The 115,343-nt window shown below is 67.1% G+C and carries 101 protein-coding genes (2 of these 101 cut by a window edge); 64 read left to right on the forward strand and 37 right to left on the reverse strand.

What is annotated here, in order from left to right; all coding sequences use genetic code 11:
* Both M3195_RS03490 and cycA read right to left on the reverse strand, forming a co-directional pair.
* Nucleotides 1–105, reverse strand: partial view of a J domain-containing protein gene (locus M3195_RS03490; protein WP_251585160.1) — the start only. It extends 825 nt beyond the left edge of the window; the window shows 105 of its 930 coding nt (coding positions 1–105); its start codon is at nt 103–105; its stop codon lies off the left edge, out of view.
* Nucleotides 106–199: 94 nt separating this feature from the next.
* A complete protein-coding gene (gene cycA / locus M3195_RS03495) occupies nt 200–1,663 on the reverse strand; it encodes a D-serine/D-alanine/glycine transporter (RefSeq protein ID WP_251585161.1) in 1,464 nt (487 codons plus the stop codon).
* A 104-nt stretch (nt 1,664–1,767) separates the two neighbouring features.
* Between cycA and M3195_RS03500 the strand changes: the two genes are divergently transcribed.
* Nucleotides 1,768–3,246, forward strand: coding sequence for an MATE family efflux transporter (locus tag M3195_RS03500; RefSeq protein ID WP_251585162.1), 1,479 nt, complete (start codon nt 1,768–1,770; stop codon nt 3,244–3,246).
* Between the two features lie 103 nt (nt 3,247–3,349).
* Nucleotides 3,350–3,757 (forward strand): hypothetical protein, encoded by a 408-nt coding sequence (locus tag M3195_RS03505; RefSeq protein WP_251585163.1) that lies wholly within the window; start codon nt 3,350–3,352, stop codon nt 3,755–3,757.
* A gap of 79 nt (nt 3,758–3,836) precedes the next feature.
* Here M3195_RS03505 and M3195_RS03510 read toward each other — a convergent pair whose 3' ends face one another.
* Nucleotides 3,837–4,313 (reverse strand): acyl-CoA thioesterase, encoded by a 477-nt coding sequence (locus tag M3195_RS03510; RefSeq protein ID WP_251585164.1) that lies wholly within the window; start codon nt 4,311–4,313, stop codon nt 3,837–3,839.
* A gap of 157 nt (nt 4,314–4,470) precedes the next feature.
* Between M3195_RS03510 and M3195_RS03515 the strand changes: the two genes are divergently transcribed.
* Both M3195_RS03515 and M3195_RS03520 read left to right on the forward strand, forming a co-directional pair.
* Entirely contained in the window at nt 4,471–5,085 is a 615-nt protein-coding gene (locus M3195_RS03515) for a ClpP family protease (RefSeq protein WP_251585165.1), read from the forward strand.
* Nucleotides 5,082–5,675, forward strand: coding sequence for a ClpP family protease (locus M3195_RS03520; protein ID WP_251585166.1), 594 nt, complete (start codon nt 5,082–5,084; stop codon nt 5,673–5,675). Before M3195_RS03515 ends, M3195_RS03520 begins: the two co-directional genes overlap by 4 nt.
* Before the next feature lie 6 nt (nt 5,676–5,681).
* Here M3195_RS03520 and M3195_RS03525 read toward each other — a convergent pair whose 3' ends face one another.
* Nucleotides 5,682–6,020, reverse strand: a complete 339-nt coding sequence (locus M3195_RS03525) for a helix-turn-helix domain-containing protein (protein ID WP_251585167.1) — start codon at nt 6,018–6,020, stop codon at nt 5,682–5,684.
* A gap of 535 nt (nt 6,021–6,555) precedes the next feature.
* Nucleotides 6,556–7,887 (reverse strand): right-handed parallel beta-helix repeat-containing protein, encoded by a 1,332-nt coding sequence (locus M3195_RS03530; protein WP_251585168.1) that lies wholly within the window; start codon nt 7,885–7,887, stop codon nt 6,556–6,558.
* A 36-nt stretch (nt 7,888–7,923) separates the two neighbouring features.
* Here M3195_RS03530 and M3195_RS03535 point away from each other — a divergent pair, with 36 nt between their 5' ends.
* From M3195_RS03535 to M3195_RS03545, 3 genes are all read left to right on the forward strand, one after another.
* Nucleotides 7,924–9,075 (forward strand): Dyp-type peroxidase, encoded by a 1,152-nt coding sequence (locus M3195_RS03535; RefSeq protein ID WP_251585169.1) that lies wholly within the window; start codon nt 7,924–7,926, stop codon nt 9,073–9,075.
* Nucleotides 9,072–9,812: a hypothetical protein gene (locus M3195_RS03540; protein WP_251585170.1), complete on the forward strand. Its 741-nt coding sequence runs from the start codon at nt 9,072–9,074 to the stop codon at nt 9,810–9,812. Before M3195_RS03535 ends, M3195_RS03540 begins: the two co-directional genes overlap by 4 nt.
* A gap of 100 nt (nt 9,813–9,912) precedes the next feature.
* On the forward strand, nt 9,913–15,519 hold the full coding sequence (locus tag M3195_RS03545; RefSeq protein ID WP_251585171.1) for a DUF11 domain-containing protein: 5,607 nt from the start codon (nt 9,913–9,915) through the stop codon (nt 15,517–15,519).
* Here the strand turns inward: M3195_RS03545 and M3195_RS03550 are convergent.
* From M3195_RS03550 to M3195_RS03560, 3 genes are read right to left on the reverse strand one after another with little or no spacing between them, the layout of a single operon-like run.
* Nucleotides 15,497–15,979 carry a MarR family winged helix-turn-helix transcriptional regulator gene (locus M3195_RS03550; RefSeq protein ID WP_251585172.1) on the reverse strand — a complete coding sequence of 161 codons (483 nt, stop codon included), beginning with the start codon at nt 15,977–15,979 and terminating at the stop codon, nt 15,497–15,499. The genes M3195_RS03545 and M3195_RS03550 overlap by 23 nt on opposite strands.
* Nucleotides 15,979–16,638, reverse strand: coding sequence for a GTP cyclohydrolase II (locus M3195_RS03555; protein ID WP_251585173.1), 660 nt, complete (start codon nt 16,636–16,638; stop codon nt 15,979–15,981). Before M3195_RS03555 ends, M3195_RS03550 begins: the two co-directional genes overlap by 1 nt.
* 27 nt (nt 16,639–16,665) lie before the next feature.
* Nucleotides 16,666–17,586: a DMT family transporter gene (locus M3195_RS03560; RefSeq protein WP_251585174.1), complete on the reverse strand. Its 921-nt coding sequence runs from the start codon at nt 17,584–17,586 to the stop codon at nt 16,666–16,668.
* Between the two features lie 114 nt (nt 17,587–17,700).
* Between M3195_RS03560 and M3195_RS03565 the strand changes: the two genes are divergently transcribed.
* Nucleotides 17,701–18,537, forward strand: coding sequence for a sulfurtransferase (locus M3195_RS03565; RefSeq protein WP_251585175.1), 837 nt, complete (start codon nt 17,701–17,703; stop codon nt 18,535–18,537).
* A gap of 18 nt (nt 18,538–18,555) precedes the next feature.
* Here M3195_RS03565 and M3195_RS03570 read toward each other — a convergent pair whose 3' ends face one another.
* Nucleotides 18,556–19,464 carry a helix-turn-helix domain-containing protein gene (locus tag M3195_RS03570; RefSeq protein ID WP_251585176.1) on the reverse strand — a complete coding sequence of 303 codons (909 nt, stop codon included), beginning with the start codon at nt 19,462–19,464 and terminating at the stop codon, nt 18,556–18,558.
* A gap of 303 nt (nt 19,465–19,767) precedes the next feature.
* Here M3195_RS03570 and M3195_RS03575 point away from each other — a divergent pair, with 303 nt between their 5' ends.
* The 3 genes from M3195_RS03575 to M3195_RS03585 all read left to right on the forward strand — a co-directional run bounded on the left by M3195_RS03575 (nt 19,768) and on the right by M3195_RS03585 (nt 22,242).
* Nucleotides 19,768–20,406, forward strand: a complete 639-nt coding sequence (locus M3195_RS03575) for an acyl-CoA synthetase (RefSeq protein ID WP_251585177.1) — start codon at nt 19,768–19,770, stop codon at nt 20,404–20,406.
* Nucleotides 20,403–20,756, forward strand: a complete 354-nt coding sequence (locus M3195_RS03580) for a hypothetical protein (protein ID WP_251585178.1) — start codon at nt 20,403–20,405, stop codon at nt 20,754–20,756. The genes M3195_RS03575 and M3195_RS03580 overlap by 4 nt, the downstream gene beginning before the upstream one ends.
* Nucleotides 20,757–20,820: 64 nt before the next feature.
* Nucleotides 20,821–22,242, forward strand: coding sequence for an MFS transporter (locus M3195_RS03585; RefSeq protein ID WP_251585179.1), 1,422 nt, complete (start codon nt 20,821–20,823; stop codon nt 22,240–22,242).
* Nucleotides 22,243–22,281: 39 nt separating this feature from the next.
* Here the strand turns inward: M3195_RS03585 and M3195_RS03590 are convergent, their stop codons facing one another.
* From M3195_RS03590 to M3195_RS03600, 3 genes are read right to left on the reverse strand one after another with little or no spacing between them, the layout of a single operon-like run.
* On the reverse strand, nt 22,282–22,572 hold the full coding sequence (locus M3195_RS03590) for a DivIVA domain-containing protein (protein WP_251585180.1): 291 nt from the start codon (nt 22,570–22,572) through the stop codon (nt 22,282–22,284).
* A complete protein-coding gene (purB, locus tag M3195_RS03595; protein WP_251585329.1) occupies nt 22,569–23,951 on the reverse strand; it encodes an adenylosuccinate lyase in 1,383 nt (460 codons plus the stop codon). The genes M3195_RS03590 and purB overlap by 4 nt, the downstream gene beginning before the upstream one ends.
* Complete coding sequence (locus M3195_RS03600) at nt 23,948–24,487, reverse strand: low molecular weight protein-tyrosine-phosphatase (protein ID WP_251585181.1); 540 nt, start codon at nt 24,485–24,487, stop codon at nt 23,948–23,950. Before M3195_RS03600 ends, purB begins: the two co-directional genes overlap by 4 nt.
* Before the next feature lie 155 nt (nt 24,488–24,642).
* On the opposite strand from M3195_RS03600, the gene M3195_RS03605 reads away from it, so the two are divergent.
* Both M3195_RS03605 and M3195_RS03610 read left to right on the forward strand, forming a co-directional pair.
* Entirely contained in the window at nt 24,643–24,903 is a 261-nt protein-coding gene (locus tag M3195_RS03605) for a hypothetical protein (protein ID WP_251585182.1), read from the forward strand.
* Nucleotides 24,900–26,180 (forward strand): hypothetical protein, encoded by a 1,281-nt coding sequence (locus M3195_RS03610; protein WP_251585183.1) that lies wholly within the window; start codon nt 24,900–24,902, stop codon nt 26,178–26,180. The genes M3195_RS03605 and M3195_RS03610 overlap by 4 nt, the downstream gene beginning before the upstream one ends.
* 35 nt (nt 26,181–26,215) lie before the next feature.
* Here M3195_RS03610 and M3195_RS03615 read toward each other — a convergent pair whose 3' ends face one another.
* Genes M3195_RS03615 through M3195_RS03625 form a run of 3 tightly spaced genes read right to left on the reverse strand, consistent with a single transcriptional unit; the run spans nt 26,216 to nt 27,270 of the window.
* The gene (locus M3195_RS03615) at nt 26,216–26,620 is read right to left on the reverse strand and encodes a phage holin family protein (RefSeq protein ID WP_251585184.1); all 405 of its coding nucleotides are present in this window, start codon (nt 26,618–26,620) and stop codon (nt 26,216–26,218) included.
* 60 nt (nt 26,621–26,680) lie between these two features.
* Nucleotides 26,681–27,049: a type II toxin-antitoxin system death-on-curing family toxin gene (locus tag M3195_RS03620; protein ID WP_251585185.1), complete on the reverse strand. Its 369-nt coding sequence runs from the start codon at nt 27,047–27,049 to the stop codon at nt 26,681–26,683.
* A 14-nt stretch (nt 27,050–27,063) separates the two neighbouring features.
* Nucleotides 27,064–27,270 carry a ribbon-helix-helix protein, CopG family gene (locus tag M3195_RS03625; protein ID WP_251585186.1) on the reverse strand — a complete coding sequence of 69 codons (207 nt, stop codon included), beginning with the start codon at nt 27,268–27,270 and terminating at the stop codon, nt 27,064–27,066.
* Between the two features lie 62 nt (nt 27,271–27,332).
* Here M3195_RS03625 and M3195_RS03630 point away from each other — a divergent pair, with 62 nt between their 5' ends.
* The 4 genes from M3195_RS03630 (at nt 27,333) to M3195_RS03645 (ending at nt 32,088) form a co-directional block, all read left to right on the forward strand.
* The gene (locus M3195_RS03630; RefSeq protein ID WP_251585187.1) at nt 27,333–28,400 is read left to right on the forward strand and encodes a histidinol-phosphate transaminase; all 1,068 of its coding nucleotides are present in this window, start codon (nt 27,333–27,335) and stop codon (nt 28,398–28,400) included.
* Between the two features lie 86 nt (nt 28,401–28,486).
* On the forward strand, nt 28,487–29,614 hold the full coding sequence (locus tag M3195_RS03635; RefSeq protein ID WP_251585188.1) for a thiamine pyrophosphate-dependent dehydrogenase E1 component subunit alpha: 1,128 nt from the start codon (nt 28,487–28,489) through the stop codon (nt 29,612–29,614).
* A gap of 115 nt (nt 29,615–29,729) precedes the next feature.
* The gene (locus M3195_RS03640; RefSeq protein ID WP_251585330.1) at nt 29,730–30,710 is read left to right on the forward strand and encodes an alpha-ketoacid dehydrogenase subunit beta; all 981 of its coding nucleotides are present in this window, start codon (nt 29,730–29,732) and stop codon (nt 30,708–30,710) included.
* A 22-nt stretch (nt 30,711–30,732) separates the two neighbouring features.
* Entirely contained in the window at nt 30,733–32,088 is a 1,356-nt protein-coding gene (locus tag M3195_RS03645) for a dihydrolipoamide acetyltransferase family protein (RefSeq protein WP_251585189.1), read from the forward strand.
* Between the two features lie 627 nt (nt 32,089–32,715).
* Here the strand turns inward: M3195_RS03645 and M3195_RS03650 are convergent.
* The 6 genes from M3195_RS03650 to M3195_RS03675 form a co-directional block, all read right to left on the reverse strand.
* Nucleotides 32,716–33,948 (reverse strand): NAD(P)/FAD-dependent oxidoreductase, encoded by a 1,233-nt coding sequence (locus tag M3195_RS03650; RefSeq protein ID WP_251585190.1) that lies wholly within the window; start codon nt 33,946–33,948, stop codon nt 32,716–32,718.
* Nucleotides 33,945–34,346 (reverse strand): VOC family protein, encoded by a 402-nt coding sequence (locus M3195_RS03655; RefSeq protein WP_251585191.1) that lies wholly within the window; start codon nt 34,344–34,346, stop codon nt 33,945–33,947. The genes M3195_RS03650 and M3195_RS03655 overlap by 4 nt, the downstream gene beginning before the upstream one ends.
* Before the next feature lie 66 nt (nt 34,347–34,412).
* Nucleotides 34,413–35,960, reverse strand: a complete 1,548-nt coding sequence (locus M3195_RS03660) for a S1C family serine protease (RefSeq protein WP_251585192.1) — start codon at nt 35,958–35,960, stop codon at nt 34,413–34,415.
* 106 nt (nt 35,961–36,066) lie between these two features.
* Nucleotides 36,067–37,155 (reverse strand): carbohydrate kinase family protein, encoded by a 1,089-nt coding sequence (locus M3195_RS03665; RefSeq protein ID WP_251585193.1) that lies wholly within the window; start codon nt 37,153–37,155, stop codon nt 36,067–36,069.
* Nucleotides 37,059–38,450, reverse strand: a complete 1,392-nt coding sequence (locus M3195_RS03670) for an FAD-binding oxidoreductase (RefSeq protein ID WP_251585194.1) — start codon at nt 38,448–38,450, stop codon at nt 37,059–37,061. Before M3195_RS03670 ends, M3195_RS03665 begins: the two co-directional genes overlap by 97 nt.
* Before the next feature lie 90 nt (nt 38,451–38,540).
* Entirely contained in the window at nt 38,541–38,984 is a 444-nt protein-coding gene (locus M3195_RS03675) for a hypothetical protein (protein WP_251585195.1), read from the reverse strand.
* Between the two features lie 249 nt (nt 38,985–39,233).
* Between M3195_RS03675 and M3195_RS03680 the strand changes: the two genes are divergently transcribed.
* Entirely contained in the window at nt 39,234–40,433 is a 1,200-nt protein-coding gene (locus M3195_RS03680) for an FAD-dependent monooxygenase (protein WP_251585196.1), read from the forward strand.
* Between the two features lie 5 nt (nt 40,434–40,438).
* Complete coding sequence (locus M3195_RS03685; protein WP_251585197.1) at nt 40,439–43,756, forward strand: ATP-binding protein; 3,318 nt, start codon at nt 40,439–40,441, stop codon at nt 43,754–43,756.
* A gap of 119 nt (nt 43,757–43,875) precedes the next feature.
* On the opposite strand, the gene M3195_RS03690 is transcribed toward M3195_RS03685, so the two are convergent.
* Complete coding sequence (locus M3195_RS03690; RefSeq protein ID WP_251585331.1) at nt 43,876–49,416, reverse strand: Calx-beta domain-containing protein; 5,541 nt, start codon at nt 49,414–49,416, stop codon at nt 43,876–43,878.
* On the opposite strand from M3195_RS03690, the gene M3195_RS03695 reads away from it, so the two are divergent.
* A complete protein-coding gene (locus M3195_RS03695; RefSeq protein ID WP_251585334.1) occupies nt 49,405–50,016 on the forward strand; it encodes a hypothetical protein in 612 nt (203 codons plus the stop codon). The two genes, M3195_RS03690 and M3195_RS03695, sit on opposite strands and share 12 nt — an antisense overlap.
* A 1,182-nt stretch (nt 50,017–51,198) precedes the next feature.
* On the opposite strand, the gene M3195_RS03700 is transcribed toward M3195_RS03695, so the two are convergent.
* The 3 genes from M3195_RS03700 to M3195_RS03710 form a co-directional block, all read right to left on the reverse strand.
* Nucleotides 51,199–51,807: a hypothetical protein gene (locus tag M3195_RS03700; protein ID WP_251585198.1), complete on the reverse strand. Its 609-nt coding sequence runs from the start codon at nt 51,805–51,807 to the stop codon at nt 51,199–51,201.
* Between the two features lie 146 nt (nt 51,808–51,953).
* Nucleotides 51,954–52,892 (reverse strand): NAD-dependent epimerase/dehydratase family protein, encoded by a 939-nt coding sequence (locus tag M3195_RS03705; RefSeq protein WP_251585199.1) that lies wholly within the window; start codon nt 52,890–52,892, stop codon nt 51,954–51,956.
* Nucleotides 52,893–53,075: 183 nt separating this feature from the next.
* Complete coding sequence (locus M3195_RS03710) at nt 53,076–53,669, reverse strand: GNAT family N-acetyltransferase (RefSeq protein WP_251585200.1); 594 nt, start codon at nt 53,667–53,669, stop codon at nt 53,076–53,078.
* Nucleotides 53,670–53,934: 265 nt separating this feature from the next.
* On the opposite strand from M3195_RS03710, the gene M3195_RS03715 reads away from it, so the two are divergent.
* The 8 genes from M3195_RS03715 to M3195_RS03750 all read left to right on the forward strand — a co-directional run bounded on the left by M3195_RS03715 (nt 53,935) and on the right by M3195_RS03750 (nt 64,582).
* A complete protein-coding gene (locus M3195_RS03715; protein ID WP_251585201.1) occupies nt 53,935–54,948 on the forward strand; it encodes a DUF4236 domain-containing protein in 1,014 nt (337 codons plus the stop codon).
* Nucleotides 54,945–56,327: a GmrSD restriction endonuclease domain-containing protein gene (locus M3195_RS03720; protein WP_251585202.1), complete on the forward strand. Its 1,383-nt coding sequence runs from the start codon at nt 54,945–54,947 to the stop codon at nt 56,325–56,327. The genes M3195_RS03715 and M3195_RS03720 overlap by 4 nt, the downstream gene beginning before the upstream one ends.
* A 1,039-nt stretch (nt 56,328–57,366) precedes the next feature.
* On the forward strand, nt 57,367–60,048 hold the full coding sequence (locus M3195_RS03725; protein ID WP_251585203.1) for a helix-turn-helix transcriptional regulator: 2,682 nt from the start codon (nt 57,367–57,369) through the stop codon (nt 60,046–60,048).
* A gap of 162 nt (nt 60,049–60,210) precedes the next feature.
* Nucleotides 60,211–60,801, forward strand: a complete 591-nt coding sequence (locus M3195_RS03730; RefSeq protein ID WP_251585204.1) for a hypothetical protein — start codon at nt 60,211–60,213, stop codon at nt 60,799–60,801.
* A gap of 31 nt (nt 60,802–60,832) precedes the next feature.
* The gene (locus M3195_RS03735; RefSeq protein WP_251585205.1) at nt 60,833–62,050 is read left to right on the forward strand and encodes an alpha/beta hydrolase family protein; all 1,218 of its coding nucleotides are present in this window, start codon (nt 60,833–60,835) and stop codon (nt 62,048–62,050) included.
* Nucleotides 62,051–62,077: 27 nt separating this feature from the next.
* Nucleotides 62,078–62,938 carry a hypothetical protein gene (locus M3195_RS03740; RefSeq protein WP_251585206.1) on the forward strand — a complete coding sequence of 287 codons (861 nt, stop codon included), beginning with the start codon at nt 62,078–62,080 and terminating at the stop codon, nt 62,936–62,938.
* Nucleotides 62,939–63,126: 188 nt separating this feature from the next.
* Complete coding sequence (locus tag M3195_RS03745) at nt 63,127–64,125, forward strand: ImmA/IrrE family metallo-endopeptidase (RefSeq protein WP_251585207.1); 999 nt, start codon at nt 63,127–63,129, stop codon at nt 64,123–64,125.
* Between the two features lie 46 nt (nt 64,126–64,171).
* Nucleotides 64,172–64,582, forward strand: a complete 411-nt coding sequence (locus tag M3195_RS03750) for a hypothetical protein (RefSeq protein ID WP_251585208.1) — start codon at nt 64,172–64,174, stop codon at nt 64,580–64,582.
* A gap of 8 nt (nt 64,583–64,590) precedes the next feature.
* Here M3195_RS03750 and M3195_RS03755 read toward each other — a convergent pair whose 3' ends face one another.
* A complete protein-coding gene (locus M3195_RS03755; protein ID WP_251585209.1) occupies nt 64,591–64,761 on the reverse strand; it encodes a hypothetical protein in 171 nt (56 codons plus the stop codon).
* 156 nt (nt 64,762–64,917) lie between these two features.
* On the opposite strand from M3195_RS03755, the gene M3195_RS03760 reads away from it, so the two are divergent.
* On the forward strand, nt 64,918–65,241 hold the full coding sequence (locus M3195_RS03760; RefSeq protein ID WP_251585210.1) for a hypothetical protein: 324 nt from the start codon (nt 64,918–64,920) through the stop codon (nt 65,239–65,241).
* 240 nt (nt 65,242–65,481) lie between these two features.
* On the opposite strand, the gene M3195_RS03765 is transcribed toward M3195_RS03760, so the two are convergent.
* Both M3195_RS03765 and M3195_RS03770 read right to left on the reverse strand, forming a co-directional pair.
* The gene (locus M3195_RS03765) at nt 65,482–66,495 is read right to left on the reverse strand and encodes an antitoxin VbhA family protein (protein WP_251585211.1); all 1,014 of its coding nucleotides are present in this window, start codon (nt 66,493–66,495) and stop codon (nt 65,482–65,484) included.
* Nucleotides 66,496–66,770: 275 nt separating this feature from the next.
* Nucleotides 66,771–67,127, reverse strand: a complete 357-nt coding sequence (locus M3195_RS03770; protein ID WP_251585212.1) for a hypothetical protein — start codon at nt 67,125–67,127, stop codon at nt 66,771–66,773.
* A 150-nt stretch (nt 67,128–67,277) separates the two neighbouring features.
* Here M3195_RS03770 and M3195_RS03775 point away from each other — a divergent pair, with 150 nt between their 5' ends.
* The 12 genes from M3195_RS03775 to M3195_RS03830 all read left to right on the forward strand — a co-directional run bounded on the left by M3195_RS03775 (nt 67,278) and on the right by M3195_RS03830 (nt 85,568).
* Nucleotides 67,278–68,015 (forward strand): TnsA-like heteromeric transposase endonuclease subunit, encoded by a 738-nt coding sequence (locus tag M3195_RS03775; RefSeq protein ID WP_251585213.1) that lies wholly within the window; start codon nt 67,278–67,280, stop codon nt 68,013–68,015.
* A 28-nt stretch (nt 68,016–68,043) separates the two neighbouring features.
* Entirely contained in the window at nt 68,044–70,023 is a 1,980-nt protein-coding gene (locus tag M3195_RS03780; protein WP_251585214.1) for a Mu transposase C-terminal domain-containing protein, read from the forward strand.
* 27 nt (nt 70,024–70,050) lie between these two features.
* Nucleotides 70,051–71,142 carry a TniB family NTP-binding protein gene (locus tag M3195_RS03785; RefSeq protein ID WP_251585215.1) on the forward strand — a complete coding sequence of 364 codons (1,092 nt, stop codon included), beginning with the start codon at nt 70,051–70,053 and terminating at the stop codon, nt 71,140–71,142.
* A 394-nt stretch (nt 71,143–71,536) separates the two neighbouring features.
* Complete coding sequence (locus M3195_RS03790; protein ID WP_251585216.1) at nt 71,537–73,471, forward strand: zinc-ribbon domain-containing protein; 1,935 nt, start codon at nt 71,537–71,539, stop codon at nt 73,469–73,471.
* Nucleotides 73,472–73,539: 68 nt separating this feature from the next.
* The gene (locus tag M3195_RS17060; RefSeq protein WP_251585217.1) at nt 73,540–74,685 is read left to right on the forward strand and encodes a DNA N-6-adenine-methyltransferase; all 1,146 of its coding nucleotides are present in this window, start codon (nt 73,540–73,542) and stop codon (nt 74,683–74,685) included.
* Nucleotides 74,686–74,787: 102 nt separating this feature from the next.
* The gene (locus M3195_RS03800; protein WP_251585218.1) at nt 74,788–76,740 is read left to right on the forward strand and encodes a type I restriction-modification system subunit M; all 1,953 of its coding nucleotides are present in this window, start codon (nt 74,788–74,790) and stop codon (nt 76,738–76,740) included.
* A gap of 182 nt (nt 76,741–76,922) precedes the next feature.
* Complete coding sequence (locus tag M3195_RS03805) at nt 76,923–77,993, forward strand: restriction endonuclease subunit S (RefSeq protein ID WP_251585219.1); 1,071 nt, start codon at nt 76,923–76,925, stop codon at nt 77,991–77,993.
* Between the two features lie 56 nt (nt 77,994–78,049).
* The gene (locus M3195_RS03810) at nt 78,050–81,136 is read left to right on the forward strand and encodes a type I restriction endonuclease subunit R (protein ID WP_251585220.1); all 3,087 of its coding nucleotides are present in this window, start codon (nt 78,050–78,052) and stop codon (nt 81,134–81,136) included.
* A 310-nt stretch (nt 81,137–81,446) separates the two neighbouring features.
* A complete protein-coding gene (locus tag M3195_RS03815; RefSeq protein WP_251585221.1) occupies nt 81,447–82,103 on the forward strand; it encodes a hypothetical protein in 657 nt (218 codons plus the stop codon).
* A gap of 24 nt (nt 82,104–82,127) precedes the next feature.
* A complete protein-coding gene (locus M3195_RS03820) occupies nt 82,128–82,553 on the forward strand; it encodes a Panacea domain-containing protein (RefSeq protein WP_251585222.1) in 426 nt (141 codons plus the stop codon).
* Between the two features lie 181 nt (nt 82,554–82,734).
* Complete coding sequence (locus tag M3195_RS03825; RefSeq protein WP_251585223.1) at nt 82,735–84,144, forward strand: Shedu anti-phage system protein SduA domain-containing protein; 1,410 nt, start codon at nt 82,735–82,737, stop codon at nt 84,142–84,144.
* Between the two features lie 101 nt (nt 84,145–84,245).
* Nucleotides 84,246–85,568 carry a hypothetical protein gene (locus M3195_RS03830; RefSeq protein ID WP_251585224.1) on the forward strand — a complete coding sequence of 441 codons (1,323 nt, stop codon included), beginning with the start codon at nt 84,246–84,248 and terminating at the stop codon, nt 85,566–85,568.
* A gap of 318 nt (nt 85,569–85,886) precedes the next feature.
* On the opposite strand, the gene M3195_RS03835 is transcribed toward M3195_RS03830, so the two are convergent.
* The gene (locus M3195_RS03835; RefSeq protein ID WP_251585225.1) at nt 85,887–86,156 is read right to left on the reverse strand and encodes a hypothetical protein; all 270 of its coding nucleotides are present in this window, start codon (nt 86,154–86,156) and stop codon (nt 85,887–85,889) included.
* Between the two features lie 302 nt (nt 86,157–86,458).
* On the opposite strand from M3195_RS03835, the gene M3195_RS03840 reads away from it, so the two are divergent.
* The gene (locus tag M3195_RS03840; RefSeq protein ID WP_251585226.1) at nt 86,459–86,710 is read left to right on the forward strand and encodes a hypothetical protein; all 252 of its coding nucleotides are present in this window, start codon (nt 86,459–86,461) and stop codon (nt 86,708–86,710) included.
* A gap of 75 nt (nt 86,711–86,785) precedes the next feature.
* Here the strand turns inward: M3195_RS03840 and M3195_RS03845 are convergent, their stop codons facing one another.
* Nucleotides 86,786–87,331, reverse strand: coding sequence for a 2'-5' RNA ligase family protein (locus M3195_RS03845; protein WP_251585227.1), 546 nt, complete (start codon nt 87,329–87,331; stop codon nt 86,786–86,788).
* A gap of 39 nt (nt 87,332–87,370) precedes the next feature.
* Between M3195_RS03845 and M3195_RS03850 the strand changes: the two genes are divergently transcribed.
* Nucleotides 87,371–88,423: a dipeptidase gene (locus M3195_RS03850; protein WP_251585228.1), complete on the forward strand. Its 1,053-nt coding sequence runs from the start codon at nt 87,371–87,373 to the stop codon at nt 88,421–88,423.
* Nucleotides 88,424–88,554: 131 nt separating this feature from the next.
* Here the strand turns inward: M3195_RS03850 and M3195_RS03855 are convergent, their stop codons facing one another.
* On the reverse strand, nt 88,555–89,775 hold the full coding sequence (locus tag M3195_RS03855) for an ROK family protein (protein WP_251585229.1): 1,221 nt from the start codon (nt 89,773–89,775) through the stop codon (nt 88,555–88,557).
* Between the two features lie 130 nt (nt 89,776–89,905).
* Between M3195_RS03855 and M3195_RS03860 the strand changes: the two genes are divergently transcribed.
* From M3195_RS03860 to rpsN, 15 genes are all read left to right on the forward strand, one after another.
* Nucleotides 89,906–91,219 carry an ABC transporter substrate-binding protein gene (locus M3195_RS03860; protein WP_251585230.1) on the forward strand — a complete coding sequence of 438 codons (1,314 nt, stop codon included), beginning with the start codon at nt 89,906–89,908 and terminating at the stop codon, nt 91,217–91,219.
* Entirely contained in the window at nt 91,216–92,151 is a 936-nt protein-coding gene (locus M3195_RS03865) for a carbohydrate ABC transporter permease (protein WP_251585231.1), read from the forward strand. The genes M3195_RS03860 and M3195_RS03865 overlap by 4 nt, the downstream gene beginning before the upstream one ends.
* Complete coding sequence (locus tag M3195_RS03870; RefSeq protein ID WP_251585232.1) at nt 92,151–93,029, forward strand: carbohydrate ABC transporter permease; 879 nt, start codon at nt 92,151–92,153, stop codon at nt 93,027–93,029. The genes M3195_RS03865 and M3195_RS03870 overlap by 1 nt, the downstream gene beginning before the upstream one ends.
* Nucleotides 93,030–93,074: 45 nt before the next feature.
* Nucleotides 93,075–94,766 (forward strand): glycoside hydrolase family 13 protein, encoded by a 1,692-nt coding sequence (locus M3195_RS03875; RefSeq protein ID WP_251585233.1) that lies wholly within the window; start codon nt 93,075–93,077, stop codon nt 94,764–94,766.
* A 187-nt stretch (nt 94,767–94,953) separates the two neighbouring features.
* Entirely contained in the window at nt 94,954–95,967 is a 1,014-nt protein-coding gene (locus M3195_RS03880) for a metal ABC transporter solute-binding protein, Zn/Mn family (RefSeq protein ID WP_251585234.1), read from the forward strand.
* Nucleotides 95,964–96,806: a metal ABC transporter ATP-binding protein gene (locus tag M3195_RS03885; protein ID WP_251585235.1), complete on the forward strand. Its 843-nt coding sequence runs from the start codon at nt 95,964–95,966 to the stop codon at nt 96,804–96,806. Before M3195_RS03880 ends, M3195_RS03885 begins: the two co-directional genes overlap by 4 nt.
* On the forward strand, nt 96,803–97,678 hold the full coding sequence (locus tag M3195_RS03890; protein WP_251585236.1) for a metal ABC transporter permease: 876 nt from the start codon (nt 96,803–96,805) through the stop codon (nt 97,676–97,678). Before M3195_RS03885 ends, M3195_RS03890 begins: the two co-directional genes overlap by 4 nt.
* Nucleotides 97,679–97,798: 120 nt before the next feature.
* Entirely contained in the window at nt 97,799–98,215 is a 417-nt protein-coding gene (locus M3195_RS03895; protein ID WP_096713480.1) for a Fur family transcriptional regulator, read from the forward strand.
* Nucleotides 98,212–99,246, forward strand: a complete 1,035-nt coding sequence (locus M3195_RS03900; RefSeq protein WP_374209300.1) for a permease — start codon at nt 98,212–98,214, stop codon at nt 99,244–99,246. The genes M3195_RS03895 and M3195_RS03900 overlap by 4 nt, the downstream gene beginning before the upstream one ends.
* Entirely contained in the window at nt 99,239–100,027 is a 789-nt protein-coding gene (locus M3195_RS03905) for a TIGR03943 family putative permease subunit (protein WP_251585237.1), read from the forward strand. Before M3195_RS03900 ends, M3195_RS03905 begins: the two co-directional genes overlap by 8 nt.
* Complete coding sequence (locus M3195_RS03910; RefSeq protein WP_251585238.1) at nt 100,017–101,744, forward strand: Ig-like domain-containing protein; 1,728 nt, start codon at nt 100,017–100,019, stop codon at nt 101,742–101,744. Before M3195_RS03905 ends, M3195_RS03910 begins: the two co-directional genes overlap by 11 nt.
* Nucleotides 101,720–102,439: a DNA-3-methyladenine glycosylase gene (locus M3195_RS03915; protein WP_374209301.1), complete on the forward strand. Its 720-nt coding sequence runs from the start codon at nt 101,720–101,722 to the stop codon at nt 102,437–102,439. Before M3195_RS03910 ends, M3195_RS03915 begins: the two co-directional genes overlap by 25 nt.
* Nucleotides 102,440–102,594: 155 nt before the next feature.
* Complete coding sequence (rpmB, locus tag M3195_RS03920) at nt 102,595–102,831, forward strand: 50S ribosomal protein L28 (protein WP_025102729.1); 237 nt, start codon at nt 102,595–102,597, stop codon at nt 102,829–102,831.
* Nucleotides 102,831–103,001: a 50S ribosomal protein L33 gene (rpmG, locus tag M3195_RS03925; RefSeq protein WP_017203558.1), complete on the forward strand. Its 171-nt coding sequence runs from the start codon at nt 102,831–102,833 to the stop codon at nt 102,999–103,001. The genes rpmB and rpmG overlap by 1 nt, the downstream gene beginning before the upstream one ends.
* A 3-nt stretch (nt 103,002–103,004) precedes the next feature.
* Nucleotides 103,005–103,310 (forward strand): 30S ribosomal protein S14, encoded by a 306-nt coding sequence (gene rpsN, locus M3195_RS03930; protein WP_067195802.1) that lies wholly within the window; start codon nt 103,005–103,007, stop codon nt 103,308–103,310.
* A gap of 201 nt (nt 103,311–103,511) precedes the next feature.
* Here rpsN and M3195_RS03935 read toward each other — a convergent pair whose 3' ends face one another.
* Nucleotides 103,512–104,330 (reverse strand): alpha/beta hydrolase, encoded by an 819-nt coding sequence (locus tag M3195_RS03935; protein WP_251585239.1) that lies wholly within the window; start codon nt 104,328–104,330, stop codon nt 103,512–103,514.
* Nucleotides 104,331–104,485: 155 nt separating this feature from the next.
* On the opposite strand from M3195_RS03935, the gene M3195_RS03940 reads away from it, so the two are divergent.
* The 3 genes from M3195_RS03940 to M3195_RS03950 all read left to right on the forward strand — a co-directional run bounded on the left by M3195_RS03940 (nt 104,486) and on the right by M3195_RS03950 (nt 107,652).
* On the forward strand, nt 104,486–105,070 hold the full coding sequence (locus M3195_RS03940; protein WP_251585240.1) for a TetR/AcrR family transcriptional regulator: 585 nt from the start codon (nt 104,486–104,488) through the stop codon (nt 105,068–105,070).
* Between the two features lie 199 nt (nt 105,071–105,269).
* Nucleotides 105,270–105,557, forward strand: coding sequence for an HU family DNA-binding protein (locus M3195_RS03945; RefSeq protein ID WP_050724056.1), 288 nt, complete (start codon nt 105,270–105,272; stop codon nt 105,555–105,557).
* An 85-nt stretch (nt 105,558–105,642) separates the two neighbouring features.
* Nucleotides 105,643–107,652: a cytochrome c oxidase assembly protein gene (locus M3195_RS03950; RefSeq protein WP_251585241.1), complete on the forward strand. Its 2,010-nt coding sequence runs from the start codon at nt 105,643–105,645 to the stop codon at nt 107,650–107,652.
* Between the two features lie 11 nt (nt 107,653–107,663).
* On the opposite strand, the gene M3195_RS03955 is transcribed toward M3195_RS03950, so the two are convergent.
* Complete coding sequence (locus M3195_RS03955; protein WP_251585242.1) at nt 107,664–108,728, reverse strand: hypothetical protein; 1,065 nt, start codon at nt 108,726–108,728, stop codon at nt 107,664–107,666.
* Between the two features lie 105 nt (nt 108,729–108,833).
* On the opposite strand from M3195_RS03955, the gene M3195_RS03960 reads away from it, so the two are divergent.
* Nucleotides 108,834–110,231, forward strand: a complete 1,398-nt coding sequence (locus tag M3195_RS03960; RefSeq protein ID WP_251585243.1) for an ATP-dependent DNA helicase — start codon at nt 108,834–108,836, stop codon at nt 110,229–110,231.
* Nucleotides 110,232–110,291: 60 nt separating this feature from the next.
* On the opposite strand, the gene M3195_RS03965 is transcribed toward M3195_RS03960, so the two are convergent.
* Nucleotides 110,292–110,939: a biliverdin-producing heme oxygenase gene (locus M3195_RS03965; RefSeq protein WP_251585244.1), complete on the reverse strand. Its 648-nt coding sequence runs from the start codon at nt 110,937–110,939 to the stop codon at nt 110,292–110,294.
* Nucleotides 110,940–111,128: 189 nt separating this feature from the next.
* Nucleotides 111,129–111,443, reverse strand: coding sequence for a DUF2470 domain-containing protein (locus M3195_RS03970; protein ID WP_251585245.1), 315 nt, complete (start codon nt 111,441–111,443; stop codon nt 111,129–111,131).
* Between the two features lie 86 nt (nt 111,444–111,529).
* Between M3195_RS03970 and M3195_RS03975 the strand changes: the two genes are divergently transcribed.
* A complete protein-coding gene (locus M3195_RS03975; protein WP_251585246.1) occupies nt 111,530–112,813 on the forward strand; it encodes a serine hydrolase domain-containing protein in 1,284 nt (427 codons plus the stop codon).
* A 34-nt stretch (nt 112,814–112,847) separates the two neighbouring features.
* A complete protein-coding gene (gene corA / locus M3195_RS03980; RefSeq protein ID WP_251585247.1) occupies nt 112,848–113,864 on the forward strand; it encodes a magnesium/cobalt transporter CorA in 1,017 nt (338 codons plus the stop codon).
* Here the strand turns inward: corA and M3195_RS03985 are convergent.
* Together M3195_RS03985 and M3195_RS03990 are read right to left on the reverse strand one after the other, a co-directional pair.
* Nucleotides 113,861–114,106 carry a multidrug transporter gene (locus M3195_RS03985; protein ID WP_251585248.1) on the reverse strand — a complete coding sequence of 82 codons (246 nt, stop codon included), beginning with the start codon at nt 114,104–114,106 and terminating at the stop codon, nt 113,861–113,863. The genes corA and M3195_RS03985 overlap by 4 nt on opposite strands.
* Nucleotides 114,093–115,343, reverse strand: the 3' portion of a protein-coding gene (locus M3195_RS03990) for an APC family permease (RefSeq protein ID WP_251585249.1). The gene runs 153 nt beyond the window's last position; the window shows 1,251 of its 1,404 coding nt (coding positions 154–1,404); its start codon lies beyond the right edge, outside the window; it ends in the stop codon at nt 114,093–114,095. Before M3195_RS03990 ends, M3195_RS03985 begins: the two co-directional genes overlap by 14 nt.

Here is a 115,343-nt window from a genome sequence, read left to right on the forward strand (position 1 = left end):
CTGCCGCAGTCGCAGGCGGTATGCGCGCCGGAGCTCCTCGTGCGCCACGTCCGGGTCCACGCCGAGGATCTCATAGGCCGAGGCCGAGAGCGGACTGTCGAACATCGCTCTCCTTCCGCGACCGCGGCGTCCAGGATATCCGTCCGGTGCTGTGCGTCGGCCGCGCTCGGCATCCTCGACCGGCGGGCCGGTCGAGCCCCTACTCCGCGGCGTCGCTCCGCAGGTGCGCGATGTGCGCGGCGTGCCGCTCGATGTGGTTCTGCGACTTCCGCACGAAGAGCCACGCGACGATCAGCAGCGCGAACCAGATCGGCGTGACGAGCAGCGCCGTCAACGTGTCGGGCTGCGTCGTGAGAGCCCACAGGATGAACACGAAGAACGCGAGCACCACGAACACCATGAACACGCCGCCCGGCATCCGGAACGTCGACGTCGCCGCCTTCTCCGGACGGGTGCGACGGTAGGCGAGGTAGCTGAACAGGAAGATCGTCCACACGAACATGAAGCACACGGCCGAGACCGTGGTGACCATGTCGAACGCGGTGCCGATGTCCTTGCCCGCGTACAGCAGCACGACGCCCGACAGCAGCAGGATGCAGGAGAGGAAGAGCGCGTTCTGCGGCACTCGGCGCTTCGACAGCCGGCCGAACAGGCGGGGAGCGTCGCCGTCCTTCGCGAGACCGAACACCATGCGCGAGGTCGAGTAGATGCCCGAGTTCGCGCTCGACATGGCCGAGGTGAGCACGACGAGGTTTACGACGGTCGCGGCGATGCCGAGTCCGGCGAGCGCGAACATCGCGATGAAGGGGCTCTCACCGGCGACGTACTCGGTCCACGGCGTGACCGCCATGAGGATCACGAGCGCGCCGACGTAGAACAACAGGATGCGGATCGGGATGGCGTTGATCGCCTTCGGCAGGTTCTTCTCGGGATCCTTCGTCTCGGCGGCGGCGGTGCCGACGAGCTCGACGCCCACGAACGCGAACACCGCGATCTGGAACCCGGCGACGAAGCCCAGGAAGCCGTGCGGGAACATGCCGCCGTGGTTCCACAGGTTAGCGAAGCTCGCGGTGCCCGCCTCGTGCTGGAACCCGGTGACGATCATCACGAGACCCGTGACGATGAGCGCCACGATCGCGACGATCTTGATGAGCGCGAACCAGAACTCCATCTCTCCGAAGGCCGCGACGGTGGGCAGGTTCAGCGCGAGCAGGATGACGACGACCAGCAGCCCCGGGATCCACAGCGGGATGCCGGGGAACAGAGCGTCCGTGTATCCGGCGATCGCGATGACGTCGGCGACGCCGGTGACCACCCAGCAGAACCAGTAGGTCCATCCGGTGAAGAAGCCGGCCCAGGGTCCGAGCAGGTCGCTCGCGAAGTCGCTGAACGACTTGTACTTGAGGTTCGAAAGCAGCAGCTCGCCCATCGCCCGCATGACGAAGAACAGCATGAAGCCGATGATCATGTACACGAAGATCACCGACGGGCCCGCGACCGAGATCGTCTTGCCGCTGCCCATGAAGAGACCGGTGCCGATGGCGCCGCCGATCGCGAGCAGCTGGATGTGGCGGTTGCTCAGCGCTCGCCGCAGATGCTGTTCGTCGGACCCGGTCGCAGTGCCGACTCCGTCGTCGGAGGCTGATCGCTTCGTGGTGCTCATCCCATAGACCGTAGTTGCCGATCGGGGATGGTGTCGTCCCGAATCGATTCGATAAAATGGTGAAGCCCCCGATCCGCCCCCCCAGTCCTGCGAGCCGCTTCCCCATGGCCACCTCCCTCACCACGGGTCGCCCGTGGCGTGTCATCCTCTCGTTCTCGATCCCGCTGCTCATCGGCAACGTGGTGCAGCAGATGTACCAGTTCGCCGATGCCGTCGTGGTCGGACGCCAGCTCGGCGTGCAGTCGCTCGCGGCCGTCGGCGCGACCGGCAGCCTCCTGTTCCTGCTCATCGGCTTCGCCTGGGGCCTGACGAGCGGTTTCGCGATCCCGATCGCGCAGGCGTTCGGAGCGAACGACCCTCCCGGCGTTCGTCGCTCCGTCGCGACCGGAGTCATCCTCACCGGGATCACGAGCGTGGTGCTCACGATCGTGGCGCCGCTCATCTCCCGCCCGCTGCTGGAGCTGCTGCAGACGCCCGCGGAGCTGCTTCCCGAGGCGACGATCTTCACCCAGATCAGCTTCCTCGGCGCGAGCGCCACGATGTTCTTCAACTACCTCTCGGCGATCATCCGTGCGATCGGCGACTCCCGCACGCCGCTCGTGTTCCTCACGGTGTCATGCGCGCTGAACGTCGGCCTGGTCGTGCTCATGGTCGGTCCGCTCGACTGGGGCGTCGGCGGAGCCGCGCTCGCGACCGTCGTGGCGCAGGCCGTCTCGGTCGCGCTGTGCCTCGAGTTCGTGCGCCGCCGGCTGCCGGTGCTGCACCTGCGCGCGGTCGACTGGCGGATCACGCGCGACGATGTCCGCGAGCACCTTCGCCTCGGTCTGCCGATGGGTTTTCAGGCGTCGATCATCGCGATCGGCACCCTGACCGTCCAGGTGGCGCTCAACACGCTCGGCTCCGACGCGGTCGCGGCGTACACGACGGCATCCCGCGTCGACGGCCTCGCGGTCGCGTTCCTCTCGTCGCTGGGTCTCGCCGCCTCGATGTACGCGGCGCAGAACCTCGGCGGTCGGCGTCCCGATCGCATCCGGCGTGGAGTGATCGAGGGCACCTGGATGGCGATCGGCGCGGGTGTGCTGCTCGGCGTCGTCATCATCGCGTTCGGCGCCCCGCTCGTTCGTCTGTTCGTCGGCCACGGTGTCGAAGCAGACGAGGTCGTCGACCTCGCCCACCTCATGCTCATCATCAACGGATGCGGGTACTGGGCGCTCGGCATCCTGTTCGTGCTGCGCGGAGCGCTGCAGGGTCTCGGCCACACGCTCGTCCCGACCGTCACCGGCGTGATCGAACTCGTGATGCGCGTCGGCGCCGCCGTCGTCCTCGGAGCACTGATCGGCTTCGAGGGCGTCGCGCTCAGCAATCCGCTCGCCTGGCTCGGCGCGATCGTGCTGCTCGTTCCGGCCTACCTTCGCGCGCATCGCGATCTCGCGCACATGAAGGTCGACCCGGTCGAGGCGACAGCGACGTCGACCATGGCCATCGTCGGACCCACTGACGGGTCGATGGTGGTGGACGCCGTCGTGACGCAGCCGATCCGCACCGTGCGGGGGTCGCGTTTCGGAAGGCTGACCCGACGTTGAACGGCTCGTCAAGATTGCGCAACATCATCCTGCAGATGGATGCCGCGGCGGGCCCTCCTTCGTACTGTTGGTAGTGCGGAGGGTCCGCTGACGGGGGGTCGTCATGACATCATCGAGGGTTGCGAGCGATCTGGCATCGATTCTGGTGCCGATCGGAGTGGTGGGGGCCGTCTTGGCCGGGTTGTGCGCGCTGGTCGCGGCGATCGCCATCATGCGCGGCGCGGCCGGTCTGGCCGGCGGCGCGGTCGGGGTCTGGATACCCGCCGCGGTGCTGAGCCTGGCCGCGTCGTTCGCGAACCAGTGGACGCCGGTCATCGTCTCGGGCGCGGTGCTCGTCGGTCTGCTCGTCATCGGAGCGGTCGTACGCGGCATCGTCAACGCCGGGGAGCCCGCGCGGTCGACGAGGCGCGCTGCGCGCGTCGCCGCAGTCGTCGCCGGTGCGCCCGCAGCCTCCGCGCCCGCCACGACGTCGCCGCCCTCCACCGGCACGATCCCGGCACTCGCCCGCTGACGCGTCGCACGCAACACAGGAGATCGCCCGCTCTGCAGGAGCGGATGCCGCGTCCTGCAGTGCATGCGATCTCCTGCGCTCAGTGCTTCGGCAGCGCGACCGTTCCCGTGGCGAGCCGCTCCGTCGGCATCCGGTCACGGTTGTAGGTGATGTCGCGGTACCCGTGCGGTGTCGGGCGGCCGTTCTCGTCGAGGCTCACGAACACGATCTTCTCGATGGTCAGGATGCGCTTGCGCGTGATCATGTTGCGGGCCACCGCGCGCATCGTGAGCGAGGTGATGCCGAAGTGCGTCGCCTGCAGCCCGAGCTCGACGAGGTCGCCCTGCACGGCCGAGGCCTCGAACGTGATCTCGGAGATGTGCTTCGTGACCGCGCGGTAATTGCCCAGCTGCACGATCGCGTAGATCGCCGCCTCCTCGTCGATCCACTTCAGCAGGCTTCCTCCGAAGAGGGAGCCGTTGGCGTTCAGGTCCTCCGGGCGCACCCATTTGCGGGTGCGGAAGTTGATGCCGTCCTCCGACCACTGCCACTCGGGTGTCTGCTGCTGCGTCGTCATGGGTCGAAGATAGGAGGCCCGTGAGTCGACGATGTTACGGTGCCTTCTCGGGGGCGTCTCGTCCGGCACGAGCGACGAAGCTGCGCCTCTGCTCACGGCGGATCCGCCCCGGGCGGATTCTCGCGCCGGCCGCGCGCAGGCGACGGATGCTGGGGGCATGACCGAAGACAACCCCATCCCGCAGTTCGGGCCTGAGGCCCGCCGCGCGCTGTTCCACGAGCGGGTGCTCGTGCTCGACGGCGCCCTCGACGACGACAACGGCACGCTGCTCATGACGCAGCTGTTGACCCTGTCGGCCGAGGATCCGACCACCGACATCGCCCTGTGGATCCACTCCCCGGGCGGCTCGGTGCCGTCCATGCTCGCGATCCGCGACCTCATGACCCTGATCCCGAACGACGTCTCGACCCTCGCGCTAGGCCTCGCCTGCAGCGCCGGCCAGTTCCTCCTCTCCGCCGGGGCGAAGGGCAAGCGTCGGGCGTTGCCGCACGCCCGGATCCTGATGCATCAGGGTTCCGCGGGCATCGGCGGATCGGCGGTCGAGATCGAGACCCAGGCCGGCGACCTGCGCCACATGCGCGACACGGTGCTGGGCCTCATCGCCGAAGACACGGGCCAGCCGCCCGAGCGCATCTTCGAGGACTCGCTGCACGACCGCTGGTACACCGCGCAACAGGCGCAGGACTACGGCTTCATCGACGGCATCCTCGATTCCGTCGCCGAGATCATGCCGCGCCGGCGAGCGCGGGTCGGGTTGGGGGTCGGCTCATGAGCAGCTACACGATCCCGAACGTCATCGCGCAGCATCCGCGGGGCGAGCGCGTGATGGACGTGTACTCGCAGCTCCTCGCGGAGCGCGTGATCTACCTCGGCACCGGCATCGACGCGGGGGTCGCGAACGCGCTCATCGCGCAGCTGCTGCACCTCGACGCCGACAGCCCGGACTCGCCCGTGCAGTTCTACATCAACAGCGAGGGCGGCGATCCCGGAGCGGCGCTGGCGATCTACGACACGATGCAGCACATCCGTCCGGGCGTCGCGACGACGTGCGTCGGCCAGGCGATCGGCCCTGCGGCGCTGCTGGTGGCGGCGGGAGCGGCGGGGCAGCGGTCCGCGCTGACGCATGCGCGCATCGTGCTGCACCAGCCGGCCGGGCAGTCGCGCGGCGCGATCCCCGATCTGATCCTCGCGGCGGACGAGGTCGTGCGGGTGCGCTCCGACATGGAATCCATCCTCGCCAGGCACTCCGGGCGCACGGTCCGCGAGCTGCGGGCCGACACCGACCGCGACCGCGTGTTCACGGCAGCCGCCGCCCTCGACTACGGCCTCATCGACACGGTGCTGGGGGAGCGGACCTCCTGAACACGGTCACGCGGCGAGGGCGAACGCGCCGCGGGCGGCGGATACGGCAGCGGATGCCGGAGCAGCCGCCGCCCGCAGCTCGTCGGCCACGGCGCTCGTGAGCTCGATCAGGGAGGTGTCGAGCGCGCCGGCGATCGCGGCGATCATCTCGCTCGACGGCTCCTTGAGTCCGCGTTCGACCTCGGAGAGGTATTGCGGCGAGACGCCGGCACGCTCCGCGGTCTCCGTGAGGGTCTCGGCGCGGTCGTGGCGGCGGCGCCGCAGCTGATCACCGAGCAGGTGACGCCAGAGCGGCTCGGGGTCGGCGGGGCGGGGGGCGCGGGGGAACAAGACGATGTCGGCCATGACTCACGGTATGACGCGGCGCCGCCGCGGATCGACCCGTTCTGCTCAGAGCAGAACGCTCACCGCCCTCCGCCTGTTCACGGTCGGCCGTGCCAGGCGTGAACGCGACCTTGCTACGGTTCTGCGCACCGGGATCGAGCCGAACCGGCTCACCTCGGTTGCCGCACGACTGGGTAAGAGCGAGCGGGGAGCGGCGCGTGGGGTACGCACCGCTCCCCGCGTCCACAGCTCGCCGAACCGCGCAGAGGGAGCGTCGGATGACCATCGACCACGACGGCATCCTCGCGCGGAGACATCATCTCCGGTTCGCTCCTCGGTGGCGATCCGGGCCTGGCTCGTCGATGTCGGACACACCGTACCCGCGGAGGGGCCACTGATCCCCGACGACCGCCGGCACCCCCTCCCCTCGAGTATCACGGGGTGCCCGGGTGCGAGCGCCTTCCACGTCCCCTCCCTCAGGGGGCGGAGGCACTGCCTCGGCCTCGCACGGATGGGGGCGGACCTCCTCGGCTCCGTCCCCATCCGCTCCGCGGCGTCACCAGCGGATCGCGGAGTGGTCGGCGAGGAGATCCGGCGCCGGAGCGCTGATGCCGTCGACGTCGATGCGCGGCACGTCGTCGCTGCCGCGCCACCGCTCGAGTGGAGCGTCGATCGGCCCGAGGTCGGGCTGCGCCGGCGGCGCCGCGACCTCGGAGAACGGGATGCCGACGGGGCCGACACCCGGGGCGAACTCCGCTCCGTCGACGGCGGTCGGCGCGGAGCAGGGCGACAGCGACTGCAGATCGACCGGAGCGGTGCTCGCTCCGTCATTCCCCTCCCAGCAGTTGCCCGACCCCGGGGCCCGAGACCGGGGAGCGAACACGAGATCGACACCGTTGTCGAACAGCGCGTTGCGGGTGATCCGGTTGGACTCGGGTCCGAGGTCCTCGGCCGAGGTGAGGATGACTCCCGCGGTCGGGTTCGCCTGGATCAGGTTCGCGCTCAGCTCGTTCTCGGTGCCTCCGGCGATGCCGACCCCGATGCCGAACGCACCGTCCGCCTGCGCGGGTGTGGCGATCTCGGCGTTCGCGGCGATCACGTTGCCGACGAGGGTCGCGGCTCGCTGGGGCACGTACGCCTCCTGGTAGTCCGACGCGACCGTCGCCCCGACACGGTTGCCGACGAAGCGGTTGCCGGTGACGATGAGACCGCCGCCGGCGTTGGCGATCTCAAAGCCCACCGCGTTGCGCTCGGCGACGTTGCCGCTCACCACGATGCCGCACCGGTCGCACTGGCCCACGTAGATGCCCGAGTCGGCGCCGCCCGACGCGTACGAATCGGAGATGACGCCGTTCGCCGAGTTGAACGCGTAGATGCCGTAGAGCCCGTTGTTCGACGCTGTGACGTGGTCGATGCGGAATCCGTCCAGCAGCGGGAAGTCGCCCGTGTCGATCGTGCGGTAGCCGTCGTGCCCGCCGACGGGGGTGCCGTCGTCGCCCCGCATCCCGGTGACGAGCACACCGTTCTGCGTCGCCCGGCGCACGGTGAGGTTCTGCACGGTCACGCCGGGAGCCGAGACCACCACCCCGTTGCCGCGTCGCATCTCGCCGTCGATGACGACCACGTTGCGGTCCTCGCCGCGCAGGGTGATGCCGGGGGTGTCGATCGCCACGGTCTCCCGATAGACGCCGGGAGCCACGAGAACGGTGTCGCCCTCGTTCGCCGCGGAGACCGCCGCGGAGATCGTCGCCTCATCGGCGGGGACCCGCACGATGGCCGGCGCGGTGACGGGCTGGTCAGCGGGTCGTGCGGCGGTGCAACCGGAGAGCGACACCGCGATCAGCAGAGCGGCGACGAGAACAAGCGAGAGGGCGACGCGGGCGCGCATCGACCCATCCTAGGGAGCGGACGAGGCGGAACCAGTATGAAGCATGACCACCAGGGAGACGGGGTCGACCAGGGCCGACGCGGGATGTCACGGCGAACGCTGCTCGGGTCCGGCGGCGTGGCACTCGGGCTCGCCCTCGCGGCGCCCGGTGCAGCCTCGGGATCGGGTCTCGCCGACGGCGTCCGCGCCTCCGGCGAGCGGCAGGCCGGGGTCGCGCGACCCCGGGTGCCGCAGCCGCACCTGCTGCTCGCCGTGTTCGAGATCGTCGGCGACCCGAGCCCGCTTCTCGCCGCTCTCGGAAGCAGGATCCTCGATGCCGCCGCCGGCGATCACCCCGCTCTCGGCGGCCTCGATCCTGGTGATCTCACCGTCACGGTCGGCGTCGGACCGCGGCTCGTGGCGATGAACCACCCCGGTTCGATCGGGTCGGAGGCCCTGCCGCCGTTCCCGCGCGAGGAGATCGACGACCTGCACCGCGACGGCGATCTGGTGCTGCAGATCTGCGCGACGGACCCGCTGCTGCCCGCCCTGGTGCTGGCTCTGCTCACCGGCTCGCAGCCGCAGCTGCGGGAGCGGTGGCGTCAGCGGGGCATGCGCGGGGGCGCCGTGCCGGTTCGCCGCGGGCACGCCGCCGCCCGCAATCTGCTCGGATTCGTCGATGGCGTCGCCGTTCCGACTTCGCCGGAGGAACTCGACGACTCGGTGTGGATCGACGATGGTCCGGCGGCTGGTGGCACCCTGATGGTCGTCCGTCGCATCGAGATCGACGTCGCCCGCTTCGGCGCGCTGAGCGTGCCCGCACAGGAGGCGGTCATAGGACGACGGCGCGCGAGCGGGGCGCCCCTGTCCGGCGGAGGTCGTGCCGCGGACGTCGACCTGCAGGCGAAGACAGCCGACGGTCGCTATCGCATCCCCGTCGATGCGCATGTGCGTCGCGCACATCCGCGACCCGCGGGGGTGCCGCTCATGCTGCGCCGCTCGTACTCCATGGACGACCCGCTCGGGCTGCTGTTCATCAGCATGCAGAGGGAGCTGTCGACGTTCAGTCGCACGCTGGAGCGGATGTCGGAGTCCGACGCTCTGCTGAGCTTCACTCGCACCACGGCATCCGGCTCCTTCCTCGTCCTGCCCGGATTCGACAAGGCTCGATCGCTCGGCTCGACGCTGTTCGGATCGGGGCGTCGATGAGCACCGCGGGCGGCCGCCGAGGTCGCCGGGCCGCCGCGTTCGCCGTCGCCTTCTGCATCGCCGGCGTCGCTGCGGGCTGCCACGTCGTTCCTTCCGAGCCCTCCGCGTCGCCTGCGGCCTCGCCGCGACCGCTGCGCGTCGAGGAGGCGGACCGGCTGGCGATCGCGCGCTTCCTCGCCTTCCAGGACGGGTGCACGGAGTTCCGAACGCTCGTCGAGGCGGAGGGTGTCGAGGTGTCGTTGCGCGGTCGGGTCGACCACCGAAGCGGAGTGGGACTGGCGTCCGCGACGGCCGACGGCGACACGGCGGTGGTGATGTGGGACGCGGACACCCTCGTCGGCTGGCCGGACGCCGGCGGCGCGGAGTTCCCCACCGCGCCGCCCGCGGAGGCGGGCGGCGCACGTCCCCTGGATCCCTCGGCATCGGCCGTCGACACCGTCCTCCTGCTGCTGACGTCTCTGGCCGCTGACCGCCCCGACAACGCGCAGCTCCTCCGGCAGTCGGACGCACGGTGGCTTCGAGCCGACGAGGTCGCCGGCGAACCCGTCGACGTGTTCGCCGGTCCATCCGACCCCGACCATCCGGAGACGGCCGACACGCAGACCCGCTACTGGGTGGATGCCGAGGGGCGAGTGGTCCGTTTCGAAGCAGGACTCGCGTCGCAGACGGTGGTCATCGACCTCGTGCCACGGCCTGACGTCACGGTCGCTCGGGTACCGGCACTCGACGAGGGGTGAGGCGTGGATTATACCGGAATGCTGGTTTCCCGATGATAACGTTTCTCGCATTTGCTGTGAGCGGGTGTGAACCTGCTCGATCACCGTCCTGGGGAGAACGATGACACCGCGCTATCGACAGCGCCTCCGCACGCCCGTGTTCGCGGGTGTCGCCGCTCTCCTGGTCGTCGCTGCGGCCGTCCAGGCGCCGTTCGTCGCGGTCGCTCCCGCGACGGCTGCCGACGGCTCGATCAGCGGAGCGATCTACCAGGACTTCGACGACGACGGGGTTCGCGACGCCGCCAGCGGAGACTTCGGGGGCGACACCGGTGTAGCCGGCGCCACGGTGACGGCGACCGACTCGCGGGGCGTGGTCGTCGGCACCGCCACGACCGGAGGCGACGGCTCCTACCGTCTCGATGCGCTCGCGGCAGCGACCACGAGCGTGCGAGTGGAATTCGTGCTCCCCGCAGGGTTCCGCTCATCCCGCGTCGGCGCCGACAACGGCAGCACCGTGCAATTCGTGGAGCTGGGGGCGAGCGGTGTCGACGTCGGAGCGACCAGATCGGGCGAGGTGCGTATCGAAGCGGGCGCACCACGGATCGCCGTTCCGAGCCAGCGGTCTCCTCTCACGACCAACACGGCGCAGACCGCGACCACGCCGACGGAGAGTCTTCCCGACCAGCCTGCTCTGTTCGCGGCGCCGTACACCACCACCGGAAGCCCGGCATCGGGCCGCACGGTGCTGGCGCAGCAGCGTCACATCGGAACCGTGTGGGGCACGGCGAACTTCTCGGACTCGCACGTGTTCAGTGCAGCCAGCTACCGTCGCGGCACCGTTCTCGGGCCCGACGGGCTGGGTGCGGTCTACCTCACCGATGCTCGATCGGGCAGTCCGAACGGCTCTCTGTTCGTCCGGATCCCGAACGCCGGTGTCGATCCCCGTGGGAGCATCGACCCCGCGACATACGACTGGTTCCACGACTCTGCGGCATTCAACGCCGTCGGCAAGGTGGGGCTCGGCGACATCGAGATATCCTCCGACCAGCGCACCCTGTACGCCGTCAACCTGAACGACCGCACCCTGTACGCGGTGCCGCTGACCCCGCCGAGTGCTCCCGGCGGCGCCCCGACGGCCGGCACCCCGGTCGCGATACCGATCCCGCTCGGCGCGGCGACGGGCTGCGCGCCCGAGTTCGTGCGCCCGTACGGCCTCGGGGTGCTGCGTGATCGTCTGTACGTCACCCTGACCTGCGTCGGGCCCACCGCCGCCGACCTGCGTGCCCACGTCGTGCCCATGGACGAGGCGAGCAGGCAGTGGGGCGCGCCGGTGCTCAGCGCGCCCCTCGACTTCCCGCGTGGCGCCCGCTATTCGACGAGGCCGGCCGGCTCCGACCCGTACGTGGGATGGCGCGACGCGTGGACCGCCTCGTCCGCGCCGTCGCCCGTGTCGTCGTCCGTGACGTTCGATCAGCGCGGGAACATGATGCTCTCGATCAAAGACCGCACGGCCGACCAGTACGGTGCGGCCCTCGGCAGCACCACCAGCACCGACACGCGCACCTACGGATACATCGGAGCCGGCGATCTGCTGCGCGCATGCCTCGACGCGTCGGGGGCGTATGTGCTCGAGAACGACGGCGTCTGCGGCGGGGCCGTGGGTGTGGGGTCGCAGCCGAACAACTGGGGCCCGGGAGGCGGCAAGTTCTACGAGACATACTTCGTGGGTGGGAACGGCCAGGATTTCCACGGCAACACCGCGCTCGGCTCCGCCCTCCAGATCCCCGGGTACACGTCGGTGATCGCGACAGTGATGGATCCGCTCGCGCTGTTCTCGGACGGGTTACGCACCTTCCGGCACTCCGACGGCGACACGGTGCGGGCGGCCACGCTCAGCTCAGCCGTGACGGAGCCGCGCGGCGGCACCTTCTCGAAGGCCGGTGGGCTCGGCGACCTCACCACGCTCGCGGCCACGGCACCGGTCGAGATCGGAGATCGGGTCTGGCTCGACCTCGACGGAGACGGCGTCCAGGAAGCCGGCGAGGATCCCATTCCCGGCGTGACCGTGCGACTCTTCGATGCCGAGGGCAACGTCGTGGCGTCAGCGGTGACCGATGCCCGGGGCAACTACCTGTTCTCCTCCTCGGCAGGGGCGTCGTCGGGCGCTGCGATCTACTCGCTGCCCTTGACGGCAGACACCGGCTACGAGATCCGGCTCGACAACCCCGCGGATTATGCCGAAGGCGGACCCCTCGACGAGGTGGTGCCGACGGGGACGACGGCCGGCGGTGATGCCGCTGTCGACTCGAACGGCGTGCCCCGAGACGACACCCTGGTCACCGCCGCCGTCCGCACGCCGGCAGCCGGGTCGGCGGATCACACCTTCGACTTCGGCTTCCGCCCGAACTACTCGCTCGGAAACCGCATCTGGTTCGACAGCGGACCGGGCGCGAACACGAACAACGGGCGCTTCGATCCGGGCGAGGACCCGGTCGACGGGGCGACGGTCGAACTCCTCGACGAATCGGGTGCGCCCGTGCTCGATGATGGCGGTCAGCCCCTTCTCGCGATCACCGACGCCGCGGGTTTCTACCGGTTCGACGGGCTCGCGCCCGGAACGTATCGCGTCCGCATCTCGGCGGGGAACTTCTCTGCGGGCGCGGTGCTCGAGGACTGGGTCTCGTCGACGGGCGCCTCCTCCGTGTTCGACGCGACGAGCAACAACGTCGACAAGGGCCAGGATGCCGCCGACCCGGCGACCACCGGGATCGTGTCCGCACCGGTCGTGCTCGGGCCCGGTGTCACCGGCGAGGCCGACGGCGGCGCGACCGGTCCCGGAGCCAACGGTCCGCGGGGTGACCGGTTCGACAATCTCACCGTCGACTTCGGTCTTGTGCAGCTGATCGACCTGACGCTCGACAAGGAGCTCACATCGGGTGCCGGCCCGTACCGCGTGGGCGACGAGGTGACCTTCCGTCTGACACCGAGCAACAACGGCCCGGGCACAGCCGTGTCGGGCTTCACGGTGTCCGATCGCCTCCCCGCGGGTCTCGAGTACGTGTCGGCGACGGGCACGGATTGGTCGCCCGCGACGGTGATCGATCAGGAGGTCACGCTGACCTGGCAGGGTGACGGTCTCGCCGCGACCGAGGGCGCCGAGCCGATCACCGTCACGGCGCGCGTCGCCAGCACCACGGCATCCGACCTCGTCAACGTCGCGGTGGTCGAGCCGTCTTCGGACCAGACGACGCCCGAGACCGTTCCGGTCGGTCGAACCCCCGATCGCTATGAGAACGGCGACCCGGTGCCGACTCCCGAGAACCCGTCGAACAACGACGATCGAGCGGTCATCTCGGTCGCCGCACCCCTGTTGAGCCTTGGCAACCGCCTCTGGTTCGATACCGGCGCAGGAAGCGATACCGACGACGGGCGGTTCGACGACGGCGAGACCCCGGTCGTGGGCGCGCTGGTCGAGCTGCTCGACGCGGACGGCGACCCGGTGCGCGTGGACGGCGCTCCGGTCACCGCGACCACCGACGCGAACGGCTTCTACCGCTTCGACGGACTCGCCCCCGGCCAGTACGTCGTCCGCGTCGCCGCCGAGAACTTCGCCGACGACGGTCCCCTCGCGGCGCAGCTCTCGAGCACGGGCAGCAGCGCCGCGTTCGACGGCGGATCGAACAATGCCGACAAGGGCGTCGACTCGCGCTTCCCGGCCCGCACCGGCATCAGCTCAGCCGTCATCACCCTGGCGCCGGGCGTCACGGGCGACGTCGATGCGAGCGCCACGGGGGCAGGGCAGAACGGCCCCTATGGTGACGCCTTCGACAACCTCTCCGCCGACTTCGGCTTCGTCCCCGCGCTGTCCCTCGGGAACCGGCTGTGGTTCGACAGCGGAACCGGCGCCGGGCAGGCGAACAACGGCGCATACGACGACGGCGAGGCCCCGGTGGTCGGGGCGGTCGTCGAACTCCTCGACGGCGCAGGCGAGGTCGTGCGGGACGCCGACGGTGACCCCGTCACCACCAGCACCGATGGGAACGGCTTCTACCGCTTCGACGGTCTGCCCGCCGGCGACTACCGCGTGCGCGTGGCCGGGTCGAACTTCGAGGGCGACGGGCCGCTCACGTCCTGGTTCTCATCGACGCCCACCTCCACCGACACCTCGGCGAACAACCGCGATAAGGGTGAGAACACGAGCGACCCCTCGGCGACGGGGGTGAGGTCGGGCGTGGTGAGCCTGACCCGCACGAACCCGGTCGATGACGTCGACGCCGGCGCGACGGGCGCGGGCGAGCACGGTCCGAACGGCGATGCCGCCGATCTGCTCACGGTGGACTTCGGCTTCACGCAGGCTTTCGCGGTCGGTGACCGCGTCTGGATCGACGACGACGGCGACGGACGGCAGGACGACGGTGAGGCATCGGTCCCCGGTGTGCTCGTCACCCTGCGCGACGGCTCGGGCGATCCGGTCGCCGACCTCGACGGTCAGCCGGTTCCACCGGTGCGCACGGATGGGGACGGCCGGTACGTCTTCGACAACCTGCCGCCGGGAACATACACGGTGGCGTTCTCCGAGACGCCTGTGGGGTTCCGGTTCACGGCGCCGCGTCAGGGCGACGCTCTCCGCGACTCCGATCCGGACGCGGGCGGCATCACCCCGCCCTTCGAGGTGGGGCCAGGACGCGAGAACACCACGGCGACCGAAGACGCCGACGGCGTCGTGGTCGCGCGGCGCATCGACCGCACGATCGACGCCGGACTCGTACCGGTGCTCGCGATCGGCGACTTCGTCTGGGTCGACTCCGATCGAGACGGCAGGCAGGATCCGACCGAGGTCCCCGTCGCGGGTGTCACCGTGGCGCTCGTCACCCCCGACGGCTCGCCGGCGGTCGATGCCGACGGCGCCCCGGTGCCGTCGGTCAAGACGGATGCGAACGGCCACTACGTGTTCGACAACCTGCGTCAGGGCGACTACAGGGTGCGCTTCACGGATCTGCCGATCGGCTTCATGCCCACGATCCAGTCTGCAGCGGGCGTCGCGACGGCGTCGGACTCCAACCCCGACGCGACCGGTCTCACTCCGGTGTTCACGCTGTCCGGCGCGGGCACCGACGTGCGACCGGTCACCGCGGCGGACGGAACGACTCGTGCCGTGCGGATCGACCCGACGATCGACCTCGGGATCGCGCAGCAGCTCTATGCCGTGTCGGACTTCGTCTGGTTCGACGCCGACCGCGACGGTCGGCAGGATGCCGGAGAGAGACCAGCGCCCGGCGTCACCGTGGCGCTGTTCACTGCGGACGGGGCACCCGCCATCGACTGGCGGGGAATCCCCGTGCCCGTCGTCCAGACCGATGCGACCGGGCGCTACCTGTTCGACGGCCTCCCGCCCGGGGACTACTTCGTGCAGTTCTCCAACGTGCCGCGCGGGTTCGAGTTCACGCGTCAGGGCGCAGGCGGGGCTGATGACTCCAACCCGAACCGCGCCGGGCGCACCCCCGTGTTCACGCTCGGCCCCGGGTCATCCGACATGCGTTTCGTGGCCGGCGCCGATGGCATCCTCGTCGCCTCGTTCATCAACCCGACCATCGACGCCGGTCTCGTGGAGATCGAACCCCCGCTGCCCACCACGGGTGGAGCGGTGCCCTGGATCGTCATCGCCCTCAGCGTCGTCCTGATCGGCGGAGGAGCGGGTCTGCTCGTCATCCGTCGCCGGAGGTCCTGAGGGAGAGCGCGTCGGTGACCCCGGGCAGCAGCTTGGTCGCGATGCGGCCGAGCTGCTCCCGCTCCTCGTCGGTCAGGGGATCGAGCACGAGTTCGCGGATCTGCGTGACGTGCACGGGCGCGGCATCCCGCAGCAGACCCCGCCCCTCCGGGGTGAGGGCGGCCGTGAGCGTGCGCCTGTCGCGTCCGCACGAGGTGCGAGTCACCCAGCCCCTGTCCTCCAGCACGTCGAGAGCATGGCTCAGGCGCGATCTGCTGAGCCCTGCGATCGCGGCGAGGTCGGTCATCGTGATGGCCGCGGCATCCTCCCTCGCGAGCGAGACGAGGATCGCGTAGTACGCGTGCTTGAGCCCGGTCTCCGCCTTGAGAGTGCGGTCGAGCACCTGCGGGAGCAGCTGCACGAGGCGGATCGTCGGCAGCCAGGTCGCCATCTCGGCGTCGTCGAGCTGCCGGTCGCTCATCACGCCGCCGTCAGGTCGATGGTGTGCGAGGTGTGGTCGCGCTTGGCCTCGAGGTAGCGGTGGTTCGCCGTCGTCTCGTGCACGCCGGTGCGCACCTGCTCGACGACGTCGATGCCGAGTGCGGCGAGCTGCGCGGCCTTGTCGGGGTTGTTGCTGAGCAGGCGGATGCGCTCGGCCCCCACCGCTCGGAGCATCTGCGCGGCGACGGTGTAGTCGCGCTCGTCTTCGCCGCGGCCGAGCGCGACGTTCGCCTGATACGTGTCGAGGCCGGAGTCCTGCAGGGCGTAGGCGTCGAGCTTGGCGTACAGGCCGATGCCCCGCCCTTCCTGGCGCAGGTAGAGGAGGAAACCGCCCTCGTCGGCGATGCGCTCCACGGCTTCGCGCAGCTGAGGTCCGCAGTCGCACCGCTCCGAGCCGAAGACGTCGCCGGTGAGGCACTCGCTGTGCGGACGCACGAGCGGCGCATCGCCGCCGTCCGCCGAGCGTTCGAGCGCGCCTCGCCAGTCGCCGAGTCCGAGCAGCAGGTGCTCGCGGCCGTCGGCGAGACCGTCGAAGGTGACCACGTCCGCCGTCGTGGAGTACCCGTCGCCGAAGCGCATCGGCACCCGCACGCGCGTCCGCTCGGTCGCGGTGGAGACGACGGTTGAAGTTTCAATCATGTCGGGTGCAACGCCGACTCCGCGCTTCTATTCCCGCGAACCCTCGTCGGCTTCGATGATCTCCCCGGCGCGCCGCCGGCGAACGACCTTCAGCTCGCTCGCGAGAATGCCGAGCACCACCAGCGCCCCGCCGAGCAGTGCGGTGACCGGCAGGCGCTCGCCGGCGACCCGGCCGACGATCGCCGCCCACACGGGCTCGCCCGCGTAGATGATGGTCGCGCGCGTGGGCGACACCGACTTCTGCGCCCAGTTCATCGTGAGCTGGATGAGACAGCTCGCGGCTCCCAGACCGACCGCGCAGCCGACCCAGACCCAGGAGAACGCGGGCGGCGACTCGCCCACGACCGGCATCGTCATGAGTCCCAGCAGACCGGCCGTGAGGAGCTGGACCACTGTGATCCGCCCAAGGTCGATGCGCCCGGCGAACAGCGAGATGAGGATGATCTCGGCCGCGATGGGCACGGTGCTGATCATCGTGACGATCTCACCGGTGCCGAGCGACAGCGCGAACGCGTCGGGACCTGCGATGAGGACGAGGCCGACGAAGGCGAGTCCGGCGCCGACGAAGGCCATGACCGGAGGGCGCCGGCGGAAGACCGCCCACTGCGCGAGCGGCACGAGCGGCACGTACATCGCCGTGATGAAGGCGGACGTGCTGGAGTCGATCGTCTGCAGGCCGACGGTCTGCAGGCCGTAGCCGAGGTGGATCATCAGGCCGATCGCCACCCCGGCGCCGATGTCGCGCCAGCGGATGCCGCGCAGCGCTCCCCGGAAGATCACGACGCTGATGACGCCGGCGACGAGGAAGCGGAGGCCGACGAAGAACCACGGTCCGGAATGCTGCATCGCCCAGTGCACGAGCAGGAACGTGCTGCCCCACGCCGCGGTGATCGCGATGAGCGCCGCCTCCTGGGGGCGGAGCCGCATCCAGCGGAGTCGAGAGGGCATGCGATCCCTTCCGACGCGGCCCTGACGAGCCTACCGCCGCGGCAAGAATGCGAAAGGTGACGGCGTGCGGCGCTCGGCGGCCCGACCCTGCCGCGCGCTGGGTAGCCTCGCATCATGAGCAACTTCCTGAGCGTCGCCGAATTGAACGAGCTGCGGACGTCAGGGGCGCCGGTACGCGTGATCGACGTGCGCTGGCGGCTCGATCGGCCGGACGGACACGCCGACTATCTCGCGGGGCACATCCCCGGTGCGGTGTACGTGCCGCTCGACACGGAGCTCTCGGCGCACGGCGAAGCGGCCGAGGGACGGCATCCGCTTCCGACGACGGCGCAGCTGCAGGATGCGGCGCGTCGCTGGGGCGTCCGCGACGGAGACGTCGTCGTCGCCTACGACGACGCGAGGGGCGTCGCCGCCGCGCGAGCCTGGTGGTTGCTGCGTCAGGCGGGCGTCGACGTGCGGGTTCTCGAAGGCGGCATCCGCGCGTGGCACGAGGCCGGCCACGACGTGACCACCGATGACGTGACGCCGGACACAGGAGACGTCACGCTGGGCGAGATCGGCGCGGACGCGATCACGATCGACGAGGCCGCCGCTCTGCCGGCATCCGGCGTCCTCCTCGACGTGCGCGCGGGCGAGCGCTACCGCGGCGAGGTCGAGCCGCTCGACCCGCAGGCGGGGCACATCCCCGGCGCGATCAATGTGCCGACCGTTCTGCACTTCGACTCCGCTGGACGCATCCTCGATCACGACACCGTGCGGGCGACCTTCGCCGCTGTGGGCGTGACGCCCGGCACGCCCGTCGCCGCTTACTGCGGATCGGGTATCACGGCCGCGCACACCGCCCTCGTGCTCGACGAGGTCGGGATCGAGGCAAAGGTCTTCCCCGGTTCGTGGAGCCAGTGGTCGAACACCCCCGGTCGCGCTGTCGCGGTGGGCGATCAGCCCGGCTGAGCGGAGTCGCTCCGCGCACTAGCGTCCGTCGTCGTAGCTCCAGCTGAGACCGAGGGCGCCCGGACCGAATCCGCGTCGGATCTGCGCCACCGACGTGCGTCCGCCGATCTGCGTGGTCGTCGTGGTGGTGCCTTGCGGACTGTCGACCCGCTCGGTGACGTGGTCGGGGATCGCGTCGGGGTGGAAGCGCGTCCACACCAGCAACTCTCGGCACTTCATCGCCACGGCATGGCCGGTCTCTCGCTGCGGCGGGTAGTCGGGCGGGTAGTCGACGGCCCACTCCACGATGGTCGTGTCAGGGGCGGCGAGCGGCGAGTCGAGCTCGAACAGGACTCCGTGCACCTCGCCGTTCGGGTGCGAGTAGCGCGCCGCGATACGGCCGCCCGCGATCGCGGTGATGATCGGCGCCGGTGTCGACTCGCCGGGCGTGAGCTCGAGGAAGGGGATGGACGTGACCGTGCCGACCGTCGACTGCACGATGCTGCGGGTCTGGCAGTGCGCGACATTGCCTGTCGCGTCGACGTCGGTCACCGAATGGGTCGTGAGCTCCCGCGCCGTGTCGGGGTACTCCGCGCCGAGTGCGGTGAAGGCGTCCCGCACCGACCGCTCCAGCTCCTGCTCGTTCATCGGGAACTGGTTGGGGCCGATGGGCCCGGTGCGGTTCGTCGCTCCCAGCCGCGCCGTCAGCTCACCGGGTGCCAGATGCAGGAGGCGTTCGATCTCGGCGATCGCGGCGAGCGACTGCACTCCCTCCGGGCGTCGGCGACCGGAACGCCAGTAGCTGAGAGTCGCCATCGACACGCCGTTCCCGCGTGAGCGCAGCATCTCGTGGAGACGGGCGAGAGACAGTCCGCGGGCGTTGATGGCGTCGCGCAGGGCGCTGGAGAACTCGTCCGAAGAACGACGGATGCTTCTCTCGAAACTCATCACACCACCCCCACCGGTATGTGAAGAACCGGCCCCTACAGTGAGCATACGACCACTCAAGCATCCCGAAGGGGACGAGGTGCTGTTTCTGGGGTCTACAGGGTTGCATCGAGGCAGGCAGGGTGCCCGACCTTGCGCTCGATCGGCTCGACGCGGTGCCGCCCCCGTCACTGCGTATCACGTGGGGCCTGACGATCGATCTGGGGAGATCCGTCAGGCCTCACGGACGCGCTCCCGTCCGTCCGCACCCGCTGCGCCCCGCGCGTAGACTGGGAGGAACCACCCGGAGGACTCTGGATCGTCATGTCTGCCCCTGCTCGCGCGTTCACGCCGCGCCACGTCCAACTGCTGCGCGCGCTCTTCGCCGCGGCGGCGGCCGTGATGATCACCTTCTCTCCGGATCACTCCGCGGCCGTCGGCCTCTCGGTCTTCAGCGGGTTCGTGCTCACGTCCTCGCTCATCATGCTGCTCGCGGTCTGGCTCGTCTTTCCCACCGGGCAGCGCTGGTCGTGGGTGGTGCTGGCCCTGCTCGGGTTGGCCGCGGGCATGACCGCCGGCGTCCCGGCCTGGCGCACGGAGGACCTGTTCTTCGTCGTCGTGATCGTCTGGGCGCTGACCACCGGAGTCGTCGAGCTCATCGTCGGTCTGCGCGCCCGCCGCGCCGGCGACACGACCGCCCGCGACTCGATCGCGGTCGGCGCCTTCGGCATCCTGCTCGCGGTGCTGCTGCTGACCATCCCCGCCGGCTTCGTGCAGCCGTACGCCATCCAGGGCGCCGGCGAGTTCGAACTGACCGGCATCATCCTCGGCGTGGGCATGTTCGGCGGCTACGCGGCGATCGTCGCCGTGTTCCTCGGCATCGCCGGCCTCACGCCGAATCGCGCGGAGTCTCCCGCTGCGGCATCCGCCCCCGCCCCGGTCGAGCACGGAGGTGACCGATGAGCGACGAGAAGCCCACCCGCCGCGACATCCTGCGACCCCTGCACCTGCTGGGCATCGCGCTCGCGTGCGGTGTCTTCGCCGCGATCGTGACGCTCGTGTCGACCGGTGCCTTCACCGCGCGCGTGAACACGGCGATCGCGAACGGCAGCTACGAGGGGCTGACGCCGATCGCACTCGGTCTCGTCGTGGGCGGCGGTGCATTCATCGTCACGCTGCTGTTCCTGGCGATGCTGATCCTCGTGGTCGACCCCGCCGACGTGACGAAGACCGTCGACCGCCCGGTGCTCTACGACGCCGAGCCCGACGGCGACGCCGACTCCCAGGGGCCGGCGGAGCGCTCAGGCTCCTGACCGTTCGTTCGCGAATTCCGCGTGTCATAGGAATATCGCGGGTGTCGGTCGGCTTGTCCCCAGGGTGACAGCATCGATCGACCGCGCCTCCGTCGGACTCCGTTCGGAGCGCGGACCGGTGCTCGGTGCGCTCATGCTGTCGACCGGCCTCATCGCGATCGACGCGACGATCCTCGCGACCGCGGTGCCGAGCATCGTGCGCGACCTCGGCAGCTACCAGCAGTTCCCGTGGCTGTTCTCGGTCTATCTGCTCGCTCAGGCCGTGAGCGTGCCGATCTACTCCCGCTTCGCCGACACCGTCGGACGCAAGCCGATCATCCTGCTCGGGATCGGGCTCTTCCTGCTCGGCTCCCTGCTCTCCGGCTTCGCGGGGAGCATGACGGCCCTGATCGTGTTCCGCGTCGTGCAGGGTCTCGGAGCCGGAGCGGTCGCGCCCATGTCGATGACCATCGTCGGCGACATCTACACGGTCGCCGAACGCGCGAAGGTGCAGGGGTACATCGCGTCGGTCTGGGCGATCTCGTCGGTCGTCGGCCCGGCCCTCGGCGGCATCTTCGCGCAGCTCGACGCCTGGCGCTGGATCTTCTGGATCAACATCCCGCTCTGTCTGATCGCGGCCTGGATGCTGCTGCAGAAGTACCACGAGGAGAAGCAGACCCAGCAGCATCGCATCGACTACGCGGGCGCCGCGCTGCTCACGGTCGGTCTCACCGGGCTCATTCTCGGGATGCTCGAGGGCGGCAATGCCTGGGACTGGGTCTCGTGGCCGAGCGCCGTGTGCTTCGGGCTCGGCGCTGCCGCGCTCGTGGTGTTCGGGCTCGTCGAGCGCCGCGCCGCCGAGCCAATCGTCGACCTGCGGCTCGCGGCGAGACCTCTCATCTTCACGACCACGATCGTGTCGCTCGGCATCGGCGCTCTCATGACGGGCGTGACGAGCTTCGCGCCCGCCTACCTCGAGGGGTCTATCGGCATCGCGCCGCTGCTGTCGGGCCTGGCGGTCGCCGCCTTGACGCTGGGCTGGCCGCTCGCCGCCGCGAACGCCGGACGCCTGTACCTGCGCATCGGATTCCGGCGCACCGCGCTCACCGGCCTCGCGATCACCACGGTCGCCGCGATCGCGCTCGCCGCCGTATCGCCGTGGCCGAATCCGTTCGCGATCGCCGGGGTGGCATTCGTTCTCGGCTTCGGGCTCGGCTGGAGTGCCGCGCCGACCCTCATCGCCGCGCAGGCCTCGGTCGGCTGGGGTGAGCGCGGAGCGGTCACCGGGATGAACGCGTTCGCGCGATCGGCCGGCAGCGCGCTCGGCGTCGCCGTGTTCGGAGCGATCTCGAACGCCGTGATCGCACGGGGAGCAGGATCCGACGACCCCGCGACGATCGTGAACGCCTCGTTCTGGGTGTTCGTCGCCGCGGCGATCGTCGCGGTGCTGACTCTCGCCGCGGCGTTCTTCATGCCGCGCGAACCGGCCGGCGCGCAGTCGGGCTGATCCGCAGCCGGGGCCTGACGCCGGTGGGTCGCCCCGCGCTCAGCCGGCGAGCTCGCGCAGCCGCACCACGATGCGGTCGAGCAGGTCGTCGACCGCATCCGCGTCGTAGCCGGGCGTGAAGCCGCGCGGAGACCCGAAGGACGTCGTCGCGACGTCGCCGGCACTCAGACCCGTCGCGGTCGCGCGCGCCCGCTCCCACGCCTCCAGCGTCGCGCGGCACTCGTTCAGGAAGCGGTCGACGTCCGCGATGTCGTAGCGGGATCCGAGGCGTCGCACCGGAATCCGTGCGCCCGCGACCTCGGCGGCCGTGAGCCCGCCACTCCCGGTCATCGCGCGAGCTGCTCGGCGATGCCCGTGTACGTCGCGGGGGTCAGTGCGAGGAGGCGCTGCTTGGCGGCATCCCCGATCTCGAGCGCCTCGACGAACGCGGCGAGGTCCTCCGCGCCGACGCGGTGCCCGCGCGTGAGCTCCTTGAGCAGGGCGTACGGGTCTTGGATGGTCGAGCGGCCGGCGACGACCTCGGCGCGGATCACGGTCTGGATGGCCTCGGCGAGCACCTCCCAGTTCACATCGAGGTCGGCCAGCAGCACGTCGCGCGACAGCGAGATCGCGTTGAGTCCGCGGCGCAGGTTGTCGAGCGCGAGCAGCGAGTGCCCGAAGGCGACGCCGATGTTGCGCTGCGTCGTGGAGTCGGTGAGGTCGCGCTGCAGACGGCTCGTGACGAGGGTCTGACCCAGCGAAGAGAGCAGGGCGCCCGAGATCTCGAGGTTCGCCTCGGCATTCTCGAACCGGATGGGGTTGATCTTGTGCGGCATGGTCGACGACCCGGTCGCACCGGCGACGGGGATCTGCGCGAAGTAGCCGAGGGAGATGTACGTCCAGATGTCGGTCGCGAGGTTGTGCAGGATGCCACCCGCATGCCGCACCCGGTCGTACAGCTCGACCTGCCAGTCGTGCGATTCGATCTGCGTGGTCAGCAGGTTGAAGCCGAGGCCCAGACCCTCGATGTACTCCCGGGAGATCGTCGGCCAGTCGGCGTCGGGGTCGGCGGCGAGATGCGCCGACCAGGTTCCGGTCGCACCCGAGAACTTCGCCAGATACTCGGATGCCGCGATCTGGCCCCGCACGCGCTCCAGGCGCCAGGCGAAGACGGCGAGCTCCTTGCCCATGGTCGACGGCGTCGCGGGCTGGCCGTGCGTGCGCGAGAGCATCGCCGCATCGGCGTGCTCGGCCGCGAGCTCGCGAAGCTTCGCGATCACGGTGTCGAGAGCGGGCAGCCAGACCTCCTCGACCGCGCGCTTGACGGTGAGTGCGTAGGAGGCCGAGTTGATGTCCTCGCTCGTGCAGGCGAAATGCGTGAGCTCGGCGATGCGGTCGAGGCCCAGCGTGCTGAGACGATCGCGCACCAGGTACTCGATGGCCTTCACATCATGCTGGGTGACGGCCTCCTTCTCGGCGAGCCAGTCGATCTCGGCCTGACCGAAGTCGCGGTAGAGGGCGCGGAGGCGCTCCTTGTCGGCATCCGGCAGCGGGCTCGTCTCGAACAGCGAGCGGTCGGTGAGGGCGATCAGCCACTCGACCTCGACCTCGACCCGAGCGCGGTTGAGTCCCGCCTCAGAGAGGAAGTCGGCCAGCCCGGTGACTGCGCCGCGGTAGCGGCCGTCGAGGGGGCTGAGAGGCTGCGGGGGGAGCGAGGGCGTGAAAGTCAGGGGAGTCCTCCTGATCGGGCCCCGATCCCTCGGGGCGAGCGGGGCTGGCGAAGAGCCGGCTCGAGCTGGCGGAACAGCCCGCGGGTCGCCGTCTCGATCATACCGAGCACCGAATCGAACATCTCGGGGCCGGCGTAGTACGGGTCGGGCACGTCGAGCGTCGCTGCTGCGGGGTCGAAGGCGAGCAGCAGCGTGACCTTGCCGTCCTCGTCTTCGTCGCGCGCCCATTCGCGCAGCACGCGCTCGTGGGTGCGGTCGAGTGCGACGACCAGATCGTTCTCGGCGAACGATGCGTAGGTGAACTGCTTGGCCCGGTGCTGCGACCCGTCGTAGTCGCGGCGCGCGAGGGCGTCGATCGTGCGGTGGTCGGCGCGCTCGCCGAGGTGCCAGTCGCCGGTGCCGGCGCTGCGCGACACGATGCGGGAGCCGAGACCCTGGCGCTCCGCGAGATCGCGGAAGACGACCTCCGCCATCGGGGAGCGGCAGATGTTCCCCGTGCACACGAAGATCACGCGGAAGGGATCTTCGGACGTCACCGGTCCATTCTGCCCCCCGAGGGCTGATCGCGCGACGCCGGATGCCGCGACCACCTGTTCTGCACCGCCCATCCTGTCGAGGAGATGCTCACGGAAGCCGGTCGCTGACGCGCACCGTCGACGCGGACGTCGCCGGATCGGCGGATGCTGGGGGCATGCTCTCCATCGCTCCCGCCGAAACCCTGACCTCCGATGCGCTGTGGGTGCTGCTGCAGGCGCTCGCCGAGGTGCGCGTCGCGCGAGACGCCCTCGACGGTGCCGCCGGAGACGTGCTCACGCTGTCGCGCGACGCCGAGTGGCGGTCGGACGGCGTGGCGGCGCTGCGCGACACTCTGGGCGACCTCGCGACCCGGACGCGGGTCGCCGCGGCCGACGCGGGGTTGCACGAGACGAGGATCGCGAGCGTGAGCGCATGAGCGGGATAAACATCAGCCACGGCGGAGCGATCTCGGTCGACCCCGACGCGCTGCGGCAACTGGCGCATCGGGTAAATGCCGCGGCGATCGGCCACGACGAGGCGGCGCGGGTGCTGCGCAGCGCGTACGAGCGGATCGTCGACGCCCCGGGGCTCAGCGCCCTCGTCGACACGGTCGCGCTGTGGGCACTCGGTCAGCGCGCAGCGGTACTGCACGGGGAATGCGTCGACGCCGCCGCGAGCACCCGGCTGATGGCTGATACCTACGAGTACGTCGAGCTGCTCGTCGAGGCGCGGGCGCGCGGCCTGGGTGCGGCGGGGGACGAGGCGCGCGCCGGAATGCGGCGGCTCGAAGAGGCCGATGCGCGGATCCCCGACCTGGCCCGCGGCCTGGTCGAGCGGTGGGAGGACGAGCGGTTCGCCGGACTGGTCACGCAGGTGCCGCTCGGTGGACTCCTCGGCCCCGCCGGCGTCTTCCCGGCTCTGGTCGGCGCCGCGTCGGGGCGCGGCGTCATCGCGCGCGGTTCCCGGCTGCGCGGGCCGGCGGAACCGGTGACGGTGACACCCGTGAAGACCGCGACGCCGTCAGCGGCTCCCTCGGGTCTCGCGGGTGCGCTGAATCGGATTCCCGAGAAGCGCGGAGCGCAGGTCGCGGTCGAGAAGTACTCGTTCTCGGAAGGTGTCGCGAAGTACGTGGTGTACGTCAAGGGGACTCAGACGTTCGCGCCCGGCGACATGGGAGGTCCCGACCCGTGGGACATGAAGTCGAACTCCCAGCTCTACGTCGGGCAGAACTCCGCCTCGTACGAGGCGACGCTCGCGGCCGTCGAGGCGGCCGGTGCGGAGCCGGGAGACGAGGTGCGGATCGTCGCGCACTCGCAGGGGGGCATGGTCGCGTCGCACTTCGCGATGGAGAGCGCCTACGACGTGCCCGTGGTCGTGACCGCAGGAAGCCCCGTCGACCCCACGCTCGAGAGCGACCAGACCCTCGTAGCGCTGGGGTTCACCGACGACTCGGTGCGGGCGCTCGCGGGCGGTGGCTCACCGGCGGGGACGGGCTCGCCGGACAGTGTCTTGGTCACCGCGGAACACTCTCCGGGATTCGCGTGGGGCGACTTCGGCGATCCGCATCTGCTCGCGTCGTACGTCGACCTCGCGGAGGACGCCGACGCCGCGGGTGACCCGCGCATCGAGAGCGTCGAGCGGCTCTGGGACGAGCTCGACGACGCCGAGGTCATCGAGCGCACCGAGTACCGGGCCGAACGGGTGGCTCCGTGAGGCCGGCTCGCTCTCTGAGGCCGGTGGGGGCGGAGTCAGTCCCGGCGGGACTTGCGGCGCTGCGGCCGCAGGATGAAGCCGAAGATCCCGTTGATCACCGAGATGATGAGTGCGGCCACCACACCCCACCAGAACGAGCCGACCGTGAGGCCCCAGCCGAAGCCGCTCGTGATCCAGGCGGTGAGCCACAGCAGGAAGCCGTTGATCACGAAACCGATGAGCCCGAACGTGATGATGTACAGCGGGAACGCGACGATCTTGACGACCGTGCCGATGATCGTGTTCACCAGGGCGAAGATCGCGGCGACAGCCAGCAGGGTCAGCACGAGCTGCAGCGTCTCTCCCGGAGGGAACGCGGTGATCGTGACCTGCAGCACCGGGATCAGCGTCACGACCCAGAGGGCGAACGCGTTGACGACGACTCGGATGATGAAGCGCATGGTCAGGCCAGTCTCGCACGAGCGCCGCGCGAAGTCAGGAGGAAGGAGAGAGGCGGGTGATCACTCACCGGGGCGGATGTGGTCCGCGATGATCGCCGCGATCTGGTCGAGGTCGACTCTGCTCTGTGCGACATCGAGCACGAAGTCGAAAGCCTCGTCATTCGTGAAAGTCAGCTCGAACCCGTTCATGCGGATGAAGATGAAGGTGAGGACGAGTGAGATCCTCTTGTTCCCGTCGAAGAGGGAGTGGTTCTGGCCCAGCGAACTGATGAGCGCCGCTGCCTTCCGCTCGAATGTCGGATAGGCGTCCACGCCGAACATTCCCGCTGAGGGCCGCGCCAACGCCGAGAAGAGCAAGCCTTCGTCGCGGACATGCAGACCGAGCTTCGTGATGACCGCGAGGGCCTGCTCGGGCTCGATGTATTCCATCACCGTCTACGCGTCTACGCGTCTTCGAGTCGCCTGAGGGTGTCGGCGTATCGATTCGCTATCTCGTCGGCGAGAGACAGTACGCGATCCGTCTTCGACTCACTGTTCGCGAAGCGCGCCACAGCTTCGATGATCACGGCGTGCTTCGACGTGTGTCGCGCACGCGCGATCTCCTCGAGCTGCGCGTCGAGTTCCGCCGGGAGTCGCAGGTTCATCGCCATACCACAATGGTACTAACGCCGTCTCCTGGCTGCCAGAGGCCTGTGGATTCTAGAGTGGTGCTGTGACCGACCCGACCCTCCCGCGCATCCGCCCCGCCATAGCCGCCCTCGCGCCGTACCGACAGGGCAAGCAGGCCGGACCCGACGCGTTCAAGCTCTCGAGCAACGAGAACCCCTTCGAGCCGCTCCCGTCGGTCGCCGAGGCTCTGCAGCACACGACGCCGATCAACCGCTACCCCGATGCGACCGCGCTCCGACTGCGTCAGCGCCTCGGAGCCCGGTACGCCGTCGAGCCCGACCAGGTGCACGTCGCGGCGGGCAGCGTCTCGATCCTGCACCAGCTGATCCTGGCCACGGCATCCGTCGGCGACGAGGTCGTCTATGCCTGGCGGTCGTTCGAGGCGTATCCGAGTCTCCCGCTCGTCGCGGGCGCGACCGGCGTGCAGGTGCCGCTCCTGCCCGACTCGCGTCACGACCTCGATGCGATGGCCGATGCCGTCACCGACCGCACCCGTGCGGTGATCCTCTGCACGCCCAACAACCCCACCGGTCCGATCATCACGCACGCCGAGTTCACCCGCTTCATCGAGCGGGTCCCGTCCGACGTGCTCGTGATCCTCGACGAGGCGTACGCCGAATTCGTCACCGACGAGGACGCGATCGACGGTCTCGCCGAGCGCGTGTTCGAGCAGCACCCGAACGTGGTCGTTCTGCGTACCTTTTCGAAGGCCTACGGTCTCGCCGGCCTCCGGGTCGGCTACGCGATCGGCAACGAGAAAGTGCTGGACGCGGCGCGCACCACCGGCATCCCGCTGTCCGTCACCTCCGCCGCGGAGAACGCCGCCATCGCGAGCCTGGATGCCGAGTCCGAGCTGCGGGAGCGCGTCGCCGTGCTCGTCGAGCGCCGCACCCGGCTCATCGACGGGCTGCGGGCCCAGGGGTGGGACGTCCCGGATTCCCAGGCCAACTTCGTCTGGCTCCCCACGGGCGCCGAGACGGATGCCGCGGCTGCCGCGTTCGCCGAGAACGACCTCGTCGTCCGTCCGTTCTCGGGCGACGGCATCCGCATCTCGGTGGGCGAGGAGGCGTCGGTCGACCGCGTGCTCGCGGTCGCCGCCATCCTGCGCTGACCGGCCTTTTCTTCGGATTCCCGGCAGTTACGAGGGTGTCCTAGGTATACGTGACCCGGCATGCGGCCGCGGGTAGCGTGGAGCGCGTGAGTACCCCCGAGACCCCCCTCGTGCGTGTCCTTGACGCCGAAGGCAGCTTCGCTCCGAGCCCGGCAGCCGAGCAGTATCTGCCTCTCATCGAGGCGATCAGCGACGCCGAGCTCGAGCAGTTCTACCGAGACATGGTCGTCATCAGGGCGATCGACACCCAGGCGACCAACCTGCAGCGGCAAGGGCAGCTCGCCCTATGGCCGCCGAGCCGTGGCCAGGAGGCGGCGCAGGTCGGCTCCGGTCGTGCGGCTCGCGCGCAGGACACGATCTTCCCCTCGTACCGTGAGCACGTCGTCGCCCGCATCAGGGGTGTCGACCCCGTCGACATCATCAAGCTCATGCGCGGGATGTCGCACGGCGGGTGGGATCCGACCGACCCGAAGAACGGCAACACACGGCTGTACACGCTCGTGCTCGGCTCGCAGACCCTGCACGCCGCCGGCTACGCGATGGGTCTCTCGTTCGACGGCCGCACCGGCACCGGAGACCCCGACCGCGACGAGGCGGTGATCGTCTACTACGGCGACGGCGCATCCAGCCAGGGCGACGTGCACGAGGCGATGGTCTTCGCCGCGAGCTACCAGGCACCGACAGTGTTCTTCCTGCAGAACAACCACTGGGCGATCTCCGTTCCCGTCACCACCCAGTCGCGCGTGCCGCTCGTCGAGCGCAGCGCGGGCTACGGCATCCCGAGCGTCCGGGTCGACGGCAACGACGTGCTCGCCAGCTACGCCGTCTCACGGGTGGCCCTCGACGAGGCGCGCGCCGGCGGGGGACCCCGCGCGATCGAAGCCGTGACCTATCGCCTCGGCGCGCACACCACGAGCGACGACCCGACCAAGTACCGCGGCTCCGACGAGGAGGAGTCGTGGGCCCTGCGTGACCCGATCGTGCGCATGAGGGCCTTCCTCCAGAACCGGGGCGCCTCGGCGCGGTTCTTCGCCGACACGGATGCCGAGGCGGCCGACGCCGCGGAGGACCTGCGCTCCCGCACGGTGGAGCTCGGCCCGCCCAGCGCCGACAAGATTTTCGACCACGTGTACAGCGACCCGCATCCGCTCATCGCGGAGCAGAAGGCGTGGCGCGCCCGGTACGAGGCGTCGTTCGAGGGAGGTCAGGCATGACCCGGTCCGCGCAACTTCTGCGGTCTTCCGCACCTTTTGCGGCCTCTACCTTCGGCCAGGGCCGCAGAACCTGCTCATGGCCGCAGAACTTCACGACGTCGAGGACGGTGCAGGCATGACTCTCGAGACGATGCCGTTCAGCAAGGCCCTGAACGCCGGTCTGCGCAAGGCGATGGAGGACGACCCGAAGGTCCTGCTCATGGGCGAGGACATCGGCAAGCTCGGCGGAGTCTTCCGTGTCACCGAGCACCTGCAGCGCGACTTCGGCGATCGGCGGGTGCTCGACACCCCGCTCGCCGAGTCGGGGATCGTCGGCACGGCCATCGGTCTGGCCATGACCGGGTTCCGCCCGGTGATCGAGATCCAGTTCGACGGATTCGTGTTCCCCGCGTTCGATCAGATCACGACGCAGCTCGCGAAGCTCACCAACCGTCACGAAGGGGCGCTGAGCCTGCCGATCGTGATCCGCATCCCGTACGGCGGCCACATCGGTGCCGTCGAGCACCACCAGGAGAGCCCCGAGGCGTACTTCACGCACACCCCGGGTCTGCGGGTGGTGTCGCCGTCGACGCCGAACGACGCGTACTGGATGATCCAGGAGGCCATCGCGTCGAACGACCCGGTGATCTTCATGGAGCCGAAGAGCCGCTACTGGCCCAAGGGCGAGGTGGAGCTGGATGCCTCCGCCGCGCCGCTGCACGCCTCGCGCGTGGTGCGCACGGGCTCCGACGTCACGCTCGTCGGGCACGGCGCGATGGTGACGACGTTGCTGCAGGCGGCGGCGCTCGCCGAGGGCGAGGGCACGAGCTGCGAGGTCGTCGACGTGCGGTCGCTGTCGCCGATCGACTACGAGCCGATCCTCGGATCAGTGCGCAAGACCGGACGCATGGTCTACGCGCAGGAGGCGCAGGGCTTCACGAGCCTCGGCTCGGAGGTTGCGGCGACCGTCATGGAGCGCGCGTTCTACGCACTCGAGGCCCCCGTGCTGCGAGTGTCGGGGTACGACACCCCGTTCCCGCCCGCGAAGCTCGAGGGCGCATACCTGCCGGATGCCGACCGCATCCTCGAAGCCGTCGACCGTTCCCTGGCCTACTGACACCGTTCCGAGAGGACCGCAGATGAGCACGCAGAACTTCACCCTCCCCGACGTGGGCGAGGGCCTGACCGAGGCCGAGATCGTCGCGTGGAAGGTCGCCCCGGGCGACACCGTCGCGATCAACGACGTGATCTGCGAGATCGAGACGGCCAAGTCGCTCGTCGAGCTGCCCTCGCCGCACGCCGGTGTGGTCGGTGAGCTGCTGGTCGCCGAGGGGGAGACGGTCGAGGTCGGCTCGCCCATCATCACCTTCGTGACGGACGCGCGCGACGACGCCGGGCCCGGTGTCATCGCGACGGCCGAGGCGCCCGCTCCCGAGGAGGGCGGCGGCTCGGTGCTCGTCGGCTACGGCTCCGGCACCGGCGCGACGTCGCGTCGCAAGCGCCCGGCGGAGCGCCCGGTGCGCTCGTCGGTGGGTGTGATCGCGAAGCCGCCGATCCGTAAGCTCGCGCGCGACCTGGGCGTCGACCTGACGACCGTCACCCCGACCGGCACGGACGGCGAGGTCACCCGCGACGACGTCGTGAAGCACGCCGAGCAGGCGAGCGTGTTCCGCAACATCCAGACCCCCGAGTGGGGCGACGTGCGCGAGGAGACCGTACCCGCTCCGCAGTCGGCCCCGGCCGGGCTCGCCCGCGGGCTGGCGCCCGTTGCGGCATCCTCTGCAGCATCCGACGATCGCATCGAGTCCATCCCGGTCAAGGGCGTGCGCAAGGCGACGTCGTCGGCGATGGTGCAGAGCGCGTACTCCGCCCCGCATGTCACGGTGTGGAAGGACGTCGACGCGACCCGCACGATGGAGCTGGTCAAGCGGCTGAAGGCCTCGCCCGACTACGCCGACATCCGTGTCTCGCCGCTGCTGATCGTGGCGCGGGCCGTGATCTGGGCGGCCCGCCGCACGCCCATGGTCAACGCCGCCTGGATCGAGACCGAGAACGGCGCGGAGATCGCGGTGCGCCACTACGTCAACCTCGGCATCGCCGCGGCGACCCCGCGCGGCCTGCTCGTGCCCAACATCAAGGACGCGCAGGATCTCAGCATGAAGGACTTGGCGAGGGCTCTGAACCGGCTCACGGTCACGGCGCGGGAGGGCAAGACCACGCCCGCCGACCAGCAGCACGGCACCATCACGATCACCAACATCGGAGTGTTCGGGATGGATGCCGGGACGCCGATCATCAATCCCGGTGAGGCCGGGATCGTGGCGATGGGCACGATCAGCCAGAAGCCGTGGGTCGTCGACGGCGAGGTGCGTCCGCGCTGGGTCACGACCGTGGCCGGATCGTTCGACCACCGCGTCGTGGACGGCGACGGCATGAGCCGCTTCATCGCCGACGTCGCGAGCGTGCTGGAGGAGCCCGCGCTGCTCGTGGAGTGATATGAGACGTCGCCCTAAATGATCCAAACGACTGTTGAAGTTGATCCGAGCCAAACCATGTGCGCCGGATCAGGGACTTGCGCCATGAAAACACTGGGATTCTTCTCAATGATCTCATGGGGGGCGCGAAGTGGCGCGCACTGAACGGGCGTCGCCCGCCGAGATGACACCCTCTTGGCCGTCCTCAACGTCGTCTGACTATGCCGCGGAGCGGGCTCGCTTGTTCGCTTTGAACCTCCGCGCTGCCATCGGAGACCGAAGCATTCGGGCCGTTGGGCGAGACGCCGACGTCGACGAAGGCACCATTCGACGGGTTCTCGCTGGATCGACGTGGCCGGACATTCGAACAATCGCATTGCTGGAGAAGGCGCTGGACCAGTCGTTATACCCCATCCGATGACGTCTTTTGGCTGTCTGCCTGTCGCGAATGCCTTGCCCTCGTGTGGTCGGATTCACCAAGCGATTCCGACCACTCTGACCACTCAAGACTGAGGATCTCGCGCCCGGAGCGAGTGGATCACTGGAAGCCACGGCATGGCTGACATCTTCGCCTCGCGAATCAGTGCGGCGGCAGCCCAGGCGTTGCGGTGCGACGCTTTCCGCACACTCACGCCTGAAGCCCTTGAGTCATCGAGCGGCCCGATCATCGGCTCTTGGCCGCGTCGATGCCGTATCGCCTGGGCCCAGGGGGACGCGATAAGCACCGGGTGAAACGCGTTCGTCGCGAGTGCGGTCTATCGTCATCCGACACACCCAGGCTTTGATAGCGGCTCCGACGACCCCGGTGAAAGCGATAAGAGTTGGGGAGTCGTCGCGGCGCGCCAGCTGAATGTATCCGTCGTGCCGCCCGATGCTAATGGACGGTCCGAGAAGGCCGATGGAAACCGGCTCAGGTTGAGTCCCACGTAAGCGAGCGAGCAACGAGTCAGCAGCTGCTCCTCCTAAAGGCAAGGCGGTGCGCGCGCCCATCGGGAGATGCCGGCCGACCGAATCTGGCAGCTTCACAGCATCTCCTGCTCCAAGGATTGTCGGGTGGTCGACGCAGAAGAGCGTGTCATCAACACGGAGCCGTCCCTTACCGTCGGCCGGTAAGCCACTTCGGGTAGCGAGGTCAGGGACCTCGAAGCCTGCCGACCATATGACCAGGTCGTACTGGAGGTGTACCCCGGCATCGGTGATCACTCCAGCGGCCGTCACCTCGGATACGACTTCCCCTTCCTCCACATCGACATTGAGTCTCCTCAGACGTCGGCGGATCGAGCGTCGTGCCGCGGGGCGCATGGTGGGAACGAGTTGAGCACCAGCAATCAGGGTGACTTTCGTTCGGGGGTGTGCTTCTGCGATCTCCGCGGCCGTCTCCACCCCGGCTGGCCCGCCACCAACCACACAGACGCTTCGAGTGCGCGCCATCGCAAGACGGCGTGCGACCTCGGTCGCACCGTCGATGTCACCGATTCTCACCGCGAAGCGAGACACCCCGCGGACTGCCGAGGAGCTGCGGGAGCCTACTGCGTATATGAGCCAATCGAACTCGAGCGCCACGGGTCCCCTGGAGGTCGTCACATGCGTCAGCCGCGCGTGTGGATCGATTCGTTCCGCACGGCCCAGCACCACCGCGACTTCCGGGTGAATCATCGAGGCGAGCTCAATGCCAGCGTCAGCGTTCCCGGCGGCGTGCTCATGTAGACGGATCCGATGGACGAACCGATCCGTCGGATTGACGATTGCCACATGCGTACGTGCTCGCTCTACGGGACTCATTGAGGCAAGAAGCCGATTCGAGGCGATTACGCCCGCATATCCGCCACCGATGATGAGAACGGACACGGGCTCATCATCAGTCGTCGCAGCGATGGTCATGACCCTCCCTCCGTCCGGGGCTGCGCGGACGACGGATAGCGATCTGTGATCCGCCAGTAGTACCCGAACGGATCGAGAATCCGGAAGTCGGTGAGCCCCCAAGAACGGGATGTGACATCTTCGTCGATGGGCCAGCCCGACTCGCGCACCCGCTGACGCGAAGCCGCCAAGTCGTCGACTTCGAGGACGAGCTCCACGCCGAGAGGAGGCCGCCGCTGACTGGACGCTATGACCGAGCGCTCGGCAGCTCCGACCCGCACGTCGCCTCGGCGGAGCGCCAAGTAAGCGGGTGCCCGGGTGCGTTCGTCTCGCTCGACGTAAAAGTCGAGCACTTCGACGTAGAAGTTCGCGGCGAGGTCGAGATCGTCAGGGAAGATCTCGATACGTAGTGTGCTCACGGATGATCCTTGTCCCATCGGGATGGGTGGGGCCGGGTTTCTCCCCCTGTCCCCACCCATACGGCGTCAGAATTGCGCGATGAAGCTGCCGATGACGCGGTCGATAGCGGACAAGTCGGCTTCGGTGTTGGCCTGCACCGCGACAGTGATGGTGTAGCTGCCGTCGTTGGCGGTCGCTGCGAGGAACACGTAAGCCGCTCCGACGCCGCCGCACTGCTCGTAGACCTGGTACGTCCCCGTGTGAACGCCGTCTTCGAACGGGGACAACTCCTGTGGCGCACAGTTCTCGGCGAGGAACTCATCCGCACGCCGCAGCAGCTCATCAGGCGTGACCTTCGTGCTGGCATCCTGCGAGGCGGCCACCCACACGCCGGGCGTCTCCCAACCATCCGCGAACCCGGCCATATCGGGTGAGGCGATCACGCTGGACCACGTGCCGTCGTCGTTGGTGTAGCCCGCTCCATCGAGCTGATTCCACGCTGCCGGAACTTCGACCTGAATGTTGCCGGAGTCGTCCGTGATGCTGACGAATTCACCTTCGGCAACTTCGCTACTGTCACTCGTTTCGCCAGGCGTGCTCAGCACCTGGACTGCCTCCAGGGCATCTCCGTTGAACTGACCGCGGTAGTAGATTCCGTCGGCGGGTCGGTACAGGTCGACATCTAGTGTTGCGTCCTGACCGTGGGTGCGGAGCACATCGCAGTAGTCAGCGAGCGTTCCGTCCTGCGCCAGGGTGACGCCCTGCAGTTTGGTGAGCAGGTCGCCCGGCTCGACGCCTGCCTTGTCGGCGGGGGACCCGGATTGCACGGAACTGACCCATACGCCGAGGCCCTGCCCGTTCTCGTCTGCGATGGCTTGTGCGTTGATACCCAGACTGAGGATGTCGTTCCCGGCGATGAGATCGTCGATAACGGCGGTGACTTCGTCTCGGTGAATCGCGAGGTTGGTGTCGTAGGTGTTGTTGCCGGCGTAATTGACCCCTACCAACCTTCCTTTCTCGTCGACGAGCGGTCCTCCGGAGTTGCCCCCGCGGATACGCGCGTCGTGCTCGATGACGCTGTCCAGGGATGCCCAGGGGGTTTCTCCTGGTGTGGATGCCTTGGAGACGATGCCCCGAGTCATGGTGAAGGTGGGGTCACCGAGAGGGAACCCGGCAGCGTAGACGTCGGTAGCCGTCTTGATCTCGCCTTTTCGCCATTCGAAGAAAGGGAACGAGTCTCCGGGAAGCTGGATGACCGCGAGGTCGAGGCACTCGGACGAGCCGAGGACTTTCGCGTTGTATGTCTTGTCCGTATCACCCCCGAGCCAGACATCGAGAGTGCCAGCTCCCACCACAACGTGGTTGTTGGTCACGGCGATGCCGTCGGACGAGACGAGGAAACCGGAGCCGCGGCCGGCCGCCTCGTACCCACCCTCTTCGGGAGAGACGAATGTGCCAACGGCTTCGATCTGGATAGTCGCGGACTGGACATCGTCGAATGTCACTGCGTCGGAGGACGGGGCTGGCGGTGTCGCGGGGGCGGCGCACGCGGTCAGCGAGACGAGCGTGAGCGTGAAGGCGCTCAGCGCAAGGGCAGGTCGGCGGGTTCGCCGGCGAGATGAGGTGGAAGACATGCTGTGACCGTACGGACGGACGCTTGCGGTGCTCTTTCGCGCGACGCTCGCCGGTCTTGCATCGTCCTTGCACTCCGTCATCGAGAAGGCGGACGGCCGACCCGTCCTAACCGAGAACGCGGTCCACGAGCGGGTGCAGATGAGGGCTTCTCAGCGCGATGGTCGCCTGGGTGGCACCCTGGCGGAGACTCGCCGCGATGTCAGCTCCGCTGAGAGAGGCGTGAAAGAACCCAGCCATGAACGCGTCGCCCGCGCCGTTCGTATCGACGACGACAGTGGGTTCCGCATGGACTTCGTAACGATCACCGGACGTGTTCAAGGCGATGGCACCCTCCGCTCCGCGGGTGCAGACAGCCAGACGTGGCCCTCTTCGGAGACACGAGCTCATCAATTCCCATGGGTCATTCGTCCTGTCGTCATTCATGAAGACGACGTCCGCGGCCGTTACGAAGGGGTCGTGGTAGGCGGAGGCGCCATCGTAATCGTGAAGATCGACCCACACGTTCGCCCTCCATTCGGCGCAGTCGCGACGCTCGAGGAGCGTCGAGCCCAGGTCGCTCAGATCGATGACTGCAACGTCGGCGCCGCGGAGCGCCGTCTCAACGGCGTGAAGAGTGCTCTGTCCGGCAGTGGACGGGGTGTCGACGTAGATCGATAGCCGCTCTCCCTGGGGAGTCATCAGGTTTGTGTGTCTCTCGGTGCGGCTCGATGCGTGTGCGTGGAGCGTGACGCCAGCGGCGGCCAGGGCATCCCGTACGCGACGACCATCCGGATCATCGGCGATCAGGGCATGCAATTCGATGCCCTCTCGAAGCTGCGCAAGATGCAGTGCTTTTCCGGCCGAGGTCCCCCCCCGACGGTGTGAACCGACCGATCTGCAAAGACCATGTGCGGCTCGGGTCGGGGCAGGTGGTCCAGTTCGATGAGGTGGTTCCACGAGGCTGGACCTACGACGACTACACGCGCCGCTGATATGTCTGATGAATCGGGCATGGGTTCGTATTCCGTTCGCGCTCGTGGCGTGAAAGCCTGAGATGAGAAGACGGTGTGCGGCGCCGAAGCAGCGCCGCACACCGTCGGTATCCGAGGCTGGGGTCCTCAGATGGCTTCCCCGTGGAGGGGATAGGGGAAGCGGCCTGCAGGGTCGTGCTTGCGACGCACGTCTCGGAGTCGCGCAGCGACGTGCGGCGCCCATGACGTCACCGGAGTCCCCGGTACGGGACGGTTGGCGCGGCCGAAGAAGTTGATCTGAGTAGACAGCGACCTCCATCCGCCCATCGTCGTGAAGAGCGTGTCGATGACCTCCGGAATGACCGTGTGGAGGAGATCCGGCACGGGAGCGCCCACGACGTGGAGACTGTACGCGGCACCGCGTCCTCCGACAGCGTTGTCTGGTTCGGGGGTTCGCGCGAGCGCACCCCCGAGCAGTCGGACCTCCACGGCGGCGAGTGGCACGTCGGCGTTCGGTCCCGCCACTTCGAGCAGCGCGTCTGCAGCGGCCGCCGTGAAACTGTGGAGGAGAATGCCGCCTTCCATGACGGGCATGGGGTCCACCGGGTCGGCATGGATGCGCCCGATCTCCTGATAGGGCATCATTCCCACCGCGTCGATGAGCGGCCGCGCCACCTCGCGAAGGGGCGCCATCAGTGCCTCGGCGTCATCAGCCGCCCCAACGTATCCGATGCGCACGGCGCAGACGAAGCGTCCCCGCAGCGGCTCGGGAAGCTCGGGGAGCGGCGGAAGCCGGAGCATCGCGACCGAGGTGGTCATCTCGTCCGGGAGGTTGTGGGACCATTCGGCGAAGGTGCGGAGGACGGCTGCGGCGTCCTCCGCAGCGTAATACAGCGCCCCGCCGTAAAGGGTCGACAGAGGGAAGAGGTCGATCTCAACCTCGACCACGACGCCGAAGCCTCCCTTGCCGCCGCGCAATGCCCAGAAGAGGTCCTGGTTGAACTCCGCATCGGCACGGACGAGCCCACCGTCGGCTGTCACGACATTGATGCACCGGACGTGATCGGCAGCGAAGCCGAACGTCCGGGCCACGGGCCCGATGCCACCCCCGAGGAGATACCCGACGACGCCCACGTGCGGTGCGGAACCACAGAGCGCCGCCAGCCCATGCGGAGCAGCCGCATCGAGGACGTCTGTCCACGTTGCGCCTGCACCAACGCGAGCAGTGCGCGCTGCCGGATCCACCTCGACGAACGCCAGCCCGTCGGTTGCGACGGCGATTCCTGCGGTAACGGCCGCCTGGGCTCCATGGCCCTTACCCAGGACCTGCACAGGCAAACCGTGCCGGTTGGCGAGCGTCACGGTAGCCGTGACGTCGCTAGCCGACTGCGGCACCACCACCAGCTCAGGCGTGTGGGTGATGTCCCGATTGAATCCCAGCAGTGCTGAGCGGTACTCGGGGTCGCTGGCTGCGTAAGCGTGCGAGACCCCTGCGGCGCGGAGCTCGACGACGAGCGAGACGTCCAGATTGGTCGACATGATTCCTCCAGTGAGATCGACGGATGACTATTTCTCTCTCGATCACCTGTCGCCGACCTTGCACCGGTCCGCTCGCTACCTTGCGTCGCGTCACACGGAAACGCGTGGTAGCGCGCGGAGATACGCGGCGACCACCGCGTTCACGTCGAGTTGGAGATGCGGGGATGCGGCGTGGACGGTCCGTGAGAAGGTCATCGCATCGGCAAGCAGCATGATGTCGCGTCCCTGCTGCGGAGTCGCGAGAAAGCCGAACCGCTTGAGCAGATCGGGAGCAGCGGCGAACGCACCCGCGAGAAGTGGAGATTCGGACGAGAGTAGTCCGCTGAGCGGGTCTGCGGCGAGGTAATCCAGCACCAGCGCGTAACGAGCGCGCATGTCGTTCGGGCGCGACACCAACGCCGAGACGAAGTCTGCTACCAGCCCTGCCAGCTGTTCGATGCGGCCTTCGGCGTCGTCGGCGGGCTCGGCCGCGGCGAGCGCGGCGAAGTAGTCGTTCAGGTCTGCGAGGCTGCGTTCGGCGAGTCGGTCCGCCACAATCTGCAGCAGGGCTAGCCGCGTGTTCGCGTAGTAGGACGTCGATCCTTGCGGAAAGCTCGCTTCACGGTCGACGGCGCGGTGAGTGAGTCCGCGTAAGCCGCTCGTTGCGATGACTCGGATCGCTGCGTCTGCGAGAAGCTGTGGCCGATTCGGGGGCGAAGTCTCATTTTCTTGCACCCGCGACACTCTACAGGTGTATAGTCACCTCGAAAGAGACTCTACACCTGTAGTGAAATGGAGAGATCGATGCGCATCGCGATTATCGGAGCTGGAATCGGCGGACTAGCCACCGCAATCGGTCTACAGCGTGCCGGCGCGGAGGTGGTCGTGTTCGAGCGCGCCGCCGAGCTCACCCCTGTCGGGTCCGGTCTCTCGGTGTTCCCGAACGGGATCGCCGCGTTGGACTCCCTCGGGCTCGGTTCCTCGTTCCGCGCTATCACCAGCGCGAGTGCAGCGGCACTCGATGCAGGGCAGCGTCGTCCGGATGGACGCTGGCTGGCGCATCTGCCCGGGGAGGCCGTCAGTGGGCTTCGAGTGGTTCATCGGGCAGAGCTTCACGAGATCCTCGTTGCGGCTCTCAGGCCCGGCACCCTGCGCCTCGGCACCGTGGCATCTGCTCCTCGTGACGTCACCTCGACGGACGTCGAGGTGACTGGGGCTGATGGAGAATCACGCATCGAAACGTTTGATCTCGTCGTCGCCGCAGACGGCATCAACAGCGCCGTCCGCCGCTCCTGGCCCGGCGACCCGGGACTGAGATACTCCGGGTACTCAAGTTGGCGCGGAGTGACGAGCCGCCCGGTCGACCTATTGGGCGCCGCTGGCGAGACGTGGGGGCGGGGACTCCGATTCGGCATGGCGCCGCTTCGAGACGGCCGCGTCTACTGGTTTGGCGTCGCGACGATGCCGGCGGACGCGAAGATCGACGACGAATACGCACGCGTTCGCGAGCTGTTCGGCGAATGGCACGACCCGATACCCGCCCTCCTGGATGCCACAGACCCCGCGGTCGTCTTCCGGCTCCCCATCAACGACCTCGCCGAACCGCTGCCCACGTTCCGTCGGGCCAATTGGGTGCTACTCGGCGACTCCGCCCATGCGATGACTCCCGATCTGGGTCAAGGAGCGAACCAGGCGATGGAAGATGCAGCAACCCTCGTCGCTCTCCTCTCCGGTATCGCGAGCCACCCAGCCCCAGGCCAGGATCTCGTCGACTCGGCGCTTACCGAGTACGACCACCTTCGACGGCAGCGCACCCAGCCCATCGCCAAGCGTGCACGGATGCTCGGCGCCCTCGCCCACGTGCCGTCCCGCGCTGGAGTCCTGCTTCGCAACGCGGTCATGCGGCTGACTCCCGCAGACGCCATGGGCAAGCAGGCCGCCGCCGTGCAGACCTGGACACCACCGACCGCCACCGGACGGGTGGCCCCTGCTGACGTGCGGTGACTGACATGGCAGGCACGGTCGCTGACCCGCGTGCGAAAGTCGAGGCGCCCACGCTCTGTCTTCTCGGTGACATGCAGGTGAATTCCGCTGCCCTGCCACCGGTGCTCCCGCAACCGGGTCGCGTCGCGTCGCTGCTCGCACTCCTTGCCCTGGAGCCCGGAAGAGTGGTGTCCGCGGAGCGCTTGATGGACCAACTATGGGAGGACGCGCCTCCGCAGTCAGGAGTTGCAGCGCTGTACGTGTACGTATCGCGCCTACGGCGACAGTTGGCTCCGCTCGACATATCCGTCACCACCCGCGCTCCCGGCTACGTTCTCGAAGTAGCCCCGGACGCGGTCGATATCGTCCTGTTCTCGAATGCTGTCGCCGCAGCCGAGCTGGCACTTGAGGAGCGGGATTTAGAGGAAGCCGAAATCTGTCTTCGTCACGCGCGCTTACTCTGGCGCGGTGACCCCTTCCAGGGAACATCGGCGTGCAGTGATCTTCTCCTAGAAGCGCAACGTCTACAGCGACTTCGAGACCGAATGTCGGAGCTGGATGCGCGACTCCTGCTGGGGACCGGACAGGCCCGAGCCGCCGCTGATCTCGGCCGGACGCTGACGGAGCGCGACCCTCTCAACGAGGCGCACTGGGCGTTGCGCATGGAAGCAGAGCGGGACTGCGGAAACATCGCGGTGGCCCTCGCGCTGTTCGAGGAGTTCCGTGAGATTCTCGCGGACTCCCTGGGCATCGACCCGGGTGCCCGGTTGAGACATCTGCATACCGAACTCCTCCAGAACGATCTCCTAACCGACCTTCAAGTGACGTCTGGGAGCGAAACTTCGACGCCAGCGGGCCACGCCAGAATTGGCAGAGCGACGTACCTGGACGAGATCCGCTCGGCGGTCTCCGCCGCCGCCAACGGTCACGGGCGCCTGCTTGTGCTGGAAGGTCAACCGGGCGTCGGCAAGACGTACCTCGCTGAGCAGGCAGCGCGAATCGCCGAGGATGTCGGGCTGGTGACGGCTTGGGCGCGGACTGTTGAGGGCACTGGAGCTCCGCCTCTGTGGCCCTGGCAGCGAATCCTTGCTGCGCTTCCTGGGGCGAGTGATCCGACAGGAGCCGGTGAGATCGCTCGCCTGCGGTCTGAGATCAGCCCGTCCAATGACGCAGACGAAGCTCGCTTTCGCCTATCGGAAGCGCTCGTGGCAAAGGTTCTCACCGAGGTCACCCAACGGCCGGCGCTTATCGTGTTCGATGACGTGCAATGGGCCGACGACCCTACCCTTCATGCCATCGGCGTGCTTGGCTCCGCCCTGCGATCCTCTGCCTGCGTAGTGATCCTGACTGTGCGCCAACCAGTCGCGCACCGGCCTGCCCTTGCATCGACACTCGCCGGTCTCCAACGGGAGACGACGACGCGACGGCTACCAGTGACTGAGTTCACTCTGGCCGAGATCGCCGAGGAGTTGACTCGCACGACCCAGCTGAGAACTGATGAAGTCACGGCTGCCGCCGAGCGGCTTCGTGAACGCACCGGTGGTAACGCCTTCTTCCTCACGGAACTTCTGAAGGCAGCCGACGGGGTCACCCTGCCAGCCAGCATCGCAGACCTCATCCACGCACGCCTGGCTCCACTGAGTCCATCGTTGCGCGACCTCGTCGACACCGCCGCTGTCGCCGGCCTTCACATCGACGTTCCGCTCCTGGCCGCAGCGCTCGGCGTTGGTCTTCCGGAGATCATGTCGGGAGCGGATGAGCTCTGCGCGGCGGGGTTGTGGAGACAGGAACCTGACGGATTCATGTTCGCGCACAGCCTCGCACGAGATTCCGTTCTCTCGGCGGTGTCGCGGGCGGGCATGTCGAGGGCACATCAACTGCTCGCAGATGCCCTGGAGCGGCGTTACTCTGCCGATCTCGAGCCGGTGCTCGAGGCAGTCGCCTATCACCGACACCGCGCAGCCGCGGGGATGAGCGACGAGAAGGCTTTTCTCGCTTGCACAACAGCGGCCGACCGAGCCGCTCGAAGCCTTGCCTTCGACCAGGCGGCGACCTTCCGAGAGAGAGCTCTGGGCTGCATCCCGACTGACGAGCTAGAGCCCCGAAGGCGGGCTGAGACACTCTTTGCCCTCACCGCGGAACGACGTGCCGCCGGCGATGTCGTGGGCGCCGCTTCTGCGCTTCGCCAAGCCATCAGAGCAGCCCAACAACTTCAGGATCGAGCCTTCACGGCGCAAGTGCTCGCGCTCCTGGGCGAGGCGACACTGTGGAACTGGCGGCAGTACGGCGAGGTCGACGTCGATGCCATCTTGCTCCTCGAAGATCTCCTGTCTGATGCGTCTCTGCCGGATCCTGAACGTTCTGATCTGTCCATCGCTCTGGCTATGGAGCTGTACTACGCCGAGGAATCGGATCGATCCCGCGCGAGGGCACTTACCGATGAGGCCGTTATCAAGGCGGCGCAGATGGGTGACCCTGCACGACGTTCGAAGGCATACAGTGCAGCGGTGTTCTCCGTGTGGAGACCGGATAGTGAAGCCGCGCGCCTGTCGATCCTTGACGAGTGGCTCGCCCCCTCCGCAAGTGGCGGCGCGATTCCTGACGAGATCGTCGCGCGTCTTCACCGCGCCAGCGTTCATCTCGTTTTGGGCGAGATCGATGCGTGGAGCGAAGACATCGAACGCGCTGGAGAGCTACTCACTCGCGCGGGTCGCGCGGAGTTCAATGCACAACACGCGGCTCAGATGGCGGGGGCAGCTCTACAAGCGGGAAGGTTCGGTGACGCGAGGGAGCTGATGGCTCGCGCTGACGCCATCATGCGACGAACCAGCATGTGGGGAGGCGCGTGGGTCACGTGGATGCAGCGGCTCACTCTCGCACGAATCGAAGGTCGCGTCGCCGACATCGCTGACGACCTCCTCGCCGCAGCCTCCCCGGACGGGCAGCGTGCGCTGCGCTGGGGAGCGGTGCTTGCCCTCGCGGAGGCTGGCCGCATCGACGAAGCTCGGGCGATGCAGGGGCGATGGAACCTGCGGACCATGCCGAAGTCCAGCACGTGGACCACGGACTTTGACGTCGCTCAAGCAGCAGAAGTTGCTGTTCACTTGGGAACGCCGCTGCTCACAGACGCCTATGAGGCGGTAGCGAGGTCATCTTCCCCGTTGTTGATGGCGGGCACGGGAGTTGCCATCCTCGGGCCGCGAGACGAGCTTCTTGCACGCATCGCGACGCGCCTCGGCCGCCGTTCCGCCGCAGCAGAGCATCAAGAACGGGCGCGCCGCGTCACCGAGAAGGTTCGCGCTGCCCTGGGCGTCGAGCCTTCCTGGCCTTTGGGAAGCGAGTGAGACGGTCGGAGTAACGACGTCAAAATGGCCCGTGGTGTCGGAACACCACGGGCCATAGCCATCGCTAGACGCTGATGAGACGGTGGCCCTCGATGGTTGAACCATCGAGGGCCACTGTTTTACTGCTCCGTCCGACGCCGCCTGACCAGGAGGACTCCGAGCAGTATGGCGACGAGGCCGACTGCACCTCCGGCGCCAATCCCTATGCCGGTCACAGCCAGCGCGGCGGGACCGTTCGCTCCTGCGGTCGGCGACTGTCCAGAACCGTGTTCACCGGGCTTCGTCGGGTCGGTGGGGCTGGTCGGGTTCGTCGGGTCCGCGGGGTCCGCCGGGTCCGCGGGATCCGTCGGGTCCGTGGGATCCGTCGGGTCCGTGGGATCCGTCGGGTCCGTGGGATCGGCGGAGGGTGTCCACCGCAGGTAGTTCAGCTCCCGAATGTCGTCGCTCTCAGCAGCCACCCCCGCCCAGGGCGTCCGGAAGTGGACATCGCCCGGCACGAGCGTGTTCGAGTAGGAAGCGAAGACCACCTCCGATCCGTCCGCTGTCACCGACATGAGAGGCCGCCCTGGCCAGGGCGACATACCGACGTCGCAGCGTCCGTTGTCGCATTCGCCCGCGAACACGGTCACGCCCGGATTTCCGTCTCGGTCGACATCGATCCGCTCCAGGTCCTCAGTGGCGACGTTCCAGCGGTACATTCCTGCACCATCGCTTCCCTCGAAGAAGCCGAACATCACCACCTGCGAGCCGTCGCCGCTCAATAGCGCTTGGACAACCGGCGAGGATGCCGCCGTATCGCGGGCTGTGTCTCCGCTGACCTCGGTGACCTTGCCGGTCTCGAGATCGACGAGGTACACGTCATCTTTGAGGTCGGTATCACCGGCATCCTCACCGAGGTCGCCCCGTCCGTGAACGAGCGCGAGCGATCCATCGTCGGAAAGGTCCAGCAGATCGAACTCGATGGGGAGAATCTGACGCGCGTCGGCCTCGCCCGTCTGCCAGTCGTTCCAGAACAGCATGCCGTCAGCCACGGAGCTCGTACGCACGATTCGCGAGCCATCGCCGCTGATGCGAGGTGCCGACGAACCATCGACTTCGACCACCTGTCCGTCATCACCTTGCAGGTCTCGGACGTGGACCGCTGCGCCATCCTCGGTCGCCGCGACCAGCCAGCGCCCATCTGCGCTGACCGTCGACTGCGTCAGATCGGCGTAGCCGCCGAGTTGCGAAGTGGCACCAGAGTCCAGATGCAGCAGAGTCTGTCCGACGGACGCGAGCGCGTGGTCCGGGGACATACGCACGTCGAAGTAGCGCAGATCCACGGGGACCTCGTATCGCGTCACATCTCCGGTCGTGGTGTCTTCGATCTCGACCGCGCCGACTTGCTGGCCCTGGCCTGGAACATCGAATGCATCTGTGCCGCGGAGCAGGTAGCGACCTCCATCCGCAGACACTGACGGCGCGATGCCGATCTCGTCCGCGTAGGTCATGAACGGGGAAGCGGCGTGGTCCCGGAGGAAGTCGGTCCCACCGATGTCGCGGTTGCCGGCGACCTCCACCTGGAGCTCGCGTTCGGTTGCGACGTCGAACCGGTCCGTGACCCGCACGCGGGCTGCGTAGGTTCCCGGCTCGTCATAGCGGTAGAGGAGAAACTCGTTACGTTCACCCGAAGACACTGACGGCAACAGTGGGCGATTCAGGCTCACGTCCCATTCGCCGTCCCCATCCGCGTCGAGTTCGTAGCGGACAATCGCCTGCTCAGGGTCGAACGCGAACACGTCGAAGCGGGTGTCGTACCCCGCCTCCGGTCGGTTTGGCGTGAGCAACCCATTGATGATGGGAGGGGTGTTGGCAGCGACGCGCACGTTCACCTCCAGCTCTGCGGGTTCATGGAATGCGTCGCCGGGGAAGTGGACCAGCATCTTGTGCACTCCTGGGGCCAGGGTGGTTCCGATGTCGACAGGCAACCCGTACCGGGCTCCGTCGCGGACCACCGCGCTCCTCGCGCCCTGCCACGTCACTTCGATGCCGGAATCATCTACGGCGCCGAGAACCCCGGCGGGTCCGCGAAGGACCACGGGTAGCGTGACGAGGGAACCCTGGCCGACAGTCGGGTGCTCCTCCACGGTGACGGTGGCACGTGTGACGTACACCGTGACCGTCGCGGGCTCCGAAGTGTGCACCCCGTCCTCTGCGACGTAGGCGAAGGAGAGCTCTCCAACGAAATCCCGATCCGGGCGCACGAGCACTCGGTCATCCGCGATGGTAACGGCCGCGTCCGTCGGCTGCTCAACCACCCTGTATGTGAGGTCATCTCCGTTGGGGTCTGTGCCTCGCAGTCGTCCGGTCACACCGGTCGCATACGGGGTTTGCAGAGTGATGTCGGAGACGCGAGGCATGTCCCCTCCGGGACCGTCCGCTGTGGGCCCGACCCGCGACGCAGTCAGAGCGACGACTCTCGTGTTCCCGACTGCAGCCGTAACCTCGGACCCTGCGTATCCCGTGGCAAGCTCCGACAGTTCAGCGGTATAGATCCGGTCGCCCGCAGCCTCGTCGCCTGCCGTGCCATCGTCACGCAGCGAACTGCGGAATGCCGTCTGCGTCGCGTCCACCGTCCGCGAAGACAGCGTCGCCGGTGCGGTTGTCGCGTCCGGCAGGACGAGTGCGGCGGTGAGCTCGGCGGGCGCCTCCTCATCAGGTTGAGCGAGGTCAGCGGTGACGCGAATGGGAAGCCCGTCCACCCACACGGCGAATGACACGGTCCGCGCTTGCGTCGTGTGGAAGGAGATCGTCCAGTTACCAGTCGTCTCGCCGTGGATCTCGCCGCTACGATCCGAGAGCACTCCGGTCTGTCCGGCGGGAACCTCGAAGGTACTTCCGTTCACGTTTGAACGAATAGTGGCAGTCACCTCGCCAGGCGCGGAGAGCGTCATCCCCAAGGCAGAGGCTCCTCGCGGGACAGAGAAGGCCCATGTACGTCCACCGGCCGGCACATCCATCGTCTGCAGGTCCAGAAGCTGTGGCGCCTGAGGCGGGTCGCCAAGGCCGGAGAACCAGTCGGAGACTCCGTCTATGAACGAACGCACCGAATTTGCGATCCCATCCACAGGTGACGTCGACGGAACCGTCGTCAGGCGCGGGAGAAGGAAATCGGAGGTGATCTCGTCGTCACCGAGCATCTCTTCTAGACGCACCGCATAGGTGGATGCGTCGTTGTAGCCGCTCAGGACAGAGCTCGTGGTGCTGAATCCGTCGCCAGGCTCGTCGCTGAAGCACGTCGTGTCTTCGGCGTCTCCTGCCGCGACAGATACGTATGCTCCGTGCGTACGGGTGACGCGCTCGTTGAACTTCGTCATCACGTCGGTGCGGTACTCCAGGTGCGCCTCGTCGAGGAAGAGGTCAGCGCAGGCCGCTCCGGCGTTCGGGGTTCCGAGGAGAATCAGGCGCTCCACGGTCCGCGCATCCTCGGACATGTACTGGTCGAGGAACAGGCGGGCGGGGATGCCGCCCGTGGAGTGGGCGATGATGTCGACCCTCTCGGCGTTGGTGAGTGCCCTGACCTCGTTCACTGTGGCAGCGATGTGCTCGGCAGCAGCCTCGACGTATCCTTCGGGTCCAGCGACGACGTCGGTTGCGGCGGTCTCGATGTGCCAGTCCTCGCGTTGAACGGCCAATTGTTCGGCGAGCGCGGTGAACCCGTCTGCAGTGCCCCACCCTCCGACGGTGATGACGGGGCGTGGCTCGACGGTTACCTCTCCGGTGAGCGCCTGAACGGGGCCGTCATCCGCGACCAGTGCAATACGAATACTTGCGGGCGCGCTCGGAGATCCCTCGTTCCAGGAGAGACCGGTCGTGTCCCACTCCCACGTCTCGTCGCGGCGTTCCCCGGGGCGGAGACTGAACGGTTCGCTTTCGTGCCGCAGTTCGCCGTTGATGAAGAACTGAGCCCGGAGCCCCTCGGCGGAATCGCGATCCGAGGCGTCGTTGTTCGCAGCGGTTGCGGTCAGCCGCACTGTGCTGCCGTCGATGGTGCGGTCCACGACCAGCACTCGGTCCTCGGGAGTCGCATCGACGCGTTGCTCGTCCATACGGCCGCCCAATTCGAGGCGTGGCGGCTGCGGTGCCTGACCGTACGGATAGAGCAGAACGTGGGTGTAGTCGTCGAGGTCCAAAGCGCCCAGTGACGCGACGATGACTCGGTCATCGGTGATGCCTGAACTGCTCGTATAGGAACCCCACCCCGAGTCTTCGAGGTCGCCGACGTGATCGAGCAGAGAGTAGACGCCCTCTCGCCACACCCAACCACGGTCGAGATGCTGAGGACCCACGGCGACATCCCCGACGACGTCGCCTCGGAGGTTCACACCCGAAGGGACGCCATCACCGAGGAGGACGCCATCGCTCGTGCTCGTCCAGGACCACGCTCGCTTCGTGCCATCAGCCGCTGCGGTCGAACCGACCACACGACCATCCTCGCTAAGAGCGGTCGCGACGACGTCAATGCCGGCGAATGAAATGGGGAGGGTGATCGCGATGGGGTCCCCGGCGGCCGGGTGGAACCAGCTGCGCGCGCCGTTGACGTAAATGAGGTCGCCTCGTGCGTTCACATCAGCCACGAGCCCCGGCGCATCGAACACGAGCGGCTTCTCGCCCGGGCTGGGCCAGACGATGTTCTGAGCGGGGCCGCCTTCTTGCGGCGTCAGGTGACCGAAGACGCGACCACTGTCGTCGATCCCGACGATGTCGATATCCCCGCCCGCAAGCAGGGGCATCGACTCCCAAAGTGTGCCGGTATCGCTCCAGCACCACAAGAGGTTCCCGTGATCATCGCGACACGACCCGATGAGAAGGTCATCAGTGACGCCCGAGATGGACTCGGCACCCGTGAGCTCTGTCTGCCGCCCGGTCTGAAGCGAGACTCGATAGGCCTGACCCTGAACGGTGACGTAGGCATCTTCATTGGTGAGCACTCCTACTCGGGCCCGGCCAATACCGGGGAGCATGCGCGTCACCCAGTCAGGCATCTGCTCGTTCTCGAGAATCGTGACAGACGTCTCTGCATTGCCCAGGGTCAATCCGGCGGTTCCGGTGAGACGCACGAGGAAATCGAGGTCGCCACCTTTGAGCTCATCGTCGACGATCTCGACTTCAATGAAGTTCTCGGTCTCGCCGGGTTCGAAGGTGACGACGCCGTCGCCGGCAACGAAGTCCTGGCCCGCAAGGGCCGTGCCGTTCACCGTCTCCCATCCGACTTCAGCGGGTTCGTTCGGCGCCCCGGTGAGGGTGACGGGGATGCGCACGGAACCGTCGTTCTCGCCGACGACTGCCGTCTTCGGAAGGTCAGCGCACAGGCGCAGCACCACCTTCACCGCATCGGGGTGGTGCTCGATCTGCGAGCATCCGTCCAGCGGTGCGTACTCGCCGCTGAAGGAGCTGGCTCGGACGATGTCGTACTCGCCGGGGATGGCGGCGTCGGTGTCCGTGCGAAGGTCGAGAAGGCCTGCTAGTTCGGCGGTGCCCGTGATGTTCAAGGCGTCCTGGTGGAGCTGGCCGAGGCGGATGCGCAGTGAAGCGTCGGCGAGCTGTCGGTAGTTTCCGTCGATGGTGAGCGTGTCGTACGCGTCGTTGGTCCCGGGTTCGACAGTCCCTTGGTTTTCCACAGTTCCGAAGACAGCGCCAGAGCCGCTGAGTGCTGCTCCGGCGGCGATGGCGACGACTCCGGAGTTGGCGTCGATGCCCGCGCGCTCGGCGACCTGTGCGCGTCCGGCGAGCAGGTCGATTCGCGAGGCGATGACGTCAGCGCTGTCCCGCACGTCGAGGATGCTGCTGGTGGTCAGTTCGCTCGCCAGCAGTTGGGCATCGTCGTGGAGGATCACGTCGCCCGCGAGCGCGGCTGTCGTTGCCGACGTCCACCCCGAGAGATCCATTCGGCCTCCGGCGTCGACATCGAGTCGGCCTGCTGTCTCGATCTTCGTGTCGGCGCTTGCGTCGAGGACTCCGCCGACGATGATGCGTGTCCCTTCCGCTCCCGAAAGCGATCCGTTGAGAGTGGAGGCGCCGTCGAGACGGAGAGTGGCACCATTCGCGACACTCAGCATGGAGTCTGGTGCGAGGTGGAGCGCGGCGTCGACGTCGAGCGTTGCTGCGTCGATGGTCACGATGCTGTCGAGCGCGAGGCGACCGCCGCCCCGAATGGTGACTGTGGCGCCTCCGTCCAACACGCCGCCAGAAACGTTGAGGCGTGCGTCGTCGACGAGTGAGATATCGGGCTGCGTACCCGCCAGGACAAGGAGACTGGCCGCGTCGAGGGTCTTACCCGCTGCGAGGGTGGAAGCGCCGGTATCCAGACGCAGGCGCTGCGTCTGGAGGTTGGTGGACATCTCTCCTCCTCCCCAAGTGAATTGGTCGGTCACGGTCAAGTTCTCCGGTCCAGCGATGACTCCGCCGATGAGTTCGGCACGGTCGGCCGTGATGGGGACGTTCAGCGTCATGGTCCCATCGCTCACGAAGTAGTCGAGTTCGGCACTGTCTTCCGACTCGATGACGACCTCACCGCCGACGAGAAGAGAGCCGAAGTCAATGTCGCCGAGCATCAGGATGCGCGATCCTTCAAGGGCTTCCAGTTCGCCCTCCCCGGTGAGTGAGCTCGGCTGTCCCCATCCGGTCCGTGTGTTGACGCCGACGTAGTTGTCCACGTCGATGGCCCACTCGCCCCAGAGCGTCGCTCCGCCGAAGAGTTCAAGGTGGCTCTTGCTGCCGCCGACGTTCGTCTTCGACTCGGGTTCGGTGATGAGGAAGCTGGTGATGCTCAGCCAGGACGAATGCACCTGGAAGTTCTCTTCGACGACGATGGTGCCGCCATAGATGGCGGCGTCTGTCGTGTTGGCAGACTCCAGGGCCTGGACGGTAAGGGCGGCCCCTTCGCCGATCCCAAGCCGAGGCGCCGTGCCGTGTCCTGAGCGGTCGGTGAAGTGAAGTTCCTGGATACTCGACTGATCTCTCACCACAAGGGTGCCTTCGATAACGACGGCGGCGTCTGCAATCAGGCGGCCGACATCCGCTGAGTATCCGGTCGGCACGACGATCTCGCTATCCGTGGCGCACGCGACCTGCGAGCTGGTGGGAACCGCGGATGGGTTCCAGTTCCCAGGGATGTCCCACCGACCGCCCCAACCGCCGACCCACGTCACGTCACAGAGCGGAGGTTCTTCATCGGCGAACATCTCTGCAGCCGTCGCGGCCGACGTCGGCTTTTCAGCGAGTTCGCTCTGCAATTCGCTCACCCACTCGGGCGCGGGCGGCGTCTCCGCGGGATTCAGCGGACGGATCTCCGCTGCATATGAGGGAGACACCGTGAAGCCCACGACGAGGGCGACAGTGAGGAGCGCGGCGGACGCCGCTTGGAGGGGGAAGGCGCGTCGGATGTTCATTGCAGTCTCGTGTCAGCGGGATTGTGCGGAGGGGTAAAGAGAGGGAAGAAGATGCTCGAAGAGCCCGACTTCCTCGACGTTGTGGCGGATCCAGGCCTTCTCCATCCCGGGCGTGAATACGCGAGAGCGGAGATAGGCGTTGATGGGTAGCGCCCAGGCCGAACGAGCACCCACATCCATCACCGATGTGTAATGGGTCGCGGTTTCGGCCCGCGACCACGTGTGCTCAAGCTGGAAGAACACGACGCCCGCGATGCGGAGAACAAGTCGGATTCCGGTGCGGTCGAGCTTTTCCACTCGGTCAACCGAGTCGATATAGAAGCGCTCGTCACGTCCCATCGCTTCGACAATGCGGAAACGTGCGCCTTCACCGGCACCGCCTCCCGGCGCCGAGCGCTTCAGCTCCCAGTGGATGTGGTCGAGCGGATGCCACGCCCGGTAGCGCGGAACAGTTTCGCCCGCGTAGGACATGTGCTCACCGATGTGAGAGAACCATTGAAGAAGCATTTCGGGGGTCACGTCCTGCAGCGGCTCGTGGTCGATGGTGATTCGCAGTCGTCGGTGCGGGAACTCCTGGATTGAGGTGCGCCCTTCCGGAACGGAGCGCAGGGGAAACACCACGGGTAACGGCTGAGGGAGCGGAAGCCTGTGCATGAGGATGCCCTTCGAATTTGTACGGGTGCGTTCAATGCCATGTTGCGGAGATGGCCTTGCACGGGTCTTTCGCGATCTTGAACCGACGAAAGGACCCGAATGAGGGGCGCCGCCTACGCTGTCCGCGTGCGGCGATACCAGTTCGCGGTGATGCGGACGGACTCCGCGTAGGGTGTCGGAGTCGCACCGAAGCGTTTGGTGAAGTCGGAGGCATCGATGACGAACGGCTGCTCGAACTGGTAAATCATCTCGGCGCCTTCGCGTGCGAGCGGCCACACCAGGCCGAGCGCCTTACCCGTTCGGCTCGAGATTCGGGAGAAGCGAACCGGGCGGTCTTTCTCGGGAACGGCGAGCTGGACGAGTTCGCGCGCTGTGGTCGGCGCGGGCGTGGGAATCATCCAGACTCGACCGGTGGAGTCGTCGGCCTCGGCGAGGGCGATCAATCCACGTGCGAAGTCGTCGATGAACATCGGAGTGATGGGGAGATCAGGGTTGCCGATGTAGATCGGTCGCTTACCTCGCGCGGCTGCGCCGATGAAGGATGCGTTGAGGAGCGAACCGACGTGGGGTCCGAAGAGTTCCGGCGCTCGCCCGATTGTGACCTCCGCGTCCCCGCGGTGATGCGCGGTCAGCAACATCTCTCCGAGCCATGCGCGAAGCACTCCCTTGTGGCTCACAGGATTTTCTGCAGTCCGCTCAGACATCGGCCCGTCGACCCTGCCATACATCCAGGTGTCGTCGGCGAACACCACGCGTGCGCCCACGGCACCAGCGGCTTCGATGATTGCTCTTGTGATGCGCGGGAACTGCCCCTGCCAGTTCTCGAACGTCGGCATGACGCAGTGGTAGACGACTGATGCGCCTTCGACAGCTTTTCGGAGGCTGGCGGCGTCGAGCGCATCGGCAGCTACCGAGGTCACGCCAGCTGGAAGGCCGGTTTGGACGCGGCGGCTCACCGCGCGCACCGCGGTGCCTCGGGCATTGAGCTCTCGGACGATGACGCGTCCGGTCGCCCCGGTCGCGCCGATGACGGCATGAACGTTGTTCGACATGGAAAACCTCTCTCAGAGCGCTGATGGCTATCGGGAGAAACTCTTCGCGGGTGCGCTTGCACGAGTCTTTCTCTGCGCTTGCCCAAGTCCAGGGTCGGCAGAGAATACGCTCACGAAGCCCTCAAGTCCTGGACCGGGAGCGGCGGTTGTGGTGAGCAGCCTCTCGAGTGGGCGCGCTGGCGCTCACCCGAGGGAAGCGCTGCCAACAGAGAGGTCGATCCGATACCGACGAAGCGCGGGATGTCCATGCATGGACTGGTCGCTCACATCCTGAAGCACGCCGCCAGCATGTTCGATGGTGCGGTAGGAGCCGACGTTGTCGTCGTCGCACATCACCATCACCTGATCTAGCCCGAGCTCCCGTGCGCGCTCGAGTCCGTGACGGAGAGCCAAGGTCGCGAAGCCTTGACGGCGACGAGAATGTCGCACGGAGTATCCGATGTGCCCGCCCGCTTCCCTGAGCCAGTCATTCAGCCCATGTCTGACCGACAGAAACGCGACAACCTCTCCGTCGAGGGTGAGCCAAAACAGGTCGTTGTGTACCGTGTCCCCGGGTAGCTCAGCGGTGACGTCGGCCAAGAGAGCCGCCTTCTTGATGAGGTCGTTAAGGGTGGCTCGGTTCGGAGTCACCGGCGCATGCAGCCCAGCTCCGTTGATATGTGCGCTGCCGAACTCGGCGACCGCCGCCGCCCAGGAGTCAAAGAGTTTCTCGGTCGGCCGGACGATACCTATCCCGTCCATGGGATGAGCGACCGGCAGCGGACGCTGATTACTCAACGGACCTCCTCGCATTCGTGGACTTTCGCGGGAACGAGTTTCCGGGTACGGGCTTGCACCGAGCTTTCTCGGGCTCTGATTGCGCGTGTGCCGACACTGAGGCGCTACGTCTTGTCGCCGCCTACCGGGAGAGGGTCGGAGTTCGTGCTCTTTGTGTACGTTCCGCCCCGTCCGCCCACGCGCGTTCTTCTCACGTGTACCTCGCGCGGCGCAGGGTTCCTTGCGCATGAATAGAATCATGGAGGTTGTCGAGAGAGGCTGAACTATGGGGTTCAAGGTCCGCAAGTCCATCAAGATCGCGCCCGGCGTGCGATTGAATGTATCCAGCAAGACCATCGGCGTCTCGGCGGGCGTCCGGGGCGCCCGAGTCAGCGTAAACACGAACGGGCGCATGACGCGTACCGTCGGGATCACGGGCACCGGCATCTCCCACACCAAGTCGTCGAGTATCAACGCGAAGCGCCCTGCACCCCACTCGCGGCAGCAGCCACAACCGATAGCCCCGCCCAAGCCCAAGAAGATCAAGCCTGGTCTCACTGCTCCGGCGTGGGAGAAGCAACTGTTCAAGCAGCTCAGCGGAACCGCTGACGCATCGGCAATCCATGCGGTTGGTCAGCAGACCCCCTCGGCCGCGCCGACGGCCGCAATGGTCGAGGTGCTGCGGGTCGCTGCACCGAACCGAGATGATGCACGGGCTCGCGTACTGCTTGGGTGGCTTTTCGGCTCTGGCTACGACCCCGCGAGCGATCCGTTCATCACCAAGTACGTGGAGACAGCGGAGATCAGCATCCCAATTGCCACAGGAGTGACGGCGGTGATGCGGTGGGACCGTCAGGCCCTCGGTTTGCTGGCCGCCGAGCTCGAGCAGGCCGCCGGCGATCCCGAGCGAGCCATCTCCATCGTTGAAGCGCTAGAGCCGACAACGGTTGCCGCCGTCTCTCTGGCCGAGCTCTACGCGGAGCAGGAAAGATGGGCAGACATCGTCGACCTGACCAACGGTCTCACCAACGAAGACGTCGCAGCGACGTTCCTCCTCATCCAGCGCGGCACGGCGCTGCGTGAACAGGGTTACTTCGAGGCCGCTCGCGAAGCGCTGAAGGAAGCGCTACGCGTGCGTTCGCGCCCCGTCGAGCTGCGACACCTCGCGCTTGTCGCACGAGGGCACACCTATCTCGCCGAAGGAAAGAAGGCCATGGCCCGCAAGGACTACGAGCGGGTACTGGCGGACAACGCCGCCTATCCCGGGCTGACCGAGATGCTCGCCGCGGTGAGCGCGTGAGCACCCCTCCCGCCGGCTGGTTCCCCGATCCTGAGAATCCCACGCAGACCCGCTGGTGGGACGGACAGCAATGGAGCGCGCAGACCGCGCCGCCCCCACCGACCGGCATGCTCCCTCCGCCCGCGACAACCTTCGCGACCGCGGCAGCGACGCGAAAGACACCCACCTGGCTGTGGATCATCGGCGGGCTAGCCGCCGTGCTCGTCACAGTCTTCCTCTCCCCGCTCGTCGCGCTGATCGCGCTGATCGTCACGATCACCGGTGTGGTCGCCCTCGTCCGCAACACCCCGACTTGGCTGCGCTTCACCTCGCGCCGACGCGCGGTGATCTGGACAATCGCGTCCGCCGTGGTCTTCTTCGTCGTCGGAAGCATCAGCACCGCGCTCTACCCGACGGACGAGAGCACCGCCGTCGAAGCGCCTGCTGAAGTCGTCGCGACAACGACCGCGAGTCCAACGCCCACTCCATCCGCGACACCGTTCGAGGATGACGCGTCAGAGGTGCAGGCATTCGCGGGTCTGGCCGGCACTGCGAAGGATGCATCGGCGACGGCGAACCAAACTGCTCTCGCAGTTCTCGCGACCCTCGAGGTGAAGGGCCGCGCCCCGAAAACCGGATACGACCGAGACGAGTTCGGCCAGCGATGGCTCGACATCGACCACAACGGCTGTGACACCCGGAACGACATCCTCGCCCGCGACCTCGCCGATGCCACCCGGTCGGGTCCGTGCCGCGTGATCTCCGGGTCGCTCGCCGATCCCTTCACCGGAACCGAGATCGCCTTCTCCCGCGGACAGGGGACGTCCGAGCTGGTGCAGATCGACCACGTCGTGTCGCTGTCCGACGCCTGGCAGAAGGGCGCTCAACAGCTCACTGCAGATCAGCGCGCGACCTTCGCAAACGATCCGCTGAACCTCCTCGCGGTCGACGGCTCGGCTAACGCGCAGAAGGGCGACGGCGACGCGGCGACATGGTTGCCCTCGAACCGAGACTTTCGCTGCGCCTATGTCGCGCGACAGGTTGCAGTGAAGGCAACCTACGGGCTGTGGGTCACCCAGGCCGAGTACGACGCCATCGCCCGCATATTGGCAGACTGCCCCGAGGAGCCAGCTCCCACCTCAGGCTTCGCCGCTCCGGCTCCGCAGCCGACATCGGAACCCGCGCCCGTCCAGCCTGATCCAGCGCCGGTGCCGGCACCAGCACCCATGCAACCCGCACCGGCTCCGGTTGAGCCTGTACCCGCTCCGTTGCCACCCGCGAACACGTTCTACGCGAACTGCGATGCAGTGCGCGCGGCAGGCGCTTCGCCCCTGTACGCCGGCTCGCCTGGATACAGCCGGAAGCTCGACCGAGACGGAGACGGCGTCGCTTGCGAATGAGCGATGCGTAAGCACGCTCTGCAGTGGCACGACCATCTGCATCATCTGCGTCAACGGCCAGCCCCTGAAGACAGCGACATCGACCGTCCCTACTCGGTCGTCAGCCGCGGATGATGGATGCGGCGACCGTGAGGAAGGTCGCAGCAGCTAGACAGGTTCTCACTTCGAGCTCCGCCGGATCTCGAACGTGCTCGGGCGGCAGGCATGGCGCGGTTCGCTGTGGACTTGTCAGTTGTCGAACACCGGCCCCGGCGCGAGGACTCCTCCTCCTGCTACGGTCGCGGCCGCTCGGCAGCTCAGTGGCTTGCTTCGACCGGGGATGTGTTCTCCGCGACTCTCTCTCACCGTTTACCCTGCGGCAAATTCGGGGGATCTCGGCAGCTTCTCCAGAAAATCTTGATGTCACGGTCGGGCCAAGGCTTCTGCCAAGGTCTGAACGCGCCGTTTCACCAGTCGGGAGTAAGGGGCCTGGTCGATCTGCCAAGGTGACCAAGTGCAGAACGTAGCCCTGTAGAGATTTCAGAGGGTAGTGAGGTCCCCTTTACTACTTACTTACTTTTGATCTCTCATATGAACTACCTACTACTTGGCAACCTTGCCAACAGCCCCCAATCCCTTGAAAACACTGGGGAAACTCCAGCCAAGGTCTCCTTGGCTGGAAGCTGACATTTTCGTCGGGCCGGAGATCCGTCCGCACTAGATCAGCCGAAATATTTTGAACGATCCGGTGCGGGCGCATCTACGGTGGGTGCGTCGGCGAGACGTCGATGGTGCTCAACGAGTTATGGATCTCGACGGGATCCGCCCCGGTCACTAGTGTGATCCCGAAGGGGACAACCGGCATGATCCTTATCGGCCTCGCGGTGGGGGTGGCGATGTCCATTGCGGTTCAGGCCGCTGCGGATGACCTGGCGAGCAGGCGCAACTCACGCGGCGATCAGGCGTGAACGGGACGAAGGATCGTCGTCGAGCGACGGTTGTCACGACCTCGACGAGGTCCAACGGGGTCACTAGTCTGACGACAGAAGGGGGCGGTCGGATGTGGGATCTGAGACCGGAGCGAGCGCGCCAATTCACTTCAGCGGTTGCGGGCGCCCGAGCGGGTCACCCTCAGGTCGTATGCATCGACGGCGATTCGGGCATGGGGAAGAGCTCGCACCTCCGACGGCTCCTGGATGAGGCAGACGGCTTCCGCATCCTCGAGGCGTATGGGGATCCCGCGACGTACCGTCCGCCGTTCGGCGTCCTGCAGCAGTTCGGGGTCGACCGCACAACTGCTGACGACGGGTCATTGTTGAGTCCGGCCATCGTCGCTCAGTCGCTGCGCCGACTCATCGACGAGATGAGCCGCGATGATTCTCTGGTGCTGGCCGTTGATGATGCGCAGTGGGCGGATGAGGAATCCATGGATACGCTGCGGCTGGTCTTGGAGCGCCTCTCCGGGGACCGGCTTCTCGTGGCTGTCGCGAGCCGACCGTTACGAAACGGAGAACATGTCCCATGGCGTCGGTTCCGCGACCGTCCGGGCGCTGCGACTGTCCTCACCCTGTCGGGTATCGGACTCGATGAGGCCGAGGCGATGATGCCCCGCTCGACCGGATCAGACACCGTACGACACACCGTCGCCGAACGGCTCTGGCGGCACACGGACGGCAACCCGATGTACCTGAGGTCGTTGCTGGCGCAGTACTCCGTTGAAGACCTCGCAGATGCCACTGAGCTTCCCGCGCCCGCTGAGGTCGCACGCGATTTGGATGCTCGCCTTTCGGCGGTCGACGTCACCGCAGCACAACTTCTCCGCGCAGTGGCTGTTACCGGGTCATCCTGGCTCGACCGCTTTGACGCGGCGGCCATCGCAGACGTGGATGATGCGTCATCCGCGCTCGAGGTCTTGCTAGGCGCAGAGCTCCTCGTGGCTCGGTCAGGCGGGCCACTGACCGACGTCCGGATCGTTCATGCTCTCGTCCGCGCGGCGGTCTATCAGTCGATGCCGGCCGAGGAGCGACGGCTTCGCCACCGACGCGCATCCCAGGTTCTCGCATCCCCCATGCGTCGGTTGGAGCACGAGGTCGCTGCCGCGAACGGCAGAGACGACGAGTTGGCGCGGCGCCTGGAGAAGGCCGCAGTGGACGCGCAGGCTGCGGGCGATCATCGCCGCGAAGCGCAACTGCTGCACTGGGCGTCCCAGCTCAGTCAGTCAGTGGTGGATCGGGAGCGACGATGGTTGGATTCGCAGCTCGCGACCGTGCTAGCCCGAGACGTGCATGCGGTTCGGGCACGGTTGAGTGATATCGCGTGGGCCTCAGATGTTCCTCGGCGGACCGTCGTCATGGCGATGCTGTTCATCGCCGAAAGCCGCATCTCCGAAGCTCGACGACTCCTCGAGTCGGTCAACGACGACGACGTGGAAGTTGCTGACGACGTCACCCGGCTGCGCGTCCGCGTCCTCATCGCCTGGACGATGCTGGTGTCCGGCTCGTCGACGGACCGCATCGCCGCTGTCATCAAGAGCCTTCCGAGAAGCGCTGCCGGAGACCGCATCGTCGGCTCGTACTACGTCCGCACCGCCGGTCAGGTCGCAGGGCGGGAGGACGACTTCGACCTTCTCGCGCTCGATTTCGACGCGGTTCCGCTGGTCGCCCAGGACACCCCCGTCCAGGACACCAGCAAGCTGGGTTGGCGCGGGGCAATCTACTCCATGTGCGGGTTTGCACGGGAGGGTCGGCGGGATCTGTCCGAGGTCGTGGCGCGCATCAGAGATGGACGAGTGGACGCGACAGGTGGTGTCGATCAAGCACTGTACGGCTTCGCCCTCTGGCAAGACGGCGAGCTGGACCGGGCCAACATCGAATTCGATGCCGCGACGAAGATGGCGCTCGACCGGCTGCAGCCGCTCGTGCAGGCCTCTCTGCCGCTCGTTCCTGCGGTGCGCGGCGACTTCGAACGCGCCGACAGACTTCTCGACGATGCGGAAGCCGTGCTTCGCGACCTACCCTGGCGTGAGGCAGTCTCCGTCCTGATGATGGCTCAGGTTGTGCGGCTGCACGCCGGTCAGGATGCAGCCTCGCGCAGCGGCTATCTCAGGCGCGTCGAGGGGGTATTCGGGCGGGATTGCGCCTCGCCCTCGCTTCCGTCCGGCGCTATCTGGCACCTTCACATCGCGCTAGCGCGGCTGTGGGCAGGTGACCCTCATCCGGTTGAGGAGCACCTCCGCGCCATCGAGCGGGACATGATCGTGCCGGACTGGGCGCGATGGGCGCGCCCGTGGCTCACCGGTCTTGTGGCCGAGGCTGCCGGAGATGCGGCCGCGGCGCTCCGGCTCCTGCAGGAAGCGACCACCCTTTTCAACGACGAGTTGCCGCTGTACCGCGCCCACGTGTTCGCTGATCTCGCGCGTATCGCCGCCGCGCGGATGCCTGCCGTCGCCGCCGATGCGGCGACGCAGGCGCGAGAGCTCTACACGGGTCTGGGTGCGGCACCGTACCTGACTACGAGCGCCACGGCGGAACAGACAGGAGCTGAAGCACCCGCCGACGTGTTCGGTGACCTCAGTGAGCGGGAACGCGAAGTCGCCGCGCTTCTGGTCGCCGGCCTCAGTTACGCCCAGATCGCCAGCGAACTGTACGTGACCCGCAGCACTGTCGGTTTCCACCTCGGCAACATCTACGCGAAGACAGGCGTGTCCACCCGGCATGCGCTGACACAACTCGTTCGCGGATAGACCACCCCGGGCACCGGGTCGAAATGAACAGGTGCCTACTGTTCGTCGCCATGCAGGACTGGTGGTTGCGTCCAGTCACCGGCACGCCGTCTCCTTCCACACTGGATTCATCGAAGGCGCACACACGCGCCGCGCCACTGAATCTCCGTCGAAGGACACATCGTGAACCCTGTCAGAATCATCCTCTCGCTCGTACCGCTCGTCGCCTACGGGCTGCTGTCCCGTTTCCTCGTTCCCGGGTGGGCGGCGCTGATCTGCGCCGTCCTCGCCCTGCTTGTCGTGCTCACCGACCTGCGCGGCGGGATCAAGCTCGTCCCCCTCACCGGAGCGGTCATGCTCTCCGGCCTCGCCGTCATCGGCTTCGTCGTCAGCCCCGACGCCTACCCGTTCCTGGAGGCGTACGCCCACGGGATCGCCGTCCTGCTCGTCGGCCTCGTGATCCTCGCGACAGCCTCCACCGCCCCGTTCACCGCCGCCTATGCCAAGCAGAGCGTGCCCGAGCAGTACTGGACCTCCCCCACCTTCCTCAGCACCAACCGGCGCATCAGCACCGCCTGGGGACTCGCCGTCACTGCCATCGGCGTCGCGCACCTGATCGCCGGAGCCATCACCGCCTCCGGTGCCTCCCTCCCGATCATCGAAGCGCTCCTGAACTGGGGAGTCGAGATCTGGGTCATCATCCACGCCTACATCTACACCCAGCGCACCGCCGCCGCAGCCGGACACGACTCGTCCACCGCTACAACCGCCTGACTCTTACTCACCCATCCGAGGACACATCATCATGCACGCACACACCACCACAGACGTCCAGCCGTTTTCCGTCAACCCTGACTTCGACTTCGAGATCCGCACCGCCATCGGTCGCACCGCCGCCGGAGCTGGCGACCCCGGCGAGATCCTCGCCGCCACCGAGCAGGTCCGCAAGAACGACCACGAAGGCTGGTTCGACGCCTGGAACGCTCTCGCAGACCGCACCGCGCAGACCGCTGACACCGCCGCGTCTCGCGGTCACACCGTCAGCGCCGCCGACGCCTACCTCCGCGCATCCGCCTACTACGCCGTCGCCGTCAACGCACTGAGCAGCCTCGACGACACCACCCGGCTGCAGCCCACGTTCGCGAAGCAGCAGACCGCCTGGGGCGGGTTCCTCACCCACACCACCGCTAACATCACCGCCATCCAGATCCCCTACGAGAACGACGCCCTCCCGGGCTACTTCTTCCGCGCCAGCACCTACGGCACCGCCCCCACACTCATCGCCGTCAACGGCAGTGACGGATCCCTCGCAGGGCTCTGGGCGTCCTGCATCCAGCCGGCCCTCGCCCGCGGGTACAACGTCGTGGCATTCGACGGTCCCGGCCAGCAGAGCCAACTCTTCGACAAGAACGTGCCGTTCCGCCCGGACTGGGAGCATGTTCTCACCCCCGTCCTCGACCACACCCTCACCCTGGACGGCGTGGACGCCGCAAAGGTGGCCGTCTATGGCATCAGCCAGGGCAGCTATTGGGTCACACGGGCTCTCGCGTTCGAGCACCGGTTCGCCGCCGGCATCACCGATCCCGGCATCGTCGACGTCTCCACCTCCTGGACCAGCCGCCTTCCACACAGCCTGCTCACCGTGCTCGACAGTGGCGACACCGCCAAGTTCGACAAGGAGATGGCATTCGGGATGAAGTTCTCCCCGGACACCGCCCGCACTTGGGCGTTCCGAGCACGCCCCTACGGCACCACCGGCTACGGAGAGACCATCCGGGCCGTCCGTGCGTACACCGTCGCAGACGTCGCATCCCAGATCACCACACCGCTGCTGATCCTGTCCCCTGAGAATGAGCAGTTCTGGCCCGGACAGGCAGAGCAGCTCGCGGACCTCACCAGAGAGGTCTCCACGGTTATCCCGTTCACCGCCGCCGAGGGCGCCGACGGGCACTGCCAGCCCATGGCCCGTGCTCTCACCGCCCAGCGCATGTTCGACTGGCTCGACGAGCAGCTCACCCACTGACCGCACCTCTCATCCACGGAGTTCACCTTGAAACGACCTGTTCGCACGGTCCTCGCCGCCCTTGCCGCCGCCGCCCTCACCTTCAGCGGCACCGGTGTCGCCCTCGCCCAGACAGCCGATGTCACGGCCAGCCCCGCCACCATCCAGGTCGGCGGAACCTCCACCATCACCGCCGCCGGCCTCGGAAACCTCGAGTCCGCCACCTTCGGACTGGATGCCACACCCGGCGGACTCTTGATGGTCGAGGGCGGCCCTGCCTCCACCTCCGTCAAAGCCGCCGTCGTAAATGGACGCGCGACTGTCGAGTTTTCCGCAACCGAAGCCGGCACCTTCACAGTCGCCGTCAGTGACGGTGAGACGCCCGTCGGAACAACGACCATCACGGTCACCGGCGCCGAGTCAGGCGGTGGCGCCACGACCGTCGCGACAGTATCGGCATCGCCCGCAGACATCGACACTGGAAGCACGGCCAGCATTACCGCTGACGGCCTTGGAAACATTCGCACCGCGACGTTCGGCCTCGACAAGAGCACCGGCGCGACGCTGTCCATCACAAACGGGGAGCCATCGGCATCGGTCGATGTCACCGTATCCAACGGACAAGCGACGGCAGAGTTCACCGCGACTGCGGCCGGTACCTACACGGTCGTCGTCACCGACGGCGAAACCGTACTCGGCTCCACGACCGTGACCGTCGCCGAGGCGTCACCTGTCGAACCCACGCCGGCGGTCACTCCGACCGCAAACACCGACAACGCCAATACCGGCCTTATCGTGGCGGTCGTCGTCATCGCCCTAGTCGTCATTGCCGCAGCAATCGTGATTGTGGTCATCGTTCGGCGACGGCGTGCTGGCGCCCGGGGACCAATTCGATCCACTCGCGACTAGGCGATCTAGAGCAAAGGGTGCGCGCTGTGTCGAGCGTGCACCCTTTCGCTTCCCCCGGGAAAATCGTTTGGAGCATTCCCTTGTTCCGCTCGACGTACTCACGCATCTGAGTGCGGCGAGCGGAATCACTCGCAGGAAATCGACTGCAGTGTTCTCGGCATCCGAGTGCGGACACATACGGTGGAGTGGTGCGTGATGCGAACTCGATGCTGTGGAACATTCGCGTCAGTCAGCCCATGGGCCAGGTGGAACTCGCCGAACGATCCGGCGTTTCTCAAGCTGTCATCTCGGGGATCGAGAGAGGCCGCGTCACCCCCTCCGCCGAGCAGAAGACCGCACTCGCAACTGCACTGCGCGTTCCGCCTGCCCTCCTCGACCATCGGCCTGTGCCCCCTCGCGTGCTTGCCCCGCTGCAGCGCTCCCTCCCGGCGCACGCACGCAATCGCCTGAACGCCAGCCTTGCTCTGGGGGATTTCCACGTCGGGCGGATCTTGGGCGCGGGCACCTTCGAGTTGCCCCGTGTGGAACGCCAGGCCGATCCTCGTCAGGTCGCCGGCCTCGTGCGCCTCGCGTGGAGAATTGGCGACGGCCCGATCCCGGACATGGTCGAACTGCTCGAGGAGCGTGGCGTCGTCTGTCTGATGCGTGACACACAGGCGATCCGCCGCGGCGTCATCGGCAGTTGGCCCCGCGACCACCGCCCTCTCGTTTTCCTCGGCGCCCGCGCAACGAGACGAGCTCGCCGCTGGTCCCTAGCGGTCGAGCTCGGATTCGCCATGATGCACTCCGACGAGCGCACAGCAGAAGCGTTTGCCGCGGAGCTACTGATGCCCCATCAGGATGTCGACTGGCAGAGCCGCGGATTGCTGGGGGTTGAACATCGCGGACCGCTGAGCCTTCTCCGAGTCGCGGAGCTCGAAACCGAATGGGGAGTGCCTGCGGAGGTGCTCGTGAAGTATGCGCGTCGCATCGGCGCCATCAACGCCACTCGTCATCGCGAGCTCATCAGCGCGGTGCATTTCATTGGAACGGACACCCCTGACGCGCGAGGAGAGCAGCCCCAGACTCTGGCGCGAGCCGTCGGCGCTCTCGTAGCGGAGGGTCGCTCCCGCGACCAGGTTGCGCGCGATGCCTTGCTCGACCCCGCCACGTTCCGGGCCGACTACTTAGCGGGTAGTAGTTCCTAGCGTCGGGAACGAGGTCTACGCTGACCTCATCGACGAAGGGCAGGTCATGGACGAATCCGCAGTGTCTCCTCAGCCTGAGCCCCGGGATCCGTGGCGCGACATCGTCGGGCCCTGCCGCAGGTCTGAGTCCATCGGTCGCGTTCTCGGGCTGAGCGACGCGGAAGTACGCCGGGCCACTGAGTCCTTGGAGCTGCTCGCGGTAGTCACCGACGAGGGGACCACGCTCTACCCGGACTTCCAGATACACGAAGGTCGCGTCGTCGATGGCCTTCAGCAGGTCCTTGCGATCCTCCACACCGGCATCGACGACCCTTGGACGTGGACGCAGTTCCTGAACGTGGCGGTCTATGACGAAACGGAGGGCCGGGACGTGCGATGGATTGAGGAGATGCGAGCGGGGCGTCTGGAAGCGGTCCTCAACGATGCGCGGCACACCGCATGGGCGTGGAGTTCGTAGGCCACCGCTCAGTCGTAGCTACGATGCACGTGCCAGCCGTCGGCGCCCTTGAAGACGTCGAACACCAGCGACTTGCCGTCCTCATCAGTTGCTTGGAAGCGCCAACCGTAGAGACCGCGATGCTCCTCGAGCGGAGCGGTCCAGAGCGAGTCGCGCAGCCGGGTGGGAGTATCGGACACTTGCCAGCGTCGTCCGCAGAACACCATCCGGGTAGGGATGTCGTTGACCATCCATATGGTTGCGGGTGGGTGTGGCGCCGTAGTTCGCATGCATCGAGAATAGAACATAGCTTCGAATGTTGCTAGTCTGATGCTCGGCCGAGGAAGGTGGACGGCATGGGGTCGAGCAACCGGTTGGCCGCTCACTTCGACATGCGCGCGCAACACCGCGAGATCCTTGCCGCCGCCCGCTCGGGCCCCCTCCAGTCGCTCACCGAACGCGAAGTCGATCTCCGACATCAGCCGCTGACCACCTACCCGCAGCCCTATCAGCGCGTGCGGGCCTGGGTGCGCTTCGGGCCGCGGGCTATTCGCGTAGACGCGAAGCTCGCACGATCAACGCCGATGGCGGCCGGCATTGAGTTCCGGGCTGAAGAGACCACCTTCCGCTGTTGGGTGTGGGGGAATGCGATCACTCTTGATCCAGAGGCCTTTCCCTGAGCGCAGTCATGCCGTGCCGGTCAGCTCGGTGAGCAGGGATCTGATCACAGACGAATAGTCCTGCAGGCTCTCGAGTCCGCCACGGTTGCCGACCGCGGGGTTGGGGACGCAACGCAGCGTGGGAGCGACTACGCGCGCAGTGTCGCCTCTCTCACCGAACGTCACGAGCAAGATCCACCTCGGCGTCCGGGGTATGAGGCCCAGCGATGACGTTCGCTCAGGGGCGAGGAGTCTTCCTCGTTACTCATCGTCGTCCTTGATGGGGCGCCGCGTATGCCGGCGGCGGACGTCTTCAATGATCTCGTCCAAGGTTCGGCGTCCGTCGATATAGTCCTTTGCGTCACGGAGCGCTTCAGGTGATGGCGGGAGTCCGTCAAGGACTCCCGAGTGCAGTGCTTCCGCAGCACCATTCGCGCGCTTCTCATGTGCGATGTGGTCGTCCTCCCACTGCTCGGCGAGTCCGCGGATGATGGCGAGGTGAGGTGTCGCCATCTTCAAGGTACGCATGTCAAGTAGAGCCACATTCCAGTTCTGTCCCTCACGGCCAAGGCTCGCGACCCGGCGCCCGTCCGCGGTCCTTCCTCCCGCCGCAACATGCATATGCCCGTGCGCAAGCAGCTCGGGGCGTACGGCATCCCAGACCTCGCTGATCCGTGCACGCGAGGCTGCGGACGCCTCGAGCGCGCTCGCTGGAAACCCGTCGGGGTTCCTCTGCAAGATCTCCCGGACCTTGCGGATGGGGGTGTCAGCTGGGGACTCGTGGCTGAGCATCAGGTCCGCGGGGCCACCGGCGATGGCCGCGGCTACATGCTTATCGGTGATGGCCTCGTCGGGCCACCATGTGAGCCCTTCGATCCGAGATTCGCGGTCAACCGACGCCGCCCCGCCGAGTGAGAGGACGCTTCGGCCGCCGATGGTCAGGCGCGCGGGGCGAGCGAGCAGCCAGACGATGTCGGAGACACGGATCGCTGCCCCAGGCTGCTCTGCGAAGAGTGGGGTGATTTCGCCCCACGGTTCATGGTTGCCAAGCGTGACGTAGATGCGGTTGATGTGAGTCTCGGCGAAGATCGCGTCGGTCTCAGCCGGCGGCATCCACCAGTCACCGAGATGCAGGAGCGTGGTCACCTCCGGCGCCAAGGTTGGAAGCGCACGCGACACCATGCGGGCCCAGCCGACGTTGCCGTGCCAGTCGCCACACACGGCTACGCGTTGATCTGGCAGCGCGATGTGCTCGGCGTACTCACGCGCTTTCATTGTGATCCTTTTGCCCGAGGGCGTCGATCTCATGCGATGTCATGGCCGCGAAGATACTCCGCAATCACCCCACGAAATAGAGCTTGCGATGCACCACCTTTGCGGATATCATTCCGCAGCATGAACCATCAGTTCATTCCTGCGCGGCGAGGTGGGCGACCGGCCCTCGTCGTGATTCTCCGTCTCCGGTCACGCGCCAGCCCTCGAAGCTGATTTGAGCTCCGTCGCCGAGTGCACGCGCTCGGATCTGCGACCGGGCCTCAACGGAACGGCGTTTATCGCCGTGCAAACTGCGCTTGAGTCGCCGTGACAGTGCGGCGTAGTTCCCCTCGAAGGAACCACACATCGAGCTGCGCTCCAACGAGTTCACGCAGGCGTCCGATGTCCTCGAGCTGCATGACCACGCGCCCGCTCAGCACCTTATGCAAGCGGTCGTAGGGAACCCCGAGCGCTTCTGCCAAGAGGGTGATCTTCGGCTGATCGGAGTGGGGCATGTACAGGTTCTGCACTCCGTAGCTGATCTGATGCTGCGTCTTGGCGGCGCTTCGTCGCGCCCTGACGCGCGCATCACACCCGGGTTCGAGGGCCACCCAGTCGATGTTCTCCATCTGTCCGAACTGGCGCGGGGTCACAGCGAACTGTCGCGGGACGTAACGGGGGTTAGACACGGATTTCGCACCTCAGCGAGCTAGGGAGAGCCAAAAGACATATGCCAAAGCCAATAGACCTAAAAGAGTGCCGATCTGACCCTCCAAGCCAGAAGGAACGCGCATACAAACCTCATGAGCAAGAACACAGGCATCAGAAAGTCGCGAGGCGACGGATACGACCGTATCGAATGGCTCGACGCGGCGGGCAACAAGCACGCCGTTCGGGCCGACAATCCCATCACCGCTGCCGAGGTCATCCCGGGAGAGCGCACGCGTCGACCGGGTAAGTACCGCGGTCAGGCGACCTACCAGGGCCGCTACTGGTGCGCCGGCATCGAGGGTCACGTTTTCCACGAGTCCATGGCGGAGTTCACCGGACTCATGCTTATCGACCACCTCTACGACATCGTCCAGCTCTTCGCGCAGCCGCTGCTGCTCACCTTCGCGGACGGGACGTTCCACTACCCAGACTTCCTGGCAATCGAAGCCGACGCCACCCGCCACCTCGTCGACGTCCACCTGCAGACACTGACCACGCCGGCACACGAGCTCGCCTTCGAGCAGACCCGCAAGCTCTGCGAACGTCTCGGCTGGCGTTTCACGGTCATCGACCAGCTCGACGACATCGTGCGCTGGAACCTCGAGGCCATGGCCCGCTATCACCATCCGCGCTATCTGCCGACAGCCCAGCTGGAGAAGCAGATTCTCCGGGCGGCTGCCCGCACCGCGACGTTCGGAGAACTCCGCGAAGCCCTACGCACCAATCGTCCCGGCGAGCACATGCCCGCCATCTACAACATGCTCTGGAACCGCCACCTTCACATCGACATCACCAAGCCCCTGACCGACCTCACCCCGCTTTCCGCCTGAACCAACCCATCCAACAAGGAGATTCAAAATGACCATTCCCCGCACCGTCGCCATCGGCGACACCCTCGACCTCGAGGCCGGCGCCTTCACCATCGCTGGCTACGGCAACGGAGTGTTCCGGCTCCGGGACGACCTCACCAACCAGTACGAGCTCATCCACCACACCGAACTCAGCCGCCTGCTCCCGCCGGGACAGGCCACGGACACGAACTCGAAGTCGGTCGCCGAGTCCACCCTCTCCGAGGCGATGGCCGGACTGACCGATGAGGCACGGTTCCTCATCCCGCACCTGCAGGAGCTGGTTGACGGCTCGCCCGCGGTCGGAGACGTCCCACGCGAGCAGTACGCCCTCGGCATCCCGATGGGTACCCGCCTCCTGTCGAAGTGGAAGGAGCTCACCGACGGGGGCTTCGACATCTCGCCCGACACGCTGAAGCGGCGCATGCAGCGCTACCGCAAGGCGGGCGTCGAAAGCCTTGTCGATGGCCGCTCCGTCAGGCGGCAGACCGCACTCGGGCGGGCTGACAAGAGGGTGACGGATGCGCTGGCGGAGGTCATCGCCGGCTACGTCGGGCGTTCGAGCCCTTCGTACACGCGGGTCCGGGTCGAACTGAAGCAACTGTTGCTGACTCAGTACCCGAACCCGGAAGCGCGCCCGTCGGTGCCGTCGTTGTCCACGGTCAAGCGGTATGTGGCAGCGCTCGATGGCGAGAACCCGACGACGCCGGCGCGGCGACGCGAGACCAACGCGCTCGCGCCGACCCGACAGCACAAGCCGCGGCTCGTGTCCGCACCCGGCGATGAGTGCCAGATTGACACGACCGTCTTCGACGCGTTCGTCCGCCTCCCCGACGGGAAGGTCTCCCGCCCCTTCCTCACCATCCTCATCGACAAGCGCACCCGCTCCATCATCGCGTTCAACTTCACGGCCGACGCACCTACCGGCTACGACCACGCTGTGCTCCTCGCCAACGCCCTCGTGCCGCGCAAGCTGCGCTCGTGGCACACCCACTACGACACGCTCTCGCTCCCGCGCATGCCGTGGTCCGAGTACCTCGACGAGGAACAGCTCAAGGAGTACGACACCTTCCGGCCGTACATCTTCCCGCGCCGCATCATCACCGACAACGGTCAGGACTACAAGTCCACCGTGTTCCGTCTCGCCTGCGACCGCTACGGAATCCACCTCACCGAGGCGCCCCTGAAGGCACCGACGAGCAAGGCGCACGTCGAGCGTCACTTCTCGACCGTCAACACGATGTTCGCCCAGTACCTCCCCGGGTACGTCCACAGCAACGTGCAGTCGCGTGGAGAGAATGCCGGCAAGGAGAACGTGCTGAAGCTGGAGGAGGTCGCCGAGCTCTTCGACCGCTGGCTGGCTATCATCTGGCAGAACCGTCGACACGACGGCCTCGTCGACCACCTCCAGCCGAACCTCCGGCACACCCCGAACACCATGTTCGCCGCGTCGGTCGAACTGCAGGGACACTTCGTCGTCCCGTGCGCGGAGGACGACTTCATCGCGCTCATGCCGAGCGTCGAACGGACCATCCAGAACGACGGCATCGAACTCAACGGGCGCATGTACGACAGCCCGCACCTGGCGGCCCAGCGAGGCATCCGAAACTCCGACGGTTCGAAGAAGAAGTTCGCGGTCCACTTCGACCCGGCCGACATCACCCGTGCCTGGGCCCGCGTCGATACCGAGTGGGTCATGTGCACCTGGGTGGCGAAGGATGGCATGTCCCGTCCGCTCGAGCGCACCCTCAACGAAATCGCTCACAGGCTCACGACCGCGAACACCGGCTTCAAGAATGACGAAGCGGACGAGCTGATGGTGCGGCTGCGCGACGAGTTCGTCGCCCAGCAGGAGGCTGAGGCCGAAGCGCGCGTGGCGGCTGCCAAGGCCGAAGCCGCAAAGGTCAAGTCCAGCGACGTGCTGGAAAACGTCCGTGCCGGGAACGGCGACGACAGCTTCGACAACCCGATGGACCTCACCGTCGGCTGACCCGCAAGAAACAGACAGGACAGAAGCATGTTCCACAATCCCAACGAAGCCGCGGCGGTCGGCCACTTCAACCGCCGCGAGGCACTCGAACACCTCCTCGAGAGCTACAGCGCGCCGAAGACGGAGACCGTCACGGTCGAGCAGTACAAGAAGTGGACGCCGGCCAAGCGCATGGCATTCAACGACCGGCGTAGCGCCCGCATCGCCGGCTCCATCGTCATCGAAACGCCCTCCATCAGAGAACTCAAGCTCGAATGTCGACGTGCGGCTCAGTTCGCGAACCGCGCCGTCGGACGTATGGGGGTCATCCTCACCGGGCCCGCGACCATGGGCAAGACGACGGCAGCCCTGCGCGTCATGGTGGGGACCTTCCAGCGCCACGTCCAGCGCTACCCCAATTGGAGGGAGCTCGGCCACATCCCCGTGGTGTACATCGAGATTCCCAGCGGCGCCAACGGTAAGCGCGTCATGGGGGCGTTCCTCGATTTCTTCGGGGAGCCCGCGCCGAACCGAATGACACTGGAAGAGCGCACGCGCATCGTCACGTCCATCCTCACCGCGAGCAACACCTCGCTCGTCGTCTTCGACGAGGTCCAGAACCTGTCCGGCGTCTCCAGTCATGGCCGGTTCGAGGCCGCGCAGTCCATCAAGAACTTGATGAACAGCGTGCGCAGCGTCCCCCTGTACGTCGGCATCAACCTCGACAAGACCGCGTTCACCAACAACGACCTCGGTGCACAATTCTCGAGCCGCAGCCGACTGGTGAAGCTGGGAAAGCTCGACATCAGCACCCCCACGGGTCAGTCCTTGTGGGGTGGAGTCATCCAGGGATTCGAGCGACAGTTTGGGCTCCTCAATCACCCCGAGAAGACACTCCTGACGGCGGAGAACGCGCGGTACCTGCACACTCGCACGCGCGGTTCGCTCGGGGCGCTGTCTCGGCTCCTCTCCATCGCCGCGCTCGACCTCATCGACGCCGACGACCCGGAAAACGAGCGCATCACCATCGAGCAGCTCGAAGACATCAAGCTCGACCTGACCACCGAGCGCGAACTCCTGGGGAGCAAGGACAACGTCGGAGTCAGCCGGCGTGGGAAGGGGGCACGTCGTGCTGCCTGAGCTGAGGAAGCTGCCCATGCGGGTCCGCCCCGTAGCCTACGAGACGGTCGCGAGCTACGCAGACCGCCTGCGCGACGCCAACTTCATCGGCCGCACCACCTGGTCGCTCTGGTTCAACCCTCTCGTGCGCGCTCACGGCGGAGACGAGATGGAGGCGAAATCTCAGCTGCTCGCCGTCCTCGGCGACCGCAGTGTCGAGCATCACCAGCGGGATGCCCGAGCATCCCTCGTGCACGCGGACGGCCAGAGCTGCAACAAGTGCGAGACCGGCCTGACGACCCGATACGGGTGCCGGAGGTGCAGCGACGGCGCCGTGGTCACTCAGGTCGCGCACGATGGCCCGCGAGTCTGCCGCCGGCATCGTCTCTGGATTGGTCCGGGAACCGACCCGGCCATGCAGGAGGTCGTCGGCAAGGACGTCGTCAACGCCGACCGCCGCTATCAGGCACTCCGTCGACAGGGCCTTCTCGATGCGCACCGGTTGGCCGAACTCCTCGACTGCGTCGATGAGTGGGCCGCAACTGAGTCTGGCGGCACTGCGACGGCCCCCGAGCGGTTCCGCATCGCAGTGGAGCTCGCGCACCAGGTCATGAGGCCCGGTCGACTCGCGGTGATGATGTCAGTTGGACTGACGGCGGAACTGCGCTACAACGCGCTGACCTCTGTCGTGGGAGGCATCCTGCACGGACGCGAATCGACCGTTCTCACGGACGCGCTGTGGCTCATGCTGCGCGCTCTCGGGCACGCGGCTGAGACTGGAGTGCACGCGTTCGTTGTTCCGGCGGCGTACGCCGTGGGAAATGACGAAGCGCACCTCGAGCAGCTGAAAAGCTGCACATACCCACGGGCCCGCCACCTCCACCTCGTCCAGTACGTGTGCTCGGAATTCCCCGGGACGCGGTTCTCTCGCCTGCACTTCAGCGCCTCGGCCAACACCTATCTCTGCGCACGCGGCCACCGCTTCCAGTCCAGCGGTCTCGGAATCAAGAGGTCGGCACGCACTGCAGGCTGCGGTGTGTGTTCGAACCGGACAGCGTTGGCCGGCTACAACTCGCTGGTCGACACGCATCCCGAGGTGGCCGCGGAGTGGCATCCGACTGCGAACGGCGACCTGACGCCGGAGCGAATCATCGCGGGGTCGGACCGCACTCACTACTGGTTGTGCGAGAACGGCCACACGTTCACGGCGACCGTTACCGCACGTACGTCGAACAAGAACGGATGCGGGGTCTGCTCGAACCGTGTCGTGCAGGCGGACGTCAACTCTTTGGCGGCGATGCGACCGGACTTGGCTGCGGAGTGGCACGGGACCCTCAATGACGGCCTGACCCCCGAACAGGTCAGCGTGGGCACGGACCGAAAGGTGTGGTGGCGGTGCCCGGAAGGGCACGACTACCCAATGGCCGTCAGTAACCGGTCAAGGAAGAAGCGAGCGTCATCGTGCTCAGTCTGCAGCGGACAGCGCGCCGACCCGAGCACGTGTCTGGCGACCACCCACAAAGCCGTCGCTCGACGCTGGCACAACACCAGGAACGGCAACCTGAGGCCGACCGACGTCATTGCAGGGTCCACGAAGAGGGTCTGGTGGCAGTGTGCACGAGGGCATGAGTACCAGGCGGTCGTCTACAGCCAAACCAAGGCAGACGGTCATGGGTGCAATGTCTGCCTCAACCGCGCCGTCAACGCCGATAACTGCATGAGGGCGACGCACGGCGCACTCGCAGACCAGTTCCACGAGTCGTTGAACGGCGACAAGACCCCGGACAACGTCATCGCGAGTACGAAGGTCAAGTTCTGGTGGAGGTGCAAGCTCGGCCATGAGTGGCAGGCCGCAGGCTCGAACCGCGTCAAGGGAACAGGTTGTCCGTTCTGCTCCGGGCTTCGAGTGCTCGCCGGCTGGAACGACATGGCAACAACTCACCCTCAGCTCGTCGACGAGTGGCACGAGTCGCGCAACCCCGGCCTCCGGCCTGAGAACGTGCGTGCCGGAACGCCGAAGCAGCTCTGGTGGCGGTGCGCGGAAGGACATGAGTGGCAGGCCAGGGGTGCAGACCGACGAAGGGGCAGCGGCTGCCCGTACTGCACCCATCAGAAGGTCCTCGTCGGCTTCAACGACCTGGCGACCACGAACCCGGCCTTGGGTGCCGAGCTCCACCCGAACCTGAACGCTGACGTTACTGCTACGAGCATCACGGCTCGCTCGTCCAAGCGCCTGTGGTGGCGGTGCTCGGCCGGGCATGAGTGGACCGCGCCGGCATACTCGCGAGCGCGAACCGGAAGCATGTGCCCGGAATGCAGGCGAGAACTGCGCCGCGGTAACAAGCGCTGACTAGCTGCCTCATCCCGCCCAGCCGCGGGCGGGATGAGGCACGCGCGCCGATGGGTAGGCTCCTCGATGTGTCTCTCGTCATGTTGCCCGCTCATCCGCTCGCGGATCTCCTTCCCAAGATGACGGACATCGACCTGGCGGAACTTGTCGCTGACATCGCCGAGCACGGTCAACGGGATGCAGCCGTCACCTGGGTCGACCCCTCCGGGACCGAATGGTTGCTCGACGGCCGCCATCGCGCCCATGCAGCACGAGAACTGGGCCGGCCACTGGTCACCAAGCGATTCGCCGGAGACGAGTCAGCGGCACGGGACTTCGTCATCAGCGTCAACGTCAAGCGCCGCCACCTCTCGGTGTCACAACGGGCTCTGGTTGCAGCGGCCTTCGCTACACGCCAGCGCGGGGGATCCTCAGGATCGTCTGGACCGGCAAGTTCGCCGCTTGCTCCGACCCAGCGCGAGGCGGCGCTCAGCATGGGGGTATCCGAGCGATCTGTGCGAGACGGGTCCGTGGTGCTCGCTGAGGGCAGGGACGACCTCATTCGAGCTGTCGCCAACGGCGAGATGTCTGTGTCCGCTGCAGCTGCCGAGTCTCGGCGCGAGCGCACACCCCGGCAAGCGGCGACCGCGCTCTTCATGAACCATCGCCGCTCCTCCTCATCGGATGCGTGGCTCACGCCCGACTGGGTCCTCGAACGGGCTGAGCGATGCCTGGGCGGCATCGACGGAGATGTCGCCGCTGCGCCCGATGGCAACGTGCCGGCGAAGTGGTTCCTTACCGAGAAGGACGACGCGATGGCTCAACCCACCTGGGCCAATCCGGACGGGTCGCCTGCATCCCTATGGGTGAACCCGCCCTACGGCCTGAATGGTCGCGGTCCGGGGGCATGGACCAGCCGGGTAGTACACGAATGGAGGGTTGGACACGTGCGCGCGGCGCTCCTCCTCCTCCCATCGCGTCCTGGAGCGCACTGGCAGCAAGCGCTCGCACCCTTCCCACGCATTGAGTTCCGCGGCCATCTGAGATTCGAGCCCGGGCGCGGTAACCCCGCACGAGACGCGTGGGACTCAGGCAAGCGGGCGGAGGCGCCGTTCGCCAGCATCCTCGTGGGCATCGGTGTGAGCGCAGCCGAGCTGCATGAGTACTTCGGTGATACTGGGATCGTTTTCATCGCATACCAGCCAGGCATCAAGGAGTCGGCAAGCGGTCGCTGAGTGCTGGATCGTCGAGTTGGGTCGGAGGGTCTTGAAGCGCTTCCGAGCAACGTCCGTGAGCCGAATAGGATTCCCCTGACGGCAACCGAGGGGTAAGAAGTCTTGAGTAACAACCACGCCACGTTCATCTGGTCGATTGCAGATCTCCTCCGCGGGAGCTTCAAGGCTCACCAATACGGCGACACCATCTTGCCCTTCACGGTGCTGCGGCGGCTGGATGCCGTGCTCGCTCCGACGAAGCAGGCCGTCTTCGCCGCGGTCGAGCAGGCGGCAGCGGACGGCATCCCCGTTCGCGCGTCTCTGCTGCGCAACAAGGCCGGACATGAGTACTCGTTCTGGAATGAATCGAAGTTCGATTTGAAGACCGCGTTGGGCGACTCCGAGAACTTAGCAGCGAATCTCTCCGACTACGTCACTGGGTTCTCCGAGAACGTGAAGGACATATTCGACAAGTACAAGATCTCAGAGCGCATCGCCGAACTCGACGAGCACGACCTGCTCTTCCACGTCGTCCAGCGCTTCGCAGCCGTCGACCTGTCGCCGACGGCCGTGCCGAACGAAGAGATGGGGCACATCTTCGAGGAGCTCATCCGCAAGTTTGCGGAGGCATCGAACGAGACCGCCGGTGAGCACTTCACGCCGCGCGATGTCATCGAGCTGATGGTCGACATTCTGCTCGCGCCCGAATCAGACACCCTCGCGAAGAAGAACGTCGTTCGTTCGGTCTATGACCCGACCGCTGGCACCGGCGGCATGCTCTCGGTCGCCGAAGACCACATTCGCAGCGCGAACCCGACCGCCACGTTGACCCTCGCCGGGCAGGAGATCAACCCGCAGTCGTACGCGATCTGCAAGGCCGACATGACCGTCAAGGGCCAGTCGGTCGATGCAATCTTCTTCGGCGACACCCTCATCAACGACGGCCACGCTGGCGTGACGTTCAGTTACGGTCTCTCTAATCCGCCGTTCGGCGTCGATTGGAAGAAGCAGCAGAAGGCCGTCACGGACGAACATACTCAGCGCGGATTCGCGGGACGGTTCGGACCTGGCCTGCCGCGAGTCTCGGACGGATCGATGCTGTTCCTCATGCACCTCATCTCAAAAATGCGCTCCGCCGCGGATGGAGGCGGGCGTGCTGCCATCGTCCTCAACGGCAGCCCGCTTTTCACCGGCGGAGCAGGGTCAGGCGAGTCCAACATTCGCAAGTGGGTGCTCGAACGCGATCTGCTGGAAGCCATCATCGCGCTACCCACCGACATGTTCTACAACACCGGCATCGCGACCTACATCTGGGTGCTTGCCTCTACGAAGAAGGCTGAGCGCGCGGGCAAGGTGCAGCTCATCGACGGCACCAAGCTGTTCCGGAAGATGCGCAAGGGCCTCGGCTCCAAGCGCAACGAACTCGGCCCGGACGACATCGCGGCGCTCGTGAGGCTTTACGAAGGCGAGGCCGACAAGCTCCGCTCGAAGACGTTCGCCAATGAAGACTTCTTCTATCGCACCATCACTGTCGAGCGCCCGCTTCGCCTGAACTGGGCGCTGACACCGGACCGTCTCGCTGTGGCCAGTGAGGCGAAGACGCTTGCCAAGGTCGACCTCGCTCCGCTCATCACCGTCGTCGAGCGAGCGCCACGCGACGGAGCACTCACCAATGACCTGCCTGCATTCCGCAAGCACGTCGCAGCTCGCCTAGCGGATGCTGAGGTTGTGCTCACTGCTCCGCAACTCAAGGCTCTCATCGCAGGCCTCTCGGAGCGCGACGAGAACGCGCCCATTGTGCTCGACGCAAAGAAGCGCCCCGAGCCGGACCCCACCCTCCGCGACACCGAGAACGTGCCGTGGAACGAAGACATCCACGCATACTTCGCGCGCGAGGTGACGCCATTCGCACCGGACGCCTGGATCGACGAGGCGAAGACGAAGGACGGATGCGAGATCCCTTTCACCCGCCACTTTTACCAGTACGTACCCCCGCGGTCCCTCGCCGAGATCGACGCTGACTTGGACCGCGTTCTCGGCCGAATCCGTGCGCGGCTCGAGGCCGTGAAAGCGTGACGATGTTCGAACCGTACCCGGACTACAAGGACAGCGGAGTTGCGTGGCTCGGGTCCGTGCCCACAGATTGGTGTGTCTGGCCGGCCAACGCGGTACTCCGTGAGCGAAAGATGAAGTCGCGCCCAGACGATGTGCACCTGACCCCGTCGCAAACGCATGGAGTGCTCCCGCAGGCCGAGTATATGGAGCGCACTGGCAACAAGCTTGTTCTGAACTTGACGGGTGCGGATGCGATGCGACACGTCGAACCGAACGATTTCATCAGTCACCTGCGAAGCTTTCAAGGTGGGTTCGAACATTCTCTGCATAGCGGCAAGGTGAGTGCGGCTTATACCGTCTTGGAGCCGGCGGCGGAAGCCGTTCCTGAGTTCTTCCGATACGTGTTCAAGTCGAGTCTCTACGTCCAAGCGCTTCAGACGACCACCGACCAGTTGCGAGATGGGCAGTCGATCCGGTATGCGCAAGTTTCGCTGCTGCCGTTGCCTGTACCTACGAACTCAACTCAACGAGCTATCGCCGCTTTCCTGGATAGGGAAACGGCGGAGATCGACGCGTTCATCGCGGATCAGGAAGAGCTCATCGCGCTCCTCACCGAGCGCCGCGCCGCGACCATCACTCGCGCCGTGACAAAGGGCCTCGACCGCCTCGCGCCCATGAAAGACAGCGGAGTTGCGTGGCTCGGCGAGGTGCCGGAGCACTGGAACCTTCCGAGGGTGGCCCACGTCGCAAGGTGTTCGTCGGGCTCGAGCATCGATCTCCAAAGTGTCGAGGCTGCGCGAACTGTTGATGCGCCCCATCCCGTATACGGCGGTAACGGCATTGTTGGATATTTCTCTCGGTGGAACATCAGCGAAGGGCAGATCGTAGTTGGCCGGGTTGGAGCTCTGTGTGGCAATGTGCACTCGACTAGCGAACGTGCTTGGGTAAGCGACAACGCGTTGAGGCTCCGAGTTTCTCCCCAGAAGGTTGACAGAGACTTCCTGAGTCACGTCCTCACGGCTCGCGATCTGAACCAGCTGGCCGACAAGACGGCGCAGCCTCTGATCACAGGAAGTCTTGTACTTCGCCAACGCATACCCGCTCCGCCGATGGCCGAGCAAGCCGCCATTGCATCGCACCTCGACCACGAGACCGCAAAGATCGACGCGACCATCACTGACGCACGCGAAGCCATCGCGCTGTCGAAGGAGCGGCGAGCGGCGCTGATTTCCGCGGCGGTGACCGGCAAGATCGACGTGCGCGGGCTCGCATAGCGCGCATTACGGCGTCGTCTTCGACAATCGTCCCCGTGCACTGCCAGAGTGAACGTGTGGCGATTCAGCACGAAGAAGCATTCGAAGTCGAGCTCTGTGAGCATCTCGCGGCGCACGGGTGGGAGTACTCATCGACGGCCGACGGGTACGACCGCGAGCGTGCACTGTTCCCTGCGGATGTGTTCGCGTGGCTCGAAGCGACGCAGCCCGAGCAGCTCGAGAAGTTGGTGAAGCCCGGAGCACCCGAAGCATCTCGCGAGCTCGGCCGCAAGCAGATCCTCGACCGCATCGCGGCGGCGCAGGCCAACGACACGATGAACGGCGGCGGCACACTCAACGTGCTGAAGTCGTCGGTTGGTGTGCTGAACGCGAAGTTCTCGTTGTTCCAGGCGCGCCCTGCAACGTCGCTGAACGCGACGACGGTGGCGAGGTTCGCAGCGAATCGCCTCCGAGTGATGCGTCAGGTGACGTACTCGACGAAGCACACGAACCGGATCGACCTGGTGCTGTTCGTCAACGGCATCCCGGTGTCCACCATCGAGCTGAAGACTGACCTCACGCAGAATCTCGCAGCGGGATTGAAGCAGTACGCACAGGACCGGAAGCCCGAGGGGGAACCGCTGCTCACTTTCGGGCGCGGCGCCCTCGTGCATTTCGTCGTGACGAACGAAGACGTGCACATGACGACGAAGCTCGATGGTCCGAACACGCGGTTTCTCCCGTTCAATCGCGGTAAGAACAACGGCGCCGGTAACGCGGCTATCCCTGGCACGAGCCCGACCGCGTACTTCTGGCAAGAGATCCTCGAGCGCGGAACGTGGCTCGACCTCATCGGGCGCTTCCTTCACTACCGGTTCACGGAGAAGACCGATCCCATCGACGGGAAGAAGACGTATGACAAGGCGCTCCGCTTCCCGCGATACCACCAGTGGCGTGCGGTGTCGAAGCTCGAGCGGGCGGTGCTCGCCGAGGGCCCTGGCCACAACTATCTGATTCAGCATTCCGCAGGTTCCGGCAAGACCGATTCCATCGCGTGGGCCGCGCATCGGATGGCGCAGCTGCACGACGCCGACGGGCACAAGGTGTTCGACGGGGTCATCGTGGTCTCCGACCGGCAGGTGCTGGATGGCCAACTGCAGCGCGCGGTGGAGCAGCTCGAGACGACCGCTGGCGTGTTCGAACCCATCACACGGGGCGGCGACGCATCTAAGTCGAAGCATCTCGCTGAGGCTTTGCTAGCAGGCAAGCAGATCATCGGCGTGACTCTGCAGACCTTCCCGCACGCGCTCGACACCATCGAAAAGAACACCGGGCTCGCCGGTCGCCGCTACGCAGTCATCGCCGACGAGGCGCATTCGTCGCAGAGCGGCGAGGCCGCCGCCTCCCTGAAGCAGGTCCTCACGGCCGGAACGGCGGGTTCAGGAGACGACACTGTCGACGCTGAAGACGTGCTCGCAGATGTCATGGCACGGAAGGTCGGCGTCGGCACGATCTCATTTCTCGCGTTCACGGCGACACCGAAGGGCAAGACGGTCGAGCTGTTCGGCCGGGAAGACGGCGCCGGCGTGAAGCAGGCTTTTGATCTGTACTCGATGAAGCAGGCCATCGAAGAGGGCTTCATCCTCGATGTACTGAAGAACTACCTGCCGTACGACCTCGCGTTCACGCTCGCGCACAAGGACACCGCGACCGGCGTGGATGTCGAGATCGACACCGCGAAGGCTGGAAGTGAAGTCATGCGGTGGGTGCGGCTACATCCGACGAACATCGCGCAGAAGGTCGCGGTCATCGTCGAACACTTCCGCACGAACGTGCGCAGTGAGCTCGGCGGGCGAGCGAAGGCGATGGTTGTCACCGGCTCGCGGAAAGAGGCGGTGCGCTACAAGCTCGCCATCGACGCGTATCTGAAGGAGCACAAGCTCGATGGGCAGTTCGGTGCGCTCGTCGCGTTCTCCGGCTCGGTGATGGACGACGCCTCTGGGCACGACGAGTTCACTGAGGCCTCCCTCAACCCTGGGCTCAAGGGCCGGTCGTTGGAGGCGGCGTTCGGTGGCGACGAGTTCCAAGTGATGATTGTCGCGAACAAGTTCCAGACCGGGTTCGACCAGCCGCTGCTCGTCGGAATGTATGTCGACAAGAAACTGTCCGGCATCGCTGCGGTTCAGACGCTGTCACGGCTCAATCGCGTGATCCCGGGCAAAGAGAACACGTACGTCATCGACTTCGTCAACGATCCCGCCGAGATCCTCGCTGCATTCCAGGTGTACTACGAAGACGCCGAACTGACCGAGCCGTCGGACCCGAACATCATCCACGACATGCTCGGAAAGCTCCGCAGCATGAACATCATCGACCCGCACGATGTCGACGCTGTCGTGAACGCCTGGCTCACCAAGACACGCCACAACGCGCTGTACTCACACATCAAGACGTCGCGCGACGTGTTCTGGGACAGGTGGAACACCTCCGTCGATGCATCCGACGACCTCGACAGGGGGCGTCTGGAGGAGTTCCGAGGGACGGTGTTCGCGTTCGTTCGTGCGTACGATTTCTTGTCCCAGATCATGGACTACGGCGACACTGACATCGAGAAGTGGGCGATCTTCCTCCGCGTCTATCGCCGAGTCATCGAGCGACACGACGCGGACCCCGCCGCCGTCAACACCGACGAGATCGTCCTCACCCACTATCGACTGCGGCGGCTCGAGACGCAGAACCTGGGGCTCACTGCGGGGTCAGCAGGCGAACTGTCAGGGATCACTGCCGCCGGCTCCGCTCAGCCACGCGAAGCAAAGTACGGGTTGCTGCAAGATGTCATCGACAAGATCAACACCCTGTTCGCCGGCACTGACGTTGACGAGATCAACGGGGTCAGTGCGGCAGAGACGATCCTCCGTCACGTCGTCGACAACCCGAAGATCCAAGCCGAAGCGATGGCAAACACGCCCATCGACTTCGAGACTTCGCCGACCATTGCCGTCGAGCTCGAAGACGTCATGTACGCGTCTGCCGCCGGCCACAGCAATGCGATGAAGGCACTCTTGCAGAAGAGCGACTTCGCATCCATCGTCAAGGTGCTCGTCGCGATGGGCCTCTACGAGAAGACCCGCGACGAGGCGGAACGCGCGGCAACCGCGGGCTGACTCGCCGGCCTAACATCCTCGGCAGCCTCGCGTGCCGTTGAAGGTGGGAGGTTGGGTGCGGCGCCGTCACACTCGGGCTCGTTGCCCGTCTGCTATCGTCTGCCTCTGGACGTGTTTACGAGAGGGCAAACCGAGGGTGTTTTGGGGGAAGTGGCCGTCTCACGTCGCCGTGTGGGTGTTGACGGTTCTCGGCGCTTTCACCACCGCCCTTCCCCGAATCTTTCCTCCCCTCCAACCCAACGAACCCGAACGCTGGAATATCCCGCTCGAGGCGTCTGGCTGGGTCATTGGGATCGGTGCAGGTGCCGTCGTGGCAGGCGCCGCTCTCAAAGAAATCGATGCGCGGGTAGTGAAGAAAGGCGCCGCTGGTGTCCTCGAACGCGCGGCGATGGCCGTTGCGGATCTGCACAAGCAGCTGCCCCGCATGATGGACTCGGAGACATCTGCGGACCGACGCGGCCGAGTCATTGAGGCCGCCCAGAACTGTGCAATCCACCTGTTGCGTGAGTCGGGAAAGAACATCCGTGTCACGTTCTATCAGCTTGACTACGCGGAGACCGAACAGCTCCCGAGATCGACCCCGGGTGACCGACCGATAGAGCAGGCGCGTCTCATTCTGGTGGGTGAACCGTTGGGTCGTGGTGATGATCCGGCCCGCGACGAGTTCAGATACGATGACCGCGGTCGGGAGACGCTCACGAAGATCCTGGCCAAGGAAGAGATCTGGTGCGGGAATGCCAGAAAGCAGGCGCGCAAGATGAAGTGGCCGCGGCCGCGGTATCGCGTTTACATCTCCGTTCCGATAGTCGTCGAGGGCAAGGTGGAGGGCATGCTGTCTTGTGACTCGCTCGTGCGAAGCGAACTGAAGCGTTCGATTGCGGCGCTGGTCAAGATTCCTGCGAACTTCGCGGGGATGGAGCTTCGCACTCTCGAGAGCGCCTCCGCTCCGGTGAAGCCGGGCGTGTGACAATGAACAGGCGGAGGTGAATACATGGCTACTGCGCGTGACGTCGCTACATACATCCTCGAAGCTCTCGGGCCGATGACGTCGATGAAGCTCCAGAAGCTCTGCTACTACAGTCAGGCATACAGCCTGGCCTGGTTCAGCGAGCCGATCTTTCCTGATGAGATCGAAGCATGGACGAATGGTCCCGTGATCCGGACGCTTTGGAATACGCACAAGCGTAGGTTCTCGGTAGACGCGGAGACTATCGCTGGCGACTCTCGCACTCTCACGCAGCGGGACCGCGCGGTCGTGAATGCCGTGTTGAATGCCATGGGTGGCCTGACAGGTAAGCAGCTCAGCGACCAGACTCACGCGGAGACTCCTTGGCGAGCCAACTACGACGGTGACGACGCATACCCCAACGGCGTCATCTCGCACGCGCAATTGGCCGAGTACTACTCCAAGAAGTAGGTCGGCGCGACTGGGCGACCCGGATCTCTCGTTCTCGACGGTCGCGGATCCCGCACCCGCTGTCCTCTGGGCTCTCGAGGCATCAGTGAAGCGTGAGAGCGGATGGCAATGGTCATCTCCGTGTCAGGTTCGAGCGACGCTTATGTCATGATTCGTGGAGACGACAGGAGCATCAAAGCAGATGAGCATGACCGACGTTTTCGACGACGACAGCTTCTTTTTCTTGGATGAGTCCGAGCTATCAGACCGCCGAGGCAGGATCGAGCAACAGGTAGTCAATCGCGAGGTCGTCCTCACAAGAATCCCCGAGCAAGCCGGACGCGACACGCACGAGGTTGTGCGCTTTGACCTTGACACCCGGCTCCTTCGGATCTTCCCGAAGTCTTACAGGAGCGGTGATCTCGTGCCGCAGTTCCGGTATGTCACTGAGATTCAGGTGGAGGACTCGGAGTGGGACCCTTCGTCCCACTCGCAGGAGCACACTCAGTACAACCTGCTCGCCGCAAAGGGTTTGCCTCGGGGGTTCAACACGATCTACGACTTCGGGTTGGGGATCGGCAAACAGTTCCGGTCGTTTGTCGACTCGCTCGAAGAGCACACAACCCGAAGCATCCTTAGGTTCGTTGGTGACGGTGACGAGGGGCTAGATGAGGACGGACTGACATTGCGGGTGAAGTTCAGCCGATTCAGCGAGTATCGAGCAGCCGTCGACCTCTATCGAGATCGGGGGTGGACAGTGGTCCGGCGAGTGATCGAGGCCGAGACCCACAACGCCATCGCGCCGCTCTTCGATCTGCCTGAAGCGGAACCGATCCGCGGTCGGCATCCCATGGTGAAGCTACTCACCGAAGAGGTCGCTACCGGTCACGTGATGAATGTGACCGACCGAGAACTGCTTGCGGACGCGGTGACAAACGCGGCACCAGTCCTCGCCGGCGAAGCCCCGGAACGGCTCGTGAAGCTCCGCGATGATATTGAACTCGTTTCGCTCGACGCTCTGATCTCGCAGTTCGAGAGGGACTTGAGCGGCAGGTTCGCCAGCAATGAAGGACATTGGCAGGGATTCTTCAACCGCAACAGGTTTGCTCTTCAATTGCTCTTCGCGGCTCCTGTGTCCGTCGAGTGGCAGCAGGCACACGTGCGCTCCTCGGATGCCACTGGATCAGGTGCTCGCATTGCCGATTTCCTGTGCGCAAACGTTGTCACCAAGACGGTGCTGCTCGTCGAAATCAAAACACCCGGAGCGACGCTGATGGCAGCACAGGCATACCGGGGCCAAGGCACCGAGGCTGCCGTGCACGTGCCTCACAAGGAGCTAGCGGGAGCTGTCGCCCAGGTTCAATCGCAGATGTCCTCTATTTCGCAGCACTTCCCTCAGATGATCCCCTCGACTTCGACGGTCGATCCGTGGAACCAACCTCAAGGCGCCGTCATCGTCGGTCGGGTGTCGACACTGACAAGCGAGCAGCGCGAGTCCTTTCTTCGATACCGTGACGGACTCGCTGACGTCACCGTCCTCGCCTACGACGAAGTTCTTGAACGCCTGAAGGGCTTGCGTGAGATGCTCGGGGCGTCTCCAGGATCGCCTTAGATTCCCGGATCCCTGCGGTGCCCAAGAGGGAGCCACTCGGATGAAAACGAAGCAGTCGATCCTCACGGCGCCGCCGTGACGGCAAACTCGCAGGAGGTGTGATGTCAGCGGACGTCGGCGCGGAAGACAACGAGGAGTGGCTTCGCCAGTACCTTCATGACTACATCACCCTCGAAGAAGCCGGGGCGGTAGCAGGTGGCATCAGTCGTGAAGCCATCCGACTCAGGCTCAAGAAGCTTGGGATGACGCCACGAACGAGTGCCGAGACACTCCGATTGCGGGAACTGCGCGAAATCTCGGCACACGCGACCACCATCAGGGAGACCTTTTATGCGACGCGAAGCGAGAGCCAAGTGTCGGCTGCCACGGGCCTTTCGGCGTCGGCCATCCGGAGGTTCTTGGATCGCGAGATCCCTGATTGGACGATAGTCGCAAGCGTTGCTCGCGATGTCCGTAAGCGATACTCGGAAACCGAGATGCTCGATAGCCTGCGCGATGCATCGCAAGGCAGAACTGTCCCTCTCACCGTGACCGCGTATCGCGGCTTCGTGCAGTCTGAACCCGCTCTCGCCGACGGGCGACCGCGGCCCGGAGTGCAGGGAATGATGCTTCGGTTCGGATCGTGGAATGCCGCCGTCCGCGCTGCTGGTCTGCCTGCCAACCCGCATAGCGGTCCAGCTAGAGAGTTCGACGCCCTCGGCGCGGTCGCCGCGGTTGCGGATTGTTGGCGAGAACTTGGAAGTCCGCCTTCCGTCAGAGCGTACGATGTCTGGCAGGCCGGGCGCCCCGGCTCTCCAAGCTCAGCAACGATCCGCAAATTGCTCAGTTCCTGGCCGTCCGTTCAGATCAGGGCGTGGCAAATCGTGCACGGGGTGCTACTCGACCAGGACGACCAGGACATCGCGATTCCCAAGAGCGAGACCGGGCCAATCCTTGAGAGCTCCGTATTCCTGCCCGAGTACAAGCGAGCTAACCAGGGCGCCGTCGTTTCTCTACCCGAGTCCTACGAGGTGGGCGAGTACAACGCTTTGGAGCGAGCCGTACGTAGCCATGCCAGAATCCAAAATCGTGCAGCTTCCGTCGGCGCCGAGATCGGTCTGAATGTGCACAGCCCTGGCGCAGAAGGCCCCGCTTTTGACTTGGCGTTCAGTAGTCAGGATGGAACGCTCTTCGTTATCGAAGTGAAGTCCGCGACACCGGAGAATCTGGAGCTGCAGGCGAGGTTGGGGTTGGGGCAGGTGCTGATCTACGCGCACGCACTACGAAGGATTCATAAACGGGTGGTGCCTATCTTGTTGACCGAGCTGCCTCTCAACGACGACTGGGCCGAGCTGATGCAATCGCTTGAAGTGGGGGTGGCCAGCGAGTCGTCAATGGCGACGGACTTGGCTCGAATGGCAGATTCCAGACAGCCTTCGTCCTAGGTGTGTGTGGGTGAGTCTTCCGTCGCTAGGCGCGACTTCGGCTCGCCATCTTGGCTAAGGCCGCCGTCGCTCTCCCTGCTAGATAGCCCGGCGTCAGCGATCCAGCAGCCAGATCAGGTCTAAGCTGGCCAGTCAGCGTGACCCGAACCTATGATAAAACTGGCTCAAATCACTGACATCTGGGGGACACCGTGGCACGCACCAAGGGCGCCAAGAACCTGACTCCGCGCGAGCTGCGCACCAAGGCCAAGCACCTCAACGAGAAGGCGAACTGGCTGGAGAAGCTGGCGAAGGCCAAGAACAAGAAGTAGGCGGGCCTCAGCCCATCCAGAACTTCACGTTGTCCGTATGGGCCTGATCTGCACCTTCACGGTCTGACGAGATGTCCTCGATCTTCCGCTGAACCTGCTCCATCTCCTCCTCGAGGCGCTGCTGAGTCGCCTCATCCTCGCAGGCGGCGAGCTGCAACTCCAGTTCTTCCGCGCGCTCCTCTGCGGCGATGAGGTCGTCATCGAGCCGATTCAGTTCGTCCGCTGTCTGCTGGATGGACGCGTCGGCCTGTTCGGGGTCATCGTCATACCTGGACACGTGCATTCTCCTTTTCGGGTGTCGCGGCGTGGCCGGATCGCTTCAACCGGACGCACAGCAGTCAAGCATGGTCCAGGAACATTCGATACGGGGACACCACTCGGGCTCCCCGCATTCCGCGGAATCACGGGCCTTCCGCACCGGAGCAACTTAGATGACGATTCTGGCGTCGTAGAGCGTCGCAGCACCTCAGTGGTTTCATGGATCACCTAGCGCAATTATCAAGGTGGGTCATAAGTGATCCGATACAGTCTCGCGCAGTGCACTACTCTCTCGGGAGAACCGTGAGAGGGGCACCGAAGATGAGCTATCGGTCACATCGCGCGGGACTCGTCGTCGTCCGCGTCGTCCTGCCGTGCTGGACGCTCCTGATCGGCGCGTTCCTCCTGTGGTTCGGGATCACGCTGCACTCCCGTGCGTCGGGCGAGGCATGGGTGATCATCGGGCTGAGCGTCGTCGTCATCGCCGCATCGATCGTCACGCTGTGGTGGCTGAATCGACGCAGGCCCGTGGCGCGGTCACGAGCGAGGAGCAGAGCGACGGACGGAGGGTGAGGACGCACCTGCGGCTGGTTCGAGGCGCAGCCAGGTGATCGCGATCATCGTCGGCGTCGCTCTCCTGACGCCGCGTTAACCCTGTCTCCGTCCCAGCTCCGCCAGCACCGTCGTGACCCCGGCACCCGCGTCCCAGTGCCGAACGGCACCCGCGTGACCGCGAATGTCCTCCCCGAGGCGCTCGAGGGCGGCGGGCAGGTCGGCGACGCGGATCCTGCGTGCGAGGGCGACGTGCGGCATCCACTCTCCCGGCGCGGTGTGCGGCGCGTCGTCGCCGGGACCGGCGGCGGAGAAGACAGCCTTCCGCAGCGTCAGCAGCTCGGCCGTGGGCACGACGCTGCGGGCGAGAACCCGTCGCTCCCCGGTCCCGAAGAGCAGCGGAGCGCCGAGCGTGATCGGGAAACCCGTCATCGCGGCGAAGGCCTCCGGAGCGACCGGCGCGAGACCCACGCGCGCGACCAGGGTGATGTGCGGACGGTTGCTCGGCGCCGTGTGCGCCGCGAGACTCGACACCCCGAGGGCGGCGAGCGCCTGCCACTCGACGCGCACCGCGGACTCGGTCTCGGGGTCGAGCAGCAGCTCGATCGCTGAGGGGGAGCGCCGCGGCTCGGAATCGTGCACGGTGCGATTATCCCGTGACGATGCCTCTAGCCTCGACCTATGACCGACTCACCGCTGACCGATCCGTCGCCGGCCGGGCTCATCGACGGCCACAACGACCTGCCCTGGGCGGCACGCACGCTCGCCGGCTATTCCGTCGAGGGGCTGGATGACGCCGCGGCGCCCTCCCCGTTCCAGACCGACCTGCCTCGGATGCGGCAGGGCGGCGTGCTCGGGCAGTTCTGGTCGGTCTACGCGGAGGACGAGCCGGGTGTGGATGCCGTGCAGTGCACCCTCGAACAGATCGACTTCGTCCACCGCCTGGTGCGCCGCTACCCGGAACGGCTCGCCCTCGCGCACACGGCCGCCGACGTCGAACGCGCGGGGACCGAGGGGCGGATCGCCAGCCTGCTCGGCGCCGAGGGCGGCCACAGCATCGGCGGATCGCTCGCGACGCTGCGGATGTTCGCGCGGCTCGGTGTGCGATACATGACCCTCACGCACAACAACAACACGCCCTGGGCGGACTCCGCGACCGACGAACCGCAGCACGACGGGCTGAGCGCGTTCGGCGAGTCGGTGGTGCGCGAGATGAACGCCCTCGGCATGCTCGTCGATCTCGCGCACGTGTCGGAGGCGACGATGGACCACGCGCTGCGCGTCACCGACTCGCCCGTCATCTTCAGCCACTCGTCGTGCCGGGCGATCACCGACCATCCGCGGAACGTGCCCGACGGCATCCTGCGGCGACTCGAGGGCAACGGCGGTGTGATCATGGTCTCGTTCGTCCCCGTCTTCGTGTCGCGCGACTGGGCCGACTGGTTCGCCGCCGGACAGGAAGGCGACGCCCCGCCGGTGACCATCGACCACGTCGTGGCGCACCTCGACCACGCCCGGGAGGTCGCCGGCATCGACCACATCGGCATCGGCAGTGACTTCGACGGGTTCGACCACTTCCCCGATGGGCTCGCAGACGTCACGGGGTTCGCACGGCTGCGCGAGGCCCTCTCGGCGTCCGGGTGGTCGGATGCCGACATCGACAAGGTCTGGTCGGGCAACATCCTGCGGGTGCTGCGCGCGACGGACGAGCGGTTCGCCGCGCAGCTGTCCTAGCCGCGCCGGGGCGCGACTACGGAAACCCCAGAGGGCGGTGAAGTCCGACGGCGCGTCGCGACACGACGCGCCCACGCGGCATCCGAACGTCTCCGTTCTCCGAAACCGAGCAACGGATGCCGCGGTGCAGGCTACGCGCGGGCGGCGAGCCGACGCTCGGCGAGCAGCGGCACCGCGCGCTCGCGCGCCGCTCGCCTCGCCATCGCGACGGCGCCGATCGAGACGACCTCGGCGCCCAGCGACGAGGCGAGGATCTCGGGCGCCGGGAGGTGCAGCTGGGTGGGCAGAACCTCGCGGGCAGCCGCGAGCACGGGTTCGATGCTCTCGGCGACCGCGCCGCACACCACGACCCGCGCCGGGTCGTACATGCTGCCGAGCACGCCGACGACGCGGGCGAGGGTCTCGCCGACCCGCGCGGTGGCAAGAAGAGCGTCCGCATCACCGGAGGCGGCCGCCATCAGCACGACACGCGGGTCGACCTGATCGGCATCCGCAAGCCGGCCGATCGCCGTGTCGTGCGCGATCTCGCCACGGGCGACGGCCGCGCGCACCTGGTCCTGCAGCGCGTAGCGAAGCCCGACGGCCGAGCCCACGCCGACGATGTGGTCGAAGACGACGCCCTCACCGACGCCGCCGTGCGCGCCGTGCAGCACGTGGCCGTCGACGACGACACCTCCGCCGAACCGCTCGCTCGCGAGCAGGGCGACGTAGTCACGGCATCCGACCGCCGCTCCCGACGATCCCTCCGCGATCGCAGCGAGCTGGGCGTCGTTCTTGATCTCGACCACGCGGGCCCAGTCCGACAGGGCGTCGGCGAGGCCGGGGTTGGTGCGCTCCCAGAAACCGTCTGGGTGCGGAGGAGAGATGCCGTCGCGGTTCACGGGTGCCGCCACGCCGACGCAGATCGCGAGGATGTCGTCCCGCACGGCATCCGCTTCCTCCAGCGCTCGCGCCATCTGTCCCAGGATCGTGTCGCGCCGAGCGCGCGCGGACTGCGTGGAGTCCAGGTCGATGCGATGGTGTACGAGCGTGCGGTCGAGCACATCAGCGATCGTCACGGTGAGATGGCTGTCGCCCGCGTCGATGCCGATCACGACGCCAAGGTCGGGGGCGAGCGCGAACCGGCGGGCAGGGCGTCCGGAGCGATACGCGCCCACGGCGCGGGCATTCGGCAGCTCCCGCAGCACGTCTGCACCCAGCAGGGTGTCGATCGCGTCGATGGTCGTGGAACGGGTGAGCGAGGTGCCCGCCATCGCCTCGGTGGCGGTGAACTCGCCGGCGGTCCAGGCGAAGTCGAGCACGGCGGCGACGCTCGCGCGTCCCGTTCCCAGCCCCGCCGACACTTCCGCCACGGTCTTGACCTCCCGTCGTCCAAATGAGACAGTACCTCTTGACGGAGTAAATTCGCTCACTAGATTTAGTGTGCGCATCTACAGCGATGGAAGGACGACGGTGTCTGGGAAACGAACACGCGCGCTGCGGATGACCGCGGGAGCCCTCGGGCTCACGCTGGTCGGAGCCGCCCTCACGAGCTGCGCCGCCGGAGACGGAGCGGAAACCATCCGCTTCACCTTCAGCAAGCGCGAGGCCATCGAGTTCATGACCGAGCTCGTGGCGGAGTACAACGCCTCACAGGACGACGTGAAGGTCGAGATCGACACCTCGGGCGTCGACGTCGTCTCGGCCAGCTTCGTCCGAGGCAACCCGCCCGACATCATGCTCGCCAACTACAACTACGAGGTCGCCCGATTCGTGCAGCGCTGCGCGCTCAGCGACCTCTCCGAGACCGAGGCCGCGGGGGGCATCCGCGACGACCTGCAGCCGCTCATGGAGCAGTACGGATCGTGCGAGGGCCGCACCAGCGCGCTGCCCTACTCGGTGATGGCGGCCTCCGTCATCTACAACAAGCAGATCTTCGACGAGCAGGGTCTCGAGGTGCCGCAGACCTGGGAGGAGCTGCTCGCGGTGTGCGACCAGCTCAAGGCCGCCGGCATCGACCCCTTCTACGCCACCTTCAAGGATGACTGGACCGTCGCCCAGGGCTGGTACGACTACACGGCCGGCGGTTCGCTCGACGTGATCGAGTTCTTCGACGCCATGGCCGAGGAGGGAGCCGACGTCGGCGCCGGGTCGGACGTCTCGTTCGAGAAGGACTTCGCCGCTCCCATGGACCGCATGATGCAGCTCGCGAGCGACTACACCAACGAGGACGCCGCCAGCCGCGCCTACGGCGACGGCAACCTCGCCTTCGCCAACGGCGAGGCGGCGATGTACCTGCAGGGTCCGTGGGCGTTCAGCGAGATCGCGAAGACCTCGCCCGACCTGGACCTCGGGACGTTCCCGCTGCCGATGACCGACGACCCCGCCGATCTCGGCGTGCGCGTCAACATGGACCTCGCCGCGATGATCCCCGAGGAGTCTCAGCACAAGGAGGCCGCCCGCGACTTCCTCGAGTACCTCTTCCTCCCCGAGAACATCGAAGAGTACAACGCCTCGCAGCTCGGATTCACCCCGACGAAGGATGCTCCCGCGCCCGACGATCCGCGCATCGAGGGCATGGTCGAGTACTACCAGAACGGCCAGATCTACCAGGGCCCGTCGGTGCTCGTGCCGCGCACGCTCCCGGTGTTCAACTACGCGCAGGCGATGGTGCTCGGACAGTCGACCGAGGCGACGCTGAAGACGATGGATGCCGACTGGGCCCGCATCGCGTTCCGCGCCCCCATTCCCAAGACCGGCGACGCCGCGGCATCCGGCGATTCCGCATCCGGCGAGACAGAGGAGTCCACGCCATGACCACCACGACCACCCGGCCGCCCACGAGCACGACGACGATCCTCACCGGCGAGGCGCGGAAGGTGCGACGTCACACGAAGCGCGTCGAGCCGATCTACTACCTGTTCCTGCTGCCGACGCTCGTGATCTTCACGCTCGCGATCACGGTGCCGGGCGTGATGGGCATCTTCTTCAGCTTCACGGACTCGATCGGACTGGGCGAGTGGAGCTTCAACGGCTTCACCAACTACGTCGCCATGTTCAGCGATCCGTCTATCCTGCAGAGCTACCTCTTCACCTTCGGCTTCTCGATCGCGACCGTGATCGTCGTCAACGTGATCGCGTTCCTGCTGGCGGTGGGGCTGACCTCCCGCATCCGCTTCAAGACCGGACTGCGCACGATCTTCGTGATCCCGATGGTGATCTCGGGCATCATCATCGCCTACGTCTTCAACTTCCTGTTCTCGAACTCGATCCCGGCGGCCGGAGCGGCCACCGGCATCCCCTGGCTCGAGACGAGCCTGCTCGCGAACCCCGACCTCGCGTGGATCGCGATCGTGATCGTCACCGCATGGCAGGCGGTACCCGGCACCCTGCTCATCTACATCGCGGGTCTGCTCTCGGTACCGGGCGAGGTCTACGAAGCGGCGAGCATCGACGGCGCCAGCAAGACGCAGCAGCTCACCCGCATCACGATCCCGCTGGTCGCCGGCTACGTGGTGATCAACGTGATCCTCGGGTTCAAGGGCTTCCTGAACGCCTACGACATCATCGTCGGCCTCACGAACGGCGGTCCGGGAACCGCGACCCGCAGCGTCGCGATGACCATCATCGCGGGCTTCAACGGCGGCGACTACGCCTACCAGATGGCGAACGCGACCATCTTCTTCATCGTCGCCGTTCTCATCTCCCTCCTCCAGCTCTCGCTGACGCGCGGAAGGAACGCACTCTGATGTCGACGCAGACACTCACCACCGTCACCGCCGACGGGAAGAAGCCCCGCACGAAGATGGAGCGGGTCAACTGGTCGGGCACCATCATCCTCATGCTGTGCGCGGTCACCGTGCTGCTACCGCTGTACGTCACCATCTCGATGTCGCTCAAGACGACGGGCCAGGCGGTCGACGGCAACGCCTTCTCGCTGCCGGCGCCGTTCAGCTTCGACGGCTTCGTCGAGGCGTGGAACCTGACGAAGTTCCCGGTCGGCGCAGGCATCTCGCTGCTGGTCACCGCCGGCACCGTGATCGCGACGATCGTGCTCGCGGCCTGGGCGTCGTACGCCATCGTGCGCAACTGGGATCGCCGTCTGTTCCGCTGGTCGTTCTTCTACCTGCTCGCGGCGATGTTCATCCCGTTCCCCGTGGTGGCGCTGCCGCAGATCCAGCTCACCGGACGCGTCGGCCTCGACAATCCGTTCGGCGTGATCATCCTCGCGACGATGTTCCAGCTCAGCTTCAGCGTGCTGCTCTTCACCGCGTTCCTGCGCTCGATCCCGATCGAGCTGGAGGAGAGCGCCCGCATCGACGGTGCCACGACGTGGCAGACGTTCTGGAGGTTGATCTTCCCGCTGCTCGCTCCGATGAGCGCGACGGTCGGCATCTTCGCATTCCTGTACGCGTGGAACGACTTCATGATGCCGTCGCTCATCATCTCCGACCCGGCCCTGCAGACTCTGCCGGTGCGGCAGAACCTCTTCCAGAACCAGTTCAGCAACAACTACAACGTCGCGTTCGCGTCGTACCTCATGGCCATGGCGCCGGCGATCCTCGCGTACCTGTTCACGCAGCGCTTCGTGATGGAGGGCGTCACGCAGGGCGCCGTCAAGGGCTGACCCCCGCCGCACCACCGCAACAAGAAGAAGGAGCACCACCCCCTCATGACCGATGCGACTCTCACCGAGACCCGCAACGACCACTCCGACGACACGGCGGCCTGGTGGCGTCAGGCGATCGTCTACCAGATCTACCCCCGCAGCTTCGCGGACGCGAACGGTGACGGCCTGGGCGACATCCCCGGCATCGTCTCGCGCGCGGACTACCTCGCCGAGCTCGGAATCGACGCCGTGTGGCTGAGCCCGTTCTACCCCTCGGCACTGGCCGACGGCGGATACGACGTCGCGGACTACCGCGATGTCGACCCGCGACTGGGCACGCTGGCCGACTTCGACGAGATGGTCGCGGCGCTGCACGAGCGCGGCATCCGCGTCGTCGTCGACATCGTGCCGAACCATTCGTCGGATCTGCACGAGTGGTTCCAGGAGGCGCTCGCCGCCGGGCGCGGATCGGCCGCCCGAGAGCGGTACATCTTCCGCGAGGGTGCCGGTCCTGACGGCGACGAGCCGCCCACCGACTGGACCGCCGCATTCGGCGGCTCGGCGTGGGAGCGCGTCGAGGACGGCCAGTGGTACCTGCACAGCTTCGCGCCGGAGCAGCCCGACCTGAACTGGGATCACCCCGAGGTGCGCGAGGACTTCCTGAAGACCCTGCGCTTCTGGTCGGATCGCGGTGTCGACGGCTTCCGCATCGACGTCGCCCACATGCTGACCAAGGATCTCAGCGAACCGCTGCCCAGCACCGTCGAGCTCGACGCGATGCCCCATGACGGCAACCACCCGCTGCACGACCGCGACGACGTGCACGAGATCTACGCGGAGTGGCGTCGCGTCTTCAACGAGTACGACCCGCCGCGCACCGCCGTCGCCGAAGCGTGGGTCTCGACGCCGGAGCGTCGTGCGCGCTACGCGTCGGCCGAGGGACTCGGGCAGGCATTCAACTTCGACCTGCTCGTGGCCGACTTCGACGCAGAGCAGTTCCGCACGGTCATCACCGACAACCTCGCGCAGGCGCGCATCACGGGGTCGTCGACCACGTGGGTGCTGTCGAACCACGACGTCACGCGGCACGCGACGCGGTACGGCCTCGCCCCTCTCAACGGACGCACCGGCGTCAAACAGGGCGTCGAGTGGGTGCGGGACGGCGGCCCGGCCGATCAGCTCGACCGTGAGGGCGGCCTGCGCCGCGCGCACGCCGCGACGCTGCTGCTGCTCGGCCTCCCCGGCAGCACGTACCTGTACCAGGGCGAGGAGCTCGGGCTGCAGGAGGTCGCCGAGATCGCGCCGGAGCAGCGCCAGGATCCGTCGTTCTTCCGCGGGGCCGACTTCGACGGCCTGGGACGGGACGGATGCCGCGTGCCGCTGCCGTGGACGGCATCCGGTGCGTCCTTCGGCTTCGGCGCCGGTGACGCGCACCTGCCGCAGCCGGAGTGGTTCGCCGAGTACGCAGTGGACGTGGAGGAGGCGGATCCGTCGTCGACCCTCGCCCTGTACCGCGAGGCGCTGCGCCTTCGCCGTCTGCTGCAGACAGAGGAGAGCCTGGAGTGGGTCGAGACCGGACGCGCCGACGTGCTGCGGTTCGCGCGACCGAACGGCTGGCAGATCGTGACGAACTTCGGCTCGGAGCCGTTCGACCTGGGTGCGGAGGCCGACGACCTCGTGCTCGGCACGCTCGTCGACGGCGCCGTGCCCGGGGATTCGACGGTCTGGCTCGCGCCGCAGGGCCTCGTCGCCTGACCCGGCCTGCTGCCATGGGCGCGAGCCCGCTGTCGCTCGCGCCGAGACCCCCCACCCCCGCCGAGACCCACCATCCCGTTCGTCGTGGGTGGTGGGTCTCGGCGCGCGTGGTGGGTTTCGACGACGCAGACCGATTGAACGGGGCGCCGGTTTGATAATGGTTCTCATTAGCGCGTAGAGTGGCAGCATGAAGAAGCCGGTCGTCGCCCTCGCTCTCGCATCCGTCGCCGCATTGACGCTGGCGGGGTGCTCCACCAGCGCGGGCGCGGGAGAGGGTGGCGACGACGGGATCACGGTCGTCGCGAGCACCAACGTGTACGGCTCGCTGGCCCAGCAGATCGGCGGCGAGCGCATCGAGGTCGACTCGATCATCAGCTCGGCCACCCAGGACCCGCACTCGTACGAGGCATCGGCGCGCGACCGCCTCACGGTGCAGAAGGCCGACCTCGTGATCGAGAACGGCGGCGGCTACGACGCGTTCATCGACACGCTGCTCCAGGACGCAAAGGGCCCGCACATCATCACGGCGGTCGAGTACTCGCACGACTTCCCCGGCAACGAGGGCCACGAGCATGCGGAGGGCGAGGAGCACGCGGATGCCGAGGCGACCGAAGAGGCCCACGCCCACGACCACGCCGAGGGCGAGGACGGGCACGAGGGCCATGACCACATCGAGGGCTTCAACGAGCACGTGTGGTTCGACGTGCACACCATGATCCATGTGGTCGAGGCGATCGCCGACGAGCTGACCGAGCTCGACCCGGAGGGTGAGGCCGACTTCACCGCCAACGCCGAGAAGATCGTCTCCGACCTGGAGGGATTCGAGGCCGACCTCGAGACCCTGAAGACCGAGGCGGCCGGCGCGAACGTCGTCATCACCGAACCCGTTCCCGGCTACCTGGCCGAGGCCGCCGGTCTCACCGACGTCACGCCCGAGGGCTTCGCGGAGTCCGTCGAGGAGGGTTCGGACGTCGCGCCCGCCACCCTGCTCGCGACCCTGGACGTCGTCACCTCGGGCGACGTGCGCGCCGTACTGACGAACGCCCAGACCGGCGGTGCCGAGACGCAGCGCGTCGAGGATGCCGCGGCCGAGGCCGGCATCCCCGTCGTCGCCTTCACCGAGCTGCTGCCGGAGGGATCGTCGTACGCTGAGTGGATGAGTGACGCGATCCAGAGCCTCGCCAACGCACTGACGTCGTGAGCGGCACCGCCGACACCGAGGCAGGTTCCACGCCGCGCACCCCAGTTCTGGAGGTGCGCGGCGCCGCCCTGCACCGCGGCGAACGAGAGCTGTGGTCGGGTCTCGACCTGACCGTCGAGCCGGGGGAGTTCATCGCGGTGCTCGGTCCGTCGGGATCGGGCAAGACTACGCTGCTGCGCAGCATCCTGGGCCTGCAGCCTTTGTCGGCGGGAGAGATCCGGGTCGCGGGGGCGCCCGTGCGCAAGGGCAACCGGCGCATCGGATACGTGCCGCAGCAGCGCTCGCTCGCGCCCGACACGAGCATGCGCGCGCGTGACCTCGTGGCCCTCGGCGTGCAGGGCAGCCGGTTCGGATTCCCCATACCGCACCGCGGCGACCGGGCGAAGGTCGACGATCTGCTCCAGGCCGTCGGCGCCTCGCACTTCGCCGACCGCCGCGTCGGACTGCTCTCGGGAGGAGAGCAGCAGCGGCTCCGCGTCGGTCAGGCGCTCGCCGACGAACCGTCGCTGCTCCTCTGCGACGAGCCGCTGTCGAACCTCGACCTCGCGAACCAGGTCGCCGTGACCGACATCATCGACCGGCAGCGCCGGGAGCGCGACGCCGCCGTGCTGTTCGTCACGCACGACATCAACCCGATCCTGGGCCGCGTCGACCGCATCCTCTACATCGCCGGCGGGCGCTTCCTGCTCGGCACTCCTGACGAGGTGCTGCAGACCCGCGTGCTCACGGAGCTCTACGGCACACCCGTCTTCGTGCTCCGCGCCGGCGACCGGCTGGTCGTCGTCGGAGTGCCCGATGCCGAGCCCCACCACGACCACGATCACGAGGCGCACGCATGACCGTCACCGGCCTCGTCCAGACCGTGGACTGGAGCGACGTGTTCTCGTTCCAGGACTACGGCGACCTCGTCGCGCTGCTCGCGAACTCGATCGTCGCGGGCGCCGTGCTCGGCATCGTCGGCGGGCTCATCGGCGTCTTCGTGATGCAGCGCGACCTCGCCTTCGCGGTGCACGGCGTGAGCGAGCTCTCCTTCGCCGGTGCCGCAGCGGCCCTGCTCTTCGGCGGCAGCGTCGTGGCCGGGTCGCTGGGCGGAGCGCTCGTCGCGGCGATCCTGATCGGCGTCCTCGGGGCCAAGGCGCGCGACCGCAACTCGATCGTCGGCGTACTCATGCCGTTCGGCCTCGGCCTCGGCATCCTGTTCCTCTCCCTCTACGACGGGCGGAGCGCCAACCGCTTCAGCCTGCTGACCGGTCAGATCGTCTCCGTCTCGAGCCCCGACCTCGGGTGGCTGCTCGGCATCAGCATCGTGGTGCTGCTCGGTCTGCTGCTGATGTGGAACCCGCTGCGCTTCGACTCGCTCGACCCCGAGTCCGCCGCCGCGCGCGGCGTGCCCACGCGCGCCGTGAGCCTGCTGTTCATGGTGCTGCTCGGACTCATCGTCGCGGTGAGCGTGCACATCATCGGCGCCCTGCTGGTGATGGCGCTGCTCGTGACGCCGGCCGCGGCAGCGATGCGGGTCACCGCGGGACCCGTCGCGGTACCTCTGCTCGCCGCGCTGTTCGGGTTCGTGTCGGCGGTGGGCGGGATCCTGCTCGCGCTCGCCGGGACGCTGCCGGTGAGCCCATACATCACGACGCTGTCGTTCACGATCTACGTCGTGTGCTGGATCGTGCAGCGGGTGCGCGGCGGCGTGCGACGCGTGAGGGCCTGACCGACTCGAATCGCGTGAACTGCAACCGTCCGGCCCTCGAAGCTGCCAGTTGCGCGATTCGAATACCTCCCTCACCCGCTCCCAGCCCCCGACAAGGGCGGCGCGCCTAGAATCGTGGGTATGGCTCAGCGGAACACCTGGCAGCGCGAGCGCGTGCGCGAAGCGCTCGCCGACGCGCGCGGTTTCGTGAGCGCCCAGAGCCTGCACGCCTCGCTGCGCGACGACAACACGGGCATCGGCCTCGCGACCGTGTACCGCGCACTCGCCGGTCTCGCCGCCTCAGGCGACGCCGACTCGCTGCAGAGCCCAGAGGGCGAGGCGCTCTACCGCGCCTGCACCACGCAGGGCCACCACCACCACCTGATCTGCCGCAACTGCGGACTCACGGTCGAGATCGAGGCCAAGGACGTCGAGCAGTGGGCGCACCGCACCGCAGCGCTGCACGGCTTCACCGACGCCGCGCACGTCGTCGACATCTTCGGCCTCTGCGCCCCCTGCACCAACAAGCGCGCCGCAGAAGAGGCAGCGATCGCGTGACCGCGCAGGCCACGACCCGGACGGCGCATTCGCATCGGCCCGTCAGGCCGCCGCGGTCGCCGTGGGTCGGCGTCGCGCTCGGCGCCGCGATCGTCGCCGCGCTCTTCCTCGTCGATGCGTTCCTGCCGAACCTGTACGAGGCTGCGCTCCCGAGTCGCGCGCAGGACGGACTGACCCTCGCCCTCAGCGTGCTCATCGAGGCGCTGCCGTTCGTCATCCTCGGCGTTCTCCTGTCGATCGTGGTGCAGGTCTGGCTGCCGTCCGACGTCATCCACCGGTGGCTTCCGAAGCGTGCGTGGGCGCGCCGCGCCGTGCTGTCGCTGCTGGGGATGCTGATCCCTGTGTGCGAGTGCGGCAACGTGCCGTTCGCGCGCGGACTCATGATGCGCGGCCTCGCGCCGGCCGAAGCGCTGACGTTCCTCATCGCGGCGCCGATCGTGAACCCGATCGTGATCCTCACGACGCACGCCGCGTTCGGGTTCGACGACGGCATCCTCGTCGCCCGTCTGGTCGGCGGATACCTCATCGCGAACCTCATCGGCTGGATCTACAGCCGCCACCCCTCGCCCGACGCGCTGCTCACGCAGCGGTTCGTCGACACGTGCGAGCGGGTCACCCACGAGCCGGGAACCCCGGTGCGCCGCAGCCTCACGCAGTTCCTCGTCGAGCTGCGCGCGGTCATGCCGGCGCTCATCATCGGATCCGCGCTCGCCGGGGCGGTGCAGGTGCTGATTCCGCGGGAGCTGCTGCTCGCCATCGGCTCGAACCCCGTGCTGTCGATCGTCGCGATGATGGCGCTCGCCATGACGGTCGCCATCTGCTCCAACGTCGACGCGTTCTTCGCGCTGTCGTTCGCGTCGACGTTCTCGTCGGGAGCGATCGTCGCGTTCCTGCTGGTGGGACCGCTCGTCGACGTCAAGATGCTCGCGCTCATGCGCACCACCTTCACGACGCGCACTCTGGCGGGGATCGTCGGCGTGGTCGTGCTCGCCGCCTTCGCCATCGGGATCGGGGTGAACGTCTTTGTCTGAGCAGTCCGTCTCGCGCCGCCACGCCCTCGCCACTCGCTGGCTGGGCGTGGGCCTCGCCACCGTCGTCTCGATCGTCACCCTCGGGTTGGGTGTGACCGGGCGCCTCACGCTCTACATCAGCCCCGAGTCGGTGTGGTTCGCCTGCGCCGCCGCCGTCGTCACGCTCGCCGCCGCGATCTGGTCGTGCACCCTGCCCCTCGGCGCCGAGAGCGACCATGGACATGACCACGGTCACGGGCACGATCATGCGGATGCCGAGGGCGAGCCGCCCTCCGCTCGGAGGGCTCTCGCGACGGCGGGCACAGTGACCGGGGGAGTGATCGCGTCGGGCGTCGTGATCGCCGCGCTCGTGCTGCCGCCTGCGTCGCTCTCGGTCGAGCTCGCGATGTCGCGCGCGGGAGAGCAGACCGCGCTCTTCGCCGGTGCCGACGACGTGACGCTCGGAGTCGCCGACACCTCGACGTTCGGCGTGGGCGACTGGGCGAGCGTGTTCGCCTCCGCGACGAACACCGCCGCGTACGACGGCAAGGCGGTGTCGCTCACGGGATTCGTCACCCCGGCGGATGCCGACGGAGTGAACCTCACGCGACTCGTGATCACGCACTGCGTGATCGACGCGCAGACGGCGACGCTGCCCGTCACGATCGACGCCGGCGAGTTCGAGACCGGACAGTGGGTGCAGGTCGAGGGCACCGTGAAGGCGGATGCCGACGGCCGCCTGCACGTCGATCCGACCTCGGTGCAGCCCATCGACGAGCCCGGGGACCCGTATGAGTACTGACGAGCCCGCGGTCCCGCGCACCCGGGCTGAGATGCGTGCTGCGCGCGAGGCGGCCGCGCGTTCCGCCGAGGCAGCTGCGGCCGCGCCCTGGTCGTTGAGCGAGGGCGGCGGAGAGGCGGCCGAGCCCCGGTCGTTGAGCGAGGACGGCGGAGCCGACCGAGACGAAACGCGTCAGGTGCCGCAGAACTTTGAGCCGGAGGCCCCGTCGACCGGTGTTCCGGTGGACGAGGAGCGTTTCGTCTCGCCTGCGGCTCGCTCAACGACCGGAGAGGGGCCTGCGGCTCACTCAACGACCGGAGAGGGGCCTGCGGCTCGCTCGACGACCGACCGGAAGGCGCCGACCCCGCCCCGTGACCGCCGCTTCCTCGTCGCGCTCGGCGCCGTGCTCGGCATCCTCGTCCTGGTGGGCGCGGGCCTCGGCGTCGTGAGCCTGACGCAGGGCCCGCGGATCACCGAGGTGCAGGTGAACCCCGAGCAGGCGATCGAGACGTCGGGCAGTCGGGTGATCCTCACGACGAATCAGTCGCTCGCGGCGATCGACGACTCGCAGGTCACCGTCGAGCCCGCCGTGCCGTTCACGCTCGACGCGGCGGGGCGCGGTGTCGGCATCCGCTTCACCGTCCCCCTGGACGACGACACCGAGTACACGGTGCGCGTCGCGGATGCGACCGGCGCGGGCGGCGGCCCCTCGGCAACGCTGTCGACGAGCTTCACGACACCCGCGTCGAAGATCTTCCTGCTGAACCGCGACGCGGACGGCGACGACAAGATCTTCCGCACCGACCTGACCGGAGAGAAGGCCGAGCCGGTCTTCGCGGCCGACAAGATCAACGACTTCCGTGCCACGTCGACCCAGCTGGTGGTCTCGGTCGAGGAGGACGAGGGGTCCAAGCTCCTCGTGATGAAGCGCGACGGCTCGGATCAGCGCGAGCTGAAGCTCCCCGGCGACGGCTATGTCGGGGCGATCCAGGTCTCCGACCGCGGCGGCTACGTCGGCTACAGCTACTCCGACCGCGAGCTCAGCGACACCGAGGGTCGCGCGAGCGTGCTCGTCACGCAGTCGCTCAGCGGCGACGACGATCCAGTGGTGACCGAGGTCGGCGGCGAGGAGGCGAACATCTTCGTCTGGCAGTTCGTGCCCGACAGCTCGGCGGTGCTCTTCATCGACTTCGACGGCGCCCTGTCGCTGATCGACCGATCGTCGGATGCCGGTGTGCAGTCGCTCGGGCTGGCGACGACCATCCAGGGGATCAGTCGCGGCACATACACCGCCATCGTGGAGCGGCTCGACGGCACGGTCGTCGAGCTCAACCTCACGGACGGCTCGGAGCAGCCCCTCGCCGCCTCGAACCCGGACTACGGCACGGCGACGACGATCACTCCGTATCCGGGCGGTACGCTGCGGCACGTCGTGGCGCGCGACGCGAACGGCATCCCCTCGGGGCAGGCCATCATCACCGTCGACGACGAGGGCACCGCGACGCCACTGGTCGAGGTCGGCCCGACCGACTCCATCCTGCAGGCGTGCGCGTCGCCGAGCGGCCAGTACGCCGCGGTGGTCATCGCCCCGGACCTCACCGACAACCCCTACGATCAGATGCTCCTCCCTCTGCCGGAGAACATGGAGACGCACCTGATCGACCTGCGCACGGGCGACGAGCTCGTCGCGCTGACCGGCTTCGACGCGTCGTGGTGCCAGACCGCGCCGCAGTTCTGACCGTGCTGCCCGCCCTGCACCGTGCCACGCGCACCGAGCTCTCCGGTCTTCCCGTCGAGGTCGCCCCGCTGCTGCTCGGCGGCGAGTTGCGCACCCTGGTCGCAGGGTCTGCCGTGCACCTGCGGATCACCGAGGCCGAGGCCTACCACGGCCAGGGCACGGGGCCGCTCGCCGACCCCGGTTCGCACGCCCGCATGGGCCGCACCGCGCGCAATGCCACGATGTGGGGCGAGCCGGGGCACCTGTACGTGTATCTCAGCCACGGCATCCACTCCTGCGTGAACGTCGTCTCGGGAGCCGAGGGCCAGGCGGGCGGAATCCTGCTGCGCGCCGGCGAGGTGGTGCACGGTGTGGATGCCGCGGCCATCCGCCGCGGAGGCGAGCCGCCCCTGACGGCGCGACTCCTCCGCGATCTCGCGCGGGGGCCCGGTCGGTTCGGGCAGGCGGCGGGCCTGCGGCATCCGATCCACGACGGCATCGACGCGATCACCGGAGCCGAGCAGGAGGGCGCGCGGGCGGAGCTCTGGCTCCGTGACGAACCGATCGCCGACATCGCGACGGGCCCGCGGGTAGGCGTGGCGGGAGTCGCGGGGACGGACGCCTTCCCCTGGCGCTTCTGGATCGCCGACGACCCGACCGTCTCGCCGTTCCGCTGGGGGAGGGGCGCGCAGGCCGCGTCGATCGCCGACGCGTGACCGTGCTAGACTGACTCTTTGTCTGCGCACACTCCTGTGCGTAGTTCGTGTGCTCCCCCTCTTCTCAGCCGAGCGATCGGTGGTCGAGAGGGTGCGCGCAGACAAGGGATCTTGGGTGGGGCCGTCCGGCCTCACGGTAATGAAGGAGTCACATCATGGCAGCAGTGTGCCAGGTGACCGGTGCTGTTCCCGGCTTCGGTCACAACGTCTCGCACTCGCACCGCCGGACGAAGCGCCGCTTCGACCCGAACGTGCAGAAGAAGACTTATTTCGTCCCGTCGCTCGGTCGTAAGATCACGCTCAACGTGTCCGCCAAGGGCATCAAGGTGATCGACGCCCGCGGCATCGAGAACGTGGTCAAGGACCTCCAGGCGAAGGGTGTGAAGCTCTAATGGCCAAGAAGGCACAGGACGTCCGTCCGATCATCAAGCTGCGTTCGACGGCAGGTACGGGTTACACGTACGTGACGAAGAAGAACCGCCGCAACACCCCCGACCGTCTCGTGCTCAAGAAGTACGACCCGGTCATCCGTCAGCACGTCGAATTCCGAGAGGAGCGTTGATCCATGGCTAAGAAGAGCAAGATCGCTCGCAACGAGCAGCGCAAGGCAGTCGTGGACCGCTACGCGGAGCGTCGTCTCGAGCTGAAGAAGACCCTCGTCGACCCGAACGCGTCGGACGAGGCCCGCGAGGCCGCTCGCGTCGGCCTGCAGAAGCTGCCGCGCAACGCGTCGCCGGTCCGCCTGCGCTCGCGCGACGTCATCGACGGCCGCCCCCGTGGTGTCCTCACGAAGTTCGGCATCTCGCGTGTCCGCTTCCGTGACATGGCGCACCGCGGCGAGCTGCCCGGCGTGACCAAGTCGAGCTGGTAAGCCACAGCATCCAGTCAGAAGGGGCGAGGATCTGCGGATCCTCGCCCCTTCTGCATGCCACGGTCTCTGCCTCGCCCTCACGTCCGCTCGCCCCGGCGCACGCACACGCAAAGCAGGAGATCACACGAAGCGAAGGACCGGATGCCGCATCCGATCCTTCGATACGCGTGATCTCCCCCGACACTGCAGCGCCCGCTCCCCTCAGACCGATGCCGAGGCGTGCTCCGTCGCCCAGGCGAGGGCGTCGTCGGCGATCTCCTCCCAGCCGTCCTGGCTGACGAGGCGGTGGGTACGTCCGGGGTACTCGCGGTACTCGACGACCGAGGGGCTTCCGGTCGAGCGGTACTTCTTGACGATCGCCCTGCCGATCGCCGGCGGCACGACGTGGTCGATCTCTCCGGTGATGACGAGCAGGGGTGCGCGGTCGGCCCGTGAGTAGTCGACGCGCGTGACGCCGCCCTTCTCGTTGACCACCGAGCCGACGCCTTCGAAGAACACCCGGTTGTAGGAGTTGACGGCGTACTCCTCCCAGAGTGCATCCGACTCCTCACGGCTCAGGTCGTTGCCGAAGGTGAAGTGGAAATGGCGCTTCGACAGGGGCTTCGCGCCGTTGATGCCGAACGGGTTGGACAGGATCGGTGTGCCGGTCCACAGCGTCGAGAGCGGAAGAGCGGTCACGCCGGCGGTCTGCCCGGGGGCGACGCCGACGTAGGCGACCCCGAGTCCGCGGTCGGCGAGCATCTGGGTGATGACGCCGCCGAACGAGTGCCCCATGATGATCGGCTTCACCGGAAGGGCACGGATGATGCGCTCGTAGTGATCGGCGATCTGCGCGAGGCCGATGCCCTTCAGTGCCGAAGGATCACGGCGGATGCCGGCGACGTCGCGGTCGTCGATACCCGGCCAGCCGGGAACGATGACCTCGTGGCCGAGCACGCGGTAGCGCTCCGCCCAGGTGTTCCAGCTCTTCGGCGTCATCCACAGGCCGTGGATCAGGACGATAGGGGTCTTCTCGGTCATGGCCATCTCTTCTTCTCCTCTGTTCCGAACCCGCCGGTGCGGGATGCGATATCGTGATAGTAGACCGAACGTTCTATCTACCGCAACCATTCCTGCAAAATCGACGTCGTGCGCGAGCGAACCACACGACCGATGCCACGATGAGAGGGATCACCATGGACACCACGATTCCCCGGCGGCCCAGCGCCGCGCGCACGCGCCTGATCGACACGGCGACCCGTCTCTTCTACGAGGAGGGCATTCACGCGGTCGGCGTCGACCGGATCATCGATGAGGCGGAGGTGACGCGAGCCACCCTCTACAAGCAGTTCGGCGGCAAGGAGAACCTCGTGCTCGCCTACCTCCGCAACGAGGACGAGATGCTTCGGGCGATGTTCGACCAGGCGGGGGCGGATGTCTCGGACCCGGACGCTCTCGTCGACGCGGTCATCGACGGCATCGCCGCGGACATCCGGCAGCGACACACGCGAGGGTGCCCCTTCATCAACGCGGCGGCGGAGTATCCCGACGCCGCAGGACCGGTGCGCACCCTTATCGACGAACATCGCGAATGGTTCCGCTCGACTCTCGAGGAGGTCGCCGCGGGGGCCGGTCTCCACCATCCGTCCGAGGTCGCGGCCTCCCTCGTCCTGCTCCGCGACGCGGCGCTCGTCGGCGGCTACCTCGACGGCGAGGAACGCGTCGCCCCGGCCTTCGAGCGCACCGCGCGGGCCGTCATCGGAGGCCACCGCGCGGCGTGACGCGCCCCGTCACCGGTGGTCCTCACACGTCACATTCGCCACATCTGCACCACGACACGCCAAGGAAAAGCCCAAAACCCGCGAAATGACGCGGAAATGTGGGTCGTCGTTGGTACATTCAAGGCGGTCACACGACCAACGGCGGGCAGCCGCCCGCCGAACCACAAACGATGCGACGGATCCGTCGCTGGAGGATGACATGGCTGACAAGTCCATCACCAAGACCGAGCTCGTCGCGAGCATCGCTTCCGCCACCGGCCAGAGCCAGGCCACCGTCTCGGGCGTTCTCGACGCGCTGTTCTCCTCGGTTTCCGACGCCGTTGCCAAGGGCAGCAAGGTCTCGATCCCGGGCTGGATCTCGTTCGAGCAGGTCGCGACCGCCGCTCGCACGGGCCGCAACCCGCAGACCGGCGCCGAGATCAAGATCCCGGCCGGCAAGCGCGTCAAGGTGACCGCCGGTTCCAAGCTCAAGGCTGCCGTCAAGTAAGACCGCACCACTCGAAGGCCGCTCCCGATCCCTCGGGGGCGGCCTTCGGCGCGTCCTCCCCGGCCACGCGGCTTAGGCTGGAGGGGTGAGTTCCCGCGCCGTATCAGCCCCGACGAGCCCTGCCTATCGTGCAGTCGGCGTCGGCATCCTGCTCGCGGGCGGACTCGTCGCCGTGGTCGTCGCCCTGATCCTCGGCGGAGGTGCGGCCCCGCTGCTCCTCCAGGACCCCGGGCCCTTCGTGCGCTGGGCGATCCCCGTCGTCAAGCTCGTCATGAACATCGCCGCCGCGGCCATGCTCGGCTCTCTCGTCCTCGCCCTGTTCGCGCTGAAGTCGGAGCAGAAGTCCTTCGAGGTCGCGCTCAACACCGCATCCGTCGGCGCGGCCGTCTTCACGGTTACCGCGGGCATCAGCGCGTTCCTCACGTTCATGGCCGCGTTCAATCCGCAGCTGAGCGCCGAGCGCGAGTTCGGCACGCAGCTCGGGCGCTTCCTGCTCGAGACCGCACTCGGCCAGTCGTGGCTCATCACGACGATCATGGGGTCGATCATCACGGTGCTCGTCTTCGCGTGGCGCAGCTGGCTGCCCACACTGCTCACGGCGATCCTCGCCGCGGCATCCTTCCTCCCGCTCGCGACGCAGGGGCACTCCGGTGAGCTGTCCGGGCACAACGTGGCCGTGAACTCGATCCTGCTCCACACGATCGGGGCGGCGGTCTGGCTCGGCGGCCTGCTGCTCGTGATCGTGCTGCGCGGCCGCTCCGACATCGGCACGGCGAAGCTCGTGGCCCGGTACTCGAGCCTCGCGATCGCCGCGTTCGTCGTCGTCGCCGTCTCGGGACTCGCCCGCTCGGTGGTCGCCCTCGGCGACATCACGCAGCTCATGACGCCGTACGGCGGCATCCTCATCGCCAAGGTCGTGCTGCTCGTCGGCATGGGATTGTTCGGCGCCTGGTACCGCATCCGCCTCATCCCGCGGCTCGACGGGCCGCAGGCGGCGCGCTGGTTCTGGATGCTGGTGCTCGGCGAGATCGCGCTGATGGGCCTCGCATCCGGCGCCGCCGCGGCGCTCGCGCGCACGCCCCCTCCCACGGGCGAGGAGGCGGCTTTCGTGCAGACGCCGGCGGAGAACCTCACGCGCTCCCCGCTGCCGCCCGAGTTCACGATCGACCGCTGGTTCACGGCGTGGGACATCGACATCCTCTGGCTCGTCGCGGCCGGGTTCGGTCTGTTCTTCTACCTCGCCGGGGTCCTCCGCCTGCAGAGGCGCGGCGACCGCTGGCCCATCCACCGCACGGTGTTCTGGGTGCTCGGTCTGCTCCTGCTCGTGTGGGTGACCGGCGGGCCGATCAACGCCTACCAGGAGTACCTCTTCAGCGTGCACATGCTCGGGCACATGATGCTGTCGATGGCTATCCCGCTGCTGCTCGTGTCCGGCGCCCCGATCACTCTCGCGCTCCGCGCGATCCACAAGCGCGACGACGGCACCCGCGGCGGCCGCGAGTGGATCATGTGGGCCGTGCACTCGCCGTTCGCGAAGGTGGTCACGCACCCCTTCGTCGCGGCGGCGATCTTCATCGTGTCGCTCTGGGCGTTCTACTTCACCGATCTCGTGCGCTGGTCGATGTACGAGCATCTCGGCCACGAGTGGATGGTCGCGCACTTCCTCATCTCGGGCTACCTGTTCGTCATGAGCCTCGTCGGAGCGGACCCCGTGCCGTACCGGCTGCCGTACCCGGGCCGTCTCATCACCCTCATCGCCGTCATGGCCATGCACGCGTTCTTCGGCATGGCGATGATGATGCAGGAGGGGCTCATGGTCGCCGACTGGTTCGGCTCGATGGGTCGCGACTGGGGACCCAGCCCGATGGAGGACCAGTACATCGGCGGCGGCATCGCGTGGTCGATCGGCGAGATCCCCACCCTGATCCTGGCGATCACGGTGGCGATCCAGTGGAGCCGTAGCGACACCAAGCTGCAGAAGCGCCGCGACCGGCATGCGGACCGCACCGGCGACGCCGAGCTGGAGGAGTACAACGCCCGGCTCGCCGAGCTCGCCGATCGCGATCGCCGCGAGGCCGAGCGCGCGGCGCGCTAGGCCTGCAGGAGCTAGTCCTGCGGGGCGTCTTCCGGCGAGCCCACGCGGATCGACGCCGAGCCGTCGGGCAGGATCGCGATGGTGCCGTTCACCTGGAACGGGACGTCCTCGGAGATCGCCTGCACCTTGCCGTCGAAGAGGGAGCGGATCTCGACCTCGACGTGCGCCACGGCATCCGTCGGGGGGATGCTCCACTGGCCGTTCTCGTCCGGGACGACCGTGACCTGCGGCTGCGCCGCGATCGACCACTGCGGCAGCGAAGCGATGCGGTTCGACACCTCGAGCCCGAACGGGCAGGCCGTCGGCTGCAGCACCTCCTGCGTCGTGCACTCGGTCAGGAACTCCTCGACGCGCTGCTGCACGACCGCCACGAATTCCTCGGTCGGCTCGGTCTGCACGTCGAGCGGGGTGACGGCGAGCGGGGTGTCGGCGAGCACGCCCACCCCCGTCGACGTCGAGATCGGGGTGTCGACGCTCACGGAGTAGATGCCGGGCGTGAACACCAGCATCGGAAGCGGATCGAGCGGCGCGGCGTCGGCGGAGATCTGCCGTCGGTCGACCTCGAATCCGTTGATCGCGAACCGGTCGGCACCGCGCAGCGTGAGGTTCACGACCGCGAGCGGACTGGTGGTGAAGCGCCAGTTCGGGGTGACCCCTGCCCAGCCGTCCTGCGCGACCGAGAACGTGGTCGTGCCCTCGTGCTCGCCCGCACGGTACGACACCGTGACCGCCACATGGTCGCCCTCGGGCTTCTCCGACACGACCTCGACCTGCGAGAGCGGCGCGAGCGCCGCCTGGCGCAGCATGGCTTCGGATGCCGAGGCCATCATCCCGGCATCCTCCAGTGTCTCGCTGTCGATGGCGACGCCCGGCACGCGGAGCGCGTCGGCGGCCTTGCCCTGCCCGAGCAGATCGAGATACCGCTCGACGAACGCGGACGGCCCGTAGAACTGCTGGTACAGCGTGGCGCCGCCCGCCGCGAGGGCGGCCACGAGCACGAGGCCGACGACGGCGAGGAGCGCGAGGTCGGCAGCGAGACGGGAGCGCCGGGGCGCCTTCGTCTCGACCTGCTGCATGGCGCAAGTCTAGGAGGGGGCGCTGGGGGGACGCCGAGCGTCGACGGGGGCGCCGCCTCCGTGTCAGAGGGATGCCCTGCGGCTGCGCCCCGTACCATGAGAGTCGTGTCCTTTCCCGCCCTGTCAGACGAGCAGCAGGAGCTGTTCCGGCTGATCGAGGACACGAGCGAGCACGTCTTCATCACGGGACGCGCCGGCACCGGCAAGTCGACCCTGCTGCAGTACTTCTCGTGGAACACCAAGAAGCAGATCGCCATCTGCGCCCCGACGGGCGTCGCGGCCCTCAATGTCGAGGGGCAGACGATCCACTCGCTGTTCCGGCTGCCGATCGGGCTGATCGGCGACTCCGACATCGACCAGAACGACAACACCCGCCGCATCCTCAACGCGATCGAGACGCTCGTGATCGACGAGATCTCGATGGTCAACGCCGATCTCATGGACGCGATCGACCGCTCGCTCCGGCAGGCGCGCGGCAAGCGCGGCATCCCGTTCGGCGGAGTGCAGGTCGTCATGTTCGGCGACCCGTACCAGCTGGCACCGGTGCCGCCGCGCGGCGACGAGCTGCGATACGTGAAGGATCACTACCGGTCGTTCTGGTTCTTCGACGCGAAGGTCTGGGCCGGCTCCGACGGCGGCGACACCGCGACGTCCTCGGGCGATGCGCTGTTCGCGGTCGACACCCGTGCGGAGCTGCATGTGCGCGAGCTCGTGCAGATCCACCGGCAGTCCGACGACGGGTTCAAGGCCATGCTGAACGCCGTGCGCTACGGCCGTGTGACCGCGGAGATCGCCGGGGTGCTCAACGCGCAGGGTGCGCGCACGCCGCCCGAGCCCGAGCCGGGGGAGGTGCCCATGATCACGCTCGCGACCCGCAACGACATCGTCAACGGCATCAACAGCCGTCACCTAGCGGCGCTGCCGGGCAAGGAGCAGACCGCGAAGGCCGAGATCAACGGCGAGTTCGGCCGCGGAGAGGCGTCGCTGCCGGCCGAGACCGAGCTCAAGCTCAAGGTCGGCGCACAGGTCATGTTCCTGCGGAACGACACGTCGATGTCGGGCGAGCCGCCGCGGTGGGTCAACGGCACGATCGGCACCGTCGTGCGCATCCTCGGCGAGACGGTCCGCGTCGAGATCGACGGCGAGGAGGTCGACGTCGAGCCCGCTGTCTGGGAGCGATTCCGCTACTCGTACGAGCCGACCACGAAGAAGCTCACGCGCGACGTCGTCGCCGAATTCACGCAGTTCCCGTTGCGTCTGGCATGGGCTGTGACGATCCACAAGTCGCAGGGCAAGACGTACGACCGGGCGATCGTCGATCTCGGGTCGGGAGCGTTCGCCCCCGGTCAGACCTATGTCGCACTCTCGCGGCTCACCTCGCTGGACGGCCTGTACCTGTCACGGCCGCTGCGCCCGAGCGACATCCGCGTCGACGAGGACGTGCGGCGGTTCATGCGCGACGCGTGGCTCGCGCGGTCGACGCCGGAGGTCGGCAGGGCCTGAGGCGTCGACGACCCGGAGGTCGTCGAGCGAGCGGAGCGGGACGATACGCGGTGAGCGGCCTCAGGCGGCGACGCGCGCGCGGTCGAGGTCTTCGAAGAGCTCGGTGTTGAAACGGTAGGCGAGCAGCACCTCGTCGATCACGCGCTCGCGCTCGGCGTCGTCCCACGGGGCGGCGTCGAGCTGCTCGCGGTAGACGTCCTTGAAGGCGTTCGGGTCGGCGATGTCGTCGAACAGGTAGAAGCCGATTCCGTTGGTCTCGAAGCCGAAGCGTCGTGCCATGACGCGGCCGATGAAGATGCCGCCCGACAGGTCGCCGAGATACCGCGTGTAGTGGTGGGCGACGAAGCCGCCGGCCCAGGTCGCGCCGACCTGACGGATGCGCTCGACGTAGCGCTGCGTGGTGGGCAGCGGGCTGATGAGCTCGCGCCAGTCGTCGCCGAGCAGGAACGCCAGGTCCGCCTCGAGGGCGGGGAGGCGCGTGAGCTTGTCGCTGAGGAAGACCGACGCGACGGGGTCCTGACGCATCCGGTCGCCCGCGCCCTCGAGCGCCTCGTAGATGAAGTAGTGCTGAGCGACGAGCGAGATGTAGTCCTCGCGAGACCCTTCGCCCTTGAGCAGATCGGACATGAAGCCCGCCCCTTCGCTGCGCGAATGCGAACCGGAGGAGCGCTCACGGAGGGCGGCGGAGAAGGAGAGGATCTCGGACATGTCCTCAGTGTAAGGGTTACCTAACTTGAAGCGAAACCCCGCTCTCGCACGCAGCACCCCCGCTCTCGCGCACGACCCCCGCTCCCAGGCCGAGCCACCCCTTTCGCGTCGAGCCACCCCTTTGCGCACCGTCCCGAAGGGGGTGGGTCAGCGAAAAGGGGGTGGCTCGGCGAATCAGGCGAGGGGGGCTCAGTCGTGGGGTCGGGGTTCGACGCCCAGCTTCTCGCAGGCGAGGTCGTAGATCGCGACGACCTCGCGGCGCACGGCCGGACGTTCGGTGATGGGGCCGCCGGGCCACGGCACGCGCAGCTCGGAGGCCGTGCCGCCGCGGGTCACGCTCCAGGTGCCGCCGTCGCCGTCGAAGCCGGTCATGGTCGATCCCGTGACCTCGCCCTCGTCATCGGCGGCGAACGCCCGGGCGATCAGCATGTTGTCGTCGGTGTGGTCGCCGTTCATGTGGCGGAGGACGGCGGCGATGATGTCGGAATCGAAGGTGTGGGGCATGATCATCACCCTACGGGCACGCCCGATGCGTACTTTCAGCATCCGCGTTCTAGACTCGGGAGACACGTCTTCCGGGGGTCCCCTTCATGCAGCTTCTCTCGTCGCGCAGGTTCCGCGCAGCAGCGGCCGGCGTCGCCATGCTCGGGATCTTCCTCACCGGGTGCACGTCCGAGCCCTCCTTCAGCTACGAGCCACCGGCTCAGGTCGACGGCGCTCTGCCCGACGACACGGTCGCGGCGATGCAGGATGCCGTGAACAACGCCCTCACGGCCTCCGGTGCGAGCGGCGCCGTCGTCGGCGTCTGGGTGCCGTGGAGCGGCCGATGGGTCACCGGCGTGGGCACGCAGGATCCGGGCGCGGGTGACGAGATCAGCACCGACATGGCGTTCCGCATCGGCGATGTGACCCGTCTGATGACCTGCGACGTCCTGTACGCGCTCGCCGACGAGGGGACCGTCGAGCTCGACGATCCCGTTCCCGACTACGTCTCGGGCGTGCCGGACATGACGGACATCACCCTGGTCGACCTGTGCAACGGCACGAGCGGTATCGGCTCGTCCGAGGCCGTCGCGAAGTCCGCGTGGCTGAACACCCCTGAGCGCGTCTGGGCTCCGCTCGAGCTCGCCTCCTACGGTCTGGGTGCTGGCCGCATCGCGCCGCACACCGCCTACCGCGAGTCCGACTCCGGGTATCTGATCCTCGGCCTCGCACTGGAGCGCGCCTCCGGCATGACCGCCGCCGAGCTGATCTCCGAGTACGTCACCGAGCCCCTCGGGCTCGCGAACACGTCGCTGCCTCGGGCGACTGCGGCACCGCCGTCGACGGGCCCCGTCATGAACGGCCACTACCTGTCGCCCGTCGAGGGCGGGTACAACTGCGCCGCTCCCGTGGACATCACGACCCTGTCATCGAGCACCGGGTTCACAGACTCGGGCGTCGTGTCGACCATCGAGGACCTCGGTCGGTACGCACAGGCCGAGGCCGCCCAGGTGCTGCGCACCGAAGAGGAGCCGAACCGCTTCGGAGCCCCGCTGCCGGCCTACGACGGCGCGCCGTCCTGGCAGCAGTCGACCGGCGGTGCGAGCCTCGTCGGCTCGATGATCGGGCAGTACGGCTGGACTCCGGGGTATGCCACCGCCGCGTACTCCGACCCGACCACCGGGTTCACGGTCGCGGTGTCGCTCAACGACTCGACTCAGGGCGGCACGATCGCCGCGTACCTCGCGTGGGAGCTCGCCGCCATCGCGTCGAAGGCCCCCGCGGCGTCCGGACAGACGGCCCCCGAGTTCGGCCTGCCCTTCACGGCGGAGCAGTACCACCAGGCGATCGCCGACACGGCCGTCGCCTGCGTCGCGCCCGCCGAGGGCTGAGCCCGCTCGGCGCAGCCGGAGCGGGAGGAGCGCCATGCCGATCATCGACAACGCCATCTACGTCGACGGTGTCCGCACCGAGAATCCCGCGAGCCTCAGCGAGACCTTCGAGCTCATGCACGCGCGGGGCGGCATGAGCTGGATCGGGCTGTACCGCCCCAATGAGGACGAGATCCGCGAGGTCGCCGACGAGTTCGGCATCCATCAGCTCGTGGTGGAAGACGCACTCGCCGGCCACCAGCGCTCGAAGCTGGAGCGCTACGGCGACGTGCTGTTCATGGTGCTGCGCTCCGCCCGCTACCTCGACGCCACCGAGGAGGTCGAGTTCGGCGAGATCCACGTGCTCGTCGGACCCGAGTTCGTCGTGACGATCCGCCACGCCGAGTCTCCCGACCTGGGCAGGGTGCGCCGTCGCCTCGAGGGCGATCCCGCTCTGCTCTCGCAGGGACCGGAAGCGGTGCTGTACGCGATCCTCGACGAGGTCGTCGACGAGTACGCCCCGGTGCTCGCCGGTCTCGAGAACGACATCGACGAGATCGAGAGCCAGTTGTTCGAGGAGGGTGTCGACGCGACGCAGCGCATCTACGAACTCGGTCGCGAGGTCATCGACTTCCAGCGGGCCACGCAGCCGCTGTCGGGGATGCTGGACGCTCTGCTGCGCGGTTCGGAGAAGTACCACGTCGACGAGGAGCTGCAGCGGTATCTGCGAGACGTGCTCGACCACACGCTGCGGATCGCCGACCGGGTCACGACGTTCCGCACGGTGCTCGACAACGCGCTCACGGTGGAATCGACGATCGTCGCCCGCCGTCAGAACGAGGAGATGCGACGCATGACCGAGCTGAGCATCCGCCAGAACGACGAGGTCAAGCGCATCTCGGGGTGGGCAGCGATCCTCTTCGCGCCGACGCTCGTCGGCACCGTCTACGGCATGAATTTCGACAACATGCCCGAGCTGCACTGGGCGTTCGGCTATCCGATGGCGATCGGGCTCATGCTCGCGATGGGCGTCGGCCTCTACGTCGCGTTCAAGCGCAAGGGCTGGCTCTAGCGGCCCTCGGGCTCGCGGTCCACCGGTCGGCCCTGGTCGTCGACCTCGACGCCCGGTCCTGGGCCCGGGCGCACCGCGGCGTCCGGAGCGATGTCGATGCGCCTGACGCCGTCGTGCTCGGTGACCTCGATGCGCGGCGCAGCGTCCTCCTCCGTCGCGTTCGGGGCGGCGGTCAACTGGTCGTGACGCTTCTCGTCGAAGGTCATGTCGTCGACGCTGCTCGTGTCGTCAGGCGTTGCCATGGGTGTCCTCCTGGGTGTGGGCGGTGGTCGTGGGGGAGTCGGAAGCGGTGGTCGCGGCGCGGTCGGAGCGGCGGCGCCCCCAGCGGGCGAGTGCGAACAGCACCACGCCGACGGCGAGCAGGATGGCGCCGAAGAGCCACACCACCGGTCGCTGCTGCGTGAGCAACAGGATGCAGGACGCGACGCCGAGCACCGGCACGAACGTCCAGACACGGAAGTGGTCGTGCTCGACCCGGTCGCGACGCAGCACCAGCACCGAGACGTTGACGCTGAGGAACACGAACAGCAGGAGCAGCACCACGGTCTCGGCGAGCGTCGCGAGGTCGCCGACGAGGGTGAGCCCCATCGCGACGAGCGTCGTGGTGAGGATCGCCACCCACGGAGTCTTCCGGTTCGGGAGCACCCGCCCGAGCACGCCGGGGAGGAGGCGCTGCTCGGCCATGCCGTAAGTGAGGCGGCTCACCATGATCATGGTCAGGAGCGCGCCGTTGGCGACGGCGATGAGCGCGATGAGGCTGAACAGCCAGGAGGGGATGCTGACGCCGGTGGCCTCGACCACCGCGAGCAACGGGCCGCTGGACTCCTGCAGCTCGGACGCGGGGAGGGTGATGGAGCTCGCGACGCCGACGAGCATGTAGACGGCGCCGGCGGTGAACAGCGCGCCGAACAGGGCCCGCGGGTAGGTGCGGCGGGGATTCTTGACCTCTTCGATCATGTTCGCCGAGGTCTCGAAGCCGACGAAGGAGTAGTACGCGATCACCGCGCCGCCCAGCACCGCGAGGGCGACCGGGGTGCCTTCGGGCGTAGCGGTCAGGCGCGATGCGTCGCCGCCTCCGCCCGCGACGAAGATGCCGACCACGGCGATCACGATCACGAGGCCGCTGAGCTCGATCGCGGTCATGACGAGGTTCGCGCCCATCGACTCCCGGATGCCGCGGGCGTTGAGCGCGGCCACGATGGCGAGGAACACGATGGCGACGGGTGTCGCGGGCAGGTCGAAGAAGGTGCCGAAGTAGTCGCCGGCGAAGGCGATCGCCAGGCCTGCGGCGCTCGTGACGCCGGCAGCGAGCATGCTGAAGCCGACGAGGAACGACACGATCGGACTGCGGAAGGCGCGTTCGGCGAAGACGGAGGCGCCGCCCGCGCGCGGGTACTTCGTGACGAGTTCCGCGTAGGATCCGGCGGTCAGCAGGGCGAGAAGGAGGGCCAGCAGCAGCGGGGCCCACAGCATGCCGCC

It is taken from the genome of Microbacterium hydrocarbonoxydans (assembly GCF_023715885.1).
Taxonomy (GTDB): domain Bacteria; phylum Actinomycetota; class Actinomycetes; order Actinomycetales; family Microbacteriaceae; genus Microbacterium; species Microbacterium hydrocarbonoxydans_C.

Bases quoted from the DNA above. Each gene is read 5' to 3' on its own strand.
- M3195_RS03785 (WP_251585215.1), top strand. From the start codon at position 70,051: ATGTTCCACAATCCCAACGAAGCCGCGGCGGTCGGCCACTTCAACCGC.
- M3195_RS03570 (WP_251585176.1), bottom strand. From the start codon at position 19,464: ATGAGTTTCGAGAGAAGCATCCGTCGTTCTTCGGACGAGTTCTCCAGC.
- M3195_RS03645 (WP_251585189.1), top strand. From the start codon at position 30,733: ATGAGCACGCAGAACTTCACCCTCCCCGACGTGGGCGAGGGCCTGACC.
- M3195_RS03875 (WP_251585233.1), top strand. From the start codon at position 93,075: ATGACCGATGCGACTCTCACCGAGACCCGCAACGACCACTCCGACGAC.
- M3195_RS03955 (WP_251585242.1), bottom strand. From the start codon at position 108,728: ATGCAGCAGGTCGAGACGAAGGCGCCCCGGCGCTCCCGTCTCGCTGCC.
- M3195_RS03790 (WP_251585216.1), top strand. From the start codon at position 71,537: ATGCAGGAGGTCGTCGGCAAGGACGTCGTCAACGCCGACCGCCGCTAT.
- M3195_RS03765 (WP_251585211.1), bottom strand. From the start codon at position 66,495: ATGAAAGCGCGTGAGTACGCCGAGCACATCGCGCTGCCAGATCAACGC.
- M3195_RS03910 (WP_251585238.1), top strand. From the start codon at position 100,017: ATGAGTACTGACGAGCCCGCGGTCCCGCGCACCCGGGCTGAGATGCGT.
- M3195_RS03535 (WP_251585169.1), top strand. From the start codon at position 7,924: ATGAAGCATGACCACCAGGGAGACGGGGTCGACCAGGGCCGACGCGGG.
- M3195_RS03780 (WP_251585214.1), top strand. From the start codon at position 68,044: ATGACCATTCCCCGCACCGTCGCCATCGGCGACACCCTCGACCTCGAG.
- M3195_RS03840 (WP_251585226.1), top strand. From the start codon at position 86,459: ATGAGCTATCGGTCACATCGCGCGGGACTCGTCGTCGTCCGCGTCGTC.
- M3195_RS03670 (WP_251585194.1), bottom strand. From the start codon at position 38,450: ATGTCGACCAATCTGGACGTCTCGCTCGTCGTCGAGCTCCGCGCCGCA.
- M3195_RS03895 (WP_096713480.1), top strand. From the start codon at position 97,799: ATGGCTCAGCGGAACACCTGGCAGCGCGAGCGCGTGCGCGAAGCGCTC.
- M3195_RS03945 (WP_050724056.1), top strand. From the start codon at position 105,270: ATGGCTGACAAGTCCATCACCAAGACCGAGCTCGTCGCGAGCATCGCT.
- M3195_RS03525 (WP_251585167.1), bottom strand. From the start codon at position 6,020: ATGGCCGACATCGTCTTGTTCCCCCGCGCCCCCCGCCCCGCCGACCCC.
- M3195_RS03650 (WP_251585190.1), bottom strand. From the start codon at position 33,948: ATGACCATCGCTGCGACGACTGATGATGAGCCCGTGTCCGTTCTCATC.
- M3195_RS03620 (WP_251585185.1), bottom strand. From the start codon at position 27,049: ATGGAATACATCGAGCCCGAGCAGGCCCTCGCGGTCATCACGAAGCTC.
- M3195_RS03775 (WP_251585213.1), top strand. From the start codon at position 67,278: ATGAGCAAGAACACAGGCATCAGAAAGTCGCGAGGCGACGGATACGAC.
- M3195_RS03610 (WP_251585183.1), top strand. From the start codon at position 24,900: ATGAGCGGGATAAACATCAGCCACGGCGGAGCGATCTCGGTCGACCCC.
- M3195_RS03545 (WP_251585171.1), top strand. From the start codon at position 9,913: ATGACACCGCGCTATCGACAGCGCCTCCGCACGCCCGTGTTCGCGGGT.
- M3195_RS03890 (WP_251585236.1), top strand. From the start codon at position 96,803: ATGACCGTCACCGGCCTCGTCCAGACCGTGGACTGGAGCGACGTGTTC.
- M3195_RS03870 (WP_251585232.1), top strand. From the start codon at position 92,151: ATGTCGACGCAGACACTCACCACCGTCACCGCCGACGGGAAGAAGCCC.
- M3195_RS03515 (WP_251585165.1), top strand. From the start codon at position 4,471: ATGACCGAAGACAACCCCATCCCGCAGTTCGGGCCTGAGGCCCGCCGC.
- M3195_RS03590 (WP_251585180.1), bottom strand. From the start codon at position 22,572: ATGACCGGGAGTGGCGGGCTCACGGCCGCCGAGGTCGCGGGCGCACGG.
- M3195_RS03805 (WP_251585219.1), top strand. From the start codon at position 76,923: ATGGAGCGCACTGGCAACAAGCTTGTTCTGAACTTGACGGGTGCGGAT.
- M3195_RS03665 (WP_251585193.1), bottom strand. From the start codon at position 37,155: ATGGGCGCCGCACGTCGCTGCGCGACTCCGAGACGTGCGTCGCAAGCA.
- cycA (WP_251585161.1), bottom strand. From the start codon at position 1,663: ATGAGCACCACGAAGCGATCAGCCTCCGACGACGGAGTCGGCACTGCG.
- M3195_RS03965 (WP_251585244.1), bottom strand. From the start codon at position 110,939: ATGTCCGAGATCCTCTCCTTCTCCGCCGCCCTCCGTGAGCGCTCCTCC.
- M3195_RS03560 (WP_251585174.1), bottom strand. From the start codon at position 17,586: ATGCCCTCTCGACTCCGCTGGATGCGGCTCCGCCCCCAGGAGGCGGCG.
- M3195_RS03680 (WP_251585196.1), top strand. From the start codon at position 39,234: ATGCGCATCGCGATTATCGGAGCTGGAATCGGCGGACTAGCCACCGCA.
- M3195_RS03540 (WP_251585170.1), top strand. From the start codon at position 9,072: ATGAGCACCGCGGGCGGCCGCCGAGGTCGCCGGGCCGCCGCGTTCGCC.
- M3195_RS03520 (WP_251585166.1), top strand. From the start codon at position 5,082: ATGAGCAGCTACACGATCCCGAACGTCATCGCGCAGCATCCGCGGGGC.
- rpmG (WP_017203558.1), top strand. From the start codon at position 102,831: ATGGCCAAGAAGGCACAGGACGTCCGTCCGATCATCAAGCTGCGTTCG.
- M3195_RS03985 (WP_251585248.1), bottom strand. From the start codon at position 114,106: ATGGCAACGCCTGACGACACGAGCAGCGTCGACGACATGACCTTCGAC.
- M3195_RS03625 (WP_251585186.1), bottom strand. From the start codon at position 27,270: ATGGCGATGAACCTGCGACTCCCGGCGGAACTCGACGCGCAGCTCGAG.
- M3195_RS03820 (WP_251585222.1), top strand. From the start codon at position 82,128: ATGGCTACTGCGCGTGACGTCGCTACATACATCCTCGAAGCTCTCGGG.
- M3195_RS03865 (WP_251585231.1), top strand. From the start codon at position 91,216: ATGACCACCACGACCACCCGGCCGCCCACGAGCACGACGACGATCCTC.
- M3195_RS03660 (WP_251585192.1), bottom strand. From the start codon at position 35,960: ATGTCTTCCACCTCATCTCGCCGGCGAACCCGCCGACCTGCCCTTGCG.
- M3195_RS03760 (WP_251585210.1), top strand. From the start codon at position 64,918: ATGGGGTCGAGCAACCGGTTGGCCGCTCACTTCGACATGCGCGCGCAA.
- M3195_RS03605 (WP_251585182.1), top strand. From the start codon at position 24,643: ATGCTCTCCATCGCTCCCGCCGAAACCCTGACCTCCGATGCGCTGTGG.
- M3195_RS03715 (WP_251585201.1), top strand. From the start codon at position 53,935: ATGGGGTTCAAGGTCCGCAAGTCCATCAAGATCGCGCCCGGCGTGCGA.
- M3195_RS03685 (WP_251585197.1), top strand. From the start codon at position 40,439: ATGGCAGGCACGGTCGCTGACCCGCGTGCGAAAGTCGAGGCGCCCACG.
- M3195_RS03555 (WP_251585173.1), bottom strand. From the start codon at position 16,638: ATGATTGAAACTTCAACCGTCGTCTCCACCGCGACCGAGCGGACGCGC.
- M3195_RS03500 (WP_251585162.1), top strand. From the start codon at position 1,768: ATGGCCACCTCCCTCACCACGGGTCGCCCGTGGCGTGTCATCCTCTCG.
- M3195_RS03735 (WP_251585205.1), top strand. From the start codon at position 60,833: ATGCACGCACACACCACCACAGACGTCCAGCCGTTTTCCGTCAACCCT.
- M3195_RS03940 (WP_251585240.1), top strand. From the start codon at position 104,486: ATGGACACCACGATTCCCCGGCGGCCCAGCGCCGCGCGCACGCGCCTG.
- M3195_RS03975 (WP_251585246.1), top strand. From the start codon at position 111,530: ATGCAGCTTCTCTCGTCGCGCAGGTTCCGCGCAGCAGCGGCCGGCGTC.
- M3195_RS03550 (WP_251585172.1), bottom strand. From the start codon at position 15,979: ATGAGCGACCGGCAGCTCGACGACGCCGAGATGGCGACCTGGCTGCCG.
- M3195_RS03725 (WP_251585203.1), top strand. From the start codon at position 57,367: ATGTGGGATCTGAGACCGGAGCGAGCGCGCCAATTCACTTCAGCGGTT.
- M3195_RS03970 (WP_251585245.1), bottom strand. From the start codon at position 111,443: ATGCCCCACACCTTCGATTCCGACATCATCGCCGCCGTCCTCCGCCAC.
- M3195_RS03880 (WP_251585234.1), top strand. From the start codon at position 94,954: ATGAAGAAGCCGGTCGTCGCCCTCGCTCTCGCATCCGTCGCCGCATTG.
- M3195_RS03850 (WP_251585228.1), top strand. From the start codon at position 87,371: ATGACCGACTCACCGCTGACCGATCCGTCGCCGGCCGGGCTCATCGAC.
- corA (WP_251585247.1), top strand. From the start codon at position 112,848: ATGCCGATCATCGACAACGCCATCTACGTCGACGGTGTCCGCACCGAG.
- M3195_RS03565 (WP_251585175.1), top strand. From the start codon at position 17,701: ATGAGCAACTTCCTGAGCGTCGCCGAATTGAACGAGCTGCGGACGTCA.
- M3195_RS03510 (WP_251585164.1), bottom strand. From the start codon at position 4,313: ATGACGACGCAGCAGCAGACACCCGAGTGGCAGTGGTCGGAGGACGGC.
- M3195_RS03935 (WP_251585239.1), bottom strand. From the start codon at position 104,330: ATGACCGAGAAGACCCCTATCGTCCTGATCCACGGCCTGTGGATGACG.
- M3195_RS03615 (WP_251585184.1), bottom strand. From the start codon at position 26,620: ATGCGCTTCATCATCCGAGTCGTCGTCAACGCGTTCGCCCTCTGGGTC.
- M3195_RS03505 (WP_251585163.1), top strand. From the start codon at position 3,350: ATGACATCATCGAGGGTTGCGAGCGATCTGGCATCGATTCTGGTGCCG.
- rpsN (WP_067195802.1), top strand. From the start codon at position 103,005: ATGGCTAAGAAGAGCAAGATCGCTCGCAACGAGCAGCGCAAGGCAGTC.
- M3195_RS03750 (WP_251585208.1), top strand. From the start codon at position 64,172: ATGGACGAATCCGCAGTGTCTCCTCAGCCTGAGCCCCGGGATCCGTGG.
- M3195_RS03860 (WP_251585230.1), top strand. From the start codon at position 89,906: ATGACCGCGGGAGCCCTCGGGCTCACGCTGGTCGGAGCCGCCCTCACG.
- M3195_RS03830 (WP_251585224.1), top strand. From the start codon at position 84,246: ATGTCAGCGGACGTCGGCGCGGAAGACAACGAGGAGTGGCTTCGCCAG.
- M3195_RS03640 (WP_251585330.1), top strand. From the start codon at position 29,730: ATGACTCTCGAGACGATGCCGTTCAGCAAGGCCCTGAACGCCGGTCTG.
- M3195_RS03580 (WP_251585178.1), top strand. From the start codon at position 20,403: ATGAGCGACGAGAAGCCCACCCGCCGCGACATCCTGCGACCCCTGCAC.
- rpmB (WP_025102729.1), top strand. From the start codon at position 102,595: ATGGCAGCAGTGTGCCAGGTGACCGGTGCTGTTCCCGGCTTCGGTCAC.
- M3195_RS03705 (WP_251585199.1), bottom strand. From the start codon at position 52,892: ATGTCGAACAACGTTCATGCCGTCATCGGCGCGACCGGGGCGACCGGA.
- M3195_RS03530 (WP_251585168.1), bottom strand. From the start codon at position 7,887: ATGCGCGCCCGCGTCGCCCTCTCGCTTGTTCTCGTCGCCGCTCTGCTG.
- M3195_RS03825 (WP_251585223.1), top strand. From the start codon at position 82,735: ATGAGCATGACCGACGTTTTCGACGACGACAGCTTCTTTTTCTTGGAT.
- M3195_RS03575 (WP_251585177.1), top strand. From the start codon at position 19,768: ATGTCTGCCCCTGCTCGCGCGTTCACGCCGCGCCACGTCCAACTGCTG.